This is a genomic window from Heyndrickxia sp. FSL W8-0496, assembly GCF_038007825.1.
GTDB classification, from domain to species: domain Bacteria; phylum Bacillota; class Bacilli; order Bacillales; family Bacillaceae_C; genus Heyndrickxia; species Heyndrickxia oleronia.
This window is the reverse complement of the sequence record NZ_JBBOXX010000001.1, coordinates 4,142,844-4,258,186: the sequence shown is the minus strand read 5'-3', so window position 1 is coordinate 4,258,186 and position 115,343 is coordinate 4,142,844. Positions and strand designations below refer to the sequence as shown.

Here is a 115,343-nt window from a genome sequence, read left to right as displayed (position 1 = left end):
TTTTTGCACTGCTTGTGTTGGATCGGTGCCGGAAGAAGGGAAACATGAGTAGAGGCTGTATGATCAAATATTCTGTTCTGAGGAAGTTAAAAATCAAAGATGCGATGTACTTAAAGTAACGAGGAGTTTTATTTGGATAAACGGTCACATTGATAGAGGTTTTTTTCGAGGGAGTAGAGAAGAATTACTATATGGGCCAAGCTAAATCACTATTATTAGTAAAGGAAGGTTAAATGAAAAGAGAATATAAAAAAATCCCATATGTTCTGAAGGGACAAGAACCTATAAAGCATACAACAAGCAGATTACAGTATAAGAAGGTAACTAAAGATTTAGAGGGGAAATTTAAAGAATGTATTGGAAAGATTATAGTCGGATCTTTAGATTCTATGGACCAAAGATTACTAGATAACCAAGCAACAATTGAAGAATTAGTAGATGAATATTGGTCGGTGGATGAGCAGCATTTTGTATATAAGAAAGATTGGTGGAAGATCGCATATTTGGAAGATACCGTGGTTGGAATTACTCAGCCTGTAGTCTATAAAGGTAGTGAAAGAGATGGATTAGTGGAAGGGACAATCCACTACATTGGAGTATTGCCTGAACATAGAGGTCAAGGATATATAATTGACATTCTACAAGAAACAACTGAAACTTTAAAATCTATTGGGATATGGAGAATATTTTCTGATACAGATATTAACAACTTACCAATGAGGAATGCATTTGAAAAGGTCGGATATTCCGTTTGGAGAAAAAACTAATTTGTAGCTTTTTGCATTTGTCGTCTTAGAGAACATTGCTAAAATCTACTTTTGAGCTGATCACTAGCAAACGAGGGCACAAATTGAAGAAGAATTTACGCCCTTATTTGTTGAAATTACTTAAAGACTAAAGAAGCGGTTTTCTTCTATGAAGAAGAACAATTATCCCTTAGTAAGGCCTTATTTAGGAAAAAAATTCTTTTCAACTTTTGTATTATGAATTTATGTTTACAAGATTAAAATAGTATATTTTTAACATCAAAACAGCGCGTCTCCAAAATGAAAACAGCGCTGTTTTGTAAATATATAGATTATTTATTTGTAGCTTGGCCATCAAGGTCATGATGTAGTTCTGGTGCTGGGACTATAGGGTCTGGAATGTTACCTTGTGGTGCTGGGTCAGATAGATAAACGAAATCTCCAGTACCGTCCGGAGCACTTCCGGTAGCCCATAGACCTGTAGATGATTCTTCGCCTTGTGAAAGGTCCCAGAATTCTAACGCATGCGGCTGGGATTCCTTTTCAGCTTCTGGTGGGAAGGATGCTGGTACGACTACTCCGTTTTTCTCTTCGAGTTCACTGATGGCAGCCATCCATTGATATTGATGATAGCGGTCACGGGCAAGCATTTTTCGAAATGTTGCACGAACGCCTTCGTCTTTTGTCATATGGTAGATTCGAGCAACCTGAAGACGTCCTTGACTTTCTGCATTTAGGTTTGCACGCATATCAGCAAGCAAGTTGCCACTAGCTACGATATAGCCTGCATTCCATGGAACACCTTGGGAATCCTTAGGAGTTGCTCCAAGTCCACTAACGATTAAGTGTTGAGGATTTATTCCACCCATAATAGCAGCCAATGTCGGATCTTTGGCAGCTTCTGCCTGCTGCTCGGGTGAAGCACCGTCTAGCAATTGACAAATTAAAGAACAAAGCATTTCAACGTGACCGATTTCTTCTGTGCCGATATCCATCAACATGTCTTTGTATTTTTCATTTCCGCGACAGTTCCAACCTTGGAATAAATACTGCATCATAACGGACATTTCACCGAATTGGCCGCCTAGTAATTCCTGAATATGCTTCGCAAGCTGCGGATCGGGACGCTTTACTTTTACTTCAAATTGCAATTCCTTCTGATGACGAAACATGTATATCCTCCTTTAAAATTAAGAAGCTTTTTTAGAATAATAATAAGTAACATGATGCTTGTACAGAGGTAGAATGGAAACTTAATTATTCTTACTAGTAAAAAAGCGTCTTTATGGATTGTGGATGAACTGAACCCCGAATAGTAGACACTTAAAAAAAAGTGCCCTATTCGGGGTTTTTTCTATGGGAAAAGCCCGTTATACTTAACATAATTAATTTGAACGGGAGTTATCTTATGAGTAAAATCTATTTTAATGAACATCAACGTCAACTATTAGAAGCCAATCCCAATGTTGCTTCAGTATCTGACCGAGCGATTCAATATACACCTGAATTTAAAATTAAAGCAGTAAATGAGAACTTAGCTGGGAAAGGACCTACTCAAATCTTTATAGAAAATGGGTTTGATCTTGAAATGATTGGCCCTAAAAAAGCTAAATCAGCTTTGAAGCGTTGGAGAAATACTTTTAATCAATATGGAGAAAATGGTTTTTTGGAAGAACGTCGAGGAAAAGGAAGTACGGGAAGACCAACAACTAGTGAGTTATCCGCTGATAAGAAGCTAGAAAAAGCAGAGGCTCGTATTCGTTATCTCGAAGCTGAAATTGAATTACTAAAAAAGCTAGAGGAACTCGAAAGGAAGGCGAAGAAACACAAGTAGCTCCACATGAAAAATACGCAGTCATCAATGAAGTAATTCGTAAATATCAACTAATCAATAGTGTCTCTGAGCTATGTACTGTCGCACATGTTAGTCGCAGTGGTTATTATGCATGGCTGCGGAATACTGAAAAACATGCCATTCGAGAGAACAATGATTATGAGGATTATCTCTTTTTAAAGTGCATCTATGATGCATTCAAAGGGAAAGTTGGCTATCGTGGACTTTATATGAAAGTATGTGAATTACTTGAAAACCCAATGAACCCAAAGAAAATACGCCGTCTAATGCGCAAGTATAATTTCTTTGCGAAAGTGCGACGTGCAAACCCATATAAAAATATTGCAAAAGCTACTCAAGAACATAAGACATTACCAAATAGATTAAACCGTGAATTTACACAAGACGAGCCGGAAAAAGTATTTTTAACTGACATTACCTATTTAAAGTATCGAGGAAAAACAGCCTATCTATCCTGTGTTAAGGATGTCGCTACACGTGAAATAGTGGCATATGAATTATCACAAACATTGAAAATGTCGATTGTTTACAATACTCTAGCAAAATTAGAAGAGAAATTAGGGAATAATATACATCCAGAAGCCATGATACACTCTGATCAAGGTTTCCATTACACGCATCCAGAATTTCAAAAAAGGGTGAAACAGATGAATTTGAAACAATCTATGTCACGTAGAGGGAACTGTATCGATAATGCACCAATGGAATCCTTCTTTGGACATATGAAAGATGAAATGGACTATAAAGAAGTTCATACATTTGAAGAACTAAAACAATTAGTTAATCAATATATGATTTTCTATAATGCATCAAGAAGACAATGGAATTTAAAAAAGATGACTCCGGCAGAATACCGAAGTCATCTAATCGCTGCTTAAATAGCAGGGTTACTTTTATTAAACTGTCCGAAATTTAGGGCGCAGTTCAGATCTCAACTCCACAGTACTTTTTTACCCATCTTTAAGCCTATAAAACTTAAAAATAACTTTTAAAAAGGCTCTTTTCTCAAACATTGTTGCTATTTTAGTAAAGTTATAAGTAATAAATATCGACTGAGGATCGCTAAACGTTCATTTTACTGAGAAAACTTTCATGATCTTTCGCTCTCAACCCAGAATGAAAATAGGTTCACTGTCCCATAATGTAGATACCACAAACAGTGAGTATATGACGTAGCTCTTATTGGTGGTTTTACCCTGTTGAGAAAACTGTTGGAATGAATTTGGTGCACAACCCATTGTTAGCTCTCTCATTTCGAGAGATGACTACGAACAGAAAAATGTTTAATTTCAAATTCATTCCACTGTTTGTGGAATATTTTCAGAAGGTGGAGTGAAATGGAAACATTGCACAAACGATGTGCAGGCCTAGATGTTCATTCGGAAACAATAGTTGCCTGCGTCATTCTTGGAGAATCAGAAACTGACTTGATTAAGGAGACCGAAACATTTCCTACTTTGACGAAGGATCTGTTTCATCTTCTTAAATGGCTTGAGGAGAAGGAAGTAACCCACATCGCAATGGAAAGTACAGGCGTCTACTGGAAACCTGTATACAATATCTTGGAGGATTTCTTTGATATTACTTTGGCAAATGCTCAAAGGATTAAAAATGTCCCTGGAAGGAAAACAGATGTTTCGGATGCTGAATGGATTGCTAAATTATTAAGACATGGCTTAATAGAGAAAAGTTTTGTCCCTTCTGAAGACTTTCGAAATTTAAGAGATTTGACTCGCCTCAGAAAAAAATGGATTGGACACATGACATCCGAAAAAAACCGAATCCAAAAGGTACTAGAGTCCTCAAATATTAAATTAAGCACAGTTATTTCAGATGTATTTGGAGTATCAGGACGAAAACTGTTGGAACAACTCATGAATGAAGGTTATATCGACCAAGAAGATGTCGAACAAAAAATACATGGAAGAATGGCCCATAAAAAGCAATTGATTACCGACTCACTATTTGGAACATTAAATGATCACCAGCTATTTCTTATTAAGCAATCTTGGATGCACATTGTTAATTTAGAAGAATTAATATCAGATATCGAGAAAAGAATCGACGTCATTTTATCCAACTATCAGGAGGAAGTACAGCTTCTGATTACAATGCCGGGAATTAAGAAAGACACGGCAGCTGTTATCATTGCGGAAATAGGAGTAGATATGGGACAATTTCCAACCTCTAAACATCTTGCATCATGGGCAGGATTGTCGCCCGGAAATCACGAAAGTGCCGGAAGGAAAAAAAACACTAAAACAGTTAAAGGAAATCCTCATATTAAATCTGCATTGTGTGAGGCTGCGTGGGCTGTTTCAAGAAGTCGGAAACAAAGATTAGGAATCAAATATTGGTCACTAGCTGCAAGAAGGGGAAAGAAAAAAGCACTCGTTGCCATCGGACATCGAATGCTAACTATTGTCTATCATATGCTTCAGAATAAGGAACCCTACCACGAGTCAACTTAAATTAGCATTATAGACAAACAACAGAAAAGTTAAACGAGAAACCGAAAAACTCGGTAGCTCTGCTTTCCTATTGCCCAAATTAAATTATTTATAGCTTGCACAATTTTAATCAAGTTTAAACTCAATAAATTATTCTTAAAGTTGTTGGGAGTAAAAGCTGGCAGTTGGGCTTGTACAAAAGCAACAAACGATACAAAAACAGCCTTTAAAAAAGAAAACAAATCCAAGGGTTTAACCTGATTTTTAGGGAAAGAATGATAAAGAAGGTGCAGTAAAACCATTGTAGATCCAAGAAGGGTTCATATTTTTTGTGAAGCTATTGTGTGAAAGGGATAGATTAACAGAATACAGTAAAAGAGATAAATTAAATCTTTTAGAAAAAGTATAAATCCCGAACTTTGTATAATAAGTAGTCTTTTTGAGTTGCCGTTTTTTTTTTTTTTTAGATTGGGAGTTAAATTCTCTTACCAATATAATAATCTAGCATTTTAAAGAATAAGGGTTTACCTCCTTAAAAAGTAAAGCCTTTTTTTGTTATTCCACGATAGGAGTAGTTTAGCTAAATAAGTACAAACATGTAAATATAGGAATACATTCCGTTCATTTTTAAGGAATGGCTATTTACAAAATGAAGATGTCTGATTATAGTTATTAAAGAGTCATTATATCTATGACAGGAATAATAGTGTCAAGCAACATAGTTTCCAATTAAAATATAGGCTTTTTTCAGAATGGTTGCTAATTAGGTAAAGTTTTAGTAATTAGTATGATAAAAAAAAGCCAAATTATAACTTGAAGGAGATAGAGATATAATGGAATTTTGGGAATCAAGTTTTATTGACAAACAGACAATGTGGGGATTCGAGCCCACCAACTCCGCAATTTTAATAAAGGACTTTTTCCTTGAAAAAAACGTTAAGGATATATTAATACCAGGTATTGGATATGGAAGAAATGCGAAGGTATTCATTGAAAATGGAATAAATGTTACGGGTATTGAGATTTCAAAAACAGCAATTGGTTTGGCGAGGCAAAATGGAATTGATAATGAAATTTTTCATGGTTCTGTTACTGATATGCCTTTTGATAACAAACTTTACGATGGCATATTCTCTCACGCACTTATACATTTATTGAATGAGCAGGAGAGAAAGAAGTTTATTAAAGATTGCTACGATCAGTTAAAACCGAATGGATGTATGATTTTTACAACTGTTTCAAAAAAGGCACCAATGTTTAGTAAAGGCAAACAATTGGATAAAGACTATTTTGAGATAATGGAAGGGGTAAAAATGTTTTTTTATGATTCTGACTCCATAAAACAAGATTTTGGAGACTATGGTTTGGTTGAGTTTTCGGAAATTGATGAGCCAAATAAGGACATGAAAAATAAACCTTCAATAAATTTTATAATGGTGAAATGTATGAAAAAATGGTAAAGGTAAGAATGTGCTTTTTGCTTCATTTTACCGGAAAATATTGTGATGCAGGAGTGCCAGCAAAAGTTATAAAAAAATTAATAATAATTTAGAGTAATCATTATCATTGAATATATACCTTAAAAATTCCAAGTTTAATAGGCTTTCCTTTTCATACAATAAAAAAAGTGGTGCAACGTTAGTACCACTTTTTTGAAGTCTAGATTGGGATTATTAGTTTTGTAATCTTTTCAAATAAGGAAAGGTTATTTACTGAAAAAGATTGTACTTCAGACATTCATGTCCTCTTCCTACTTTAATTATAGCATATAAAAAAAGTACATTATAGACTATTTCTTTCTATATCGTGCTGGTAAAATCTATAGAACATTAACGGTTAGGAGAGATGTTGAATGAGTTCTTTGGTTCTCGATTTTCAGGAGATAAAAAAAACACAGCTTTCGCTCGTTGGAGGAAAAGGGTTAAATTTAGGAGAATTATCAAAAATTCAAGGAATACAAGTACCAGAAGGATTTTGTATTACAACAGTGGGATTTCAAAAAGCTATCGAACAAAACGATGCGTATCACGCTTTATTGGGCCAACTAAAAATGCTACAGGTTGAAGATCGAGATCAGATTGGTGAAATCAGCCGTAAGATTCGACAAATTCTGCTGGAAGTTGAAATTCCTTCCGATGTTGTGAAAGCAGTTACTCACTATCTCTCCCAATTTGGCGAGGAACATGCTTATGCAGTGCGTTCTAGTGCGACTGCAGAAGATTTACCACATGCATCTTTTGCGGGTCAGCAAGACACCTATTTAAATATCATCGGCAAAGAAGCAATTATGCAGCATATTAGTAAATGCTGGGCTTCCCTATTTACAGATCGTGCGGTCATCTACCGTATGCAAAATGGATTTGATCACAGTCAAGTGTATTTATCCGTTATCGTTCAAAAAATGGTGTTTCCACAGGCTTCAGGGATTTTATTTACCGCTGATCCAATAACCTCCAACCGAAAGCTCCTATCAATCGACGCCAGTTTTGGACTTGGAGAAGCATTAGTTTCTGGTATTGTAACGGCCGACTGTTATAAAGTGAGAGAAGAGGAAATCGTCGATAAGAGGATAGCAACAAAAAAATTGGCCATCTATGCACGAGAAGAAGGCGGAACAAAGACTGAGCAGATTGCTCCTGATCAGCAAAAGTTTCAAACACTTACTAACGAACAAATTTTACAATTAGCTCACATTGGAAGACAGATTGAAGCTTATTTTGGTTGCCCGCAGGACATCGAATGTTGTTTAGTTGATGATACATTTTATATAGTCCAGAGTCGTCCTATTACTACTTTATACCCCATCCCTGAAGCGAATGATAAAGAAAATCACGTTTACATTTCTGTCGGCCATCAACAAATGATGACTGACCCAATGAAACCATTGGGATTATCTTTTTGGCTGTTAACGACTCCTGCTCCTATGCGTAAAGCAGGTGGTAGGTTGTTTGTTGATGTTACACAAAATCTGGCTTCACCTGTTAGTAGAGAAATTTTATTAAATGGTATGGAAAAACACGATCAACTCTTAAAAGATGCATTAATGACCATACTAGAGCGAAAGGATTTCATAACACCGTCCTCAAATGATAAGAAAGAACAGAGTCGTCCGAGTATAAGTAATAAAGGTAATTCGATGGTGGATTTTCAGACACTAATCGAAAACAATCCAACAATTGTTTCTGATTTGATTAAGAGTAGCGAAACATCGATAGAAATGTTAAGACAAAACATCCAAATGAAATCGGGAACGGATTTATTTGATTTTATTTTAGAGGATATCCAGGAATTAAAGAGGATCTTATTTAACCCACAAAGTTCGATTGTGTTTAGGACTGCTATGGATGCATCATCATGGATCAATGAAAAAATGAATAAGTGGTTAGGTGAAAAAAACGCAGCAGATACGCTTTCTCAATCTGTACCATACAATATTACATCGGAAATGGGTCTAGCATTAATGGATGTTGCAGATGTGATTCGTCCTTATCCGAAGATCATAGAGTATTTACAACATGTCAAAGATGATCACTTTTTGGATGAACTGGTTGAGTTTGATGGTGGGCAGGAAACCCGAGACGCGATTAATGCCTATCTTAGCAAATATGGGATGCGATGTGCAGGTGAAATCGATATAACTAGAACTCGTTGGAGTGAAAAACCTACTACACTTATCCCTTTGATACTAAGTAACATCAAGAATTTTGAGCCGAATGAAAGCAAGAGAAAATTCGAGCAAGGTCGCCAGGAGGCCTTGCAAAAAGAACAAGAGTTAGTAGATAGATTGAAACGACTACCGGATGGTAAACAAAAAGCTAAAGAGACAAAACAAATGATTAGCATCATCCGGAATTTTATTGGTTATCGTGAATATCCAAAATACGGCATGATCAATCGCTACTTTGTTTATAAGCAAGCTTTACTGAAAGAAGCGGAAAAACTTGTTCAAGCGGGAATTATTCATGAAAAAGAAGATATATACTATCTCACTTTTGAGGAACTTACTGAAATAGTACGCACAAATAAATTGGATTACGAGATTATCAACAAACGAAAAGACGAGTACAAATTATATGAAAAACTAACTCCACCACGTGTGATTACATCAGATGGTGAAATCATAACAGGTAAGTATAAACGAGACAATCTACCAGCCGAAGCCATTGTTGGTTTACCTGTTTCCTCTGGAGTTATCGAGGGAAGAGCACGTGTCATCTTAAACATGGAAGATGCAAATATAGAAGATGGAGATATATTAGTCACCGCATTTACTGATCCTAGCTGGACACCATTGTTTGTATCCATAAAAGGTCTAGTCACCGAAGTTGGTGGATTAATGACTCATGGAGCAGTTATCGCACGTGAATATGGCTTACCAGCAGTAGTCGGAGTGGAGAATGCAACCAAACTGATAAAAGATGGGCAAAAAATTCGCGTGCATGGAACAGAAGGATATATTGAAATATTGTAATGACTAAAATACAAGCAGATTTCATTAGTTAGCTCCGCTCCATTGGTTACCAGTACGGTGTCTTTTACCCCAAACTATCTAGAAATGATACTAGGGGGAGTAATAAGATTCCCATAAAACTTCTACTATTATATTTAAATTGAATTATTCTATGAGCGACGCAAAAATAATCATTTGCGTCGCTTTTTACATGGGCAATAATTTGTTAGTGTAGTCCATTGTCATAGTTCTTTATTTGCTAAAAAAAATATCATTAATTGATATATCAAATTATGATATAATTCTGGACATATATATCACATCATGATATATTGTTTATAGATATATGTATCGTTTTGTGATATATCTTATGATGATATAGAGGGTGAAGGAATGAATAAAGCGGAGCAATTAACAGATTCAATGTTTTATATTATGGCTGCATTAACGAAACCAAGGCATGGTTACGCAATTATGAGCTTAATTGAAGAAACAACAAAAGGTGCAATTACAATAGGTCCCGCTTCAATGTACACGATTATTAAAAAGTTATTAAAACAAGAATGGATTTATTTATATGATGGTTCGGATTCAAGACGTAAAACCTATCTGCTCACTGAAAAGGGTAGAGACGTGTTAGAAGAAGATGTAAAGCTAAGAAAACAGATGATTCAATTAGCGGAAACTGGATTGAAGGAGGTGGAAGAATGAAACAAACAAAGTATATTATGTCAGGTGGGTTAGCTTTTTCTGAGGATAAGGACATGGAAAAATTACGCCAATTTTCTTTGAAGGGTTGGCATGTCAGTGATTTTAAGTTTATGGGATATACGCTTAAAAAAGGAGAAAGCTTTGATTATATCTACAGTGTAGATTATCGTTCGTTAAACGAGGATGAAGTAGAGGAATACCTTGACTTTTTTTCATCTGCTGGATGGTCGCATATTGCCTCAGAAGGTGATATTCATTTATTCCGAGCAGATCCTGGTACAATACCAATCTATAGCGACCGTGACACATCGGCTGAAAAGTATGCGAATTTAGCCCTTTCTATGAATTACTTTGCCATTCCGCTCGTTTTAATAACAGTGATCGCATGGATTGGAGCAATGATCAGTTCAGGTACCTTTCAATCAGTACTTTATGTGATAGCTATTATTTTAACTGTATTTGCCATTCCGACAGCTTGGACTGTAATCACGACATACAATAACAAATGGAAGGCAAAAGAAAAAAAAGGATTCGTCTATTTATCAAAAACGATACTAATCCTTTTCTTCTTAATGGCTGTTATGATTTTGTTTTTAGTCAATGGTAGTGCAGTTCAACTCATAGTATCTATGATCATTGGAGCAATCTTACTTCCAACTGCAATTTGGGTCATCATGTCTATTTATCATAAAATAGGTGGGAAGAAAGCTTAGGATAAGCGTTTCATTGTAAATTTTTTTGACATTTTTATGGAGCTATCAAGTACAAGACTTGAGGAAGATGAGATCGCTACGGCGATCTTTTTTTGTTCCACTATAGGGTTTGTAAATTTAATAAAAGAATAATAAATAGCCCTTAGTGTAGGCAGGCTAATGCTGAGGTGTTTATATGAAAAGACAATTAGGAATATTAATCGTTTTATGTTTAATGATAGTAACTTTTCCCAATTTCTCAAAAGCAATTAAATATAACCATAACAGCAAAACTATTCGTGAAATTAAACATCACGTCGATTTTAATGTACTCGTACCAAAAAATGTACCTGATGACTGGACATTAGAAATCAAAACTTACCCATGGGAAGTAAAGACCAATTTCACCAGCTTTAGATTGCATTATATGGATAAAAACGATGAAAAAATGAAGATTAGTATTGAACAAACGAAGGAAGCAGAGAAGCAAACGGAAGAGAATAATCCGTATGCCAAGACAGTAATTATAAATGGACATTTAGGCAAATTAATAAAATGGGGAAATGATGGTGAAGTTGATTATAAAGGAGAAATTTTAACTGGTGGTGTACTTCAGTGGACACAAGATGGGACAAACATAGAATTATTTAGTTTAACTATACCTATCGAGAAAATGTTAGAGATTGCACGTTCTATAGAGTAGGCAGTCATTACATAAAGAAATCGTTGGTGTAATCAGGAATAATTCCTTGTGGTTCAATTTTTAATTGAACCAAAGATGCAGGATAGTTGGATAATATTTGGAGATTATACATCTAAAAAAGGGTGTAAAACTATGAAAAGAATAAACCTTATTGTTTTACTTTTGTTAAATGTTATTGGTTCTAACGAAAAGGCATATGCCAATACAAATAATCCTCCAAGACCATTTGAAGAGATATTTCCTGAAGTTGGTTATAAATCTGTAGATGAGGCAATAAAAGAATTTGAGGATTATTTCAAACAAGATTTGAAGCTACCCCTCCGACACCCCCCCATTACTTTTACACATCAGTTCGGAAGGTTTAGTAACTTAGAAGGCGATAGTAACGATTCGTTTGAAGTAAAGTTTATAAGTGATAAATCACCTGAAAATCATTATAAGATTAATGTTCACCCTATAAAGCATAAAATCTTAATCCCAGATAAGTATGTTTTAAAACTCGTTAAACTAAAAAACGGTAATGATGCAACATATATGAACGTATCAGGTTTTAATATATTAGTTTTCGAAAGAGATACTTGGCAATATTTCTTAAGTATTGATAAAAGGCTGTCTAGAAAGGTGACTCTCGAAATGTTAGTTGATATTGCTGATTCAATTGATTATTAACTAAAATAAAAAATTAGTTATTAAATGAACATGTACATTCTTTTTATAAGGGACATTTTAAAAAAATCATGGTGAAGTCTAGTTGAATAATGAAAAGTTAAGGAACTCTATATAGAGGGACTTATTATTGTTGGTATGTAATTGTTAGGAAGAACCTCAAGATTAATTTCAAAGGTGAAAATGTACTCAAGCCCTTTTGGGATAAGCGAAGTTAACTCTAGCTATGCTCCACAAATTATCTATAAACACAATAAATAAAGACCAGATAAAGAGTTATTCATAATCTTTACAAAAGGGCTCAGATTGTTGAAGAATAGTAGGAACTTGGTTGTAAGATTTGAAACTACATGTTTTTGAATATTTAATACCATCCGGCTAAAATTACAGCTGTCACAAATATTATTTGCAGGATGGTTCTAAGAAACAAAGGCGTAACGGGTCTTTCATCAATCCTGACACTTACCTTTGCAGCATGGATATTAGCTGGAAACATAACAATTAGTAAAATGACCAAGCATATCGAAGCAATTTTTGAAGTGATCGTTATTAGCAGACCTAAAGCACCGATAATTTCCAATATCCCCGTAATTGTTACGATGAAATTGGGATATGGCAACGAAGAAGGTACCATTTTAATAAGACCTGGACGTCTCTTTCCCCAATGAGCCATTGCAGTAAATAAAAACATGATAGCGACAGCAAGGCGCAATGATGTTTGCCATTCATTCAAAGGTAATTCAAAATAACCAATTACACTAAACAGCAGAAATCCAACAATTAGAACAATAAAAGGAGCCATTTAATTCATCCTCTCTTGTTAATTTAAAATGCTTTTGTAATCATAAGATACAAAATGACCACAGGTAATAGGGTAGCTGCTATTCCTACAATTGCCCAATAACGAGATACATTCTTATATTTATTCGAAATGACTCCGTCGTCTATTGATCGGGCACTGTAACGGACCATGCTTCGCTGTATGGGTATAAGTACCGCTAACCAAAGAAAGCCGGTTAATACAAACAGGAATAATGACAATGTAAGCCAATTGAAAGTGTCCATTGAATAGCCTGATTGAACGGCCATTAAAATGCCTGAAACAATAATTAGTATTAATCCTGGCAATGTAAAGATGAAATCAGCCAACATAACGTTTTTCACAGTATGATGAATAAACTTAGGATCCCTTTTTATATCAGCTCTAATTTTCCAAAAGGCGGCAGTGACAATATTCCCAAGAAAAATAACTGCTCCAAGAATGTGCAAAAACAACAAAACGTTCATTGTGGTTAGCACCCTTTCTTTTATTTTGGTTTTGATTGCAGTAAATCCACCATAAGTAATGAAAAATCATCTGCACTGAAATCGTGAGAATCATTAAAGATGGAACTGCGCACACGGAAGCCGTAGGAGATCAATATAAATAACTCAGCTGTCTTATCTGCATTAACCGATAAGGGAATGACCCCAGCATGTTGACCGGCAGTAATCCACTGTTTGGATAATTGAAGGGACTGATCGTAAAATTTATTAATTATTGTACTGACAGCAGGCTGATCGTTCTTCGATAACAAATAAAGAAAGATTTGATTTGTTGCATCGTGGGGGTCTTGCAGTGATGGCAAATTTTTAACAATTTCTTTCAAAGGGCCTTCAAACTCTTTTTTACCTTGGTTTACTTCCGCAAAAAATCGATCATTGGTTTCTTCAATCCTTTCCTGTAAAACTAAAGCCAATAGTTCATCCTTGCTTTTCACATAATGGTATATAGCTCCTTTGGAAAGTCCAGTACGTTTGATAATGTCGTTCAGAGTCATTTTGTGACATCCTCTTTCCTGTACTAAAGCTCTTGTTGCATCCAATAGTAACTTTTTTGTATTTTTTCGTTTTGATTCTCGGTCCATTCCTCTTCATCCTTTATCGTTAGATTTATTGATAAGGTTATAATAACATACCGACGGTCGGTTTGGAAACAATTTCTTATTTAATTACTCTGTTTAACAGTATTAGCTAATATTATTAATGTGTTATTCCATTAAAGGACGCTTTTCTTTAATAAGTTCGCGTCATTTTTGTTGCCAACACATTTAAGGATTAAGTTTATTAGGTGAAAAAGAATTGTTAAGTATTGTACTTAAGTAAAGGGGGCAAGAGTTGAAATCTTAGAGGTAGTAATGTATTTATCGAATTGTTGCAAAGGACCGTAAAATTCAATAAATACATAAAATCCTCTTTAATTTATTTGGTAACATTTAGTAATGTTTATATAGAGATGTAAAGAAAGGGGAATCTATACTACATGTGTGGAATACTTTGAAATGATTAGTTAATTGAATAGAGAGATAATGGCGATTCTTGATTGTTAAGGATCAATCTATAATCATTCAAGGGATTCCATGGTGTGGACAATTAAATTTCCATTACTAAGCAGATACCTTTGTATATCTGTTTTTTTATGGGGAGAATTACATCTCTATTGGCACTATCATAGCGTTCCTATATCGGGGGAAAATTAATGACAAGTCAGTACGAAAATGAAGAAATGCTAACAGGAGGAAATGTCTCTAACGTTTATCGTTCGAGAGATACTGTTAGGCGAGAATTAAAACCAGAAAGTCCCAAAATTCATAAGTTATTAAAGCACTTAGAAAACAATGGGTTTAGTTATGCACCAAAGTTCTTAGGTATTGATGAAAAAGGGAGAGAGATTTTATCATTTATTGAAGGAGAAGCTGGTAATTATCCTTTAAAAGAATATATGTGGTCAAATGAAGGATTAAAAGATATAGCTAAAATGCTACGTCATTATCATGATGCAGTAAGTGACTTTCCCTTATCAGATGATTGGAATCCAATAGATAATACTCCAAACAAGATGGAGGTTATATGTCACAATGATTTTGCTATATATAACATCATTTTTAATCACCAAAAACCAGCAGGCATAATTGATTTTGATATTGCTGCTCCTGGTCCAAGACTTTGGGATATAGCTTATACTCTATATACTTGCGTTCCTTTAAGTAGACTTTATCACACTGAAACAGGTGAGGCAGTTTATTATGATTCATTAAAGGATGCCAAACGAATAAAAGAAAGAGTTAAATTGTTTTTTGAATCTTACGGTATTGAGGGATTAATAGAAGATTTTGTAGAGATGGTATTGTTACGATTAGAAGGATTATGTAAATTTATGATAAGAAAGGCTAGTGAAGGTGACATTGCCTTTCAAAAGATGATGAATAATGGGGAACTTAAACATTATAAAAACGATATAAATTTCATTCGTGAACATGGAAAAGAGTGGATTTGAAGAATAAGTAAAAAAAGAAGTAGCGTTAAGCCTAGAAGGTTTGACGCTGTTTTTGTTAAATATCATTCTCTTCAAGAGGCAGGTTAATAAAATAAAGCAGGACTTTTAGATGGGGTGTCGTATTCTATTTGTATACAATAGTCATAGAGTGATTGAAATGTGTTTAAGGGCTACAAATTTGAAGAAAGCTGTTTTCTTCATTTTAGTTTTACTTATTATTTGTTTCGCATATACATACCAAAAACCAATATAAACAACTGGGAAAAGTGCAGATTATACAGCTTTGAGTTTGCAATCTCCACCAAAAATTGGGGATAAAAGCTGTGGATATTATTAGAAAATTTCTATTGATAAAATGAATGTTTTTCAAAACTACCAATCAATGTGAGTCCACTAAAAATGGTAATGATCTAGCCGTTAGGATAGATTTACATAACAGAAAACAAATAGTATTTTTATTTTGTGTCACGAAATTAATGGGGAGGGATAAACATGGAATACCGTCGTTTAGGAAATACAGGACTAAAAGTGAGTGAAATAAGTTTAGGGAGCTGGCTTACGTATGGTGGGTATGTAGAGGAACAAAATGCTACAGCATCTATTGATAAGGCATATGACCTTGGGATAAATTTTTTTGATACTGCCAATGTTTATATGCAAGGGGGAGCAGAAATTGTAGTCGGAAAAGCCTTAAAGAAGTACGTACGTGATTCCTACGTTTTAGCCACGAAGGTATTCTGGCCAATGGGTGATGGGCCGAATGATCGTGGGTTATCCCGAAAGCATATAATGGAACAATGTCATGCGAGTTTAAAACGTCTTGACACCGATTATGTGGATATTTATTACTGTCACCGTTTTGATCAGGAAACCCCGCTCGATGAAACATTGCGGGCCTTAGATGACCTTGTACGCCAAGGAAAAGTATTATATATCGGAGTTAGTGAATGGACAGCTGAGCAAATTACAGAAGCTGTACATCTTGCAGACAAAAAGCTCCTTGACCGAATTGTTGTCAGTCAGCCACAATACAGTATGCTTCAACGGTATATTGAAAAGGACATCATCCCAATATGTGAAAAACATGGTATTGGCCAAGTCGTTTGGTCTCCTCTTGCCCAGGGTGTTTTAACTGGTAAATATCAGAAGGGTTCTCAGGCACCTGCAGGAAGCCGTGCATCACAAGAAAAATACAGTAATCTATTTGGATTATTAACTGATGAGAATCTCGATAAAGTGGAACTACTAAAAGAGGTCGCCAAAGACAATGACATGTCACTTGCCACACTTGCACTATCGTGGATTTTACGACAACAAAATGTCTCCAGTGCTCTTGTTGGGGCCAGTCGCCCTGAACAAATGGAGGAAAATGTAAAAGCATCAGGTGTAAAGTTAAATGATGAAACTCTTAATCGAATTGAGGATATTTTAAGATAAGGCACTGTAAAAAGGTTAGGAAGTAATACGTGGAAATGGTGTTTTTTCCTATTCGAATATCAATTAAATACCTTTTCACTTTAAGTTCTTGTTAGACTCAAGGGTGCAAAAATTAAAGAATCAGGGTTGCTGCGGCAATCCTTTTTTGTAGATAGCTAACGGGCAGTTTGATGGGAGGGAATCGACTGGTTCGTATCGAAATTATAAGTTATGCAAGAAAAATATGCCACAAATGAAGTTTTGATTAAAGGGAGTATCTATGAAAGGGATTAATTGGGGGGAGTAGAATGGATGTACGGACACTATTGTTACAGCAATGGGCAAGCTGCTTAGATGAAGAAGATTGGTTTCCACCACTTGAAAAAGTACTAGAGAATATTACTCTTGAACAGGCAATTTGGAAGCCAGTTGAGGGGAAAATGAATTCTATTTGGGAATTGGTTAGTCATTTACTTTTCTATGAGAAGAGACTTCTAATGCGATTTCTTGGTGAAACAGAAAATGAACCCCAGGCAGAAAATAATGAATCTACATTTCGATTACCACCTACGACGCTTCAAAACTGGATAGAAACAAAACAAGAATACTTTAATGTTCATCGGGAACTTGAAAAAATACTAGCAAAATCAGAACACGAAGACTTGTATAGACAAATCCCTGGAGAAAGATCATTAGTGCTTGAACTAAAAAGCTTAGCCTTGCATAACGCATATCATATTGGGCAAATTGTATTCTTAAGTAAAATGCAAGGAGCTTAGGCATTAGCTTTTAAAGAGCTATATTAGCTTTACAGTTATTCCATATAGAAGGGTTTTGTTAAAGAAGAATATTAATTTATTGTAATGGAATTCCTACAATTCAACTTAATTCACCTGAAACAACTTATTGATTAAGTACAAATATTCTATTGGGGGAGCCCTATGACTGATATAGCTTTAGACAATATTAGGATTACAGTGGACTCAAATGAAACGGACTACAACCAGGTATGTAATAATTTATATGAGTACAATGTTTGTGCGACAAATGGGTTGCTCAAAAAGCCAGGCAAGGACATTAATTTATATCTAAAAGATGATTCAGGCAAAGTTGTGGGCGGTTTGTTTTGTGAAACCTGGTCTTATGGTCTGTATATTGATGTATTTTGGATAGCTGATGAATACAGAAACAAAGGATATGGAAAAATCATGATAGCAGAAGCTGAAAGGCTCGGGAAAGAACTTGGTTGTATATTTTCTCATACTTGCACATTTTCGTACCAATCGCCGGAATTTTATAAGCGTATGGGCTATGAGGTTTTTGCCGTTAATGATGAATATCCAGAAGATATAAAACAATTTTTCTTAAAGAAGAAATTATAGTATAAATATTTACTATTACACTAACAGAAATCGTAAATTGAAGAAGAAAGAACATAACATAATAATTATATAAAATATATTATGTCCTTTAACTATAGGCGCAGTTGATTTTACAATAATTCTCAAATTCACTTTACATATACTAATGTATATGATAAATTACTCAATAATAAATTTGGCAAAGGGAGGTGTAAGCAATGTTAACTGTTTTTAGAATTCTCTTCGGTAAAAATGTAAAACTTGGAAATCGTTTAGCAGACAAAGGGAGTAGTCTGTCCTTTTTTATGCTATACAACCATAGAAAAACAGTTATCGGAGCTTTGCCTCTATGGCAAATAAATTAGAGGGTAATGACTTATAGTCCTTATTTATTTGACCATATTTTATTCTAATCTCGGCACCGATAATTCTATCGGTGCTTTTTTGTGTGTATTTTTAATTTAAGCGATAGACACTTCCTTTCTAATTACTCCTATAAAACTAGAGAGTCTTGTGGAAGGATGTGAAAGATGCAATTAAAACAAAATAATAAGTACGGAAGAATAAAAGAATTCTTAAGGAAATATAATTACCCCAACTTTAGAATGAATCAAATATTGAATGCGATTTTCAAAGAAAGAATAAGTAAATTCTGCGAAATGAGTGTACTTCCAAAATCGTTAAGAGAAATTTTAGTAAAGGAATTTGGAGAGTCTATTTTAGGAATTGTTCCTTTAAAGGAACAATATTCTGAGCAGGTCACTAAAGTCTTATTTGGAATTTCGGGAAATGAAAAAATAGAAACGGTAAATATGAAATATAAGGCTGGATGGGAATCATTTTGTATATCATCTCAGTGCGGATGTAATTTTGGGTGTAAATTTTGTGCAACAGGTGACATTGGATTAAAAAGAAATTTGACTTCAGATGAAATAACCGACCAAATCCTTTACTTTTACTTAAAAGGTCATTCCATTGATAGTATTTCTTTTATGGGTATGGGAGAAGCGTTAGCCAATGTACAACTTTTCGATGCTTTAGATGTACTCACCGATCCTACGATGTTTGCTTTAAGCCCGCGTAGGTTAACTATTTCAACTATTGGTATTATACCTAGTATAAAAAAAATGACTCTGAATTATCCGCAGGTTAATTTAACGTTTTCGTTACATTCTCCTTTTCATGAACAACGAAGTAAGTTGATGCCGATTAATGATAGGTATCCATTATTAGATGTACTGGACACATTAGATGAGCATATACGAATAACATCAAGAAAAGTATATATCGCATATATTTTGTTACCTGGGGTGAACGATTCTATTGACCATGCGCAGGAAGTAGTACGTCTATTGAAAGGTCGATATAAAGAAGGTCGTTTATATCATGTAAATTTAATCAGATATAACCCAACCGTCAGTTCTCCTTTAAAGTTCGGTGAAGTTAATGAAGATGATGTTACTAATTTTTACAAAAAATTAAAATCATCAGGTATTAATGTGACCATTAGAAGTCAATTTGGAATTGATATAGATGCTGCATGTGGTCAATTGTATGGAAATTATCAAAAGAGCAACAAGCAGTAGTCTGAGGTGAGGATGGTGCTAATATTGTAATTCATAAAAAAAATTGTTAATATAAACATACAATTATGAGAGGACTGATGGATGAACAATGATTAACTAATCTATATTTTTATTTGAAATGAATAACTTAAAACTACAAAATATAGGATTAGTCTGTCCATTTTAAATCAATCAGTTTATACTTTATTTGTCATTATTCGAATGGCAAAAAAGAGCTTATTTAAGTTAAGTAAACGACTAATCCTTCCAATGAAAAATTGGGAGGATTTTTTATTCTCTCATAGATTTTTAACTTTAACCTATAAATAAAGGAGGGAGAGAAATGAGTAATTTAGACACAATTGTTACACATGTAAAACTCCGTATAAGTCGATAATATCCATCAAACTTATACGGAGAAATTGTGAATAGATGATGGATATACCGACTTTGTATAAAAAGTAAAAAGTATTGGTATACAAAGGAGGAATTATCATGTCAATGATACAAGTTCAAGACTTAACTTTTTCTTATCCAGGTAGCTTTGACAATATTTTTGAAGGTGTGAACTTTCAAATAGATACGGATTGGAAACTTGGATTTATCGGTAGAAATGGACGAGGTAAAACAACATTCTTTAATTTATTATTAGGAAATTATGAGTATAGTGGGAAGATCATTTCTTCGGTAGAATTTAATTATTTCCCTTATCCAGTTTCGGATAAAAATAAATATACTTATGAAATCATTGAAGAGATTTGCCATCAAGCAGAGGATTGGGAATTTCTTCGTGAAATATCCTATCTAAATGTTGATGCAGAGGTCATGTACCGCCCATTTAAAACATTATCAAATGGAGAACAAACAAAGGTGTTGCTTGCTGCCCTTTTTTTGACTGAGGGTCAATTTCTATTAATCGATGAGCCAACCAATCATCTTGACACTGATGCACGAAAGATGGTCTCTAATTATTTAAGGAAGAAAAAAGGGTTCATTTTAATTTCCCATGACAGGATCTTTTTAGATGGATGCGTTGACCACATCTTATCGATAAATAGAGCAAATATTGAAGTTCAAAGTGGTAACTATTCTTCTTGGAAGTTAAATTTTGATAGACAGCAGGAACACGAAGAGGCAACCAATCAGCGGCTACAAAAAGACATAGGGAGATTAAAACAGGCTTCAAAGCGATCAGCAGGTTGGTCTAATCAAGTGGAAGCTTCCAAAAATGGGACAACAAATTCGGGTTCTAAGTTGGATAAAGGTTTTGTAGGACATAAAGCGGCTAAGATGATGAAGAGAGCAAAGAACCTTGAATCAAGGCAACAAAAAGCTATAGAGGAAAAGTCAAAACTGTTAAAAAACGTCGAAAAAACTGAGTCATTAAAATTGGAACCAATGGAATTTCAGACAAAAGAATTAATTGTTTTGGATGAAGTGTCTATTAAGTACGATGACCAAATAGTGAATCAGCCAATTAGCTTTAAAGTTGAACAAGGGGACCGAATTGTACTTGATGGAAAGAATGGAAGCGGAAAAAGCAGTATCCTAAAACTAATTCTAGGAAATCCGATACAACATACAGGCTCAATGAAGTTAAGTTCAGGCCTCCTCATTTCCTATGTCCAACAAGATACTTCTCACTTAAAAGGACAGTTATCGGACTTTATTGAAGAGCATGCGATTGATGAAACGTTATTTAAATCCATCCTCCGTAAGATGGATTTTGACCGAATTCAATTTGAGAAAGATATATCTCATTATTCTGGTGGGCAAAAGAAAAAGCTGCTCATAGCCAAAAGTTTATGTGAAAAAGCTCATTTATATATTTGGGATGAACCGTTAAATTTTATTGATATTTATTCACGTATGCAGATTGAAGAGCTTATTCAAAGCTTTAATCCTACAATGGTTATTGTTGAGCATGATTTGGCATTTCAACAAACAGTTGCAACAAAAACTATATCTATGTAGGTTTCGTATGAAGAATTGAAGGTTATCAGTAAATCTAGTTAGGGGCATTCCTTTAATAAGGGATGCTCTTTTTTAATTAAAGGGGGAGATTAGTACAATAAGGTAAAGGACTTTCCAAAAAGAATAGAGGTTGAGTATGAATCAATTATATTTGTTATTGGCTGTGTTCGTATCATTTGTTGCTTTGTAAAAGCCCAACTACCGGCTTTTACACCCAATAAAGAATTCAGCGATTCTTATGAAGTTTGCAGCCCTTTTCTCAGTGAAATGAAAGGTGGAGTGGTATTCAGCCAATAGTTATTAGTTATAACTTTACTTAAATAATAACAATGTTTGAGAAAAGAGCCTTGTCTTTAAATGAAGCAGGTTTGATGTTTAAGGGGGATACAGATCAGGGAGAGGCTGATTTCATTCTTCTTGAAACTTATCCCAATGGAACAATACAATCAGTAGATGTGAATACATTCGAAACGCTTTTCGGCGATGTAAAAGGGAAACCGACCTATGAAGCATTGTCTGGGTCGCATACTTTTAAATTGGGAGATACGCAATACACCATGACTGCTGAAGAAATGGGTTATCAAATATATTTCGATCAATGGAAAGAGCAAGGATTGTTTAACTGAAGGGTAGTTTAGTTCAACAAGAATAAATACATTATAATGTCGGAGGTGTTTTAATGATTACGGTTAATAGTGCTGAAAGTTACCTTAAAAATAAGATTAGTGAAGATACCGGTGATATAAAAAAGGTTTGGGAAACATTTAAGGCTTTTTGTAAAGAGCCAGTTGAGGAAGAAGAAGTTAAAGAAATCCTATTTCAATGTGGTGTATATGATTATACTGGGGAAGAATTATTTCACCTTGATTTTGTACGTCAGTTTACTGTTTATGAAGAAGATGAATATTCGCATATGGAACAACTTCACTGTGAATTTTTATTTAAACCAACAGATGAATTGAGGAGGTTAGAAATCGAAGAATGGTCAATGGATTATAATGATATAGACCATTTTTTTTATAAGATTGAAAACCTTAAGGAGTTTAAAATACCATTGAATCAAAAGCCGTTAAAAACAGAAATATATCAGGAAGAAATTTAAATATTATCACACTAATTGGGCATTCCTTTAACAGGGGATGCTCCTTTCTTTTTGAAGTAAAGGTTGGTTAGTTCTTTAAAGGATATTTTACAGAAGATATAGAATATTAAAGGTTAATAATGTTAAAGAGTAGTGGTGGTTTATATTATGGTCGGTATGTATTAGCTGAAGCATTCTTTAGCTTTTTTGTCTATGTCAAAAGATGCGTGCTACAAATTATTTTAGAATGGTTAAATTGTTAAGGGGTAAATAATGTTAAATGAAACTTTTTTAAAAAACGTTAAATCACTGATTAAAATGCATACTGATGGGCTTCTTGGTGGAGAGTTGATGCCCGAAGACGCTTTGATTGGAATAGTGCCAGATCATGAGTTAATGGATGTTCTAACATTATCAATGGCTTTAAACTATCAAAGGAATTCCTATAAATTGTGGGAATCAGTTGTAAAGGCATATCAGGACGAAAATACTAAGTGGATTTTTAATCCTAATGCTGCAGCAAATTGCGATATCGATGTACTAAGAAATGCGTTACTTCTTCATCGGGTGGGCTTACAACCCAATCGTCATCCTGAAATCTGGCAGCGCGTAGCGAAGGGGATTGTGAAGTCTTCGGAAAAAGGGAATGTGCAAGGGTTAATTGAATCCGTTCAATCCGACATCGCCCCTTTAAAGGACATTATGCAAGGAGCACGAAAATCAGATTTCCCTTATCTATCTGGACTAAAGATTTTTAATTACTGGCTATATGTCTTGGAGACGTATACAATGGTTTCGTGGAAATCTCGTGAGTTAATCACAATTGCACCAGATACGCATATTTTAAAGGCGACGGTAAAATTAGGATTATGTTCTGAGGAAGTATTGAATGGGGGGACAGATCACCGCCAAACTGTTGCTACTGCTTGGGAAACTGCACTTGCTGGAAGTGGATTAGCACCGATTGATGTCCATACTCCGTTATGGTTATGGAGTCGTGCAGGGTTTCCATCGTTGCTAAGTTATAAATAATTTTTAGTAAACCTCTACAAATACAAAAAGTCAAATATAGTTACTCTTCACCATTGTCAATGTAAGAATTATATATAATTAATATTAGACGAACAATAATAATTATATGAATTAAAAGAAAGAGTGGATAAAATTAATTTGGCTATTTTCGTAGTACTCATAATCAACATTAAAACATAATCTTAAAATATAGTTTGTGAATTAATACATTTTAAAGAGTTGAAGATCTTAGTGAAGATTAAAAGCTCTTTTTTCTTATTTGAGACTATAGGACAGAAGTAGATTAGGAGTAAAAAAGTGGAAGCAACTCTTACCTACTTCCACTAATTTTTGATCATTTCAAGTTGTCCTTGTGATAGGGCGAATGAATCTCTTCACTTACTACACTAAACGAATTTCCATCAGGGTCGAAGAAATCAAATCCTTTCATAACACCATAATCGTGAATTTCTGTTGTTTTAACTCCATTTTGTTTCAGAAGATTGTAAGCTGGTTCAATATCCTCAACAACAAAATTATAATAGACATTTTTGCTTTTTCCTTTAATAGTAAATTCTGTGGGTTGAGGCCTTTCAACCTTTATTAATGCAATACCTGTCGAGTCATCTTTAAAAACATATCCCACACCATGATCTAAACCGTTTTCCTGCCATTCATCGACTTTTGTTACACCAAGGTTTAATTCATACCATCTTTTAGATCGTTCCAAGTCTGTAACAGGAATAAAAATACCGCCTACTTTAAACATTATACAATCACTCTCCTTATTTTTTTCCTTATATAAACGATTATAATTAAATAAAAGTTACATAATAAAAAAATACTTTGGAGGCAATATGGTTACTGAAGCTATAAATATTGAAGAGATTTCATTGAAGTTATATAAATATTGTTTATCTTTAACAACCTCCGAATGGCTAGCAGAGGACTTAGTCCAGGAAACACTGATTAGATTTATCAAGTTAAAACAAAGAGAACCCAATAGGGAGATCAATATTACTTTTCTATACACCATCGCAAGAAACATTTTTATTGATGAAAAACGTAAGAAAATTGATATTCCGACTTCTCCAGACGAGTTATATAAGAGTAGTTGGGATTCTACTGAGTGGGATAGCTTATTAGAAATCTTATATGGAACTCTTCCACTTCGTCAGGCAATGCTAATAACCTTAAAAGATGTCTTTCAATATACTTCAGAAGAAATCGCTGAAATGCTGAGAGTTAGTAATGAATCTATTAAAACTGCCCTCCATCGAGCCAGAAATTCGTTAAGGGAAAATGCTATAACGGATACAATTCAACAGAAAAACAACTTTAATATAATAAAAGAATTGTCACTAGCAGTTAAAAATCAACAACCGTTAAAGCTTTTTTACTATTATCGTCTACTCCAAACAGAAAACTTCAAGGTATTTACTAATAGAGAAAAGGAGCTTTACACAATTTTTGTATCGGACCCTGATGGGAATATTCTTCAAGTTTATTCAGGAAAGAGATACTAAAAAAATGTACTTAATCTAACAGGGATATTCTTTTAACAAGGGATGCTCTTATCTTGAAGTAGTTGCAAAATAAATATTGTATATACACAAGTGTTTTTTTGATAATTGGAAGGGAAATTGAAATATTTAGCGAAGTGGTTATATAAAAAAACATGGAGGGATATTGATGTTCTTAAAATTAGACCATTTTTTTAAATCTTGGGAATATGAATCCGGGGTTACCCATAAATTACTAAATGCTTTAACTGATGACTCACTTAAACAGGAGATTACTTCACAGAACTGGACTTTAGGACGTGTAGCTTGGCACACCGCTTGTTCCATTCGCATCATTGCCTCAAATACAAATTTAACATTTGAGGCTCCAGCAAAGGATTGGCCAGTTCCTGATTCGGCCCAGTTTATAGCAGACAGCTACAAGCAAGCTAGCAATTCATTTATACAGTCATTAAGAAATCAATGGAGCGATAAAGACTTAGAAGAACGGATAAACTTTTTTGGGCAAGAAATTCCTAATGGGTCACTACTGTTGTTTTTGATTCAGCATCAAAATCACCATCGCGGACAAATGACGGTCCTAATGCGTCAGGCGGGATTAAACGTTCCAGGTATTTATGGCCCGTCAAAAGAAGAATGGGCAACTTTTGGTATGGAAGCTCCAAAAATGTAATCTATCAATAGAAAGGGAAGGCACTTTAATATCAAATAATAGATAGATTGGGTTATATAGTGCACTTAAACTATTGGAGGCGTTAATCGAAGAAGGATTAATGCTTTTTTTGTTGAAGTGATTAAGCCAAAGGGGACTGGATTATTTATTAAGGAACTGTTGGACTGGAACTATTTTAAGGTTGTTTCGTTTATTATTCCTTAGGGGAGGAGATATATATGAGCTTAAAGGGTAAAAGAATTATTGGAGGAATAGGGGGAGTATTCGTCCTAATCATACTTTTTATTTTTATAATGACTTGGTGTTACCCTTATTCCCCTTTCAGTGTGAAAAAAAAATTACGCTTTTCAGCCCTACAAAGTTTTACATAATGGTAAACCTTTCGGGAGATTTTAAAGATTTCAAGGGTTCCTATGAAAATGATTTAAAGGATGATTTGAATAATAAAGTTCCAAATCTTACTATAGACCGAACTCAATATGTCCTGCCTATTTTTGAACAGGGTTGGTTAGTTAGTAAAAATTCAATCTCTATTGATAAAATGAAGTTGGACACAATGCTTTTCGAGGTAAAGCAAGTTAGGGGAATTTTGCTAAGCCTTCTTGTTCAAGTGGATTATACAAGTGAACAAAGAGGATATTTAGTTAACAATATAAAGGATCTATTATTGTTGGAGGAAGACATTACTTATTTGAAAAATGGGAGCTACTTATCTAGGAACGAGTTAAATCGTCGATTGAGAAATCTTGCCGCGGAGTATACAAAAAACTTTGATTCATTCGTTACCTTTTATGAAAGGTCACACTAATGGGGGATGATCCAATACGCGAGTACAATTATTCAGCAAGAGCAGTCGCTACTTGTGCTTTCAGATTGCCTTCCAGTAGTAAATGAAATTGGTTCTAAAGTTTGTGAAGGAATGTACTTAAGCTATAGGGCATTAATCGAAGAAGGATTAATGCTTTTTTTGTTGAAGTAATTCAAGTAAGGGGGAAAAGCGGAGTAGAATATGAAACTCTTGAACTTAAAAAAGTAGGGTCTTTATAGAGAAGGGGAGATAATATGGTACATAAAATTCTTGAATTACTTAATGAAATATACCCAGTGGATATTATAGAGGTTAAAGCAGTAACAAATGAGATGTTTCGGTGTACTACTAAACAAGGTGATTGCTACGCAAGAATCACAAACTATAAAAATTATGGTGAACAATTAGAAGAAGTTAATTACACAAACTTCCTGTATAAAGAAGGATTAGGTGTATCACCAACAATATCTTCATTAAATGGCAAGGTAGTAGAGAGCATAGCTCTTAACAATAATGAAAGATTAACTGTTCTTTATAAATCGGCGCCTGGTATACACTCACCAAGAAACCAATGGAATGCCAATATATTAAAAGAATTAGGTAGGCACATAGGCAGATTACATCGCTTCTCCAAAAAATTTGAAGAGATGCATCCAATTAAATATATCAACGATTGGCATGATAATGAGGAATATGCTTTTCTCAAATACATTCCTAAAGAAGAATCTGCTATAAGAGATATTGCGGAAGAGGTTTTATTAACAATAAAAAAAATGCCAAAAAATCATTCGAATTATGGATTATTACATGGTGATTTATGCTTAGAGAATATATTAGTTAATCATGATTCAAAATTGACAATGATTGATTTTCAAGATTGCGAGAAACATTTTTATGTTTTTGATTTAGCAGTTCCAATCTATAGTGCGATGGAGTATTCCTATGTCGGTGGAGGTAGCATTGTTGAATATGGAAGGGCTATTACAAAAGCAATTATCGAGGGATACCAGGAGGAAAATGAAATATCCTCAGAAATGCTAGATAAACTGCCCTTATTTATTAAATTAAAAGAAGTATTTGAATACAGCTTAATGCATATGTACTGGAATAAAGAAAAGTTAACTGAGGAGCAAATAAGGATAATGAACCATTTTAGGTTGAGGATTGAACAAAATCATTCACTTCTTACTAGCACAAACGGTGTATTGTTGCACTAAGGTGCAGGTTAGTTTAAAAAGTTATTGATATTTGAACAATCTATTTTTCAAAATAACGTTTTTTAATACAGCTGTTGTATATGGAAAGAAGGGAGTATTTAATCCATCTTTAATTTAAATCTACAACCATGGATATGGATTTTTATGACTACTTAAAATGAACAATCTAAGGTTGTGTAAAAAGCTACATGCACTGACTGTAGTAAAAGATATAAAGGATAACTGATTATTTAAAAAAGGATGAACGCCTTTTTGTTGAATTAAAAACTTATAGTCAATTTAGTTAAGAGAAAAACGTATGAATCTGAATCTTAAATGCATTCCAAACGTATTACCTGTAAGAGGGGGAGTGTAGTAATGACAAAAAATAATAACAAGGCAAAACCCATTGTTTTTTTAAGTTTAATGTTGATAATATCAGGTTTTCTAATAGCTGCTTGCTCAAAGGTTGATGCAGAAGACACAAATAAAGAAACAATTAAAAAAGTTCTTGAGCATCAGTTTACTGGTCCAGATAAGCAATTTGTGGAACTGTTTAATAAAGATGACTTTACAGAGTTAGGTAAGTATTACACAGAGGTATACGGACCTTATTTTATAGAATCTGCGTTTGATTCCTTCATATCTGCTCTTGGTGGACAATACCCAACTTTAGCTACCCATAATGGCTATAAGTTAAGTCTTAAGAATATCACAATTGAGCAAAGTGAGAAGAATTCATATCTTTATAACTTCATTGCAAAGGTTGGCTGTCAGAAAAATGGAGTTGAAGAAAAAACTGCAAGCGTAGAAGGAATAGTTCTTTTTTCTGAAAAGGAAAAAGGGAAAATTGAGGGGTTTCGATACATGAATGACAATGGCTTATCGGAAATTTTGAGAACGAGCAATTGAACAATTTAAAATGTAAATACAAAATTGATATAATAACAATATTGTTTAACATAGCCATTCCAAAAAAGTAGTTTGTGAAAAAATATAACTTCAACAAATATAGCGTTAATCGAAAAAGGATTAACGCTATATTTGTTGAAGTTATTAGGCTAACTGGGCAAAAATTTAGTTAAATAAATTATATCCTATACACAATCTTGAGGAGGAAGATGATTCTCGTTTGTGGAAATCATTAGATGATGTTCCTGAGAAATTGAACAAGCTAGAGAATATTGGAAAGGTAATGTAAAAAACGAGCTTCCTGAACTATTGATTAACTGAGAAATTGAAGTTGTAGAAATAATTCACGATTACACAATAGAGTAAATTTAGTTATAAGGGTTCATAAAAAAATGAGCTTTTTTATACCTCTAACACCTCTAGAATGTTTACTTCTCAATATGTCAAAAAATGTACTTAAATTAAAAGTGGCGTTAATTATAGAACAAATAACGCTTTTTTGTGTCAGAAAGGCTTATTTAGATATTAAAAACTATATTTGGAAAAAGTTATGTTTGATTGCTATAGTTAGCAATCAAATAATTTATCATAATTATAGTTTTTTTATTTGTTGTTTCTGGAATCAATTTTTTGGGGGATACTAGAAATTTTTGCTGGTTAATTAGAATAGTAAAAGCTGTAATAATAAATTATTTAACGAAAAGTAATTTAAATAAGGAGAGTTGAAGTTATGAAAAGACATTGTTGTGAGAATATGACTTATCATGCGAATTTTGAATGTAAAATACATGAGAATTATTTTGAATGCCCTGATAAAATAATAATTTTCGATAGAAAAAATAAGGAATATGGTTTGATAATTCATGATGGTGGCACTTCAAGTATTAGTATTTCTTTTTGTCCTTGGTGTGGTTCGAATCTTTGAATATTAAACACTTCACATTCGCTAACGAGTTTGGTGGATAGTAGGAACCACTGTTTGTGGAGTAGTGAGTATCAATCTCTGGGTGTGGTGGTTTACTGAAATTTAGTAAGCTTTTGGCAATGTTTTTGTGAAGATATCTACTTGAACAAATGGGTGAAAGGGTGAAATAAAGAGAACATCAAATAGATAATCCTTTTTTGTATATATTTTTTGAATATTAAGTTGAATATCTAAGCCATAAACATATTTTGAAAACGGTAAATGTCTCTAATGATAGTGGAAAAGGAGCAGAAATATAGTTAAGTCACGAACTACTTTACAAGTAGCTTTTATAACTTAAGAAAGTATAGTTTAATAGTTGACTTAACCTATTTTCAACAATTGGGCCATATTGAGGAGGAGCTTTTCTCTTCTATTTTTGTGATATTTATATTTAAGAGGAATTTCTTGTTTGGCCTCTTGAATTATTGCTATTAAATCAGATGAATATATGAAGGAGTGGGGAAAAGTATGGTTCATGCTAAAGATGTTTTATCCGATCAGTTGTTAGCAAATGCTAATGACCCTAGTTGGTATCTACCATTTTCGGATTCAGTTGAAAATTTGTTAGAAGAAGAAGCATTATGGAAGCCTAATGAAAATAGTAATAGCATCGCTGAAATAGTGCAGCACCTACTCTATTGGAATGAAACTTGGCAAACTAGATATCAAAAATCTCATTTAAATGCTGTACCTTCCATAGGAAATAATAATAATAGCTTTATCATTCCAGAAAATAAAACATTTAATGATTTAAAAGAAGAATTATTAAAGGTTTTATTACAATGGCAAGATCTACTTACAGAAGAAAAAATAGAAAGCAATGTAAATGGTTTTCCTGTACCCGCCCAATGGTGGGCGATACTTGGAAATGTAGCAACCCATAACGCTTATCATATTGGTCAAATCATTTATATTCGGAAGCTGCAAAAAAGTTGGAAAGTAAATGATAAAGAATAGGAATTCCATCATAACCTTGGATATAAATGCTGTTTACACCCCCAAAACCTGGGGTCTTTATTATTTCCTAAGCTCCTAAATAAACTCATATCTATGGATAGTCCAATCAAAAAGTGAAGTTCCAACAATAAAACTTTTCTATTTTCTTCCCTGGTTGTTGCAAATGCAATAAAAATGAGTTAAATTGAATGTATATCGTTATTGTTGCATTTGCAACAAAATAGATTAAGGAGTCAATGATAATGGAAGTTCTTCGTGAAATTGGAATGATAGCAAGAGCATTAGATTCTATTAGTAATATAGAATTTAAAGAATATGATCTTACAAAAGGCCAGTATTTATACCTTGTGCGAATATGTGAAAATCCAGGCATTATTCAAGAAAAGGTAGCTGAGATGATCAAAGTAGATCGAACAACAGCTTCTCGTGCTATAAAAAAACTTGAAATAAATGGATTTATTGAAAAGAAAGAAGATGAACAGAACAAAAAAATAAAAAAGCTCTTTCCAACAGAGAAAGGGAAAAATGTTTATCCATTTATAAAAAGAGAAAATGATTATTCGAATAACATTGCATTAGAGGGATTTTCCGAAAGTGAAATAGAAATCATTTTTAATCTTATTCAAAGAGTAAGAAAAAATATAGAAAAAGACTGGGAATTTGTAAAAAAGGGAAACAAGAGAAATTATTAATTATTAAAGGAGAGACATTTTATAATGACTATAAATATCAAACAGTGTACCCTTCAAGACTTACAAGAACTTCAAGAGATTAGTTACGAAACATTTAATGAGACATTTAAACATCAGAATTCTCCCGAAAATATGGATGCTTATTTGAAAAAGGCTTTTACTTTAAAACAATTAGAGAAAGAATTATCGAACAGTTCTTCTCAATTCTTTTTTGTTTATTTTCAAAATGAAGTCGCCGGATATTTAAAGGTTAATATCAATGATGCTCAGTCTGAAGATATGGGTGATGAATCACTTGAAATCGAGAGAATTTATATAAAGAAAAAATTTCAAAAACATGGGCTTGGTAAATATCTGCTAAATATAGCGATTGAAAGTGCGATGAAATGTAATAAAAAGAAAATCTGGCTAGGTGTATGGGAAAAAAATGAAAATGCTATCGCTTTTTATAAGAAAATGGGGTTTGTTCAAAGGGGATCCCACTCTTTTTATATGGGTGATGAAGAACAAACGGACATGATTATGACCAAAACAATCATTTGATTTTTTGTGCATGTTGATTACCAACCAGTTGGAGAAACCATTGAATACGGTTAGGACAGTAAAGCAGCTGTGATTGGTGAGGTCAAAGAAGAAAAAAATCAAGATACTATTGAACTAACTTTGCAAGGGATCATTGATCCTTGGTATGGAGATGTGGGGTATGAATTTGATTTAATATATGTATCCAAGTCTCTTTATAACAATGCTTATGAATAGGAAATCATTCAAGGGATTGAAGGGGATATAGAATATTTAGACGTTTGGAAAAGATTATCCGATTTTAAAGATAACCCTAACATTACCCTTGTAACAGACAGGTTATATGAGATGTTAATAAACGAGGGACAATCAGATTACATAAATAATATAAAACACATAAATACCAAAGATATATTAATAACACTTACGAGTGCAAGTAATTAAAACCTAGCTGACAATTTGGTGACATTTTTTATTCGATTACGGGGTAGTTTAGCTCGTAAGGGAAATACATACTTTCAAATTAATTTTTGAATGGTGGATGAAAGCTCTGTATGTTGTTAATAAATATGTTATACTGTAGTGAACCTTTTAAAGCTTAAAATCATTTTACGGTACCTGTTTTAGATTCCTACTCGATCGTTGAGTAGGTTATTTTTATTTAAGAATAATCTAGAAATACATAAAAAAAACAGGCTCTATGAAATAGGGCCTGTTTGTACAATTTTATTTAGATTAAGCTTTTTGAACGTTAGCTGCTTGATCTCCACGAGGTCCTTGCTCAACGTCAAATGTTACCTTTTGACCTTCGTCTAAAGATTTGAAACCTTCACTTTGGATAGCTGAGAAGTGTACGAATACGTCGCCTCCATTAGCACGCTCGATAAAACCAAAACCTTTGTCTGAATTAAACCATTTAACTGTACCTTGTTCCATTTATGTTGCCTCCTAGTGTGTAACCACACAATGTGTTACTATCCTTGCCCAAAGTGATCATCAAGACGAAAAGTCGACACTTATACTATCCTTTACACCGAACAAAAATAATTCTTCTTTATCATAACAGAAAATGAAAAAGCTTGCAAACTCTTTCGGCTTCGTTGATTTCTTTTAATCATTATGTACTTGCACTTAGAAGAAATTTGGGCAGGGTAGCAAAAATTGTGGTTGGAAACTATACTCTTCGAAGCTTGTGGTAATAGAGAAAATGGTTTACCCTTTTTAAGGAGTGAAAATAATGTTTGAAAATACTTGAGATATTACATACAAGGAAGCAGTCGAGTTTGCATTAGACCATTGATTTTTTCATACATAAATAAAAATCATTTATATCAATGGAGTAGCAGGAGCGTATAATCATTCCGGCATTCATTCTATAGTAGCAATTGTCAATTCAGAATTACCAAGATGTATGGTTAATAGCCTAGTAAAATGACTAATACTAACTCGATAGGTATACCAACTTAGAAAAATAATGGAGTGATTTTATGAGTAAAGCTAAAGGAAAAGGCGGTACAGGGAGAGGAACAGACAAAAAGGGGTGGAATCGTTGGCAAGCTAGTAAAAACAGAAAAAAGAGTGCAAAACCATATATCAGTAAAGGTACAAAAAAAGTTTTAAAAAATGACCCCACGAGCAATAGCTAAAGTCACTTATCAATATTTAGATAAGTGTGGAACAAATACGGTATACAAGCAATCTAAGCGTGGATTATCCGGTTGACAATGAAAAGATACTTTTCCTTTGAACTAAGAAAAAACCTCTCTTAATTCCTCTTAATTAAGGAATTACATGAGAGATTTTTTTATATGCTACTTTTCGAAAAATATTTTCGAGTATCTTCACGCATTTGTTTGGGTAAGACACGATCAAGCTCTACACTTAACCATGAAAGAGTTTTACTACGTAAATAATCATGCATTTTTTCTTCCGCAGAAAGCATAACTAAATTGATGGTGCAAAAGGAGGGAGCTGAACAGCAGCTTTCTCTATACAAAAAACCATTATCTTTAATGTTTTTACATTGAAAAATAGGCTTAGGGCCTTCAACTGCTTCAACTACATCCCAAAAGGAAATATCTTCTAGAGACGACAAGTACGTGAATATTATGATGAAAAGCAATATGTTGACCTAGTTCTTATAATCAATCAAATCAACAATTGGAATAGAATTTCTATTGCAATGGGGAACACAGCAACTGAAAATAATAACTCTCAGTAACACATCTTATGGTGTTCGTTTCGGAAACATTAAATAATATTTAGAATCAGCAATCGGGCGCTTTTCTTTAGTGATAATGCGTCTTTTTTGTATGATCTACAAAAGATTGTGAAGATATTCTTATCAAACTGAGTGAGTTGAATAAGTATTAAACAACTTAATTATTCATTTTTGTACAGTAAACACATTGATTTCAATAGAAATTAAACAACTTTAAGGTGCCTTACACTACAATAAAATGTAGAAGGGTTCGTATCTTTTAAAACTTAAATTCAATAATTTTATTATCACTAAACAGAATTAGATCCCTTACCTAAATTTAAAGTGATTGTGAAATTATATACTTAAAAGTAACCCTAACTTATTTAAAATAGAAGATATAATAGTTTAGTGTAATATGTTGATTCTTAAAAGGAGATTCGTTTTAATGAATATATTAATTTTAGGTGGAACTGGACGAGTTGGGGGCCGAATAGTTACTTATGCACTTGATGACGGACATCATGTAACTGTATTAGTTCGGACTCCAGAAAAGATTCAGTTAAATCATGTAAATTTAACTATCCTTCAAGGAAATGTTTTAAATAAAGATGATATTGTACGCGCACTGCATGGAATTGATGGGGTTATTAGTGCACTCAATACAGATGGGACAACTACTTTATCAAAAAGCATGCCGTTTATCATTGAAGCAATGGAAAATAAAGATATACTAAGAATTATTACTATAGGAACGGCTGGAATCTTGCAAAGTAGGACTAGCCCACATTTATTACGTTATCAGTCAAGTGAATCTAAGCAAAAATCAGCACGTGCAGCCGAAGAACATCATAAAGTCTACAATATGCTTAAACAATCAAAACTTGAATGGACGATTGTTTGTCCTACATATTTACCGGATGGAGAAAGGTTAGGAAAATATCGAACAGTTAGTCATTTTTTGCCGGAGGGTGGTATTAAAATTTCAGTGTCGGATACTGCTGAATTTGCATTTAGCCAAATAAAAAGTAGCGATTATATAAAAATGCGTGTAGGGATTGCCTACTAATAATAATTTCTTACACTATCTATTTTAGAAACGCACTTTTAGTTGAATAAATAAAGGAGTTGCTGCTTCATTTCCATTAAAAGGGCAGTTTAATTGAAGAAGGGTATACGATTTCACAGCTATTATTAATGGTATAATTCCGTATATAAAAGGCTGTATTCGGAATGGGTGTTTTTTGAACCTTTATTTAATAATAGTCTTTTTAGGCTTAAGGGATCTGATTCGGACTCGATTACCTAGATTTGCTCTACATGTCCGAATTCACACAAATAATACAGAGCGCAACAAAGTTTACGAAGAGATCCAAAAAACACAAACAAAAATCATATTAACTTACCATAGAGGTTATCAATGAAGTTATATACACTTAAAAGGCAATTCAATGGGTATAAAAAAGGAACACAATTTTATTTGATTGCCGAATCAGAATTTATTGGAGTAAAAGAGTTTGTATTGAGAACGAAAGATTTAAAGTATAGTATATCGGTAAATGAAAGTGAACTTCTTAAGAATTTTTTTCATAAAGGGAATTTTTTTATGGAATAAATGCAAAGGAAGTAGGAGGAATATCATAGGAGTAAAAATTGTTAAAGAGAGGTACTAACGCACATAGTACAAACATTTTTTGCAATAAGGAGCGATTTTCAGTCTTTGTGCTAAAGGAAGAGGATAGTTGAAGAAGAACATGTTAAAAATATAAAAACATTAAACCTACTTTTTGTATGAATTTAACTGTTGAGATTGCATGATACGTTTTTTTATCAAGGAACCATAGAAATGCTTATATATGATAGGTAACCAAAAAGTTGCTTAATCTTTACAGCAACCAAAAAGTTGCATATACTGAAAATATGAAATGGGATAAAGATACTATATTCAAAGCTCTTAGCGACTCAACTCGCCGACTTATATTAGACGAATTATCCGAACGCAACGAGATGACGTTGTATGAACTTACTGCACGTCTTATTATGAATCATAACCTTTCCATTTCGAGACAGGCGATAGCTAAACATCTTTCTACATTGGAAGGTGCAGGACTCATAAAATCAAAACGAAAGGGAAAATATCGAGTAATTATTTTCAACAACGAACCACTTAAAAATTTGTTGGAAAGATGGATAGAGTAGTTTTATAAATCTTGAACAGGAATTCTGACAGATGTGTAGTCGTTTTACTTGAAGCTAGATTGTTAGCATAGTACCTTGCGTCATAATATCAAAGGAGGCAAAACATCATGAAAATCATTGTTACCAGTTTATTTGTACAAGATCAAGAGAAGGCATTAAAGTTTTATACAGAAAAGTTGGGTTTTGAAAAAAAGCATGACGTTCCCGTCGGAGAATTTAGGTGGATAGCTCTTGTTTCTCCAGAAGATCAATATGGAACCGAGCTTATACTCGAACCGAACAATCATCCTGCTGCCCAGGAGTATCAAAAGAAAATATATGCCGATGGTATCCCGGCAACAATGTTTGGTGTTGAGGATATTCATAAAGAGTACGAACGATTATCGGAAAACGGCGTGAGGTTTACTATGGAGCCGAAAAAAATGGGAGAAGACACAATAGCTGTCTTCGACGATTCTTGTGGAAACTTAATTCAGATAATCCAGCAGTAATATGTTTTCCCTGTTCTAATTGTTAGAAATGAATAACATTGTTATTATACAATGAAAATGTAACATTCTGAGTATTGTCAGGGGCTAGAGCTGATTAACAACAGTTAATTAGCTCTTTTTTTTGGTCCACTAACAGGGTATGTTAATTTAATAATAGATAGCATTACTCCTTATTCCAGATTAATTGGATCCCTAAAAAAAATAAGTTTCCTTTTTTTCTTGACTTGAAATGCATTTCATAAATTAGATTGAAGGTAAGCTATTTTTTAACGAAGGAAGAAGAATCATGAATAGAAAATTTATCATTCAGCGAGATGAATGTACTATCTATTCTTACAGGATTATTAGAAATCTTTGATGGAATACAAAATATATACTTTGGAGATTTAGTATGAACCAAAGAAAGATTATATATAGTAAGCCCTAAACTAATAAATATCGAAAGGTCTTTTTGGTTTGAAGGAGAAATGGATGAGATTGAACATTCTACACTTATCTTAAGAGAACACAGAATTGCGGTAAGATAGGCATTCAATGGAAATCCCCTTTATAAAAAAAGTTTTCTGAATTTGAAAGTAAATGCGTAAGTTTCCTTGCCGATATATGTTGGAGGTAATGTAATGACAAATATTAACGATATTGCTAGATTAGCAGGTGTATCAGTCTCTACTGTTTCTAGAGTTCTTAACAATTATAAGTATGTTGCTAGAGATAAAAGAGAGTCTGTTCTTAAAGTTATTGAAGAAATGAACTATACACCTAATAAAAATGCCATTGATTTAATTCGAGGAGAAACAAGAACAATAGGAGTTATTTTGCCATATAACAATAATCCAGCATTTGATCAAATATTAAACGGTGTACTGAACAAGGCATTAGAGAATGATTATGCGATTACGGTGCTTCCTTCAAATTATAGTAAAGCAAAAGAAGTAGAGTATTTACAAAAATTAAAAAGCAAACTATATGATGGCATCATTATTACTTCAAGAGCAAATGATTGGGAAACGATCATTCCATATAGCGATTATGGTACAATCGTATCTTGTGAATATACGCAGCACAATGAAATTGGATGTTCCTATATGGACCGCTATTCTTCTTATCTAGAGGCTTTTCAATTATTAAAAAGCAAAGGACATTTTGCGGTAGCTTTCACAACAGCTAGGCTTGAAAGCAATAGCACAAAGCAAATGATTGATGCTTATAATGAAATTTTTGGTGAACTTCACCCTGAATATCATATCTCAGGGTGTCACTGCTTAGAAGACGGATTTAAAGCAGCGGAGCAATTCCTGCATCTAATTGAAAGACCAACAGCAATCTATGCGAATGGTGATGAAGTGGCTGGTGGTATCTATTTATATGCCAAGTCTAAACAATTGAAAATCCCTGCTGATTTAGCAATCATTGGTCAAGAAAATCAACCAATTGGTATCGGTATGGGGATTTCTACAGTAGATCACCAGTTAACGAAAATCGGTGAACAAGCTTGTAGTCTAGTGATAAAAAAATCGAAAGAAAAAGTAAAAATACCTTATCGCATTGTAGAAAGAGAATCTATTTAACGATATAGATGTGGAAAGACAAGTTATAAAACTTAACGATGAATGAGCATTTCATCGTGTAGAAGTCTATGAGATGTTAGGTGAACAAAAAATGGCGAATTTTATATAAATTGGTATATAGTAAGATCAAAAAAATATAGCATAATGTGGTGACAGAAAATGCATAAGAAATTTATTGTCTTTGACATTGATGGAACATTATTAACGACAGAAATGAAGATTCTCGACAGTACCAAACAAGCTTTGAGTTCCCTTAAAGAAAAAGGACATGACATCGGCATCGCTACAGGAAGGGACTATACAACAGCAAAATCGATTGTTGACGAACTTGAAATTGATACATATGTATTATGTAATGGATCGGTCGGCTATGTAGGTCATGAATTAGCACATGAGGTAATATTCTCAAAAGAATCTATGGTGAAACTAATTGAAATTGCGACGGAAAACAATGATCAGATTGTGTTCCAAGCAGAGAACGGATTAAAAAGACATTTCGAGGAACCTGGGGAGTCGTTAATTAAAGCTTACGAAGGTTTAGGATGGTCCCTCCCTGATTATGATGGAATGTTTTGGAGTAAAAACCCAATTATTCAAGCTATGCTTTTCTGCAAGCCAGAAGATCTTCAGATTTACACTATCAATGAATTCAGATATGTGAGTTGGCACAAATTTGGTGTAGATGTCATACCTAGAGAGGGATCAAAAGCAACTACAGTTTTGAAAATCGCAAAAGAAAATGGATTTAAGCCTGAAGATATTGTCTTTTTCGGAGAAGGCATGAATGACATTGAATTAATAGAATTTTCGGGAATTGGTGTGGCAATGGGAAATGCGGAAACCAAAGTTAAAGAGAAAGCCAATATAATTACTGATAGTTGTGATGAACATGGAATTTACAATGCTCTTAAGAGCTTGTTATTAATATAACAGGAGAAATACATAAAAATTTATATACACATCGAAAAAATTCTCGAAGACTCTTCAACGTATTCACCTCCTTCTTTAAGTACTTTTCTATTTTTATTTGTTACGATTAATTACATATCAAATCTATTAGATCGATCAAGTAAGGTAGAAATAGTAAGGAAAACTGCGAAAATAAGAGCTTGTTATTTCTTTATTGAGGTAGATTAGTAGAACAAGATGAAACCAATTTATTGTTCATTCGTAAATAGATTACGAACGAAAAAATAGAGATTCAATCATGTGAAAGGTATTTACATAGGGATTTGCTTTTATCGTAATTTGTACTTTAGGTACTGGATGCGTTCGTATATTAAGGAGTTTGCCTTTTTCTGTTGCTCGACTAAAGAAGGGGTGATGGGGATTTTACTATTTGCCATTTCTTATATCTTAATTATTCCAATGTGTGTATTATTGCATGAAGTAGGTCACGGTCTTGGTGTCGTTTTATCATCAGGTGCGCGAGCTTCTATTTATTTAGGTAAATTTAATGAAAAAGAAAATAAGAAGAATTTCCATATTGGAAGACTTGATTTTCATATTCAATGGTCCTATTTTGGCTGTTGTTATTCAGAAGGAGACTTAAAGAAAAATCAAGAGTTGGCGTTTTTTATTGGAGGACCTTTGATGTCCTTAATCCTCTCGCTTATCTCTTTCTGGCTATGGTTCGCAACTTCGGATGGTGTTTTTCATTCTCTTTTTCAAAGAATAACTGTGTTTAGTATAACCCAATTTTTAATAACAGCAATTCCAATTAAATATCCCAAATGGATGGGTTCCTATAGCGGTTTCTCATCAGATGGATTGCAACTTTTAAAAATATTGAAAAGTAAATAAAATTTTATTCTGCAAATTGTAATCGGTACTTTAAGGAAGGGGCACCGTTTCTTTTTCAGCTAGCGATGGGGCATTCCTTTAATAAGGGATGCTTTAGTCTTATAAAGGAATGTGCATACTAGAGGAATAAGTCCAAAGGGAAAATTGTTAATTTTTAGTTGAATTATTATCTTTTTACACATAATAAGAATATATGAACTTATATTCATATTATATCGAGGTGTTTTTAACAATGTATGAAACTATCATTATAGGTGCTGGTCAGGCAGGTATTTCTATTGGATATTATTTAAAAAAAACATCAAAAAAATTTCTTATTCTTGATAAAAGCTCGGAGATTGGAGAGAGCTGGAAGGAGAGATATGACTCCTTAGTATTATTTACACCACGTATGTATAGCTCTTTACCTGGTATGGAAATGGCGGGAGACAACATGGTTTTCCGAATAAAAATGAAATTGCCTTGTATTTAAAGACGTATGTACAAAAGTATGAGTTACCAATTAAATTAAATACTGAAGTTACAAGTGTTTCTAAGAAAAGTAATTATTATCAAGTTGGAACTAATAAAGAGGAATTTTTGACCAAAAATCTTATTATTGCTACAGGACCTTTTCAGACACCAAACATTCCGACCTTTTCTAAAAAAATATCAGATAAAATCTTCCAAATACACTCTTCTGAGTATAAAAACCCTTCACAGCTTGCAGATGGAAATGTTTTAGTGGTAGGTGGTGGAAATAGTGGTGCTCAGATTGCCGTTGAGTTATCTAAGCAAAGAAAGACCTTTTTATCTCATAGTAAAAATTTCAAGTTCCTACCACTAATTTTTAATAAAAAAAGCATCTTTTGGTGGTTTGATAGGTTTGGTATTTTAAAAGCAAATCATTCATCTTTAATCGGAAAGATTATGCAAAAGAATGGTGACCCTATATTCGGGTATGAATTAAAACATGAAATAAAGAAGAATAATGTAGTGTTAAAAGAAAGGGCAATAGATGTTCAAGACGATAAAATAATTTTTAATGATTTTTCAGCTTTAACTTTTAATAACATTATTTGGGCTACTGGCTTTAAGTATCAATTACCCTGGCTGAATATACAGGAACTTTTCGACAAGGATGGAAAACTCATACATGATCGAGGGAAAACGTCAATAGATGGTCTTTACTTTATTGGCCTACCTTGGCAATATCGACGTGGTTCCGCCTTACTTCAAGGAGTTGGCTACGATGCAGAATATATTGTAAACAATTTAATGAGTATTAAGAATGCAAAGAATTGAAGTATGTAAAAGGAAACTTGCTCGCTTAGGAAAAATGCTTACTGAAATAAGGAGGAATTAAACTATTATCAGATGTTCAGTGTTCTTTAGAAAAAGTAATAATTACACTTAAATGAATCATGGCGTTGATCTAGATAGATTAACGCTTTTTAATTTTTATTTTTAGATTGATAGTTTATAAATAAAGACACTTAAACGAGTGTGGGGAGAACTGACTAACAAGAGTTAAAATCAGCTTTTCTTTTTGTGCTAAAAGAGCACAATAAAAATTTACATGAAGATAATAATATACATCATACTCTTTAATAACTAGAATAAAATGGTAGTAAAAAGATGTTGGAGGGGTTCTATGAAGCTAGTAGGGGATCAAATTTATCTTCGACTTTACAAAATTTCTGACGCCAGCGAGTTGGCTAGCTTACAAACTAGAAATCGCGAATTTTTTCAAAGAGTTAGCCCATTACTCCCAGAAGCCTTTTATACAGAGGAATATCAAAAAATACGCCTTCAACAGGCATTAAAAAAGACAGATGAAGGGCAATTATATCCCTTTGGAATCTTTTTAAAAGCCAATGATAAACTTATCGGAGACATTTCATTAACTCAAATTACTAGGGGAGACCTTCAAAGCTGTTATACAGGATTTACCTTAGATAAGGAGTATAATGGAAAAGGCTACACAACGGAAGCTCTTCAACTTGTTGTAGACTTTGCTTTTAGAGAATTAAAGTTACATAGAATTGAAGCAGGAGCAATGCCTGACAATATAGCATCTATTCGTGTATTAGAAAAAGTAGGGTTTAAAAAAGAAGGTATAGCTAAAGAGAATCTAAGGATTAATGGCAAATGGACAGATCATCAAATATTGGCTATCATCAACAGCTTGGATGTGTAAGCCTATAAATGGATGTTGGTACTTTTTTAAAGAGTTACTGGGTATCACTCTTTTTTCATAGAAGATAGAGTATCAACTATTTGGAAGTTAATTTCAATAGGTTCCTGATGTCGAAATAATGCTACCCCAAAAGTTTAGATTTTTGTCCTAACTTTTGGGGTACATTCATTATTAGTTCAAGTATTTACTTTTGGTTTTTGATTCCTTTAATGTAGTATTATTTATGAAATGAACGATTAAAGCGATTAATGGCAGAGCTGTTCCAATAAGTAAAGTTACTTCACTATTAAATTTATAGTAAGTATGCCTTACTACTAAATGTAAGTATTAAATTTCTACAAAATAACCTACGCAACAGAAGTGAGTAAAATGTCAATGATTAGGCTAAACGGTTTTATTCGGATCCTCTAGAGCTATAACCTCCCTTGCTGCTTCTAAGAAGGATAATATGATCGGGGAAAGCCACTTGTCTTTATGCCATGCCATATGAGTATAAACGTGCAAGTCTGGAATATGCCATGGAAGAGTAACAAGTTCACCCCGTTCCACTTCCGCTTCTGCTGTTATTTCAGGAAGAAAGGCAGTACCGATTCCCGCAATTGCACATTGTTTAATGGCTTCGGCATTTTGAAACTCTAAATAAGTAATATTATCAATGCCCTTTTGCTCAAATGACCGGTCAAACATGGTCCGATAGGTACAACCCTTTTCATTAACTAGGAATACCTCTCCATGAAAATCCTCCTGCTGTAAAACAGATAATTTCGCAAGACGATGGTCGGGAGCGACGAAAAAGCGGAAAGTTTCTTCCAGCAACGGTTCCACTGTTAGTCCTGTTGAGAGAATGGGTTCGTCCAGCATAAATACTACATCTGCGGTTCCCTCAAAGAGCGTTTGCTTGAGATGCTGATTTGGAACAGAGCGGAAGATGAGACGAACTCCTGGATAACGCGAACGAAATCGCTGAAAGACTGCTGGAAGTCGATAGGCGCAAAGAACCTCGTTGGCACTTATCGTTAGGGTTCCGCTTAGATTTTCATTGTCATGAATGACACTGCGGGCTTCGTCCAACTTGTCTAGAACACTTTGAATATGTGTTAAAAAGCGCTTACCAGCAGTTGTGAGAACGAGTTGCTTGCCCAATCGGTCAAATAGACGAACACCAAGCTCTTCCTCCAATGCTTTGATTTGCATTGTGACGTTGGAGGGGACGTAGTTCAGAACTTCCGCTGCCCGACTGAAATTTAAAGTGGATGCAACCGTACGGAACGTATTCAATTGTCTCAATTCCATCATACTACCCCCATTTACTTTCAATATTTTTGAATACTACTTTGAATTTTGTTCACTTTTATTGAGGTTACCACGGCTTTATACTAACAACAAGAAATACATTTTAAATATTTGTATTTCATTTTGAAGGGAGAGACAATACATGGATTATGAGATTTTTGAGTTGGGTGACGTAACCTTGCAATCAGGAGTGACGTTACCAAATGCTTTTCTTGCTTATAAAACTTATGGGAAATTGAATAAGAAGAAAGATAATGTGATCATCTATCCAACTGCTTTTGGCGACCAGCATGTTCAGAATGAATGGTTGATTGGAAACGGAATGGCACTAGACCCACAGAAATATTTCATTATCGTTCCAAATCTGTTGGGAAATGGGTTATCATCGTCACCTAGTAACACACCTCCTCCATTCGATCGGGCTAATTTTCCACAGGTAACCATCTATGACAATGTTAAATTACAATATCGGCTGGTGACTGAAAAATTCGGCATTCAAAAGATTGCTCTCGTAGTTGGATGGTCAATGGGAGGCATTCAATCATTCCAATGGGGGGCAAGTTATCCAGACATGGTAGAACGAATTGCACCTTTCTGCGGAGGGGCAAAGACTTGGCCGCAAACGTATGTAGTTCTTGATGGAATGAAAGCAGCGCTCATGGCAGCAGTTGGCTTTGATTCAAGTAAAATTAATAAATTGACCTCTGCAGAAATGCGCGCCGTTGGTCGTGTTTATGCTGGCTGGGGCTTATCGCAGGCGTTTTACAGAGAGGAACTTTATCGGGAGATGGGATATGACTCATTGAAAGGTTTTGTGGCTGGTGTCTGGGAAGATAGCTTTATGAAGATGGATCCGCACAATGTCCTTGCTATGTTATGGACAGGACAATTTGCAGATATTAGTGCAGACCCTGCCTATAATGGAAATTTCGATGAGGCGCTCAAAAGCATTAAAGCGCTTGCCTGCATCATGCCAGGGAGCACGGATTTATTCTGTACAGCGGACGAGAACAAATACGAGGCTACGCTTATACCTAATGCTGTTTTTAATCCTATTGAGTCAATCTGGGGCCATTTTGCCGGTCGTGGAATCAACAACGTCGATAATAAATTTATTGATGACAATCTAAAACGCTTATTGGCACTAAGTATAAATGAATAGATTATCATGAATTATTGTTGCGGTGGAAAATGTCAGACATTGAAATGTAAACTGTATTGAATCAAACATTCGGCATAGTTTTGAAATTCTTTTGATTCTTATGTATTTCAGTTATATCTCTTGTAGTATAATCCTCGGCAGGCTGGCCACTGCTGAAAACAACGAGTATTTACTTATGAAAAGGATAAACTAATTGTGTTTCGTGATGAATGAAAGGAATATTTACACTAATATTAAAAGGGTGACGATTATGCTTGATGAAAACACAATTAGTATTGTTCAAACCACTGCTCCTGTGTTAAAGCAACACAGTAAAGAAATCGGGAAAAGGTTTTATACATTATTATTTGATAAAGCCCCTGAATTAAATAACATTTTTAATCAAACGAACCAAAAAAGAGGGCTCCAACAAGAAGCTTTAGGATATGCTGTGTATGCAGCCGGAGAACATATAACAAATCTTGAGGCAATCAAACCTGTAATAGAGAGAATATCCCAAAAACATCGGGCAATTGGTATCACACCTGATCAATATCCAGTGGTAGGTGAAACGTTATTGCAAGCAGTAAAGGATGTACTAGGTGAAGCTGCTACAGAAGAAATAATTGATGCATGGGGTAAGGCTTATGGATATATTGCGGATGCGTTTATTAGCATTGAAAAAAAGCTTTATGAAGAAACTGAGCATCAACAAGGTGGATGGGAAGGCTACAGAGATTTTTATGTAGATAAAAAAGTGAGAGAAAGCGAAGATGTTACATCCTTTTATTTAAAACCCAAGGATGGTAAAGGAATTGCAACATATAAACCTGGGCAATATCTTACCATTAAGGCAAGAATTCCAAATGAAAAATATACTCATATTCGTCATTATAGCCTTTCTGAAGCTCCTAATACCAACTATTATCGTATTAGTGTGAAACGAGAGGATGAACATCCGAACACACCTGAAGGAATTGTCTCGAATTACTTACATAAACAAATTCAAACCAACGATATCCTTCAGTTTTCTGCCCCAGCGGGAGATTTTGTTTTATATAACAAAAGTACACCCGTTGTTTTGATTAGTGGTGGTATTGGAATTACCCCAGTTCTTAGTATGTTAAATACTGCTGTAACGGAACAACCTAATCGAAAAATAATATTTTTATACGCAGCGCGGAATAGTAAGTATCATCCTTTTAAAGACCATATTCAGCAATTAGAAAACAATCATCCAAACTTAAAATTATTGGTTTGTTATGATTCACCAACAAATGAGGATAAACAGGAGAAAAACTTTGATAAGGAAGGATATATTGATTTGGAATTTTTAAAATCTAATGTACCAGACAAAAATGCTGATTTTTATTTTTGTGGTTCTATTCCTTTTATGGATTCCGTTATTAAAATATTAAATGAATGGGGTATACCAGCGGAGCATATTCATTATGAATCCTTTAGTCCAGTGGCTATTTTGGGAGAGGATTAATGAATGTTAAATATTTAAAGGTTGATTAGTGAGCATTTAAACTAATGTTGTAAATCAATGATGATTAATTAAGGGAGACAGTCAATCTAACTCGTATTACCAACATCATTGATAATGATAAGGATCATTTTACTATTAGAATCTTATTGACGTGTAAGAGATACTAAGAATTAATGGAGAAAAATCTTGCAACGAAGGCCCCTCTCGAATGAGAAGGGCCTTTGAAGATGATTTAAAAAATACGTCGTCTAAAGCGAAATGAAAAGACGAAAATAACTGCTGCAAATGGGACAAATCTTCTTCTGAAACCTGATATCAAGAAGAATCCTCCAGGAGGTGGATCCCCACTAATTACTCCTCGATATACTCTTCCGTCACGCATTCTTACTTCAACTGGTTCGCCTCGATATCTCATCATTGGATTCATTATTTCACTTCCTTTCTTTTTGGATTAAACAAAAGGACAGAAGCCTCTGTCCTTAAGTGGTGTGTTCACTCATTATGACCAAAAGGAAGTTCCTACAATGATAAGCAAAATAAACAATACCACGATTAATACGAAGGAACTGCCACCACCGTATGTGGTTCCGCCATGACTATAACCACCTGTTCCACCCCACATATATACTCACCTCCATATAATGATTTAGAGTTCATTCATCCATTGAAGGGAGGTTTTTAAGCAAATAGAATTAATAATAACCTCCTCCTACATAAGAAGTACCTACAATGATAAGCAAAATAAACAATACTACAATTAAAGCAAACCCCATTCCTGTGCCACCCATATTAACACCTCCTGTTCATAAACTAGATACTATAATCTATCCACTATTACATTATGTAAATCCTAATATTATGGAATGGACAAACGTAATAAAAAGTAGAAAATCCATGTTTGTCTAATAGATTTAAATCCTATGGAAAAAAGCGTATGCAATAGACATACGCTTTTTTCTGGGAGGTGCCTGTTATGGTGGTGGCTGCAGCTAATATATAAATTATGTAGAATTTAATAATTTGCTTGGACGAGTGTATTTGTATTTATAGATTGTAGATTAAACCGATCATTGTCCATAGTAAAAATACCTTCACAATAAAGTCAGACGAGCTAATCTTCGTCTATTTATAGATATTAGTCTAGGCATTTTTGAAAAAACAAATAAACAGTGTGTATCAAATATAGAGTGATCTTATTGGAGAGTAGTAATACTGCAGGATGTTTTAAAGTGATACTGCCATTATATTATCTAAGTCAGCACCGAAAGCTATGCAAGGTGTTAGAGGAGGTTCCTCAACAATAGACTTTCCTGCATTTAGTATAAACAATACTTTTGTTATTAACATAGTTGAAAAACCTATGATAGAAAATAATTAAAAAGATCCCCATTTCATTGAGTCGGGTCTCTTAAACTAATAGGGAGGATTAGATTAATAAGGATAAAGATTCCTATGCAATAATTATAACCATTTCTTAGTGTGATTTTAATAATGTGGGCAAACTGTTTTAGTATGTTAGGTACAGTAACTATAGTACTTAGAAATTTCAAGGGTATGGTAAACTAAATACACGAATAAAATGCTTTGTTAAAAAGGGAATACGGTAAAAAGGAGTATACTGTGAAAATTACCAGGGAGACTTTAGAAAATCAGCAAATTTGGATATATGGGGGATCGCTAATTTTTGGAGGGATTTTGGGAATCAACAAAGGTATAGGAACTAATTTAGAATGGATGATTTCGCCACTCATCGCTATTCTTATGTATGGAATGTTTGCTCAAATTCCATTTTTAAAATTGCGTGAGGCTATAGCAAATTTCAGATTTATTTCTGCATTATTAATAGGCAATTTTATAGCTGTTCCAATCGTTGTTTGGATTTTAACGGCGATTTTCCCTCAATCACCTCCTATTTTATTAGGGGTTTATTTAGTTTTACTTACTCCTTGTATTGACTATGTAATTGTCTTTACTCAACTTGGGAAAGGGAATGAAAAATTAATCTTAGCATCTACACCTATCCTATTCGTCGTACAAATGATATTACTTCCTGTATATCTATGGATATTTATTGGTGAAGAGATGGCAGGAGTTTTTGAAGTAGCTCCATTTCTTGAAGCCTTTCTATTCTTAATAGTTGTTCCCTTAATATTTTCCGTAATTTCTCAGGTATGGGCGAAGAAGAGAGAAATTGGAGTGAAAGTACTAGAGTTTACAACTTGGTTACCTGTTCCATTTATGGCATTAGTATTAATTGTGGTCGTTTCCTCTCAAATTGGAAGGGTATATAGCGATTGGGAATTAATTGTACGTGTCATTCCCATATATATTTTATTTTTAATCATTACACCATTTATATCTAGACTGATCGCCAATATATTTAATTTGGATAAAGGGGCAGGAAGAGCTTTAATATTTAGTACAGGGACTAGAAACTCGCTTGTAGTCCTTCCATTAGCATTAGCTTTACCTGAAAATTGGGCAACATTAGCTGCTGCAGTGATTGTTACACAAACAATTATTGAATTAATAGGAGAATTAATCTATATAAGAGTTATTCCAAGGATAATGATGAAAGATCATTCAGAATCTAAAATACAGTAGTTGTTGTGAGTAGTTTGATAGAGAGAACAATTAAAGCTGTATAAAGAAGAAAGGGTCAGCCTGTAAAGAAATGTACTTGCTGTAACGGGCGCATTCCTTTAATAAGGAATGCCTTTTTTGATTAAGGATAGATTAGTAGATGAGCGGTGTTTTCTAATGTTCAATAATGGAAAAAGGAAAGCTAAATAACAATTAGATATATAAGTTTATGCATTTTTATGTAATAATTATTTTGTGAAATGTAAATTTACTATTTATACATAGTGAAAGTGGGGATCATAATGGCAACGGGAACACATACAGTAGACATTCCAGTAGATGTACAAGCAGTTTGGGATTATGTCAGTGATCTTGAAAAATGGGCAACGTCAGTGCCTGCCTATAAAGAACATAAACTCATCAATGACAAGCAATCTATCTGGACATTTGAAGGTAATGTGAAAGGTATTAAAAAAACAATACAAGCTCAGGTAGATATTACTGAATGGAATGAACCTTCAAATATTAAATTTGAACTAAAAGGTTTATCAGATAATTTTACAGGAAGCGGTCAATTTACTGCAGAAGATGCTAATGGTAAAACAACAATGACTTGTACGGTGAACGTTCATGCAGGTGGATTAACGGGTGCAGTGCTAACACCAATTATTAAATGGGCTGTTCCAAAAGTAGCATCTCGTTTAACAGAATCTATCGCACGTAAAATAGTAGTATTCTCATAGTTTTCAAAGATTGAAAGCTGAATGAAATTGGAGATTTCTTCTAAGTGACGAATGCTAGTATAAAAAGTTTCAATAATTAGTGGAAAGGGGCTATCCGAAAGAGGATGGCTTCTTTTTTTTGCTCCATTATGGGGGCAATTCAAAAATATTACCGCGCTGTTTTTTTAGAATAGAACCACTTTATGTAAGAGAAGGTATGTTTATCGCATACAATTCATGCTAGAACAAATAAAGGTGAAAAACTGATAGTAGCTTCTATTGTAAAGGTTTCTAAACTATAGGGGGCAACGTTTAACAGGGAGCCTTTTTCTTATGTCATAAGAAGCAGTTTAGTTGACTATCTTTTGTTCAATAGATCTATTAAATTGTTGACTAATTGTTTTGGGCTAAGTCCGATCTGTACATAAGTACACTCTCATTAAATAATGCATACGATAATTTGTATAAATCTGTGAAGGGAATGAATTAGATGTACTATACCTCCTGTATGTATCCATACCAATCTAATGTTTATGGGGCTAATGTTCAAATGCATAATAATTATATAAGACATCCTGATTACTGGAATAATTATAATAACCAAAGAAATAAGGTGAAAGATTATGGGCGGAAGCCATTTGTAGTCAATATTAATGAAGCTGCGAAACATAACAATACTTATCGAACTGCTTTGTGGACAGGAAAACATTTGCAAGTGACATTGATGAGTATTAATGTTGGTGAAGACATCGGTTTAGAAATTCACCCTAATACTGACCAATTCCTACGGGTTGAACAAGGTCAAGGGGTTGTGCAAATGGGACAGAGAAAAGATCATTTAAATTTTGTTCAAAAAGTTTATGATGATTTTGCCATTATGATACCTGCTGGCACCTGGCATAATGTAACGAATACAGGTAATATCCCTTTAAAACTTTATTCTATATATGCTCCTCCACAACATCCATTCGGTACGGTTCATTTAACTAAAGCACAGGCTTTAGCGGCGGAAAAATAGAATTCTAATTAATACTTTCTGGGGCTTACTTCAAAGAGGAGTAAAGCCTTTTTGTTGATCCACAAACTGGCAGTTTAGCTCAATGAAAAGGTCTACGATTGTACTATACCAAATGAAAAATGACTATAAACTTTATTTAGTTTTAAAACCTCAAATACGTATTATCCCGTACTGCTTTAGGACGGGGTTAAAATTAGTTGTTTTATTTTTGATGTAAATTACTAGTGAAGACTGACTTATTGAAAATCAATCATATACGTATAACAACTAAATAGCATTTTTGATTTCCAAACTAAAATTTTTATCTTAAATCAGAGAAGGTATGAAGTGGTACATAAACGATTTTATTGCCAAGTTTCCTGCAAACCCTTACTATGAAAAAAGAAGTTTATTTAAGAGTGTAGAAGAAACGGAGATTTAACATGTGGGATTTATTATCACAAATGCTTTCAAGAATGACGCTCATTATCACGATTGCCTTCCTCTTTACACGACTGCCTATTTTTAGACAGATGATTAATCGGGATTTAAACATCAAAGGTAGCTTTGTTATGATTATGCTCTTTGGATTATTTGGTGTCATAGGAAATTATACAGCCATCGTCGTCAATCCAGATGCACATGTAATTTCTAACTTATGGAATCCTGAACTTCAAATGGATAATGCCATTGCCGATACACGTAATATAGGCATTATCATTGGAGGCCTGGTTGGAGGCCCAATTGTTGGACTTGGATCAGCATTAATTGCAGGTGGACATCGTTTGTTTATGGGGGGATTTATTAGCAATGCCAGTTTTATCGCCTCACTTGTAGGTGGTGGATTAGCTGGACTTTTCGGCCGTAAACTACGTGGAATTGGTTTAATTCGACCTTTACCTATGTTTTTAATTGGTCTTTTGATCCTTATCATTCAAATTCTACTTATCCCGTTGATTACTACCCAGCACATGACAGCTTTTCATTTAATTAGCTATACTGGGATTCCGATTATCGTCATCAATAGTATTGGTATCTGGATTTGTGCGATGATTTTTTATAGTGTGATTCAGGCTGAGGAACGAACACGTGCCAACCAAACGGCTACTGCACTATCCATTGCAGACCGGACACTTTCACTTTTCCGTCAAGGGTTAAACGAATCCACGGCATCAAAAGCCGCAAATGTTATCCAACAGTTAACCAATGTCGACCATGTAGCAATTACTCGTGGTATTAGAGAGCTAGCTCATACAGGTGGAAGCAGCAATCCATCTGAGCTTAAATATAGAGAACAGGTCATTCAAACGAGGAAAATGAAAATCGTTCGATCCTATACGAATGCATTATATCCGCGAAATGCAAATAAGGCGGCGTTTATTGTATTACCATTACTTGTGAAGGATAAAACAATTGGGACGTTAACATTTTATTTTCGCCACCCATTTCTCATGACGTCTGTTGAACGTGAAATGGCAGAAGGACTTAGTAATTTATTTTCTAGTCAATTAGAGCTGGGAGAGGTTGAACGCTATAATCAGTTATTGCAAGATGCCGAAATAAAGGCGCTCCATGCTCAAATTCATCCTCATTTTTTATTCAATGCTCTAAATACAATTGTTGCGCTTTGTCGTATGGATCCTATGCTCGCTCGTAAATTGTTACTTCATTTATCTACCTTTTTAAGAAACAATTTGACAGGACTCACAGACCGTCTAGTACGTATCGAAAAAGAATTGGAAAATGTCCATGCCTATTTCGCATTAGAAGAAGCTCGATTTCCTGATAAATTTGAACTTAGCGTCGAGATGGATCCGAATCTCAGTCATGCTCTCATTCCACCTTTTATTCTACAACCGCTTGTAGAAAACGCAATTACCCATGGTGAATTAAAGAACTTGGGGGAGATTGGCAAAATCCACATTAACATTAAGCAACGAACAGAATCGAAACTACAGTTAACGGTGATCGACAATGGAATTGGCGTGCCACCAGAAAGGCTCGTTGATTTAGGCCAGCGTGTTGTTAACTCCACCAAAAACGGAAGTGGGTCGGCACTTTTTAATATTAAGGAGCGCCTAACCGCTTTATTTAGCCGAGATGCGACTTTTAACATGGAAAGCAAACAAGGGAAAGGAACTACCGTTTCAATTACATTACCGATACAATTTTAATTATATAGAGAGGTTAGGTAGATATGCTGTATGCGTTTATTGTAGAGGATGAACAATTTGCACGAGAGGAATTAAAATATTTATTAACAGAAACAGGTGATATAGAGATTATTGGCGAGTCCGAAACGATGCACGAAGCTCTATGGGATATTAATGAATGTCAACCTGATGTGGTGTTCCTTGACATCCAGCTGGCCAAAGGGAATGGAATGGAATTGGCGAAACAATTTAAACATATGAAAAAACAACCGATGATTGTATTTGCTACAGCTTATGATGCGTATGCACTTGATGCATTCGATTTGGATGCCATTGATTACATTATCAAGCCAATTGATGGGGCGAGGCTTCGTAAAACGGTAGACAAATTGCTAGTACATGCACAATTCCATCGTGGTAATCCGCAACAAGAGGATACACAGTCGCAGGGAACAAAAACAATTCCAGTAAAAGACGACGATCGAATGATTATTGTACAAGTTGATGAGATTTACTATATAGGAACAGAAAATCGCCAAACGTATATTAAAACCGCCCAGCATAAATATGAAACTGATCTGTTGCTTTATCAAATATTAGAAAAGCTAGGAGATGACTTTTTACAAGTGCATCGAGGGTATATTGTTAATTTAAAACAGGTTACCGCCATTGAGCCATGGCTTAATCGTGCGTATAATTTAATTTTAAAAGATGGATCAAAAGTACCTATCAGTCGCTCCTACGCGAAACATGTTAAACAAAAATTGGGAATTAAATAAGTTGATTGCGTCTTGCCTTCAAAACATAAAAATAGCATCCATTCTTATAGTAAAAGGATGGATGCTATTTCTGTAATTTATTAAGACCAGCCAATCAATTGGGCGATAACAAGTGTTACAACCGAAATTCCAGCCCAAATGAGGAACAATGGGAAGAAGAAGCGAACCCATTTTTGCCATTGAACACCCGCAATCGCAAGTGCTGCCATGAAGTACCCACTTGTCGGATAAAATATATGGGTGAACCCATCACCAAGTTGATAAGCAAGAACAGCAGTTTGTCTCGTCACACCAACCATATCAGCAAGTGGCGCCATTATTGGCATGGTTACAAGTGCTTGTCCACTTCCAGACGAAATAATAAAGTTAATAAACACCTGTACAATATACATACCAACTGCCGCTAATGCAGGTGGCAAATCACCAACAAGCGAACCAAGCGTATGAACCATCGTGTCCATAATGTTACCATCTTCTAGTACAACAGCAACTGCCCGAGCCAGCCCAACTATAAATGCTCCCATTAAAACATCTCTAAAACCTTGGTTAAAGGCTTCACAAATTTCGCCTAATTTAAGACCGGCAATCATTCCGACGACAATTCCCATGATGATAAAGAGTCCTGCCATTTCAACCATAAACCAACCTTTTGAAATGACACCATATACAAGAATGACGAAGAATACAAGCGCTACAACCGCTGCCCACTTTTGGCGTGCAGTGGCGGATATAGCTTCAGCTTTTCCCACACTAGTATATAAAGCACGTTTTTCCACATCTTCCTCATATACTAGACTACGTGTTGGATCTTTTTTGATTTTCTTTGCATAACGGATAATGAATAAAATAGCTGCCGTAACTGTCACAATAAAAACGATTAAGCGTAATCCAAGTCCAGAGAAAACAGGCAAACCCGATAATTTTTGTCCAAGCCCTGTATTTATCGGATTTAGTACACCTGCTGTAAACCCAACCACAGTTCCACAAAGTGCAATGGCTGCTGCTGTAATTGAATCATAACCCAGTGCAATAATAAGAGGCATAATAACCGGAATGTAAACAAGTGATAATTCTGCTGTACCAATCAATGTTGCTATAACGGCAAACACGGTTGTTAAGACAGGAATGAGCATAATACTTTTATGCGAGAATTTCCGTGCCAGTTTATCAACAGCAACCTCAATGATTCCAGTACGCCTTAGAACCATAAACATCCCACCAATGATAAACGTGAAGAATACAACCTCACCTGCATCAATCAATCCCCGTGGAATCACCGTTAAAAAGTCTATAATCCCAACAGGTGTTTGTTCAACATGATGAAAGGAATTTGGGTCAATTGTTGTTCGACCTTCCGGACCTGGTACACGTTTAAATTCCCCCGCCGGAATGAAATAGGTGGTAATGGCGGCTAGCGCACTAAAAACAAATAAAATGACATAAATATGTGGCATCTCAAATTTTTTCTTTTTCTTTTTTGGCTCCTGTTCTGTGTTCAGTTGCTCTGTATTTAACATGTTGCTCCCCCCGGAATGTAGATGATATTACCAAATAAGTGCAAATAGTACTAAGTCAATCTTGGTATGTACACATTATAAAAAAGAAAACGCTATCTCGGACGTTTTTGTGACAAAGCGTTCACATATAAAACAAATGGTACACATTCCGAAACGAACTGCACACTTTACTTCTCGTTATGTAAATATTTGCAATTGGGGATATCGAGGAGACGAATGCAAAACCATGCAAATACTAGGATGAAAGTTTATATGGGGTTGTGAAAGGGAGGGAAACACGAGCTCATGGTAACGAAAGAGAGAGAATGGTTCCCCAAATGGAGCAAAACCGAGGTACAGGGTAACGAAAGAGAGAGAATGGTTCCCCAAATGAGCAAAACCGAGGTACAGGGTAACGAAAGAGAGAGAATGGTTCCCCAAATGGAGCAAAACCGAGGTACAGAGTAACGAAAGAGAGAGAATGGTTCCCCAAATGGAGCAAAACCGAGGTACAGGGTAACGAAAGAGAGAGAATGTTCCCCAAATGGAGCAAAACCGAGGTACAGGGTAACGAAAGAGTGTGAATAACCCCAAAAGGAGCAAAAGCCGGGTACAGGGTAATGAAAGAGAGCGAATGAATCCGCAAAACGAGTAAAACATGACCACTGTAACTGGGATGTACGAAAACAGAAGTGCTCCCATGTCAGTTAACCTTAATTGAAAAAATAAGAGGGCTTAAAATCTACTTATAAGTCTACTTCGACTAAAGGGATATATTACTTTAACGAGGCATTAACTAAAGAACAGATAAATAATATGAAGTAATTCGATGTACTGATTTAAGGAGGCTCAATTTATATGGTAAATTGGGGGCAAATTAGAGAAAAAGGAAAAAGGCGAATTGTCCTATTATATGGAATCATCTTATCAATACCGTTGATACTTGACTATTATATAGTTAAATATCTTCTTAAATCGTTCCGACTAGACTTTATTTTTGTTGAATTTTTGATTGTTTCGATCATTTGTATTTTATTAGGTCTCATACTTGCTTTACTTATTTGGCATAGGATGAAGAAAGATTGGTCTAACACAAATTCCTTTTTTAAGAAGCGAGGATAGATTTTTGCCAAGGTGGCAGGTTTTTTGAATAAAGACCTAGAAGAAGTAATACTAGATGAAATAAATTAGTAGATATGGAGATAAAACAATGAGGATTCGTGAAATTAAAGAAAAGGACAATCAAACAATAGAAAAAATTATTAAGCGTTCATTGGAATCATTTAAATTAAACATTCCAGGAACAGCCTATTTTGACCCTCAACTAAGCAATCTAACACAATTTTACAAGGAGCAATCAAATGCAAAGTATTGGGTTGCAGTGAATGAAAAGGATGAAGTGTTAGGCGGTGTGGGTATTGCTCCATTTGGACAGAAGACGGGAATTTGCGAGCTGCAAAAGCTTTACATTACCTCCGAAGCTCAAGGCATGGGTTTGTCGAAAGAGCTGATGAAAGTAGCACTCGACTTCGCTAAGGAACATTATACTCACTGTTATTTAGAAACATTGAAGAAACTACAAGTTGCCAATCTCCTTTATATCAAATTAGGTTTTCAACAACTTGAAAAGGCACTAGATGGTTCTGAGCATAGTGCTATGGACGCTTGGTATATAAAGGAATTATCGTAAACTAGTAGAATACATATATGATTTTGCAAGATTACTCTCCAGCTAAATAAAGATTTTTTTGATAGCTGTGGATGGAATATGAGATCTTGTAGCATTACATGGAAATGTGAATAAACACGCTTATAAAAGTAGAATTATAGATCAATTATAGGAGCACTCTTTTAATAAAGGATGCTCTTTTTTAGATGAAGTAAATGGACAAGGATTGAAACTTATTTGTGATATAAAGGTTGTACAATTGGTCTTGATTTATTACCTGACTTTTTACACCCACTTTATTTTTATAGAAAAATAAAGTGATTATCAATATCAATATAGCAAGCTTGTAAAGCTATTGAAGGTCAATAGCTCTTACTTCTTGATCGCTAAAGAAAAAAGGGCTTCAATAAAAGCCCTTATTTAACTAGCATTTTTACAATCATAGATAAGCGTTTAAGACCATCGTGTATTTCTGGAAGCGGAGCAAATGAATAAGAAATTCGTAGGTATTGTTCAGCTTGGTGATCATAAACATTTCCTGGGTTTAGTAAAATTCCTTCTGAGAGTGCGATTTCAAATAACTTTCTCATGGAAATTAACGGTAACAAACGCAGCCAAATGTAAAATCCTCCAGTGGGTTTTTGCCAAACGGCTAGATCGGAAAAATACTTGTTCAAAGTATCTAAAGTAAAATCTCTTCGAATTTTCAGTTGTTCTCTTACTTCATTTAAATGTTTAGAGTAGAATCCGCTTGAAAACCATTCTACAGCAGCCCACTGTGATAAAGAACTAGAACCGTAATCGGTTTGCATTTTAATATCTGCTAAATGCTCAACTACTGGTTCTGGACCAACAATCCATCCAATACGGAGACCAGGACTTAAAGATTTAGATAAACTTCCCAAATAAAGTACAAGGCCATTTTTGTCAAAAGACTTAATTGGTTTTGGTAAATGTTCATCAAACCATAGTTCTCGGTAGACATCATCTTCAATCAAAGGTAGTTGTTCTTGTTGACAAGTATCCAACAATTGTTTCCGCCTGTCCATAGTCATTAATGTACCCGTTGGATTATGAAATGAAGGAATGGTATAGAGTAAAGCAGCTTTTTGTTGTTTTTTATATTGTTTAACAAGCTTGGCTTGAATTCCTTCTTTATCCATAGGGATACCCATTAAACGCATACCTGCTGACTGGAAGACATTTAAAGAATGAAGATAGGATGGTTTTTCTGTTAATACGGTAGACCCCTTATGCAATAAACCAACACTGATAAGCTGTAGAGCTTGTAATGCACCGGATACAATTAAAATAGAAGAAGGAGAAGCATAAATCCCAATTGTCGTTAAATAGTTGGCTATCTGTTCTCTTAATGGCAGCAACCCCTTCGGTTCTTCATATCCATAAGAAATTTCTCTATTGGCCAATTGATGAAATATTTTTTTCATTGCCATGCTCGGAATAAGATTTGGTGATAATTCTCCAGTTCCAAGACGAATGATGTCTGGAATAAATTCTGCTTGATTTATTTCTTGAATCGTTGGCAAATTTGGCTTGTGAGTTCCTACCTTTACATATGAATTCCAATCGGGAGGAGGCGTGGTCACTAATAAATTCCAAGTATTATTAACCACTCTGGTTCCACTGCCGCTTTTTCCTTCAATAAGTCCTTCAGCTATTAATTCATCATAGGCTGTTACAATTGTACTTCTATTTACTCCTAACTCTTTTGCTAAAGTACGTTGAGGAGGGAGCTTATATCCTATCGTCCATTCACCATTTGTTATTTTTTCCTTTATAAAATCAGTGATCTGCTTATGTAATGGTACCGACGATGATTTATTTGGTTTCCAATCGGTTGTAAACATCAAAACGTTCTCCTCTTTTTGTTTCTATTATATAATTTGGTTGGTTTGGATTCCATCCAATTGGTTGGAGACAAAGACAATATTTCAACTACAATTGACCTTGGAGCACAAATCGAAAGGGGAATTTTATATGATCGAACCATTTATTCATGGGTTTATTCTTTCACTTGGATTAATTCTGCCACTTGGTGTCCAAAATGTTTTTATTTTTAACCAGGGGGCTATGCAACCTCGATATATGAATGTATTACCAGTTGTTATAACAGCTTCTCTATGTGACACCTTATTAATTTTAGTATCTGTTTTAGGGGTTTCCTTACTGATTTTAGGTTCATTTTGGTTTAAAGTTATTTTAATTGGGGGAGGGGTTATTTTTTTAGTCTATATGGGATGGACCACATGGAATAGTAAACCAAATAATCAAAGAAATTCAGATGTAAATAAATTTTCTTTAAAGAAACAACTATTATTTGCGGCATCTGTTTCTTTATTAAACCCACATGCAATCATGGACACTGTGGGGGTAATAGGAACAAGCTCAATAAAATACCATGGAGTTGAAAAAATAATATTTGCTTTTACATGTATTATGGTTTCATGGCTTTGGTTTATTGGACTTTCACTAATTGGTAGAGTCATAGGGAAAATTGATAAATCTGGAACCTTCTTGTTGGCTCTGAATAAAGTATCTGCCATTATCATGTGGGCGGCTGCAGTTTATCTTGTTTTTTCTTTATTTAATGTATAAGCAATTTCAGAGGCTATAGAAAGGAGATAGGTCATATGAAACCAAAGTTTTGCCCTAATTGTGGTGGTAAGAGACTAATTGATGAATCATTTTATTTTAAATCATTTTCCAGCCTAATTTTTAATGACAAAAAAGAAAATGCATAGTTGTACCAGTTAAAGGATGGGGAGTAGATTGTTTTCACTGTAATTGGGAAGGAGAAATTCTTTCTTCCAAGAATGAATAGGTATTCCATCATCTTCTTAAGCTAATAAAGGCTCCTTTAATTGGGGGTGAAATAAAGGGGAGATTAGTTGGATATAGGGTTTCGCTGTTGAAAGTGAGGAGGTACTATTTTCTAAACCTAAGATAACAGCTATTGATTATTTTTATTTGTATTTTTGTTAATTTTTTTTATCAAATATTCAGTTTGAATTTGACCAATTATTGCAGCAATTATTGCGTTTGCAATATTAATGATAATAAACCATTTTAAAATCTTTTTTGTTTCATATTTCATTCATACTCACCTTTATTAACAGTTATTTTAAATTAGTATCAACATAAGAAAAACTATTATTCAACAAGTTAATAAAAAGTATATAAAGGAAAAGCGTAGAGCGATGAATTCCCAACCAATTTTATCGTAACACCATAAGTTGAACAAACAGGCAGTTACTTTAAAAAGGAAATAAGTATAAAGTATCGAATTGATAATTTGAGGTGGGAAATCAATGCTTAAACAAATCATTCAAAATTGGAAGCAGTATTGTAGTGATGATAATTTTGTAGGTATAGGGTCTACAAGAAAAGTATATAGAGTTTTAGATTACGTAATAAAAGTACATTTGCATCCAATCGGTTATAAACAATCACTTAATGAATTAAAAGTTTATTCTTCAATGGCGGATAAAGGTCTTGATTCATTACTCGCTCAGACATATTACGTTGATGAATTCATATCTGTACAAACATATTACAGACCCTTAGAACTAAAGGACAATCAATCGTATGAGATAAAGGTGGTAGAACACCAACATTTGATTCCTGATTTGTTTGAAGAAGTTTTAGAAATATTAGATAAAAAATTTGATTGCTTTGATTTAAAAGACAGTAGTAACTATGGTTTAAATAATGATGGTAAACTTGTCTTTACCGATTATGGTATGACAAAGAGTTTATATGACAAAGAGTGGGTTCCGTTTGCCGAAAAAGGTATAATTCCACAAATTCACTTTGACTTTTGCAAAGTTTGTGGAATAGAGAAGGAACTACGAATGTACGGAGATAATGACAAAGACAACCGTTGTTATGATTGTGGTAAGGAATAAGGAGAATCAATGTGTTGGAAAGTTTGTGAAGAGTCCAGCTTATGCTAATGGTGGCGTTAGTTGAACAAAGCAATCATAATTTGGTTTTCCACAAACCTACAATTAGTTAGTAAACGTTCTTTAATAAAAAGTTTAATGGCTATGCCCATGCCAAAATACTTTCCTTAATATCTGAAAACCTATTTTCTCATATCAGTTCTTTTGCCATTTACAAGAGGATTAGTATTGATTCAATACATAGTTATACTAAATGAACATGATATTTTTAATAAAAGGTTTGGATAAATTTATTAAAAATAAAAGAGAAATAAAATGTACGGTAAGTGGCATGTCAATGGCCGCTTAATCAATTATTGTAGAAAGGAAATGAGAATTGAAATTAGAACGTTTGATTTCCATCATATTCAAGCTCTTAAATAATGAAATTTTGTCAGCTTCAAGTTTAGCTGATGAATTCCAAGTATCAACGCGAACCATTTATAGAGATATCGAAGCGATTTGTGCGGCAGGAATACCAGTCGTTTCATACCAAGGTACTAACGGAGGTTTCGGAATTATAGAAGGTTACAAATTTGATAGGAGTTTAATAGGTTCATATGACATATTGAGCCTCATCACTGTATTAAGTAGTTTATCAAGTATTTTTGAAGATAAGGAAGTTGAACATACGATAGAAAGATTAAAAATGCTAGATACAAGTGGAAACAATCGGACTTTGTTAGTTGACTTAGATAGCCATAGAACAGAACCGAATTCTTTAATGGATCTGCGAAAAGCTATTCATGAAAAAAGGGTAATCCGCTTTGATTATGTAAGTAATAAAAATGAATTTACATCACGTGAATTAGAACCTGTTCACCTTCATTATAAGTATCGCAACTGGTATTTATATGGGTATTGTAGAGAACGTCAGAATTATAGAGAATTTAGAGTATCACGTATGATGGGTATAATATTGACGGAAAAAACGTTTGTCCAAACTCACGAAAGGAAAGAAGATTCAACTTATTCAGATGACAATCTAGAAGGATTTGAGGATGTAGTAATTTGGGTTAATCCTAATTCCTTAGCAGGAGTATTAGATCAATTCCAGAATTCTGCTAAAGTCATGAACAGTGATGGAAGTATGACAATTACATTATCTGTTTATCAACCTCTACATGCTAGATGGCTTAAATCAATTCTTTTAAGCTTTGGTAGTGGAGCTAAAGTTATAAAACCTGTGGAACTGCAATCAATTATAGTAGATGAGGCAAAAAAAATAATGAAAGTTTATGAAGATATATGACAATCTGCTGTCATATATCTTTTTTTATAATACGAGTATCAAGTTTTGAAACCAAGAAGCTAAGGAGTAGATGCTAAATGAACCATGCAAAAAATATGTATAAGTACCATGTTTGGGCTAATAAGGTGTTATTAGAAAGAATAAACGAACTACCAAAAAATGTCTTATATGAAGAGGTAAGTAGTTCATATCCAAATATTGCTCAAACGTTTAGTCATATCTATGTGGTAGATGTTATGTGGTTACAAGTACTTAAAGGAATGGATATGCAAGAGGCGTTGGAAGCCTCTATGGTAATTCTAGAAAAGGTCAATTCCTATTCATTAGACGAGTTTGTTAAGTATTTTGAAGAACTCGCTTTACAGTACGAAGAATGGATGACTAGCCAAAGAGATTTAGAACAAAAAATTAATTTGAACAATCCTTGGTCAGGAGCTAGAGAAACTGCATACTCAGAAATTTTATTTCATGTTGCTAACCATGGTACGTATCATCGAGGTAACATAACAACTATGTTAAGACAACTGGGATACGCTTCGATAATGAATGACTTCTGTTTATATTGGTATCAGAGTTAAGGCAAATAGTATTTCAAATGAAGGGTGACTCATTTCTGAGAATGCAATATAGATTTTTACATTAATTTAAGCTGTAATAAAAAAGTCGATTCCTTAGTGTATAGGAATTCGACTTTTTTAGGTTGAAATTCGCTTATTGTAAAGATTTCCGAGGTTCTGGCGTTACCCCTAATATAAGTTAAACTTCCCCCTACATCACAAATATTTGTTAAAACTATTTGCCGAATACTTTTAACCTACTTAGAAGAGGTAAGAGTTGGAGATCTAGTGAGGATCAGCAGCTCTTTTTTATTCAAAGAAGCATTTTCTGAAAGAAGGAGATAAATCAATTATAGATAAATTATAAGTAATAGCTAAATTTGTGAGAGGTGAAACTCAATATGGATAATGATAGATATTATTTTGAAATAGCACTTAAAGAGGCGGAGCAAGCTTTGAAGGAGAATACTTATCCAATTGGAGCTGTTATTGTTGATGAGAGTGATAATTTAATTGCAAAAGGGAGAAATCGCGTTCATCCAAATCAAGATGCGACAGCCCATGCAGAAATCGATGCTATTAGAAATGCTGGTCAAGCCATTTTAAATGCGAAAGTTAAACGAGAAAAATTTACAATATATACAACCTTAGAGCCATGTCCAATGTGCACAGGTGGTATATTGTTCGCAAATATAAAAAAAGTGGTATGGCTATTAAATGATGATTTAGGCTTTGGAGGGTACAGAAAAATAAAAGCAGCAAATGTCTTTGAAGAAAGATTTGATGAAGTCGATATAATTGAGGAACCGTTCGAGGACTTAAAAAAGAGACAAGTGGAGCTAATGGAAAAATGGGCAATCAATCCGAATAATGTAGTTCATTTAAGAAAGGCATTAAATAAATAATTTATTATGGACTGCTTTGACAGTCCTTTTTGTTATCGTTCTTCAACTTGTTCGTTCAGAAGAATGTTATCATAATCTCTTTAGATTTTTTTTCAATTCTCTCAAATGTAAACAGCTATCTATTAGATTATGTATCCATATTTTCAAGGACAGTATCTCCCTTTATTTTGCTCATCTATTTTTTACAAGAAGATAGACTTTATTCATAAAAAAACTCATATTAGGCACTATGTTTTATCAAAAGTTAAGAATTCTTAAGGATTTTTACTCCTTTTTCTTCAGATTTGGATTTTAAAGTAGGATTATCAATTCAAATCAATGGAGTGATTATCAATGAAGCGATTGTTTTTCCTATTTCAATATATAGTTAATCCTAGAACAGTTGGTGCAATACTTCCTAGTTCCAAATTTCTTGGAGATAAAATGGTAGAAAGAATTAATTTTGCGAAAGCTAAATACATTATCGAGTATGGACCAGGTACCGGTGTATTCACAGAGGAGCTGCTCGAAAAGCGAAACCCAGAGACCATTATTGTATTGGTGGAATACAATAAGGAATTTTACTTACTTTTGAGAGAAAAGTTTAAAATGGAAAAGAACTTATTCATTATAAATGGTTCCGCAGAAGATATTCATAATTATTTAAAGGACTATCATATTCCTTATGCAGACTATGTTATTTCTGGTCTTCCTTTTGCAAGTTTGCCAAAAAACATTTCCCAAAAAATTTTAACAAATACCACTAAAATTTTAAAAAAGGATGGAGAATTCATTACTTTCCAATACACTAAATGTAAAAAGGCTTTTATTGAACAGTTTTTTACTAAAATTCATGTGAATAGAGAGATTAGAAATTTGCCACCAGCCTATGTCTTTAACTGTTCTAATCCACAAAAGAATATGGAGGGATAATATGGAGTCTAAAATTCTTATTGTTGATGATGACAAAGATATTAGAAATCTAATTTCCGTTTATTTAGAAAACGAAGGTATGCGCACTCAAAAGGTTGAAGATGCTATTGAAGCTCTAAAACTATTGGAAAAAAGAGAGTTTGATCTCATTATATTAGATATAATGATGCCGAACATGGATGGAATAGAAGCATGTATGAAGATTAGACAAGAAAGAAATATGCCCATTATTATGCTTTCGGCAAAATCGGAAGCTGTAGATAAAATTCAGGGACTAGCTTCTGGTGCAGACGATTACTTATCCAAACCATTTAATCCCTCCCCATAAGTGGAATGCTGGTGATTACTATGATAAAAAGAGATTTTAATGTTAAACTGCTAGGTATCTTTTTCGGAAATGAGTTGGATTTATGCAAGAATTTACGATTAAAGGCAATCAAGGGTTTATCCGAATGGAACTACAAAAGGCTAGTGATTTTCTACAGAATACAAACCAATGTGGTGGATATGATGCTGAAGGGATTGTTGAAATTAAGAGTGGAAATTATTATGTATTAGGCAAAACCTGGTTTACCACTGGTGAAGTCTATGAATTTTATAAGCAATTAGATCATTGTTATAGGAACCTTAAAGGGAAGGCTATTTTTTGGAATTATGAAGCTTCTCTCAAGATAGAAGTTATATTTTATCAACTTGGTCAGGTCGTTTTAAAGGGTTATTATAAAGAACAAGCATACTTAGATAATGAATTGCTATTTGAAATAGAAAGTGACCAAACTTTTTTACCACCAACAATAGAAGAACTTAAAAGGTTTGTTGAGCATTACGGTCATTAAAAGGGAATTCTATGGAACTTCGAGCGGGGGCATTCCTTTAATAAGGAACGCTCTTTTTTTATTCAAGTAGGTAAGGATTAATAGGGAATTCATTTTAATGGGGATTTTTTTACTCTTGACCTTAGAGTTTACTCCAATGTTATGGTGTATGTACTGGAGGGTGGTTAATTTGCAAATCAAAGATTTTGCTAACAAATATTCTATTCAAGCTGATACAATTCGTTATTATGAAAAAGAGAACATATTGAAACCAAAAAGACGTGAAAATGGTTACCGGGAATATGATGAAGAATGTGAAAAACAGCTACAACTTATCATGGTATTAAAGCAATTAGGTTTTACAATAAAAGAGATTCAACAATTACTTATATTAAGAGACGAATCAATATCAACAGAATGTAACAATTCAACAGTATTGTTATTAAATCAAAAAATAATGAAACTTGAGGAGAAAATTCAGTTTTATCAACAAGCATTAAAAGTAGTGCAAACCGTTAAAGAACTAGTAAATGAGGAGAAATATTTAGAAAACAAAGAGGTTATCGAAGATTTGCTAGTAGAATTTTTCAAAAGTATTTATAAGAGGGGAATATCATGACTATTAATCAAATGGTTCGTATTGAAAACGGATTTGCCCTTGCCATTTCTTTTTATATTTATATACAGCTAGACTTTCCAATCTGGCTGTTTTTTGTACTTTTACTCGTTCCTGATATTACAATGATTGGTTATGCAATTAATAATAAAATAGGTGCAAATATTTATAATTTTGGACACAGTTTTATTTTACCCATACTTTTAGCATTAGGTTACTTATACTTTTCAAAGGATTATTTACTAATCATATCTATCATCTGGTTATCTCATATATTTATGGATCGACTATTTGGCTTTGGGTTGAAATATCAAGATTCTTTTAACAAAACACATATACAAAGGCTTTAAATGATTCGTACCTTGATAGAAAATTGTTTGCGTAATCTACATATTTGTTTATACCTAAAAGGGAGCGTTAATCGAAGATGAACTGTACCTTCAATTGTTAAATTCGTGACTAACAATTGGGATGCAGTTCATGCAGGATTAGTGCTTTTTTTGTTGAATCTATTACCTTAAAGAGATCAATTGAGGGAGGAGGAAAATAGTAAAAAGCTTTTTCAATTTATTAAAAGTGAGGGGAAGTATATGCCATCTAAGTTTTTTGAAGGCGGGTTACATGGGGGAAATGCTCATGCTGATCCGTTGGAGGTGTTTGAGGGTTTACAGTGGGATACAGTTGGGATAAAACCTGCAAACTGTCCATATTCAGTGTGGCAGGTTCTAAACCATATGATTTTTTGGCAAGATTTTTATCTTACCTACCTTAAGGGTAGTGTACCTGTTCATCCAGAACATGATGAAGACTCATGGCCCGTTGCGATAGCTCCGACAAATGAAACCGAGTGGAGTGACGCTATTGTTCAATTCAGTAAAGGTCTACAGGAAGCTGAAAACGAAGCAAAAAAAGACTTAAATGAAATGAAGGATACGAAATTGGAAAGGACTCGTGGTGTCATTTTAGCCACGCTTATGACGCACAACAGTTATCATACCGGACAGGTAGCTCTGATTCGGCGAATAATTGGAGCATGGCCACCTCCATCTTGGTGATACATGGTTACAATTTTTAGTTTGAGTGTAAAACAATAGTGACGCGTTTATTTAGAACGGGTCTTTTTTATTTTGGCTTTTTTCTCAAACATTGTTGTTACTTAAAAGTAAAATTTGAATAAATAAGCGGTAACCAAACAGTGGGATTTGTTACCGAGAAGGAGGAAAAAGGTTATGCAAGGTAACAAAAGGGAGTGATTGATTACCGTGAAGGAGAAAAAAGGGAGTGATTGATTACCGTGAAGGAGAAAAAAGGGAGTGCCCGGTAACTAAAGGGAATGTTTGATTACCGTGAAGGAGGAAAAAGGGAGTGCAAGGTAACTAAAGCGAGCGATTTATTACCGTGAAGAAGAAAAAAGGATGTGCAGGTTAACTAAAGCGAGCGATTGATTACCCGAGAAGGAGGAAAAAGGATGTGTACGGTAACGAAAGGGAGTGATTGATTACCGTGAAGGAGGAAAAAGGGAGTGCAGGGTAACTAAAGAGAGCGATTGATTACCGAGAAGGAGGAAAAAGGATGTGCCCGGTAACAAAAGAGAGTGTTTGATATTTTTTTAAGATATATCTTGATTTTTAAAGTAAATGCTCCTAATTCTATTAATAATTAAGGAAAATGGATGCTTATACGTTAACGACATAATGTAATTTATCAACTATATATATTATGATTAATTCGTTAGTACAAGGAAGTACCTTATTAAAAGAACGAGTAAGGCGAACTTTAAACAAGATATGTTTGTGAGTATTGTAAAACAAAGTGAAACCTGAGACAGATCGGTGCACTGAAAAAATATTTCATTTAGGAGAATTCTCAAAACAGATTTGATTTCTAATATATTCTATCAATAATTTGAGTTCATATAATAAAACGTTAAAAACTATACAATGATTCAGTAGAAGGATCTTTCTTTGTAATGCAAAGGAGTTAGGGGGAATTAGTTTGGATAACAAAAATAATGCATTAATCATTGTAGATGTACAAAGAGCTTTTGATGATAAAAAATGGGGAGAACGAAACAATCTAATGGCAGAGGAAAATATTTGTAGGATACTAGAATTATGGAGGAACAAAGGTTGGCAAGTAATACATATTCAACACAAGTCCGATAATCCTAATTCTGTTTTTCATCCGAACAATGAAGGATTTGCTATAAAAGAATTGGTTGCGCCTATTGAAGGAGAAGTTGTTATAAACAAGAAAGTTAATAGTAGTTTTATTGGTACAAATTTAGAAGAGTTTCTCCGATTAAATGATATTACGACGGTGGTAATAACTGGTTTGACTACCCCACACTGTGTATCTACAACTACAAGAATGAGTGGGAATTTAGGTTTTAATACATATCTTATTTCAGATGCAACAGCAGCGTTTGGTATTACCGACCAAAATGATAACTATTATGATGCAGAGACGATACATAATATTTCCCTAGCAACTTTAAATGAAGAATTCGCTACAATACTTACAACAGAGCAACTTTTAAATAGAGTGTAAGATGAGTAGTTCTTTGTTTAGGTAAGGTGAACTCATATTCCACAATCTGGCCATAACTATAAATAAAATAGACAAATACCACCTGAATCGAAATATATTGATTATATGATTCAGGCTTTTTCTTTTTAGAAGACCCCTAGAGTACTCATCTAGTGTTTATTCGAATTAGAGGATCAAGTGGAATACTAAAGTTGCATTATTTTTTAGAACAATCATCAATTATAGGCCCCTTTTTCAAGCAGTTCCTCCCCTCTATGTGTATTCGTCTCGATTTGCTTTCTCAATATTGCACTTAACCTAACAATAGGATATTGTTGTATTCGGCTATATGGTTTATCAACTTAAACCAATAAACTAATTATTGGAGGTATTATACTGAATGAATAAACAGGACCAACTAAATATGATCAAAGAGGATTTTATTAATTGTCAAAAAGTATTGTTGGCAATTGGTGACGAAACACGTCAGTCGATCCTGTTAGTTCTAATGGGGACGGATTGTCAAACAGGATTACGTGTGGGTGAAATCACTGAACAAACACATCTTTCTCGACCTGCTGTATCCCATCATCTTAAGGTTTTACGAGATGCAGGTATTGTTTTTATGCGTAAAGAAGGGACAAAAAACTTTTATTATATAAATGTACGTACAGAATTAAGTTTATTAAGAACACTTGTGTTGGATATTGATAAGTTCATGCAAAACTTTTATGGAAATGATGGAATTTAAACACATATGATTTGGAGGTATAGGCTATGAGAGCAATGGTTATCGATAGGTATGGGAAATTTCCAATGAGATTGGCAGAAATGCCCACACCTGAAATGGGTGAATATGAGGTACTCGCAGAAATTCATGCAGCTAGTATTAATCCGATTGATTTTAAGCTGCGCGATGGGAAAGTAAAATTGCTAGTTAAATATAAAATGCCTCTTATCTTAGGGAATGACTTTTCTGGTGTCGTTGCAAAGGTTGGTGCCAAAGTGACTCGTTTTAAGGTCGGTGACGAAATATATGGACGTCCACGTAAGAGTAAGATCGGTACTTTTGCTGATTATATCGCTATTCATGAAGATGACATCGCCTTAAAACCTACAAATTTGAGCTTTGAAGAAGCAGCATCGATTCCATTGGTTGGACTAACCTCCTATCAAGCCCTAACAGACATTTTACAATTACAAAAAGGACAAAAAATTTTAATTCAAGCTGGGGCTGGTGGGGTTGGTACCTTTGCTATTCAACTGGCTAAATTAATGGGAGCCACTGTTGCAACGACTGCCAGTGAAGCAGGGGCTAATATAGTAAAATCTCTTGGTGCAGATGAAATTATAAATTATAAGACGGAAAAATTTGAAGAAATACTGAAAAATTATGATGCCGTATTTGATACACTTGGGGGCGAGATACTCGAAAAGTCATTTGAAGTGATAAAAAGCGGAGGAAAAGTTGTTTCCGTATCGGGATTACCGAATGCTCGTTTCGGTAAAGAATATGGTTCCGGATTTTTTAAAACAATGTTGTTTTCAATAGCAAGTCATAAACTGACTGCGCTTGAAAAAAAGTATAATGTTCAATATACGTTTTTGTTTATGAAACCAAGTGGAGAACAATTACGTATAATCGCAAACTTTATTGAGACTGGTAAAATCAAACCTATCATTGATAGAGTTTTCCCTTTTGATGATGCTCAAAAAGCGATCGAATATGCGGAGTCAGGAAGGGCGAAAGGGAAAATAATATTAAAAATCAAATAGTTATGAAACGAAGCAAAAAAATGTGCTGAATTATGCTCATAAAAAAAGCCTCTTTTTTTATGCTCCTACACAAAAGAGTGTGAAGATTCTTACTTTTATAGGCATTCCTTTAATAAGGGATGCTCTTTCTTTATTATAAGGAATGGGGCGGTTTTGTTTAAGATAGATTGAATAAATAAATTTAAGGAATATATATAAAGGGGGATTTTACTTGAAATTTGAGTACTTTATTCTCAATTCAATACCTGATGTTGATGTTTTAAATGGAATTTTAGAATTACATAAAGATATATTCGGTACTACTGACGACTTGATTAACAAAATGGCAAGTAAACCTCAATTATTAGTAATTACTGCAATAGATGGCAAAAAAGTTATTGGCTATAAAATTGGATATGCAATTGATAAGAATAAATTTTATAGTTGGTTAGGTGGAGTGGATCCTAATTATAGAAAACATGGGATAGCTTCCATGTTAATGGAAAAGCAGCATCAATATTTAAAGGAAAATGGCTATAAGGTTGTTCAAACAAAAACAATGAATAAATGGCGTAATATGTTAATTCTAAACATTAAAAATGGTTTTGATGTAATAGATACTTATACGGATAAAAAAGGTTTACATAAAATCATACTTGAAAAAAATTTACTCAACTAAAAGTGGCTAGAGCTGAATAACAAGAGTTAATCAGCTTTTCTTTTTGTGCTAAAGGGTTGGGGTAGTAAGTATATAGTTTAATACAGCTCATTGAATTGTTATAATTAAATTAATATTTAGAAAGGTGTGATACGAATGAAAAAGTTTCAATTCAGCAAGGTGATTGAAAAGTAAAGGTAGTCTATTCTTCTTTTCAATCCAAAGAATCTACTAATATATGAAAAGAGGATGTTTATGTATTTTGATAAAGAATTATTACTTCGCCCGATTGAGGAAAGAGATTTATTAAGACTATGGGAGCTAATCTATAAAGAGGATGCACCGGAGTGGAAAAAATGGGACGCTCCATATTTTCCTCATAAGTCTATGCCATATGAACAATTTATTAAAACTGGTACAACTTGGGTTGGTAAAGATAATTTTTGGGTTATTTGTGTTGATGATGTCGTTTGTGGTATTATCTCTTATTACTTTGAAGATGATCAAAACAGATGGTTGGAAATAGGTATTGTTTTACATGAAGCTCATAACTGGAGTAAGGGCTTAGGAACTCGTTCATTGAAGCTTTGGATTAATCATATTTTTAACACATTGCCTCTCGTAAGAGTTGGTTTAACTACTTGGTCTGGCAATGAACGTATGATTCGCGTAGGAGAAAAATTAGGTATGCAAATGGAAGCTCGTATTCGAAAAGTACGCTATTACGAAGGGAAGTACTATGATTCAATTCGTATGGGGATTTTAAGAGAAGAATGGGAAGCATTAAAATTTGAAGTAGAAAAACAAGAGTTGCAACTGTAACTCTTGTTTTTTAGATATTGTAAAAAATTTGATCTTCAACTAAAGATAAACTGATAAGGAGAAAACGAATTGAAAATTGAAAAAATCTATGAATATGAAATTGATAGTAAATTGAGAGCTAAGTTACAGGAGTTATTAATAGAGTGTTTTACAGAAGAATATCCAAAAGATAGGATTTACTTTAAACAGTTCCCCCATTTTAGGTTCATTGCAATTGATGATAATAATCAAATAGTCGGTCAAGTGGGTTTGGATTATAGAGTAATGAATTTAAACGGGAAACCTATAAGAGTTCTTGGCATCATAGACTTATGTGTATCGAAAATCAAGCGTTCACAGGGAATAGGTTCATTAATGCTCTCTAAAATAAATGATTTCTGTGAAGAGAAGTTAGTTGATTTTTTGCTCTTGTTTGCGGATAACCAAAAATTGTACTTAAATGCAGGATTCAAGTCCGTAAATAATGAATGTAAGTGGCTAAAAATAGACAATGAAAATCAGACAACTTATGGAATAGGAGAAGAAAAATTTAATGAGCTTATGATCAAAGAGGTAGGTAATATAAAATGGGAAAATGGCAAGTTAGATTTATTAGGATACCTTTATTAATCTAAAATGTTTTTCCCTTTATAAGTAAGGGATGCTTTCTTTCTTAAAATGGCAGGTTAGTAGTAGAAGCACCTTTAAACCATAACACCTCAATAACTAGACTACCTTTCTTATAATTTTGAGGTAGATTGATAACATGTTGAAGATTCAGTGAAGATCAACAGCTCTTTTTCTTCTTCATTTAATAGGGCTTTGATCCAGAAAGGAATGGAAGTTTTCACGTAGGAATTTCATTTACGATTCGCTTAAATTATAACGGAGTTGTAATATTTAGAATAATCCTGTTATGACAAATTAGTCTAATTAGAAGGTAATGCTTAACGTCTATACTATCGTTTGTTTATAAATTGCGTGAGGAGTTTTGTAAATGCTTAAAAATAGCAAAATTATAGTAACTGGTGCGGCTTCTGGAATCGGAAAAGAAATTGTTAAGCAATGTTTAAAAGAAGGTGCTGTAGTAATAGCATGTGATATTAATGAAGAATCTTTAAATGATTTAAAACGATCAATAGATGTCCGAAATGTTTTGCATACATATCAGTTAGATGTAAGTAGGTACGAAGAGGTTTCTGGATTCTTCCAGTATATAGAAACAGAACATCCAGAAATAAATGGATTGGTTAATAACGCAGGAATTTATTTAGCAAAAAATATAGTGGACTATCAAATTGATGAAATTGATAAAGTCTTAGATATAAATGTAAAGGGATTCGTTTATTTTTCGCAAATGTTCGGCAAGAAATTGCTTCAAACTGAGCGGCAAGGAGTGATAGTAAATATGTCTTCAGTCTCAGGTATTGAAGGTAGCTCAGATGCGATATATGGGTTATCAAAAGCTGCCATACTGGGTTTAACTAAGAGCTGTGCAATGAACTTCTCACCGTACATCAGAGTGAATGCGGTTGCTCCTACGATGGTTAATACTCCAATGATGGGCGTCATTCCTGATTGGAGGAAGGAGGAATATTTAAGTCACGAACTCATTCATACTCCTGTAATGCCTGAAGATGTTGCTGATACTGTCGTCTTCTTATTATCAGATAAGTCCAAGCATTATACAGGTGCAACATTTGATATTAATAATGGTGGATATCTAAGATAGCTCTAGTTTTTAACAACTCTGTTGCTGATTTTGAGAAAATTAAGCAACTATTTTAAACACCGTTCGAATTGACAAACGATGATCTGCATTATTGCAAAGAAATTAAACGATTTTACTATCATCACACATGATGCCCCTTTTCTAGAACTAAACTAAAGGGGCAGGTTCACTCAACAAGCATTAGCTTTATCCGCTTGTTGTTTCTCTGAATTTAACATCAATTATTTGTTCCGTATTACTATCAAATAAAATATCGACAAATACACCAAATTCTTTGTTGTCTTGCTTTAACCATAATTTGAATTTTTCTAAAGAGGTATTCCCTTTCTTGTCACTCCCAATATGAAGATAATCAATAATCTTTGCTTGAGGATATTTTTCTTTTGTCTTTTGTATAGCAATTTGGCCCCATTTAGCATAAGAGGGGATAGGTTTCTGTTGTGCATATGTTGAATTGATAAAATTGTTTAGAAAGAAATTATTAGAGCCAAAAACTACAGTTATAAATAAACAAATTAGCAGCTTTTTCAATAAACATCCTCCTTTGATCTTTTTTATCTTTGCTTTAATAAAAACAATTATGCGGAAAGAATGATCATTCCCAAACCTACGATGGTTAGAGCTGAATAATAAGAGTAAATCAACTTTTTTGGCTAGTTGAATAATTAAGAAATGTATTTAAAGTAACTGGCAGTTTAAGAGCGAATATAAGCAGATATTGAACCAAGAAAATTCCACTTGGTTTTATAATTTATTTAAGAGAATCATTAAATGGAGGATATGCTTTTGAAACAAACTATTTATTTACTTAGACATGGAGAAACAGAATTAAATGTTAAAGGCAGATATCAGGGAGAACTTGATTCGTCACTGACGTCCGATGGCATTGAACAAGTAAAAAATAATGCAAAATTGCTAAAAGTGCTTATAGACAACCCTAGAGAGTGGGAGTTTATTTCCAGTACATTAGGAAGAGCACAACAAAGCACTGATATTATATGTGAAGTTATAGGTTATGATAAAAGCAAAGTTATAATGGACCCTCGATTAAAAGAAGTATCTGTCGGTAAATGGGCTGGTTTAACCACAATAGAAATTGAAAAATCCTGGCCAGAACTTATGAAAAACACTAATAATTACAATTGGTATTTTAATTCCCCTAATGGAGAAAGCTATGATTCAGTTGTAGATAGAGTATCAGAATGGCTGCATTCTATACGGAATAAAGAAAAAGTGATCGTAATGTCACATGGACTTACTGGAAGAATAATCAGAGGTGTATATCAAGGTTTAACAAAAGATCAATCATTAGTATTAGAGGTATCTCAGAATACATTCTTTAGGCTGTCGGATAAGCAGATAGAAAGGTTTTGTTCAGATTATGATGAATTTTATTAATGAAACTTTGTTTAATACTGGTAAAAAGATTATATTTTGAATTGAATATTACTTTCTATGAAAAATCAATTTTTGCTAGATATTAAATGAACGACATTCTTAAAAAGTATTATTTGAAACGAAAGATTGTGAAATTGGACTTAACAATAGAAGGCGCTATTCTCACAAGACATGAATGTATGATCTACAACTATTGCGTGCCTTTCTTTAGTAAGAAGGCGTCTTTTGATTTGCCTATACGCAAAAATTATGAAGATTTTCACTTAAATTTAGGTGGCAAGAGTTGATGATTAAAGAGGTAGGCTAGTTTAAAAAAGAAAATGATTGTTTATGCTGAAATTTCTTTAATTGGTAAATAAGAATGATATATTCATATAATTATGGAGGGGGATCTGCTCGTGAAATCGGTTAAGGTTTATCATTATGATGCTTTTAGTATAGAACCCAATAAAGGGAATCCAGCAGGGGTTATTTTAAATGGAGATGACTTAACGGACCAGGAAATGCAGGAAGTTGCTCTAAAAGTAGGGTTCAATGAAACTGCTTTTCCAGTTAAATCTAATATCGCTGACCTTAGGATACGGTATTTTACACCAGGTCACGAAATGAACCTTTGTGGACACGCAACAATGGCAACTGTTTATGCTTTAAAAACGAATGGATTATTAGGGGATAAAACGGATTTTATAATCGAAACAAAAGCGGGTGTCTTACCAATAAAGATTGATTCAACTACTGATAATGAAACATATATAACTATGAAACAGGCTTCACCACAGTTTAAAGATTTTAAAGGTTCAAAGGAAGACTTAGCTAAATCAATAGGAATAAACAAAGAGGATATTGAAGATGCATTACCGATTTTATATGGAAGTACAGGTACTTGGACACTTTTAATTCCAATAAAAACACTTGATGCATTTAAGAAAATGAAACCAAATAACAAGTTATTTCCTTCTATATTAAAAGAAATGCCAAAAGCATCAATTCATCCGTTTTGTTTAGAAACCTATGATTCGGATGCCGACATGCACGCCCGACACTTTTCTTCACCTTTCTCAGGTACTATAGAGGATGCAGTTACGGGAACTGCTTCTGGGGTAATGGGTGCATATTTTGCAAAATATATAAAAAGAGATTTTGAAGAATCACTAAACCTTGTTGTAGAGCAGGGGCAGGAAATTGGTAAAAATGGTCGGGTAATGGTACGAGTTTCTAATAATGAAGATAATTATGTCATAGAGATAACTGGAAATGCAGTCTTTGTTAAAGAGTTCGATGTTTTAATAGAAAAATAGTAGTTTGTGAAGTAGCTTACTTAGATTATCGGGGGCCTTGGTAAAAGAAGAAATTGGTGCGGCGATCCCTTTTTCTTACAATGCTAAAAGGGCAGCTTAGTTTAACAAGAAAACATTCTGGAACTACTGTGCATTCTATTCGTAAAAAATATATTGGCTTGGTTTTAAGATTTTTTAAAAGGCTATTTTTGTATGCTCTCTACCTGGAGGATAAATAATTGATTAATCTTATTTCGGTGTCTAAAGAAAATAAACATATTTTGGAGAATATGTATCAGTTTTATAATTATGATTTTAGCGAATTTACACAGGAAGATATAAATAGGCAAGGATTATATAATGTGGATTTAGAGTATTTCTGGCAAGACCCACGATGGAATCCCTTCTTTATAAATTACGATGGGAAAATTATAGGTTTTCTAGTTGTTTTATTTGAAAACGATGATGTTGACCCTGACCCGACACATGTAATTTATGACTTTATGATTCTTAAGAAATATAGAAGGAATGGATTTGGAAAAGAGGCAGCAATAAAAGCATTTAATCTTTATAATGCAAATTGGAAAGTTGCTCAGATGGCTTTAAATGAACCAGCAATACAATTTTGGAGAAATATAATTAAAGACTACACGAATGATTCATATACCGAAATATATAGGCATGACTTAAAAAAGTACATCCAAACTTTTTGTTCCAAAAATTGATGAAGACCTAAAGGATTATTAATGAAATAAGGGTGAAAGAGTTTAAAATTAAAATCCAGCTGCCAATTTGGTGGCTTTTTCTTATTCGATTAAAGGGGCAGATTTGCGCAATATTGCTTTATTTTAAAAATTCAGATTTCTGCTTGTATCTTACATAACGTAATGGTTTATAATGGACGTAACAGCAGGATGAAACGCGGGTCAACGGCCAAAAAAATCGAACAAAATAAATGCGAAATCGGAGGAGAAACGGACATGAGAAAACTCGTATTGTTCATGCATGTATCACTGGACGGGTATGCTTCGGATTCGAACGGAGGACTCGATTGGATTCCGTACGATGAGGAATTAGAGAAATACGCCGAGGAGGTCGTTGCCGAAGTCGGAGCTCCCGTTTACGGACGGACGACGTATCGCATGATGGAGAGCTACTGGCCTACAGAGGTGGACAATCCGAATGCGTCGAGGCACGATATGGAGCATGCCAAATGGCTACAAGATGTTAAGAAGATCGTCATTTCCAGCACGATGGACAAGGTGGAATGGAACAATACGATGCTAATCAAGGACAATATTGCAGAGGAAATCAAGGTACTCAAAGAGCAGCCTGGCAAAAATCTCGTTATTTTCGGCAGCCCGGGAGCGGCGAAGACGCTGCTTAAGCTTGGCCTGATCGATGAATTCCTGCTTACAATTTGTCCAGTCGTCCTGGGAGGCGGAAAATCGGTTTTCGACGGCGACGGAGAGAAAATCAGGCTCAAGCTGCTTTCCAGCCGAACGCTCAAGTCGGGCATTATCGCGGCCCGTTATGAGTTGGAGAAATAGTCTAACATGGTGGTCCGCTAACGGAGAACGATAGTTTAATAAACCAATCATAACAAGGGCGGTTATAGTTTTGTATGAAAATCAACATTAAGAATTAACATAGCCTTTTAATAAAATAATGGTTGTGCAACTAACGGAGGCATTCCTTTAATAAGGAATGTTCTTTTCTTATTGAATAAGAGGAGCAGGTTAATGGAATAAGGACCAACTAAAGTATATAAGTTTAATTATGTAGATATCACATGGAGATAATCGTAGGAGGATTGAAGAATGGACAATCCAGTAATATGCACGGAAAGGTTAATTTTAAGACGAATGACTAAAGATGATACTAATAATTTGATGGAAATCTTTTCAGACCCAGTAGCAATGAGGTATTATCCTTCAACCAAAAACGAAAGTGAAACAATGGAATGGATTGAATGGACCCAGAAAAATTATGATAAATATGAGGTAGGTTTATGGATAGTAGAAGATAAAGTGACTGGAGAATTTCTTGGACAATGTGGAATTGTACCTCAGGAAGTAGATGGTGTAAAGGAGATGGAAATAGGTTATTTATTTGTACGGCGTGTCTGGGGGAATGGATATGCTACAGAGGCAGCTTTAGCGTGTAAGAATTACGGATTTGAACAATTAAAATTAAATAGGATGGTCTCATTGCCCGATGTAAACAATATTCCTTCAACTAAAGTTGCTGAACGGATTGGTATGCAGGTGATGAAAACTATAAATAAATGGGGAAAAGAAGTATATGTTTATTCTGTCGCTAATTAAAATCAATATCTAAAAAGAAGTAAGTGAAGAATTACACTATAATCGATAAGGTGCTTTCGTTGAAGAAGAATTAAACAACTTTATTATTCATTTTGAATGTAAACACCTTTATATCAATAGATATTTTATAATCACTAAACAGATTGTCATTTAAAATAAAGTTCGAAAATGATAAAAAAGGTTGATAATCTGTAATAAAATTTGATTAAAAGTCCTGTATCATATCCAGGTTTTTTTTGTTTCGCAATCCGACCACTTAATGGATAAAATACAATAAATAAATTGGATATTTATGCTAAAATTGAGTGGGGTTGTAATGAAATGTTCTTAAAGACGCAAAGCAAGGGGGAGAAGTAGTATGTTTATCGTTAGAACAGCTATTTTGTGGATGATTATATCAATTATCATTAATGCGTATTTAATGACATTACCCATACCTATTTTTCGAAAAAGAGATTATCCAACTAACTATCTAATTAAACGAAATAATAGAATAGATATACAAAACAATAGGGAGTGTGCAGCATTTTCAACGGCATATGTGTTGCGCCATTTTGGAATGGAGGCCGATGGTGATGAGTTATATACTAATTTCCCTAGTAAAATGAAGTCGGGCAATGTATATCCGAAGGGAATTCGTACAGTGTTAAGAGAAAAGGGGTTTAAAACAATCTATTATAAAGGAAATATTAATTCATTAAAGTACGAAGTTAGTAAAGGAATTCCTGTAATTGTTTTTATTAAAGTACATAAAGATCGTAATAATTTGCATTTTGTTCCTGTCGTAGGATATGACACGGAGTATATTTACCTTTCGGAATCATTAAGTCAACTGGTGAATTGTAATGATGATAGAAGAGCTATAATCGAAAAGTTCCCATTAATGAATTTGGGAAATTATGGGATGTGAAAAATGTTAATATGCTTTTTTATAGCAATACATATATTACCGTAGACGTCATACAGAGCTAATATTAATGAAAAAGTTTTATCTGGATACAAGGTGAAAAAATATCGAAAATTATTGGAATCTTATTAGTTTTTAATAATCTCAAACCGATAAGATTACATTATTGAACAAACGATGCAGTTTAGTTTATAATGAATTACTTAAAAAATACAAAATGTTACAATTTAAGGAATATATTTCAATTTGATCAATTTTGTTTAGGAGTGATAACGTGGCTAGAATATCAAAAGCATATTTTTGCCTAATCGCAGGTGTTCTTGCAGGAATTATAGTTGTGAGTATGCTTCGTAACGGAGAAATAAATTGGGCAGTAACTGGTACTATATTTAGCCTTTCTGTATTAGTGTTCTTTGCTATATTGCTTACTCGTTTGGAAATCCAAAAGAAGATACATTGAATAAACGATGGCGTTAGTAAAATAAGAAATAGCCCCTCTGAATTGAGAATGGCATTTTTTTAATCCGACTAAAGGGATTGAATAGTTGAATAAGAAATTGATTTGACTATTGAATCATATGTTTATATAATTTATACATTAAAATCATAACTACAATGTCCTATGATGAGGAGTAGTAATTAAATATAGCTTCAATACAGAGAGTTAGGGGAGTTGAGAACCTAGCAAGAAGAAATTTAATGAATGGACCTCGAAGGAACAAGGTGAAATCTATAAAGAGAGTATCTAAGTGGTGGGCTGCACCTTATAGCAGATAGAGTATGTTAGTACTTGATGATGAGTGGTGTAATTTTGTTTATTAATTAATTACACAATTTAGGTGGCAACACGGAAATGATCTCCGTCCTATTAATTTAGGGCGGAGTTTTTTATTTTTTTAAAATTAATATTAAGGAGAGAGAACATTGAAAAAAGAAATTTTGTTAACAGGAGATCGACCTACAGGTAAACTTCATATTGGGCATTATATAGGTTCCTTGAAAAATCGAGTTAAATTACAAGACCAATACAATAGTTTTATAATGATTGCAGATCAACAAGCATTAACTGATAATGCAAGAAACCCCGAAAAAATTAGAAACAGCCTTACTGAAGTAGCGTTAGATTACTTATCAGTAGGTATCAATCCCTCTAAAGTAAATATCTTTATTCAGTCACAAATTCCAGAACTTAATGAATTAGCAATGCATTACCTTAATATTGTTACAGTTTCTAGACTTAAAAGGAATCCTACTGTGAAAAATGAAATTAAGGAAAAGAATTTTGAAGAAAGTTTGCCTACTGGATTCCTTATCTACCCAGTTAGCCAAGCAGCAGATATTACAGCTTTTAAAGCAACCGTAGTTCCAGCTGGGGAGGATCAAATACCTATGATTGAACAAGCTAGAGAAATTGTTAGAAGCTTTAATTCTATTTACAAAAAAGAAGTACTACTCGAACCGAATGTATTACTTCCGGAAAAAGGTTTAGGGAGATTACCTGGGATTGATGGTAAAGCAAAAATGAGTAAATCATTAGGTAATGCAATATACCTTTCGGACTCCCCAGACATTATTAAAAATAAGGTTATGTCAATGTATACGGATCCACATCATATAAGGGTTGAAGATCCAGGAAATGTGGAAAATAATACTGTTTTTTCATACTTAGATGCATTTTGTTTAGATAAAGTACATTTAGAAGAAATGAAAGAACATTATAGAAGGGGAGGTTTAGGAGACGTAAAAGTGAAAAGATATTTGAATGACATACTTCAAGCAGAATTAGAACCAATTAGAAATAAAAGAAACTATTATGAACAACATTTAGATTTTGTATTTGAAGTATTGAAGAGAGGAAGTCAAAATGCACGTTCAGTAGCAGCAGAAACACTTTTAGAAGTAAGAGAAGCGATTGGAATTAATTATTTTTAAATAATGGATTATTTTTTATTGGTAGGGGAATTTGTAAATATAAAATCATAAAACTCCCGTAATTTCTTATTTCGAGGAATGACTTCATCGCTTGTTTTGCCCTTACGACAGTCACGTATCCGCACACCGAACAGCCATATATAAGGCGTGACGGAGAAAAGAAATCGTGAATTAAATATGAATTAGTATCTATCTAAAATTAAGCTGCTCGTTTGGGAGCTTTTTTTCAACTAATGCTGCAAGGATAGTTAATGCTGTTAAAGCTATGTGACAATAATATTGTTAATTTATTCCATTTCGATTAGAATGTAATTGTATTATCATTCTAAAGGAGGATGTAAATGAACCGTATAGCCCACTTTGAAATGCAGGTATCAAATACAGAAAAGACAATTGAATTTTACAAAAATATTTTTGGTTGGAAGATAGAGCCGTTTGGGGATTACGGATACAATTTTATAACTACGGATGAAGAAGGCGTTGAAGTAACAGGTGGAATCTTACCCTCTCCCGATGGTCAAGCTCGTATAATTAATACAATTGAAGTAAATAATCTAGAAGAATCATTGGAAAAAGTCCAAGAAAATGGCGGAGAAACGATATACCCCAAAATGGCACTTCCAGGACGTGGATTTGTTGCATATTGTCAGGGCCCCGAAGGACTTTTGTTTGGCATATTCCAACCAGATAAAAACGCTCAATAATTAAGTTTAGGAAGAAAATTTTAGCGAAAAGGAGCTGTGCTGCAATGAACGAGGAAGTCTCCTCTTTTATCGATAGTCTTAATCAGCCCTGGAAGGTAGAAGTTTGTAATCAACTTCGCCACCTAGTCCATAAAACGATACCAGAAGTCGAAGAGCGGATTCAATACAAAAAGCCACATTTCCTGAAGAACGGGCAATACGCGGCTGTAATTTCTCCTTCCAAGGATGCCATTGCGTTTATGATTATGAATGCCTCTGATCTGGATGTCCCTAAGGGTTTTGAGGGTCCTACTGAACGAAAATGGCTCAAAATTCGTGAAGGTGATTCGCCAGATTACGATTTGCTTTCCCAGTTGCTAGATCAGGCATCCAGTTCATTCTAACTCCATATGAATAAACAAAAGCAAGGATACCAATTGTGTAAAGTATGCTTGCTTTTAATTAATTATTATTATTATTATTATTAAGCCAACGTCCGTTGTTTATATCCTAAAAAGTTTTTTTTATGACTTATATTTACATTCTCTTTTGTAATTTAATTAAATTTCAATTAGACAAGTGACTTATAAACCTTTCTATGTTTAAAATAATCGAGCGTACATTTTAAACAGGAAATTAATGCAAAGATACCTACTCCCATAAGGGAAGATCTATTATAAAGAGTGTAAAGTATTATCATTACCATAAATATCATTATAGAAATTATTATGTACATTAAGTAAGTAGACATTTTTCGTTTTTCCCGTTCTATATACGATTCAATGTCCGAAAATATATCTTGATTAGCACTTGGAAGTTCTGTATAAAAAATATGTTTTGAATACCATTTACTTTTAGCTAGTGAAGTCCATCCAGCATCTTCAAAAATGCTATTATATTCTTGGAACCCGTCTTTTTTATTAAATACACGATAATCAATTTTATATATACGATTCATTTGTTTTTGATCTTTTATTGGTTCAAATATGTATTTACATTCTTCAATATCCTCTGATGTATATGTTTTAAGTACCCAACCATCCTGTAACATGTTTTGTAACCATTGTTCCTCTTTTGCAAAATTAGTGAATTTCTTATAAATTTTTTTAATCTCTTTCTCCTTCAACTTTCATATTCTCCTTTTCCATTAGCTTTTTAGTGAAGTGAACCATGTTTTCATAGCGTTTAAATTCTAGATTTAATGCTTTTCTGCCTTTATCTGTAATACAATACGTTTTCTTTTTGCGACTATCCAGTTCTTGTTTCAGCGTTTCAATGAAATGTTGTTTCTGAAGATTATTTAAGACACCATAAAGGGTACCTGGTGCAATAATAAAGGTACCTCCACTAACATTCTCAATCTCTTTAATAATGCCATAACCATGCAAAGGTTCATGATATAAAGCAAGTAGTACTAAGTACATAGATTCAGACAAAGGGTTCAAAAATCTCACCTCCAAAATACATTGTTACTCGATATATTGTTACATATAATATAAAATCGAATTGTAAAAACTTGAAGCATTACCTCACGAATTAGAAAAATACTCAGAACTGGATACCTTACTTCAAGATAACCGGAGTGAACCAGATGTTAGGGATTACAGGATTTGGACAAGATAACTGTCAGGTTTTTTTGCAAAAGTAGGCGATTTAAGTGAATATAATCATCCTCATCAAATAACCAAACTAGCTGGACTCAGTTTAAAAGAAAATACATCAGTTAAGCTTAAAGGGAAGACCAAGCATACTAAACGTGGTCGTAAGAAATTACGGGCATTATTATTTCGTGCATCTATGATTCTAGTAGCGAAGAAATAAAGCCTTTAAAGCCCTTCATCATTACTATACAACGAGATCAGAGAATCCGTTGAAAAAGATACAGTCTTTAATAGCTTTATGTAATAAACTCATACGAATTTTCTTTTCTATTGGCAAAAAACAGTTTATGTTTCAGGAAGAAAAGAAGTTGAAGGTTATTCCCTATATACACTCATTTATCGATACACAAATAGTAGCTTAATATATTATAAAATTTACTTTTAATAAATGGATTTGAATGATTCATCAAATAAAATCAGCATAGGATTAGTTGGCAACGCAACTAACGTAAGGACATAGATCCTGTGGGGCAGCATGACATGACCAACATCACCTTATAGAAAGGATGAATGAAGGAATGTAAGTGCAACTGACGCTAAGAGACATGGGAGGGTACGTCGTCATAAGCATCGCAGAGATCCATTGCATCAAAATGGTGGATAAAAAAGCTAATAATTTCCATTAGTTTTAGCGAAGCGTACACTCTATCTGTATAAAATAATAATTAATTCAGAATCCTGTTTATAATTAAAGTAGAAAAAATTTATTTAACCTTTTAATGGAACATGAACCGTTGATACATCAATGTTTATAGAGGGAGTTCAGTGGAAGAAGAAAATACAATTTAGTATGAACCTATGCAATTACTAGGCTCCTTTTTTAGAGCATAACAAACCAATACATATTTAAGGTATTTTATGGAGATGATATTTTATAGTATTTCTATGTTGGAGGTAGCTTATGGAGGAAAAAGAAATCCAGATAAGGTTAACTGCAGGTGAGATCAATCAACTTTGGGTACAATTTTTAAATGATAGTTCAAGCATATGTTTCCTCACATATTTCTTAGAAAAAGTGGAGGATAATGAAATTAAACCTATCATTAAATATGCACTAGAGTTATCTCAATCACACATTAAAATAATTACAGCTATATTAACCGAGGAAAAAAATGTAGTTCCTCATGGTTTTAGAATTGAAGAGGATGTTAATTTAACTGCTCCAAGATTATATTCTGACAGTTTTGTGCTTAATTTTATAAACCAGATGTCGAAAGTCGGTCTTACTTTATATGGAGCTTCTGTTGCAGCATCTGTAAGAAATGACATAAGAACTTATTACATGAATTGTCTTACGGAAACAATGGAATTATATAAACGTTCAACGGACTTATTATTATCCAAAGGATTGCTTCATAGATCACCTAACTTACCTAATCTGAAGAAGGTTGAATTTGTGAAAAAGCAATGGTTTATGTTAGATGTTTTTGGAGAAAAAAGACCCTTAGTTGCTTCAGAAGTTGATAATTTATTTGCGAATCTTCAAAGAAATGCTCTTGGAGTAGCTACACTTCTTGGTTTTAGCCAGGTTGCAAATGATAAAGATATAAAACAATACTTTTTAAAGGGTATAGAAATTGGGAATAAGCACATAAAATTATTTAGAGGGAAGTTAGAGGAAAGTAAACTCCCTGCACCGATGGGGTGGGAGGCAGAAATAACAAACAGTACCACTCAAACATTTTCCGATAAACTTATGATGTTCATTATATCTGGATTGATTTCCATGAGTATTGGATATTACGGTACAGCTGTCAGTCAAAGTCCTAGAGGGGATATTACTTCAATGTATAACAGGCTATCCTTAGAGGTTCAATTGTATTCCGAGGATGGAGCGAATCTCATGATAAAAAATAGCTGGATGGAACAACCTCCAATGGCATCCGATCGCGATGAATTAATACAAAAATAGAATCAATGATAATCCATATTCAAAGTCCTTCTGCACATAAACAGAGAGGACTTATTTTATATCATTATGAAGTAAGCAACTCCCTTCAGAATATTTTCCGAAGGATTTCCTTAAACTCATGGGGGATTAGTATGACAAGATTAAGCCCCTCTCCAGTGAGACGAGCTTTTTTTCTTATTCAACTAAAGGAGCAATTTAGCATTCCTGTAGATATTAAATATCAGGTTTGAAAAAATAAGAGCTCCTCAGTAAAATACCAATCAAACTCCAAACAAAACAGGATATTCAAGTTAATATCGGAATAGTGATTAGTTATTGAGGGAGTTAAAGAAGGAACCTTACCATTTTCTACCGTATTATAAAAGTATTTAAAATAAGGAGATGATTTATAATGTGTGGGATGATGAGATTTGATTAACCAATTGATTCCATATGTAATCTTATTTGGAGCTATGGGCTCAGGCTTGGTTGCTGGAGTGTTCTTCGCATTTTCTTCATTTGTTATGAAAGCACTTGCTCGACTACCGCATGAGCAGGGAATTGCTGCGATGCAGTCAATTAATATAGTGGTACTAAACCGATCTTTTTTAACTGTATTTTTGGGAACAGCTTTAGTTACTATACTACTTATAACCCATTCTATTTTTAATTGGGAAAGTGCAAATGCTATTCCTTTGTTTGCTGGAAGTTTGCTATATTTTGTTGGCAGTTTTCTAGTCACGGTTGTACGTAATGTTCCTCTAAATGATGCATTAGCTCGTGTAGATACTAAAGAAGGAGAAAGTTTAACTTTATGGAAAGATTATCTATCAAAATGGACGATATGGAACCACATTCGAACATTAGCAAGTTTTGCAGCGATGGTATTATTTATTCTAGCGCTGTAATAAACTAACAGGTAGCATTAATCCAAGAAGGGTTAACACTCTTTTTAAGAATGAACGCTTATTTTTGTGGAAATTCATAAGCAACAGACTGTAACTCTTCTTCAACAAACGGGGCAGGTTTGTTGAAGAAGAATTTTCTGTTCCTGAGTTCTTTATAAAAAACAAAAAGCGCAATTCGTGAATGGGAATTGTGCCTTTTTCAGTACTAGAACCAATATTACTATAAATAACATCTTTTTTAAAACTGAATATTGATAAAATACTGTAGGTAAGATTGTAAAAAGCAGTTATTCAGCCATAAGCAAGTACAGCTAAATTTTATAGTTGAAAAATATAATGCAATGGACTCTCCTAATCTTTATTGGAATTTAACACTACATATTTCGAACTAAGTATCTACTGTAATTAAATTAATATTGTAATATACTAATTTTAAATAGGTTAACAATGTTAATTTATGTTATATTCAAAGATCTCTAGAATGTTTAGTAAAAAATGATAAGGAGTCCTAAAATGAAAAAGAAAATAAGCTATTTAATCTTACTTCTAGCTGCCATCTTTATAGTTGGTTGTACTAACGTAGAAGATGTATCGAATACTGATGGGAAAGCTGATTCACAAGAAGTAGAGAAAACATCAACTCAATCAAAAGATCAACTGTTCAAAGGTTACAAACGAATTGAAGTTGATGGTGGGGATTTGTCTGGACATCGCGAACCTAACGTCGTCGTTGACATTGGTTTTGGGGACCGAGAGTATTGGTCCTTTACGAATGAGCACGGGCAAGTAGTCCGTGTCATTGCTAACAAAATCGTTCTACAAGATGATCGTACTGAACCTGTAACATCGTCTGGCAGATACTACGCTGATGAGGCAAAAGTTCCTGGTGTCGAAAGAGCAGATTTAGATGAAGGACATATTATTGCAGATTCTCTTGGTGGGGTATCAAATGCTTATAATATTACGCCACAAGATAGTACGCTTAACCGACATGGTGATCAAGCATATATGGAAGATGCAATTCGTAAAGCTAGTGGAGCTACTAATTTTGAAGCAATAATTACATATCCTAATACGGAAACGCAGATTCCATCTCATTACAAGTACACTTACACTTTAAAAGGGAATAAAATTGTAGATGAGTTTGATAACGGCAACCCTGATGAAATAAATAAATCTCTAGGATTAACTGAACGTAAATCAACTAACTCAAATAAGTCAACAAGTTCTAATAAGTCCAATGCTTTGAATGGCACTGAAGATATTTCTAGCGTTGATACAGATGGAAATGGTCAAGTAACGATTAAAGAAGCAAAAGCAGCAGGTTATAGCATGCCAATAACGAGTGATCACTGGTTATACCCATATATGCAAGATAATGATCATGACGGTATGGTAGGGGAATAAGCACCTAGAACTCAAGGCAAAGTAATTGAATGAAATAAACGGATGACTTACAGAAACAATCGGGTGCGATTGTTGAAGAAGCGTCGCTATTCTTTTAAACTAACAGGTGCTTTGAAGGGTCGCAGCTACAGCTCTTTTTCTTGTTCCACTAACGGTATTTGGATTTATATAGATATAAGTGGAAAGGTAATAACAAGGGTTGTTTTTTGGAGAGAAATATTGAGGGTGTAGATTTTTCAAACAAGTAGTAAAAAGACTTTGCAAAAGAAACAATATTTTATTTTACTAAGCTTTTAATGTTTTTACTGATTGATATATGTATAGTTAGCAGTACACTAATAAAGTAATAAGGTTTACTTCAATAAGGTATATTATATTTGTTGAATAGATTCTCTTTAAAGACTAGAAAAGTAGGTGAACAAAATGGGAAAATATCAATTGGATCACAAAGGTCAGGTAGCTGTGACGAAGTTTCATGAAAAACATACACCTGCCAAATTTGATAAAAAGCAGCACCTTGAAAAAATTCGTGCGGAGTATTTGAAAAAGAAGCAAACAGATAAATAATGTGAATGAAAACATAGGAAGACTAAAATCTCCCTATGTTTTTCTTATTCGACGCTCGTTTTTCAATTGCGATAGTTAAGAAACATTATATTCATCGTAAAATATACTACGCATACAAATAAAATCTATTTGAGCTAACTTTTGTGAAAGAATGTACTTAAAGTAACGGGGGCGATTGTTCAATAAGAGCAGTCGCTTTTTTTATTCGACTATCGGGGCAGTTTAGTGGAAGCAGGTAAAGTTTTTTTATTTGTCGAATAATAGAGATATGAATGAATACCTAGGAGATAAATATGAATATATATGAAGACTTATTAGTAAGGACCATTTCGAGAAGTGAGCCAGTAAATAATGTTTTACAAACCCTAAAAGATTTAAATTTGCCATTTGAATACTATGTTGGTGCCGGATGTATAACAAATACTATTTGGAATGATATCTCTGGTTATCCGCTTGAATATGGCATTTCTGATATCGATATAGTTTATTATGACGAGGATGATCTGGGATCCGATAGTGAAAAGAAACTAATACAAAAACTGGAAAGTAAACTTTTGGACTATCAATTTGATTTTGACATTAAAAATCAAGCAAGGGTACATCTTTGGTATGAAAGCAAATTTGGCTTTCCCATAAAACCATACCCCTCTCTTGAAGCAGCAATCGATAGCTGGCCAACCACTGCAACTGCTTTGGGAATAAGAATAGAGAAAAATGGTTTACATAAGATTTATGCACCTTACCATTTAGATGATTTATTTTCAATGGTAGTAAGGCCAAATAAATCGCTAGTGACTAAGGAGATTTTCGAAAATAAAGCTAACAAATGGAAAAAAAGGTGGCCGAAGCTCCAGATCGTCCCTTGGTAAACGAAAGGTTCTTAGGATAATGTAATCATGTTTGAGAATGACTGTACTTAAGCTATAGGGTGCTGAAGATCAAGCTGTCAATTTGGTATAAGATATTGAAAAAAACAACTAGGTAACCATTATTTGGATTATAATTAATATGGAAATTCAAATGAAACGAGGGATATGATTGGAACTTCTATCAATTGAAAAACAATTTGCAGATGCTTTAAAATCCGTTGCTCGAAATATTGAAATAAAGGAGTATATTCAGCGTTCTTCTGAACTTTATCCGTTATTTCAAAGTGCTGCTAAAAGATTTGTGACAGGTGAATCAAGAGAAGATGGATTATCTATTGGTGATTTACTTATCAATAAGGGTTACCATGTTTCGCTGGAATTTATCGGAGAGAATACTATAAACAAAGAGGAATGTGTTCGAGCAAAAGATGAGTTTATAGCGTTGATGAGGGAATGTGGAAATCGTGGAATAAGTTCTCGTATTTCTTTTGATTTATCTCATATAGGTCTATTTGTTGATCCTGAACTTGCTTATCAAAACTTACTAGAGATGGCAAAAGAAGCACAATCTTATAATCTATATCTTATGATTAGTATGGAGGAATCAGCTAAAACGGATCAGATACTTTCTTTATACAAAAAAGTTGTTGTCGAATATCCTAATGTTGGGGTTACACTTCAAGCTCAACTCCATCGAACACTTGATGACCTTAAGGAATTGCTTAATTATTCTGGGGCAATTCGTATTGTTAAAGGAGCATATCAAGAACCATCAGATATTTGTATCCCTCGTTCAGATGAGTTAGACCAACGTTATTTAGAATTAGTGGATTTATGTGTTAAAGCTGGTCATCAGGTTTCAATTGCTTCTCACGATGAATCTATCTATAAACAGATTTTGGAGAGTGGTTATTTACAAAATCCATATGTGGAAGCAGAAATGTTATACGGAATTCGTCCTGAACTTTGTAAACAACTTAAAGATAAGGGTTTGCCTGTTCGGGTTTATTTAACTTATGGTTTGGAGTGGTATCTTTACCTTACTCATAGAATAGCAGAATATCCACCAAACATTTATGTTGCAATTACGGATATGATTCGTGGAGAAGGAAACTCTTCTCAATTTTACTAAAATAGAATGATGAAAAATCTAATTCAACTAAAGGGTGCAAGAGCTAATGTTCCGGCTTTTTTGGGGCCGTATTTTTTTCTTATTGCGCTAACGGGGCAGTTTAGTTCAATAAGAAATCACAAAAGTAATGGGCATTTACTTTAAAAATAAAATTAAACGGAGGTTGAGATGCGGAAAATTTATATAGATAGAACAGAATTAACTGGAGCCATAAATGCAAATTTAAAAGATACTGAGGTTATACCAGCAGGTACAACAATTTATCCTATGAGTGTTTATCATAAAAATGAGGAGTATCAAACATATGCTAACGATTATGATATTCAATTTATCTTTGACGATGATATTCCACATTTAGAATTTTATACGGTTCCATATGTAGATATTATGGCAAAAGATAGTAAAGGTGGCTTTATTGGAACTGTTGGTCAACAATGTGATTTGAAAAGTGACGCACCAATTTGTTATATCAATAGGCATTTAGAGTGCTTGATAATTTCTGAAAACGGAGAAGATTTTCTGAGTAATATAGGATCATGGCAAGACAACTTGAAACCCTATGATAAAATTACCGTTTATCCTTCGAAAGCAGAAGCAGAAATGGAACTAGAATTTATCGATTAGTCTGTTTGATAGTCCTCCATCATTATAAATTCATATTGAACTAAAGGGGGCATTTCTTAAATAATGGATGCTTTTTTTCTATTGTACAAACGAGTAGTTTAGTTGAACAATCGTCTACAGCCTTTATTCAACAATCAGGCTAGATTGTTGAATAATGGAATATAAAAGTTGTGCCGTTTACTCGTATGGGTATTCCTGTCTTAAGGAGGTGATTTAATGAAAATTGAAACTAACCGGCTACTGATTAAAACATTTGAAAAACATCATCTGAATGACGTTTATGAAATCTATAATGATGACTCAACATGTCGATATCTTTTGCATGATAAATGGACCCATGAAAATAAAGAAAGGGAATTTGATAAGAAATTAAATAATAATCAATTAACAAAGGAAAAAGCCTTGAGTTTAGCGGTCTTAATGGACGATAAAGTAATTGGCGATTTATCTATTTGGTACACAGATATGAAAGATACTGTTGAAATTGGTTATACATTTTCAAAATCTGTGTCTGGACAAGGATATGCAACAGAGGCTGTTATTGCACTAATAAACCATTTATTTGAAGTTGTAAAAGTTCACCGTATTCAAGCGAATCTAGATGCACGAAATACAGCATCAGAAAAATTATGTAGAAGGGTTGGGATGAGAAAAGAAGCTCACTTTATACAAGACTTTTGGAATAAAAATGAGTGGACCGATAGTATTGTATTTGGAATGCTAAAAACTGACTTTAATAAGTTCAACTCCGAAAGAGGGAACCATTGATGAAGTATTATCGAATAGTGACTCTGAGCTGGGATTAGAAGCCTTGAAGAAGAGAAGCGATAAAAAGTAGGTATATTCAACAATTGGGCCAGATAATTGAATAAACGCTTGCGTGAAATATGAAAATTTGGAATACCTAGTATTTAGATAAGGGCAAGATGTTTAGAAAAGTAGGAGATATTCCTATTCTATGGTGGCATGAAAACAAGAAAGTGATTAAAAATACCTCAAGAAATTTAATTATGTGAAGTAATACTACATGTTTCAAAGAGTTCATGCAAATAAATGATTAAGTACAAATATTCTATTGGGGGAAACCTATGACTGATATAACTTTAGACAATATCAAGATTACAGTAGACTCAAATGAAACTGATTACAACCATGTATGTAATAATTTATATGAGTACAATGTTCGTGCGACAAATGGGTTGCTCAAAAAGCCTGGCAAGGATATTAATTTATATCTATAGAAGCTGAGAGGCTAGGGAAGGAACTTGGATGTATATTTTCTCATACTTGCACATTTCATACCAATCCCCTGAATTTTATAAGCGTATGGGCTATGAGGTTTTTGCTGTTAATGATGAATATCCAGAAGATATAAAACAATTTCTCTTAAAGAAGAAATTATAGAATAAATATTTTTTATGGAACTCTTACAATACGAAGGGGCAGGTTAATGGCATAAGAGAAACTAAAATGTTAATATATGGTTCATTGTGAGAATAATTTAAAAGGGGTTTTATGATGGAAATATTATCAGAACGTTTATTACTTCGACCGTATAATGATAATGATTTAGATTTTCTTGAGTCACTACTGACCAATCCGGATATTATGCAGTTTATCGGCAACGGACAAACCAGAGACAAAGAAGGAGTTAGAAAATTTTTAGAATGGATTTATCATACATATTCTCTCAATACTAATTATGGATTGAAGCTAATTTTAGAAAAAGGAAGTAACAAGCGTATTGGTCACGCAGGATTGGTACCCCAAATTATAAATGAAAAAGAAGAAATTGAAATCGGATATTGGATATCACAAGAATACTGGGGGAGAGGATTTGCAACTGAAATAGCCAGAGGGTTAATGGAATATGGAAAAAACAAGCTTAATATTGAAAAAATGATTGCACTTATTCAAAAAGATAACAATGCTTCTCAAAAAGTCGCCAAAAAGATTGGTATGCAATTAGAAAGAGAGATAATTTTAAATGGAAAAGATGTTTTTGTATACTATTGCTAATCTAATTTTGTTAAGAATCGTACTCAAACAAACGGGGCAGGTTAGTTAAAACAAAAAAATGGTATAATTATACAGAATTTAATCAACTATTTTTAGGGGGATTTTTATGATTAAATCTATAAAAGGGCAATTAATCTTGTTTATATTAGTTGCTATTGGTTTTATTTACAATACCCTTTCTAATATTGAGTTTACTGGTGACGAGAGGTTTCTGTCCATTCGGGTATTATTTTTCTTCATTATGATTTTTTCGGTGTTTAATGTTGGATTATTTACGCAAAAATACATTCAAACCAAAAAAAAGCAATAATTATATTTAACTAAATGGGGCGTTAGTAAAAAAAGAATTAGCCCCTCTCGAATTGGAGTGACCCCTGTCAAGTAGACAGTACTAAGTAAGCACCACTAAATAACCTGAGTTCTATATTCATAAGGACTCAGGTTATTTAATTTCTTTTGAAACCTCTGATGATTATAAAATCGTATGTATTTTTGTACGGCAAACTTAACGTCTGCAGCTGTTCGGAAAGAATAGAGATTAAAACATTCCGATTTAAAGTGACTGAAGAAGCTCTCCATACATGCATTATCCCAACAGTTCCCTTTCCGAGACGTAGACTGTTTCATCTGATTCTTTTTAAGAAGTTGATGATATAAACGCGATGTATATTGAAATCCTTGATCACTATGAAGGAGGATTCCTGTTACATCATGTTTCATTATTGCTTTCTTAAGTGTATCTACTACTAATTTTAAATCATTTCTACTACTAATTTGGAAAGCGACTACATCATTGTTATATAAATCTATAATGACGGAAAGATAGAGTTTTTGCCCATTAAAAATAAGATATGTAATGTCTGTAATCCATTTCTCATTAGGTTTTGAAGCTTGAAAAGCTCTATTTAAATGGTTGTTTGAAACAATATAAGCTTCCTTTTTTCCGTAGTATGGTCGTTTCTGTCTAATTCTTGCGCGAATGTCAAGTTCATTCATTAAACGTTTCACACGTTTATGATTGATGCACAGATTATAAGTTAAACGTAACCACACTAGTATTCTTCAATATCCGTAAATACCCTTTAATTTTCTATGACACTCTAAGATCTTTTCTTTGATCTCTTCATTTTCTAATTGTTTTGGAGAAAGGCATGACTGCCTTTTAACCCACTTATAATAGCCACTCCTTGAAACTCCTGCAATCTTACATAATAATTGGAGAGAGAAATCTCCTCCAGCCATATCTTGAATCACCTGATACTTCTTTTTCTTAGGTACTTCATCCATTCCTCCTTTCACATTTCTAAGAGCTTTTTTAGCATTTCGTTCTCTGCTTGAAGTAATTTTATTTTAGTTTCTGGATCTTCTGAAAGAGTTCTAGGTCTGCCCATACCGATTCCTTTAGACTTCCCCCGTTTCTCTTCAAGTCCCATCATTCCTTCATTATTAAAGTGGTTCACCCATCATCTTACTTGATTTTTATCTATCCCTAACTCTTTAGCAATAAGGTTATAACCCATTCCTTCTTCTAGATGGAGGTCCACCACTTTTTTCTTGAAATCTATATCATAAGTTTTTCGCTTTTTCTCCATAAAAAAATCCCCTCCATAGTAGACATTAATGTGCTTTCTTTTTTCTGTCTACTATTAGGGGATCATATCAAATGAGAAGGGCTTTTTTTTCTTATTCGACCAAAGAAGCAGGATAATGAAAGAAGGAATTACCATAAAAATGAAGAAGTGATACAATATCTTTTCTTTTATGGGGGTATAAATATGGAAAAGTGGTTTGGTGCAGCAGGGATATGTATAAATGATAACGCTGAATTATTGATGGTTTTACAAGGCAAACCTGAAGAGAAAAAAACGTGGTCTATTCCATCGGGAGGAAAAGAACACAAAGAAACATTCGAAGAGTGTTGTATGAGAGAAATTAAAGAAGAAACGGGATATTCAGTCGAAATTGATGAAGAAATTAAGATTAAAAAAAGGACTTATGAACATCTTAATATATCTGCTGAAGCCCATTATTTTTTAGTCAAGATTGTGGGAGGAAAAAGAAATTTTCAAGACCCTGATAATCTTATTTATGATATTGCATGGAAAACCATAGACGAAATACAGACTTTAGAATTAACCTTTCCTGAAGATAGAGATTTTCTTATTAACTACATAAAGAAGGTATCTCAACCTACCTCTTTGTTTAAATAACGGTGCCGTTTAGTTCAAGTAGTAATTTTAAAAAGGTGTGTGAAATAGATGTTATTAACTCCTTTAGGTACTATTAGGGTATTTGTTAGTGATAAAGAAGTGGAATTTACTGCAATAAAATTAGATAATTTAGAATTGCCTTGCCCAAATGTAAACGGTCGATATTTAATTCAATTTGAATACAAAAAAGAATTTAAGATTCAAGAAATTAAATGCTGTATACCATCAATAGATGTACAGGGAGAAATTGAAAGTAGAGAAAGGCTCGAAGCGATTTCTTTTTATAAAAATGATATCAAACTAACAATTGGAGTAGAAGGAGAATTCACCGATTATCCAAAATATATAGATTTCAGTGGAGATTATTTAAGTAATGGAATTCAATATGAAGTATTTCATACAACAGCAGATAGAAAATTTAATTTCGGTGTTTGTTGGATGCAGCCTTGTACAGAAGAAAACGATAATCAAACGTGGTTTGGTGCGGACCCAAATTTAATGCCCTCTTCTTCCTTTAATAATTGATCTACAAATATAACTTTTATTCTAAAATAAATCCCATAACAAGTTAAATTGATAGAAGGATACCGAAATTAAACAAATTACCTCCAATATTGACCATTTATCCTAAATCTTTTATTGTCTATATTCACTATGATATGTCACTTGTTATCAAATCAAACATCTAATTCTTTAAAAGACCATTATAAGGGAAAAGTTGAGGTTGATTTTTTCTGAAATCAAATATCTGTTGTACATACAAAAAACTCCTCAAAAGCACTATAATATCAGTGTTTTTGGGGAGTTTTGCTTGTTAAACAGTAAAAGTCATGAAAAACTAATCTTACATTTTATTACAGTCGATACATCTGAATATTGTTAAGCCAACAGAAACAACAATTAACGAAGAAGCCACCATAGTAAATTACCCATACCTTTACACCCCCTATAAAAAAGTTTGATGTTACGAATTAAATAATTCTATACCTTCCTCCACAATCCTCCTAACTTTTTGAATTTTTAAAAATTAATTATAGTTTGATAAAAAAGATTGATCATTTAAAACAAAGTTCGGCTATTTAAAATAATTATTGATAATTTATAGTCAAGTTTGATTAATATTCGGTTTTTACAGGATTTTTTTCTTTAACTATCGTGGCTGTTTAGTTTAATAAAGAAAATGATTGTTTATGCTGAAATTTCACTAAATGGTAAATTAAAGATGAAATATTTTTCATATAATTATGGAGGGGAATGTGCTCGTGAAATCGGTTAAGGTTTATCATTATGATTCTTTTAGTATAGATCCCAATAAAGGGAATCCAGCAGGGGTTATTTTAAATGGAGATAACTTAACGGACGAGGAAATACAGGAAGTGGCTCTAAAAGTAGGGTTTAATGAAACTGCATATCCAGTTAACTCTAATATCGCTGATCTTAGGATACGATATTTTACACCAGGTCACGAAATGAACCTTTGTGGACACGCAACAATGGCAACTGTTTATGCTTTATAAACCTCTTTCCGTATCGCTTCCTGTAATAATCGGTGTATGTGCATATACAAATCCTTTTTCTTGAAAGAATTGTTTCATTTCAGGAGTTGGAACAAATTCACCTACTACTGAAACATTTGAGCTAATTGGTAATTCGTAATTTCTTTGAAATTATCAAGGGCATCCTCGAAAACCACTTGGACACTCTTAAAGAATGTTCCGTCGTTTAACTCCATAAATCCAATGGTTTTGGAATCGCGAAGAGTACGGATCCAGCCTGTAATTTGAACAATTTTGTCTGTAAAATTTTCTTGATTTCTGTATAAATCTTTTACAACAGTCTTTATCATAATTATCCTCCTTATGGTAAATTTCCACAATAAAAAAAGCCTTCTATCCCAAAGGGACGAAAGGCTAACTTCCGCAGTACCACCCAAATTGTCATAATATGACCAACTTAAAGCTAATATTACTTACCCCAGTCAATAACGTGCTGGTAACGTCTAAACCTACTTAAGATATCCCTCTTGGTTAGAACTCAAAGGTGTCTTCATTCATGCTTCATCACCAGGCTTCCACCGTACCCGGCTCGCTAACGAGTATAGCAAAAACTACTTTCCTCTTCATCGATTTAAAAATATAAAGTTATTAAATGAAATTTATATTGTATAAATTTTTCATAAACATAATCCTTTGTCTAGTTGGCCTTTTGGTAGTAAATGAAGTAGTAACTGTAAGTGTTTGTGAAACAATGTACTTAAACTATTAGGGACTTTAGTAAAAGAATGAATGGTGCGGCGATCCCCTTTTCTTATTGTGCTAAAGGGGCAGTTTAGCTCAATAAGCCCCGTCCATTACCACCGATCCGGCAGTCGAACAAGGATAGGTATTCACCTATGTTTGCTCAAATGAATATCTTAATGTTAAAGTCGTTTTTGGGGGGAAACAGTGTGGGATACTTTGTTAATGTAGAAACAGGCGTAAAATTATATGTAGAAGATATACATCCAGAGGGCAGTAGGACGATAGTGTTTTTACATGGTTGGCCGTTAAGCCATAAACAGTTTGAGTATCAATTTGATGTTCTTCCCTTAATGGGCTACCGCTGCATCGGAATTGATTGGAGAGGATTCGGAAAGTCGGATAAGCCAATAAGTGGTTACAATTTTGACCGATTGGCAGATGATATACGTAAAGTAGTTGATGTACTACAATTGGACAATTTCACTCTTGTAGGTCATTCTACAGGTGGAGCGATTGCGATTCGGTATATGTCCCGACATAATGGTTACGGAGTATCCAACCTTGTCCTTGTAGACGCTGCAGCTCCTATAGGATTTACTACAGAAACTGCGACTAGATTATATATTCAAACCTTAAATGACCGTCCTAAGATGATCCGAGAAGTAACAGACACCTTTTTCTTTCAATATATAACAAGCTCATTCTCTGATTGGTTTTTACAATTGGGGTTACAAGCAGCAGGTTGGTCAACAGCAGCAATCATAATTACATTAAGAGATGAGAAGCTTTATGCTGATTTGCAAAAAATACTTGTCCCTACCTTAATAGTTCACGGCGTTCACGACAAAGTTATTCCATTTGCACAGGCTGAGGAACTAAATCAAAAAATAAGAAATTCACAGCTTGTTCCGTTTCATTACAGCGGTCATGGTTCCTTCTGGGAAGAACGTGACAAGTTTAATGAGCTATTAAGGCAATTTATTGGCTGATAATCCTCTTCAATTAAAGGTACGATGTTGAATAGGCAAACACTCTGATAAGTCAAAAATATGCATGGTTTTATTCAAAACCTGTATGTTTTTGGCTTATTTTTATGTAGTAAAAAATCAACATTTGATGACTTAAACAAAGGTAAATGAAATACGCAGTTTTAACTAGAATTGTGAAAGTTATCACTTAAATTAGCGGGGCAGCATTCTATACTTAATGAAAATGGGGGTTGAATAAAAAATAACCTCTTTGTAGACAGAGGGAGTCCAAAAGCCAGCACGAAAAATGGCCATACTCAATTAACCAGAAGGATATAAAATGAATTATAACCAAAATGGAAAGATTGCTCAAATCACTTTTCAGACTCTTATTATAGGTATTGATATTGCCAAGTTCAAGCATGTCGCGCGTCACAAGTACAATTTTTCACAACTTAATAAGAAAAAAAACGAAATACCTTTGAATATTCGGCTTTTTTCTTATATTAAAAATTTCAGCAGCATAGAATAAGAAAGTAATAAGTCACAAACTTCCTTAGGATCCCATCCCAAAAGCGAGACCATTCTAATTGTGCCCATATTAAATAAATTTGGAACGCCTTTTTTGGAAGGAATATAAACTTATATTTTGATATTTCTCATTCAGGTGATTGCATTATTTGTGCAACTGACACAAGAACAATTAGAGTTGATAGAAAAGGTAGTCCCTAACGCCAAAACGTCACAAAGTGTTTGGTAAGTGTAGATTTTCTTTTTGAACATTAATGAACTCGATTAATTATTAAACCAACATTAAGAACTTTAAAAAGCAAAGTTCTTAATGTTGGTTCCGATAATTTCGCTCTTTATAATCTATAAACCATTTACAGTACATTTATTAATTCGATAAACAATATCACAAATATTAATATCTTCTTGGTTGTGACTTGTTAACAATATCGTTTTACCTTCATTTTTAAAACTGATTAATAGATCTCGTACTCTTTTAAAACTAGCAATATCTAAAGCATTAACTGGTTCATCTAAGACTAATACTTGTTGTTCATACATAATTGCCTGGCAAATGGCTAATTTTTGTTTCATTCCTAAAGAAAAATTCTTTGCCTTTAGATTGGAATGCGGATCTAATCCAACTGCTTCCATCGTTTTAATAATTTGATTATCATCAATTATACCTCTAATTAAAGACAATTCCTTTAAATTTTGAAAACCTGATTTATTCGAAATATAACCAGGACGATCTATAATAACACCAAAATTTTCTGAAAATCTTGTGTTCTTACCTATTTTTGAATCTTGGATAACTATAGTTCCTTCATTTGGGAAGATAAATCCGCATATCATCTTAATAATACAGATTTACCTGAACAATTTGGTCCTACAATTCCATATATCTTACTTTTCTCTATGTCAAGATTTACATTTTCAAATAGGGTATTTCATTTAAATATTTTATTAACATTATTTAATGAAATAATAGACATACTACCACCTCCACTATAGTAGAAGATGCCTTTAATAACTAGTCAAAATCCATTACCGTAGTAAGGTTCACCCCATTGTAAGAACCACTTTACCTCGGCCGTGGCCGCTCTCGATCTCTCTATGGGCATCTGCGGCTCGCTGTAGCGGAAATGCCTTCCTGATATGGACCTTCAATTTTCCTTGTGAGTATAGTTCTACTAGCTCAGCAAGTCGCCCCACGGTCCTATGTGAACGTATTTGGCGAACACCAAGTTCCTCTGCAAGGCTAAACGCAACAATTGTTCCGATTCGTTTTTTGTTTTGGACAAGTTCCAACGATGCGCGTAGAGCTTCGTCTCCAGCAGCATCGAAGGCTATGTCCACGCTCTTGGGTACTAGGGCACGGACTCTCTCGGCAAGGTCCGGTCCATAAGTAATGGGAAGCGCACCCAATGATCGAAGATAATCGTGATTTTGTTCACTGGCGGTACCGATGACAGTTGCTCCCCAAGCCTGAGCAAGTTGCACTGCGAATGTACCAACTCCACCAGCTGCAGCGTGAATCAATATAGTGTCTCCCTTGTCAACGCCAAGCTCCTGTAACGCAGTATGAGCAGTTTGACCAGAAGCGGTTATTGCACCGGCTTCCTCCCATGGCATGTTTTGTGGTTTATACACAATCTGGTCAGCACTTACCACAACATACTCTGCATAACAGGACAGCAAAGCCCATCCAAGAACTTCATCTCCTACAGAAAAGTCTGTGACTTTATCGCCGACTTGATCAATAATTCCTGCGAACTCGTTACCCAGAATCTGAGGATACCGTACATCAAAACCGGGTGGTGCCCATCCACTTTTACGTACTTCCACGTCGAACGGTTGGATTCCAGCTGCTTTAATTCGGACCCGGACTTGTTCTGGGCCAGCATATGGGGTATCAAATTCAATTACTTGCAAAACATCAGGAGGACCAAAAGTAGAAATTGCAGCAGCTTTCATACTACATCCCTCCTGAGTGGGAAGAGTTCCGTCTAAAGATGGAAAATGATTGAGTGATTGAGCATAATTGGTAATTTAGCCTTTTACCCATCGGGCAAGATTTTAAAATCTTTTTTTGTTGTTGGATAAAATTAAGCATTTGAATCGTCTGATCATTATTCATTGATATTCGTCCCTTCAAATTTATTTTGAAATGTAATCCTAGCGAATTAGCATGTTCTGTTATTGAATGATCTTTTGATGTCTTATTCAACTAAGAACTTCGATGGTAAATCCACCTGGGGCTTTAACATAAAATGTCCAACGATGAGCCCTTTTTGGCGGCTTTACGTCAAATCCATCATTTTTCAAATGCTGATAGATTTCGTCCACCCTTTTTTCGCTTTCCTGCACAAAACCAATATGAAAGGATTTCGGGTAATTGACCTGAGTACCTTTCATCAAAGCGAGCAATAATCCACCGTCGTCTAAAAGTACAGCGAAGGAATCTCCATGAGTACTTTTAGTTTGTAGGTCGAAATATTTTTCCAAGAACTCCCGAGAAGCATTAACGTCAGTGACAGTTAAATTGATATGGTTCAGTCTCAATAGCTACACTTCCTCTTTAGTTATTTTATTATAGTTTCTTACCGAAAAATGGAAGAATTAAATAGACTCATAATCAAAACAGTATGATCCAATAAAATCTTTTCAAGCTTTTATTGTTTACATGTTTTATTCTATAATTGATTATTAATAAATAAAAAGACATATTAGTATATCTATATATATACTTGAGTATATGAATGGAGGAGTGACGACCATGGAACTGCTGCAACTGCATTATTTTCTTAAAGTCGCTAAGTTGGAGCATATAACGAAGGCTGCTCAAGAGCTTCGCATTGCTCAGCCTGCTCTCAGTAAAACTATTGCTAGGTTGGAAGCGGATTTGGGTGTCCCTTTATTTGATCGCAAAGGAAGGAATATTCGACTCAATTCATTTGGGAGAGTGTATCTGAAGAAAGTAGAAAAGGCACTCATGTTGCTTGAAGAAGGTCGTAGAGAAGTTGAAGATCTAGCAGAAATGGAAAGAGGGCGTGTATTTTTAGCAACAACAACTCATAAATGCTTTTCTGATGTAATTGCTTCTTTTATATCCTTGCACCCTGATGTCAAACTTCAGATTAGTCAAGCTTCAGAGAAGGAAAAGGTGCAACAGCTACAAAATGGGGAGATCGATTTTTGTATCACTTTTCCTCCCATTGAGCAGAAGGGGATAGAGGGATTATCCTTTCTCACTGAAAAAATTTTGCTCGCCATTCCTCATACACATCGATTTGCTAATCGAAGAAACATTGACCTAAGAGAAGTGGCTGATGATCCTTTTATTTGTATAAAGAAAGGGAATCCATTCCGAGGAATGACGGATGAATTTTGTCAAAAAGCAGGATTTACACCTAATATTATATGTGAAGTCGACGAACATTCTGCAGTAGGACATTTCCTCCGTATGGGAATTGGTATTGCATTTATGCCGGAAACCTTAATTGAAAAAATTGAGACGTCATTTAATTTAGTGCATATTGATAATCCTGTTTGTAAGCGTACCTACCAGATTGCATGGCTTGAAGGGCGCTATATGTCCGTGGCTGAACGTAAATTTCGTGAGTTTTTTGCCAAGAGCTTTACTGAACAGAAATAAACACTGCTACATAACAACATGGTTAGACCTACTAAAATGGCCCGCCCTCTGTTTGAAACAAAAAAAGGAGGAAATTAAAAAAGCTTCGCCTTCAAGAAGATAATGAAATTTTAAAAAAGGCTATGGCCATATTCGCGAAAAAGTAAATTTCAATGAGCTAACAGATATTATCAAAGAGATTAAAGATCAGTATTCCATTCAAAGATTATGTGATGTCCTTGATGTCCCGAGAAGTACCTATTATCAAACTTCTCAAAAACTAGAGCGTGAAAGAGAAAATAATGAGTTAACCAAACAAATTAAAGAAATCCATGTAGAAAGTAAACAATGTTATGGAGCTCCTAAAATCCACAATATTCTTAGTAAGAAAGGCTTTAATGTGAGTTTAAAACGTGTCCAGCGATTAATGAGAGAAGCCAATATCTGGTCAATTGTAGTTAAAAAGTTCAGACCAACTCCAAGCAAAGAGAGAATATTAGAGCGAGAAAATGTTCTGAAAAGAGACTTTAAAACTACTACTGTCAATGAAAAATGAATCGGAGATATTACGTACATTAATACATTAAAAGATGGATGGTGCTATCTAGCTTCTGTCATGGATATACACACTAAAAAAATTGTTGGTTACTCTTTTTCACGGACGATGACAACTGATTTGATTACTAAGGCACTAGAAAATGCTTCTGATTAACAGAATCCAAGTGATGGCGTAGTCTTCCATTCAGACCTAGGTTCACAATATACTAGCGATGATTTTGCGAAAAAAATACAAACCTATAAAATGACATACTCCTTTAGTCATAAGGGTTCTCCATATGATAATGCCTGTATTGAGTCGTTCCATCCCATTCTAAAAAAAGAAGAAGTGAATCATGCAAAGTACCTAGATTTTGATTCTGCAAAAATAGCTTTATTCAAATAGATTGAAGGCTGGTATAACAGAAAAGAATACATGGAAGCATCGGATACAAGACTCCACAAGAGTTAGAAAACGAAATTATGGTGAGCGTGGGATAATGCAAACTCAAAATAAACCACAGGCTTTACATGGAGAGGCGAGCATGATAGCCTGTATGGCTGCTAGCAAGCATTACTTAGTTAACTGGCTTTCTGGCTAGGAAACTGTGCTCGCAGAGGCTCCATGTCAAGCCTCCGACGGTTATCCTGTATAAAAGTTTGGAAGGTTGATTTAAAACTTAACATATTGTTGTCCGAAATATTGACTCAAATCAAAAATAATTCTAAAAGGGTGAAGCTTTTGAAGAACTAATTAAAGAAGATGATCTGCAAATAAATCAAATTAATAATATAGACATTCCCCCTCCTAAAATGTCTTCAGAGAAATTTGAGACAAAGGAGACAAGTGACCAACCTTCTTCACTTGCCCAATATATTATGGCACCCTTTATATTAGTTGATTCAAATGGAATGAATGATATACCTGTATTTGATTATGTTATTAAAAAATTGGTTTTAGAAGAAATTGCACCCCATTTTAGCGAATTAAAGAAAATAGCAATTGATCATAAGATGTTTATTAGAGTTCAAAATGTAAAAGAAAGTTCGAAAAATATTTTTTTAAATCTAATCAAAAATTGTCGTATTAATCAAATTGTTAATGACATATATTCAGGTGGTAATTCAAGTTGGCTAAAGTGAACATTTAAAGCCAAGGAAAATAATGTAAACCTAGATAAAATAGAAAAATCTTTTGAACCGGATATTTTGGGTATGTGGGATTTTTTTTACGCTCTTTCATAAAAGAGAACGGGTTTATGTCAATCCTATCAAGTGGATAGACATTGGATGAGTCATTTAAAGATAGGATAGCTGTTAGAGCTTTTGCTAGTGTGTGTAACTATATGGAAATTGTTGTAAATGGGGAAAATAATACGATTTCTTCATTCAGAGTAAATTAGATAATTTAATCTGTCGAATACTTTGTTTTCTTTTGTGAGCCACTCTCTAATGAGAAAGGCTTTTTTTTTAGCTCTTTTTTTCTTATTCGACCAAAGGAGCTGGTTAGTGTAATAAGATATAAACAAATTATGGAACTAATATCTCATTTTTCCGTATTACTATATATATTATTTAGATATGGTGGAAGGATGAGAAGCGGATGAAGCTCTGGTGTGCTGCAAATGTTTTTGGTTAGTAATTTTCTCTATACTTGCTATTATTATAGGAACAAGACAAGTAGATGGAGCAGGGGCTGTTCAAACTCCTGAAATAAGAATTGTTACATTTATAATTTTAGGCGTTGCATTTGTGTTTATTCTTATAATACAACTAATCTGGTTTCATTTTGTTCGTAAACGAATATGACTATCATAGACATCCTTTTTTTATCCTAATGGATAAAAAAAGTTAATATCCGATAGTTTGTGATTAAACATACTTAAGCAAAAGGGCCATTGTGAGAAAAACCTAGCTTTTGTGGCTAGGTTTTGTATACATTAGACTTTATTTTGCTTCCATATAACTTAATTTTTTTGCTTCTGCCATAATGTTTGTAATTAATGATTTGACGTTTTGATTCTTGGCTAATCTTGGAGTTTGACCAGACCAAAGTGACATGAAATCTTGATTTTTTTGTGCGCTTGAAGTCTTTCTAATATCCTGGGTTAATGTATTTTGAGCTGGGAAATCTGGTAAGAGTGCTTCATGCTTCTGCATTTCTAGAATAAATTTATTTTTAATTCCTCTTGCCCATTTACCAGAAAATGAACGAGTTAAAACAGTTTGCTCCTCTTTAGCATTAAGAATCGCTTCTTTATAAACCTTATTTGCTCCACTTTCGATACAAGTCAAAAAGGCCGTCCCCATTTGTACGCCCATTGCTCCTAAACAAATTGAAGCCATTAATCCTCTCCCATCCATAATTCCTCCAGCAGCAACAACAGGAATGTTTACATCATCGACAACTTGAGGAATTAATGACATTAAACCAATCAAACTTTCTTGTGACTCATTCATAAAGCTCCCTCGATGTCCACCAGCTTCACTACCTTGAGCAACAACAATATCCATGCCTGCTTTTTCATTTTCAACGGCTTCTCTAACGGTTGTAGCAGTTCCAATTAGAATAATATTTGCCTGTTTTAATTCAGCCATGATTTCAATTGAAGGAATGCCAAATGTAAAGGAACAAATAGGGATCTTCTCTTCAATTACGACCTTAATTTGTTCTATAAATGTTTCATAAACATCTTTATAATTAGGGATTTCCATGTTCTCCTTTTGTTCCAAATTCAATTTCTGACGAATGGGGTTTAAGAACTGGTTTGCTGATTTAATTTCATTCTCTGTCACTTTAAATTCATTAGGAACAAATAAATTAATACCAAAAGGGTTTGATGTTAGCTGCTTTACTTCCTTAATTTGTTCTCGCGTTTGAACTGGGGTCAAATACCCAGCTCCAATCATTCCTAGACCTCCCGTATTTGAAACCTCAGCGACTAATGCAGAAGTAGTTATTCCACCAGCCATTGGAGCTTGTATAATTGGATATTTAACTTTCAATAGTTCTGTCATTTTATTGTTTAACATAATTTTGCACCTCGTCATTCTTTTTACTCTATAATGAGCCTGTTAGAAATTGTGCTTCACCTAGTCCAAAACTCCAGTCGGAATCATTGTTCTCTGTTATAGAAACAATCAAATCTTGTGGTGAGATGTCACATTCAGATTCAAGCTTTTGGGCTAGAAGTGAGTATAAGGCTTCTTTTTGTTTAACGGTTCTTTTTTTACTAACAATACTAATAATTACAAGGTCTTTGCTTCTTTTAAATCCTAATCCTGTATCCTCAATTATGAGTTCATGCTGCGGGTGTTGATGAACGATTTGATAACGGTCACTTTCAGGTACTTGGAAAGCTTCAACCATCGCATGATGAGCCGAATCCAATAATTTTTTTAGCGCTTCTTCACTTCTACCTTCTATCAAATCAAAGCGTAATAATGGCATGTTGTGTATCTCCCTTCAAATTGAATAAGCTTTTTAGAATGTCTCTTTTTACAAAGATTACCCCCATTTAACAATGTAAGATATTTAAATCATATAGCTTTTTTGTTATTTGGTATAATACATAAAAATGATATTTGGTATCATTTTTATTGATAGCTAACTTTCAAAATTGGGAGAGATTATTTTGGATTTGCATACATTAGAAATTTTTCAAGCAGTGGCAAAGTTAGGGAGTATTTCACAGGCAGCAAGAAAACTTCAATACGCACAATCTAATATCACGATGAAAATACAGCAGTTGGAATCGGATCTTCAAACTACCTTATTTTATAGACATAATCGTGGAACTGCTTTAACAGCCAAGGGGAGCATACTATTAACATACTCGGAAAAAATATTTGACCTTATAGAAGAAACAAAAAGTGTAATGAGCGATGACCAAACACCAAAAGGGCCGTTAATGATTGGGTCGATGGAAACAACTGCTGCAGTTCGTTTACCAAACCTGCTTGCAAAGTATCACAAAGACTTTCCAGATGTTGATTTAATGTTAAAAACGGGCTCTACTGAACAAAATATCCAAGGAGTTTTGCAGTATGAACTTGATGGGGCATTTGTGGCTGGACCTATTGAGCACCCCGAGTTGAATGAAAAGGACTTAATTGATGAGGAATTGGTGATTATTACAGATACCATCCATCCTCCTATTTCTTCCTTTAAAGATATACAAACAAGGACCTTGCTTGTATTTCATGCTGGATGTTCATATCGAGAAAAACTTGAACAATGGTTACAGCAAGAAAAAGTAATTCCTAATAAAATAATGGAATTTGGCACTTTAGATGCAATAATTGGCTGTGTAGCAGCTGGACTAGGCATAAGTATGCTTCCACAAAGCGTTGTTTCAAAGCATGTACAAGATGGAATCCTCAGAAAACATTCAATTCCGAATTCATATGGAAAAGTAAAAACAGTATTCATTTATCGAAAAGATAAGTATGTACCTACATCCTTAATAAAATTTATCAATATGATTGGTGATTAGGTGAGCTGTTTTTATAAACTTATAAAAAATAATATTGGGACATCGTCACTTAAATAATCAGTTTAAGAAATGTTGTACTTCAAGTATGGGGGGCAAGAGTTGAAGATCCAGATAGAGATCCGCAGCTCTTTTTTTATTGGACGAAAGGGGCAATTTAGTTGAACAAATTTAATTAGTTTTTATTCAACAATAAGGCTACACAAAATAAGCAGGTATTTTTATATGGGGCATTGAAATAGTTTATATTCAAATAAGCGGTCTTAAGTAAATTAGCTGAACAATAAAAAAAGTTTGAAAAGGAGATCCCAATGATTTTAGCGTTTCGAAAAATTGCAGCTCTGTTTCTAGTAGTTTTAATTGTTTTAGTTTCCACAGGGTGTGAAATAAAAAAAACAGACCAACAAGTGAGTAAGGAGTCGGTGTCAACCATAAAAGTTAAGAACTTAGATACCTTTAAGGAAAAAACGATTTCTTATACTAAATCTAGTGAATTACTTCCAAATCCAGCAATAAACAATATAAGCTATAACATCCAAGAATATTACAACAGCAATAAAAAAGAGTATCAGTATGTATTAAATCTTCAAAGCAATCCACTAACAGAAGTACAGAAAGGGATAAATATTATTCCTTACAATGTAATTAAGTTTTCCGTAGGTGCCTTGCAAAACAATGAAACTAATACATTTATAAAATCAGTTTCTTCTCCGATGTTTATAAAATTTAATAACTCATACATAAGTGATGGTTCTTACTATTTATTTAGTGCCAATAAGCCAATAAAAGCAACTGAATTCCAACTTGAGGGTATATTCGTAAATGCGGTTGCTTTTGAGAATAAAAAAGTAGGGGAAGAGACATATCGGTATATTTCAAATTCAAAAGAAAGTTTAATGACTGAATAAACAGTAACCGGATTATTCATATTGGGACGCTTCTTTAGTAAGAGGGCATCTTTTAGAGATATGACTACATAGCAAGGATGCTTTTTTCTGTTTGAACTAAAGGAGAATGATAGTACAAGAAGGATTCGCACTATTTTTGTTGAAGTTATTCATCTAACAGGTGGTTAGTTAACAACAGACTAATGCGGGGAAATGTTAACCTGAAATAAGGGAGTGTGAGTGAAATGGTGGATTTAAGTCATAAACCACGAATAGAAGGGGAGAAAGTTGTGCTCCGACCTTTTAAGGATGAAGACTTTCCTTTTATAGAGGAATGCTTAAAAGATCCCGAGGTATTAAAACTGACAGGAAGCCGTTCGGATTTTGATAGGGAATCAATTCTCGAATGGTATACAACAAGAAATGAACAAACTGATCGCTTGGATCTAGCTATTGTTGACCAATCACAGGACATTTTAGTGGGAGAGGTAGTGGTCAATCTATACGATGAAAATAGTCATAGCATGAACTTTAGGATACTTATTGGTCCAAGGGGAAGAAATCGAGGATTAGGAACGGAAGCAACTAAGCTCGTAATTGATTATGTATTTAAAAATACTTCACTTAATCAACTAACTTTAAGCGTTTTTGACTTCAACCCAAGAGCCAAATATGTTTATGAAAAGGTTGGTTTTGAAATAGATAGTATTGATGAAAATGATCTAGAGTTTGATGGAAAATGGATTGACTCTATCAATATGAAATTAACAAGAGAAAATTGGATTAACAGAGATAAACATGCTTTAAGCTAATAAGGGCTTGAGTTCAAAGCTGGAGTTATTTAACAAACGGCTAGATGGTGGAATTAAAATTGGGCATCAAAACGATAGGGGAGTGTATAGATGAAGGTCAAACGAATTGTTTATAATGTTGAGACGAAGGACATCTCTAAAGCAAAGTACTTTTACGGGGAATTGCTTGGGCTTGATCAACTGATGGATATGGGGTTTATTGCAACGTATGGATCACATGAGAAAATGGACATTCAAATTAGCTTTCTTTCAGAAGGAGGCTCCGGGACACCAGTTCCCGACTTGTCCATCGAAGTTGATGATCTTGACCATGCATTAACTCGCGTAATAGAAGCGGAGATTCCAATTGAGTACGGGCCAGTTGATGAGCCATGGGGAGTTCGGCGCTTTTATGTAAGGGATCCATTCGGGAATCTAGTCAATATTCTTACCCACTTATAGAAGAATGAGATAACATTTTTAAATGCAGCCCATTAATTGAACCCATAGATACATATGATTTAAATGATTAAACTTCTTGAAGTGCAATGAGCTTGTGAAAAAAACATAAAGTAATGGGGACGTTTATCGAAGAAGGATTAATGCTTTTTTTGTTGAAGATATTAAGCTAACGGATTAGGTTATTTCATTATGTGTTTGCAGCACATCGAGAAAAAAAGGAGGGATGTATTTGAGCAGCTTTGAAAAAGAATACCTATCTATTATAATTGGGCAATTAAAACACTTTAAAGAACGGGCAGAAAAGGGGATACATCAATTATCTGAAGATGAATTACACTGGAAGCCGAGTGAAGAGTCCAATAGTATTGCAATCATCATTAAGCATTTAAGTGGGAATATGCACTCTAGATGGGTAGATTTTTTGACCTCTGATGGGGAAAAACCTTATAGAAATAGAGATTTAGAATTTGTAGATAAAAATGAAACGAAAGAATGTCTAATGAAAAGTTGGGAAGAAGGATGGAAATTACTTTTTAATACAATAGAAAATCTTAAACCAGAGGATTTAAATAAAACGGTTACCCTTAGGAAACAGCCTTTAAGTGTTCTTCAAGCAATTCAAACTGAATTGGTTCATATTAGTTATCATTTGGGACAAATTCTTTACATTGGGAAGCAAATAAAGGATAAAGATTGGACTATATTAAGTATTCCTAAGAATGGATCGAAAGAATTTAATGGAAAGGTAGCAACTAAAAAAATGGTGAAAAGTTGAATAGGTTTATTACAGTAACCCTATCTGTGATTTTATTCTCAACAATATTTTCTGGGATTTCATATGTTCCCAGTTCTCAACGGGAACCTAATGTTTATTATTTTGGTTTTTTTGAAACGTTAATTTTAGTTATGATTTATGCTGGACCTGTTTATTCATTTGTAGGACTACCACTTTCAATTTTTATTGATAAGCTAATTGAGAAATCTAATTGCAAGTCAGTCTGGACAAGATATTTTGTTGGACTCGGATTATATTCATTATTGGGTATATTCGTTGGGTTTATTTTTCTTATATTACTTATTCGAAATAATAATATATATCATATGGAAGTTTTTTTATATTCAATATACGGCTTTATCGCATCAAATATTTATTATCATTTGTTTCTATTAATTTCAAATAAAAATAGAAAATAGATATTTTGTAGGAGTAAACATTTAAAGCGGTGGTGAGTTATTGTGGATATTACAATTGAGAAATTAAAAGATGAAGATGCTAAGAAATTATATGAATTTGAACTTGATAACCGTGGTTTTTTTGAAAAAATGGTACCGAGTCGAGGGGAGGATTACTATAACTTTGAGAATTTTAAAATAAGACATAAAGAATTACTGGATGAACAAGCTTTAGGGTTATCGTATTTTTATTTAATCAAGAATAAGAAAGGCTCAATTCTCGGGAGAATGAACTTAGTAGATATTGATAAAGTAAAGCAATTAGGTCACATAGGCTATAGAGTGGCAGAAGAGTGTAGTGGAAAAGGGGTCGCTAGTATAGCATTAAAGCTATTATTAGAATCTATAGATACGAAAGGTATAAAAAAATTATTAGCAAAGACAACGGATATTAATGTAGCGTCTCAAAAAGTATTGGAGAAAAACGGTTTTAAGTTTATAGAAACAAGCGATGAAGAATTTACCTTCAATGGACAGAGGGTAAAGTTTCTTTTTTATATGTGGACAATGTAAGTAATTCTAACAATCAGGAACTCTTTGTCGAATAGGAGGCGTCTCATGAAAAATGAAGTTTTAGATGAACAAACAGAGTCACAATTAAAAGTATTGGGTGAGATGAGTAAAATTTCTGAAGCACTTGAAATAGAATTCTGGTTACGTGGCGGGTGGGCTATTGATTTTCTGCTAGGCAAAATTACTCGGTCACATGATGATATTGATTTAGTCACTTGGATACAGAATAGAGAACGATTAGAAAAAGAACTTGTAAAAGTAGGCTATGAGCAAATTCCTGTTAAAAAGGAATTTCAAAATAGGCAGTCTGATTTCAAAAAGGGGAATGTGGAAGTTACATATTGTTATATCACCCAATCCGTTGATGGGAATCTTATAATGAACGGGTTGCCAGAATGGATTTGGCGAAAAGATTCCCTGCTAACCCAAAGTTTCATGTTGCATGGAATATCGGCAAATATCTTAAACCCAAAACAGCTTTTGGAAGAAAAAGAAGTATATGAACAAATTGGTCGACCACATCGCCAAAAGGATGCAGAAAGTAAAAAGATATTATACCGTTTAATATCGGATTTTAAGTAGGAATGTATTTAAAGTATTGGATATAAGGTGTTATTTTTTCAGTTAATAAATTTATACAGACCCTAACAAATTTTTTGATAAAGAAAATAAAGTTAGACAATAGAGTAAATTTTGTTATACATCCCTTATTAGTATTAGCCATCACTGAAGAAGAAAAAGATAAAAAGGGATTCTTTGCCTAATTAAAAATAAATGAGCATTTATAAAGCGAATGCTTATTTTTGATTTAGTATAAAATTAAGCATGACTAGATTAACGCATATTTTTAATTCTATTTCCTTTTTTATTGATCCATTTTCTTTAAAAGTTAAAAGCTCATCCTCCTCTACATTTATCATTTTAGCTATATTGCTAATAGATAAGTGGAACTCTTCAATTAATGTATCTAACAATATTTGTACTCTTTCGTTTGCTTCCATACCTGGAAGACCATAATTCAACATAGCGGAAATGTATTCTATTTTTTCCTTTTCATTATTTGTCATTTCCTCGTCTTTTACATTATTTATTTTACTTATAGGGATATTAAATAACCTTGATAGTTGTTCAGGTGTTAATTTAAAGTTTTTTGATAAAATCCGGAGCTTTTCTTTATAAACATTAGAATTTTTATTGGACATACTTGAATTTCCAAAATATCCAGTCATCGAAATCAATCTCCTTAAATATAAAAATATCGGAATCTTCCCTCGTGATAGTATATACTTCGTTTTGGAAAAAATAAACACTATGAGAGGGGCTATCGAATGAAAAAACTTTTTTAGTATCTTAGTGCTGCTAAGAAAGAAGGATATTCATCATTTTTAGCGTATTTAATGAGTAATTAAGAAGAAAAAGGGTGAGAGGCATAGGGGAAAAGCAAAATATAATAGTGGATGATCAAATCTTAGAATCTATTGTCGACAAGCTACGGAGTGCGGGTTGTGTTTTTGCAGAAGAGGAGACTCAACTGCTTATTTCAGAGGCACAATCTTTACCGGACCTTTTAAAAAAGGTAGAGATGTGCACTAAGGGAATACCTCTTGAATATGTCGTTGGATGGGCAATGTTCTGTGGTTTACGAATAGAAGTGGAACAGGGAGTTTTTATTCCTCGGCGTCGTACTGAATTTCTTGTTCATCAAGCTGAAAAATTGGCTTGTGTAGGTGATATGATCGTTGATCTTTGCTGTGGATCAGGGGCTATAGGTGCAGCTCTGGCAGCTGCTCTTAAAGAAATTACTTTATATAGTTCTGACATCGATTCCATTGCAACCCAATGTGCAAAGAGAAACGTATCAAAATTCGGTGGAAATGTTCTTAAAGGTGACTTGTTTAATGCATTACCAGAAGTGCTAAGAGGTCGAATAAATATTTTGGTTGCTAATGTTCCATACGTTCCCACAAAAGCAATAGAACGGCTACCATCTGAGGCTCGTGTTCATGAACCCAATATTGCTTTAAACGGGGGAGATGATGGCTTGACTATCTTACGAAGAGTGGTGGAAGAAGCTCCCTATTGGCTTGAACAGGGAGGGAACCTATTGATAGAGACCAGTGAAATGCAAGCACCTTATGCTTATGAAATTTTTACTAGTGTTGGATTAACAACAAAAGTAGTAAAGGAAGAAGAACTGGATGCAACAGTTGTCATTGGAACCAAATCATTACTTTGAATGTTTCGGCATCTGCGTGTTGAATGGAAACATAACAAAGAAGATTGTAGTTAAGTGAAAAGGAGGATGAGATGAAGAACTATTGAGGGTCAATAGCTCTTTTTTTTTGACTAAAAGTGCAGTAGTGTTGAAGAGTGGTATTTGTTGTCATTGCTAAATATGGTTATATGCATATAAAGCGGTGGGGATTTTGTAGATTAGAGATAAAGTTTGATAAAAACAAGCCATTACTATACTATGTTTCTGAAAGTAGTTTTTTTATTCTGATAAATTAAGTGTAAAATTGTATATGGTTAATAGGAAATAAAGAGATAAATTAGGTTTATGTAACAGAAAACAAATAATTTCTAAAAACTTGAACCAAAAAATAATTTTTTAGGAGGAGAGGACATGTACAATGAGCTTCTTAAAATTGGGCCAGTAACTATTTATGGGTATGGATTAATGATTGCGCTTGGTATATTTTTTGCATACCGACTCCTTGTTCATCGAGCCACAAACCGTCCATTTGAATTATCGCATATTTTTTCACTAACCGTGTGGGGACTAGTTGGTGGATTCATTGGAGCAAAACTGTTGTATTGGATTACTCAATTTCCAAATATTATTAGTCATCCTAGCATCCTTCTGAACTTTGGGGAAGGATTTGTTGTATACGGAGGAATTATTGGCGGTATTTTGGCTGGTTTAGTGTATTGCAAAATGAAAAATATTAAATTCCTACAGCACCTGGACCTTTTTGTACCTTCCATTGCATTAGCACAGGGGTTTGGAAGAATCGGCTGTTTGCTCGCAGGCTGTTGTTATGGTGAAGAAACACACAGCTTTCTGGGAATGACCTTTCACCACTCTGACATTGCTCCGAATGATGTTAAATTAATACCCACTCAAATCATGGAGAGTGTGTTTAGCTTTGCTCTCTGCATCCTTTTGCTTTATTTGGCGAAAAGAACGAAAAAACCCGGACTCGTTTCCTGCATCTATTTAATTCTTTACAGCACTGGAAGATTTGTCATTGAGTTTTTCAGAGGAGATATTATTCGAGGTCAAGTGGGTGTGCTTTCAACCTCGCAATTTATCGCACTCATGATTATGCTCGTGACCGGCATCTTTCTAGTTATGTCACAAAAACAAAATAGATTTATCGGTAAAAATGTATAAATGTTAGAATTGAACTAAAAACCAAGCCTCTTGTCCGTAGTGGGCAGGAGGCTTGGTTTGATGATTGATATTCTATCGGATTTGGTTTAATGAAGGAATTACTAAAAGTAACGGAGGAATTAAATAAAACGGCCATTAGTTATTTTCTAATTTAAAACGGTCCTGCCCCTGGTGGAGGTAGGTTATTTCTTTGGTCATAAGGGTTTTTTTCAAGGTCTTTGTCCATTCTCTTTTTAGTATTAGAACTATTTGAAAAGAAAACTATTGGAAGTACAATTAGTATTCCCAATAATACATATAACCACCACATAGATGACTCAACCTCCTTTAAATTTATGATAACACAAGTAATGATTA

125 protein-coding genes, 11 pseudogenes and 2 other annotated features are annotated in these 115,343 nt (G+C 33.8%); of the genes and pseudogenes, 106 read left to right on the top strand and 30 right to left on the bottom strand.

Features of this window, described 5'->3' with window-relative positions; all coding sequences use genetic code 11:
• The first annotated feature begins 233 nt into the window (after positions 1–233).
• Positions 234–767 (top strand): GNAT family N-acetyltransferase, encoded by a 534-nt coding sequence (locus tag NST63_RS21615; protein WP_341043716.1) that lies wholly within the window; start codon positions 234–236, stop codon positions 765–767.
• A gap of 311 nt (positions 768–1,078) precedes the next feature.
• On the opposite strand, the gene NST63_RS21610 is transcribed toward NST63_RS21615, so the two are convergent.
• Positions 1,079–1,918 (bottom strand): manganese catalase family protein, encoded by an 840-nt coding sequence (locus tag NST63_RS21610; RefSeq protein ID WP_212944115.1) that lies wholly within the window; start codon positions 1,916–1,918, stop codon positions 1,079–1,081.
• A 236-nt stretch (positions 1,919–2,154) separates the two neighbouring features.
• Here NST63_RS21610 and NST63_RS21605 point away from each other — a divergent pair.
• The 8 genes from NST63_RS21605 (at position 2,155) to NST63_RS21570 (ending at position 12,276) form a co-directional block, all read left to right on the top strand.
• A protein-coding gene (locus tag NST63_RS21605) for an IS3 family transposase (protein WP_139254896.1) occupies positions 2,155–3,479 on the top strand; the annotation gives its coding sequence in 2 pieces (ribosomal slippage) (positions 2,155–2,533 and positions 2,533–3,479; 1,326 coding nt in all).
• Positions 3,480–3,938: 459 nt separating this feature from the next.
• Entirely contained in the window at positions 3,939–5,072 is a 1,134-nt protein-coding gene (locus NST63_RS21600) for an IS110 family transposase (RefSeq protein WP_259544588.1), read from the top strand.
• Positions 5,073–5,884: 812 nt separating this feature from the next.
• Positions 5,885–6,511: a class I SAM-dependent methyltransferase gene (locus NST63_RS21595; protein WP_212944117.1), complete on the top strand. Its 627-nt coding sequence runs from the start codon at positions 5,885–5,887 to the stop codon at positions 6,509–6,511.
• Positions 6,512–6,903: 392 nt separating this feature from the next.
• Positions 6,904–9,522, top strand: coding sequence for a phosphoenolpyruvate synthase (gene ppsA, locus NST63_RS21590; protein ID WP_341043715.1), 2,619 nt, complete (start codon positions 6,904–6,906; stop codon positions 9,520–9,522).
• A gap of 372 nt (positions 9,523–9,894) precedes the next feature.
• Complete coding sequence (locus NST63_RS21585; protein ID WP_139254835.1) at positions 9,895–10,212, top strand: PadR family transcriptional regulator; 318 nt, start codon at positions 9,895–9,897, stop codon at positions 10,210–10,212.
• On the top strand, positions 10,209–10,925 hold the full coding sequence (locus tag NST63_RS21580) for a DUF2812 domain-containing protein (RefSeq protein ID WP_212944121.1): 717 nt from the start codon (positions 10,209–10,211) through the stop codon (positions 10,923–10,925). The genes NST63_RS21585 and NST63_RS21580 overlap by 4 nt, the downstream gene beginning before the upstream one ends.
• A 175-nt stretch (positions 10,926–11,100) precedes the next feature.
• Positions 11,101–11,607, top strand: a complete 507-nt coding sequence (locus tag NST63_RS21575; RefSeq protein ID WP_341043713.1) for a DUF4367 domain-containing protein — start codon at positions 11,101–11,103, stop codon at positions 11,605–11,607.
• 132 nt (positions 11,608–11,739) lie between these two features.
• Positions 11,740–12,276, top strand: a complete 537-nt coding sequence (locus NST63_RS21570) for a hypothetical protein (protein WP_341043712.1) — start codon at positions 11,740–11,742, stop codon at positions 12,274–12,276.
• 361 nt (positions 12,277–12,637) lie between these two features.
• Here the strand turns inward: NST63_RS21570 and NST63_RS21565 are convergent, their stop codons facing one another.
• From NST63_RS21565 to NST63_RS21555, 3 genes are read right to left on the bottom strand one after another with little or no spacing between them, the layout of a single operon-like run.
• Positions 12,638–13,075, bottom strand: a complete 438-nt coding sequence (locus NST63_RS21565; RefSeq protein ID WP_341043711.1) for a DoxX family protein — start codon at positions 13,073–13,075, stop codon at positions 12,638–12,640.
• Positions 13,076–13,098: 23 nt separating this feature from the next.
• Positions 13,099–13,560, bottom strand: a complete 462-nt coding sequence (locus NST63_RS21560) for a DUF2269 family protein (RefSeq protein ID WP_341043710.1) — start codon at positions 13,558–13,560, stop codon at positions 13,099–13,101.
• 20 nt (positions 13,561–13,580) lie between these two features.
• Positions 13,581–14,180, bottom strand: a complete 600-nt coding sequence (locus NST63_RS21555; protein WP_341043709.1) for a TetR/AcrR family transcriptional regulator — start codon at positions 14,178–14,180, stop codon at positions 13,581–13,583.
• Positions 14,181–14,791: 611 nt separating this feature from the next.
• On the opposite strand from NST63_RS21555, the gene NST63_RS21550 reads away from it, so the two are divergent.
• The 10 genes from NST63_RS21550 (at position 14,792) to NST63_RS21505 (ending at position 24,018) form a co-directional block, all read left to right on the top strand.
• Positions 14,792–15,589 carry an aminoglycoside phosphotransferase family protein gene (locus NST63_RS21550; protein WP_341043708.1) on the top strand — a complete coding sequence of 266 codons (798 nt, stop codon included), beginning with the start codon at positions 14,792–14,794 and terminating at the stop codon, positions 15,587–15,589.
• A gap of 492 nt (positions 15,590–16,081) precedes the next feature.
• Positions 16,082–17,026 carry an aldo/keto reductase family protein gene (locus NST63_RS21545; protein WP_341043707.1) on the top strand — a complete coding sequence of 315 codons (945 nt, stop codon included), beginning with the start codon at positions 16,082–16,084 and terminating at the stop codon, positions 17,024–17,026.
• A gap of 287 nt (positions 17,027–17,313) precedes the next feature.
• Positions 17,314–17,784, top strand: coding sequence for a DinB family protein (locus tag NST63_RS21540; RefSeq protein ID WP_341043706.1), 471 nt, complete (start codon positions 17,314–17,316; stop codon positions 17,782–17,784).
• A gap of 162 nt (positions 17,785–17,946) precedes the next feature.
• Positions 17,947–18,387: a GNAT family N-acetyltransferase gene (locus NST63_RS21535; RefSeq protein WP_212944132.1), complete on the top strand. Its 441-nt coding sequence runs from the start codon at positions 17,947–17,949 to the stop codon at positions 18,385–18,387.
• 197 nt (positions 18,388–18,584) lie between these two features.
• Positions 18,585–18,731, top strand: a complete 147-nt coding sequence (locus NST63_RS21530; RefSeq protein ID WP_212944133.1) for a hypothetical protein — start codon at positions 18,585–18,587, stop codon at positions 18,729–18,731.
• Positions 18,732–18,896: 165 nt separating this feature from the next.
• Positions 18,897–19,952, top strand: a complete 1,056-nt coding sequence (locus tag NST63_RS21525; protein WP_341043705.1) for a Cfr family 23S rRNA (adenine(2503)-C(8))-methyltransferase — start codon at positions 18,897–18,899, stop codon at positions 19,950–19,952.
• Positions 19,953–20,426: 474 nt separating this feature from the next.
• Entirely contained in the window at positions 20,427–21,905 is a 1,479-nt protein-coding gene (locus tag NST63_RS21520) for an Lsa family ABC-F type ribosomal protection protein (protein WP_212944135.1), read from the top strand.
• A 371-nt stretch (positions 21,906–22,276) separates the two neighbouring features.
• Positions 22,277–22,531 carry a hypothetical protein gene (locus NST63_RS21515; protein ID WP_242598190.1) on the top strand — a complete coding sequence of 85 codons (255 nt, stop codon included), beginning with the start codon at positions 22,277–22,279 and terminating at the stop codon, positions 22,529–22,531.
• A gap of 53 nt (positions 22,532–22,584) precedes the next feature.
• Positions 22,585–23,007: a hypothetical protein gene (locus NST63_RS21510; protein WP_212944139.1), complete on the top strand. Its 423-nt coding sequence runs from the start codon at positions 22,585–22,587 to the stop codon at positions 23,005–23,007.
• Positions 23,008–23,259: 252 nt separating this feature from the next.
• Positions 23,260–24,018: a hypothetical protein gene (locus NST63_RS21505; RefSeq protein WP_341043703.1), complete on the top strand. Its 759-nt coding sequence runs from the start codon at positions 23,260–23,262 to the stop codon at positions 24,016–24,018.
• A 334-nt stretch (positions 24,019–24,352) separates the two neighbouring features.
• On the opposite strand, the gene NST63_RS21500 is transcribed toward NST63_RS21505, so the two are convergent.
• On the bottom strand, positions 24,353–24,766 hold the full coding sequence (locus NST63_RS21500; protein ID WP_341043702.1) for a VOC family protein: 414 nt from the start codon (positions 24,764–24,766) through the stop codon (positions 24,353–24,355).
• Positions 24,767–24,854: 88 nt separating this feature from the next.
• Here NST63_RS21500 and NST63_RS21495 point away from each other — a divergent pair, with 88 nt between their 5' ends.
• The 11 genes and pseudogenes from NST63_RS21495 to NST63_RS21450 all read left to right on the top strand — a co-directional run bounded on the left by NST63_RS21495 (position 24,855) and on the right by NST63_RS21450 (position 32,268).
• Entirely contained in the window at positions 24,855–25,523 is a 669-nt protein-coding gene (locus tag NST63_RS21495; RefSeq protein WP_341043701.1) for an RNA polymerase sigma factor, read from the top strand.
• A gap of 166 nt (positions 25,524–25,689) precedes the next feature.
• Positions 25,690–26,193 (top strand): DinB family protein, encoded by a 504-nt coding sequence (locus tag NST63_RS21490; protein WP_212944458.1) that lies wholly within the window; start codon positions 25,690–25,692, stop codon positions 26,191–26,193.
• A 370-nt stretch (positions 26,194–26,563) separates the two neighbouring features.
• On the top strand, positions 26,564–27,001 hold the full coding sequence (locus NST63_RS21485; protein WP_341043700.1) for a hypothetical protein: 438 nt from the start codon (positions 26,564–26,566) through the stop codon (positions 26,999–27,001).
• A 6-nt stretch (positions 27,002–27,007) separates the two neighbouring features.
• Positions 27,008–27,172, top strand: coding sequence for a hypothetical protein (locus NST63_RS21480; RefSeq protein ID WP_212944147.1), 165 nt, complete (start codon positions 27,008–27,010; stop codon positions 27,170–27,172).
• A gap of 83 nt (positions 27,173–27,255) precedes the next feature.
• The gene (locus NST63_RS21475; protein ID WP_341043699.1) at positions 27,256–28,218 is read left to right on the top strand and encodes a phosphotransferase enzyme family protein; all 963 of its coding nucleotides are present in this window, start codon (positions 27,256–27,258) and stop codon (positions 28,216–28,218) included.
• Between the two features lie 357 nt (positions 28,219–28,575).
• Positions 28,576–29,109, top strand: a complete 534-nt coding sequence (locus NST63_RS21470; protein ID WP_341043698.1) for a hypothetical protein — start codon at positions 28,576–28,578, stop codon at positions 29,107–29,109.
• A 249-nt stretch (positions 29,110–29,358) separates the two neighbouring features.
• Positions 29,359–29,430: pseudogene (locus tag NST63_RS21465) on the top strand (DUF2441 domain-containing protein); the annotation flags it as partial.
• A gap of 409 nt (positions 29,431–29,839) precedes the next feature.
• Positions 29,840–30,034, top strand: coding sequence for a DUF6980 family protein (locus tag NST63_RS27840; protein WP_373312646.1), 195 nt, complete (start codon positions 29,840–29,842; stop codon positions 30,032–30,034).
• A 510-nt stretch (positions 30,035–30,544) separates the two neighbouring features.
• Positions 30,545–31,033: a DinB family protein gene (locus tag NST63_RS21460; protein WP_341043697.1), complete on the top strand. Its 489-nt coding sequence runs from the start codon at positions 30,545–30,547 to the stop codon at positions 31,031–31,033.
• 239 nt (positions 31,034–31,272) lie between these two features.
• A complete protein-coding gene (locus NST63_RS21455; protein WP_212944460.1) occupies positions 31,273–31,725 on the top strand; it encodes a MarR family winged helix-turn-helix transcriptional regulator in 453 nt (150 codons plus the stop codon).
• Between the two features lie 24 nt (positions 31,726–31,749).
• Positions 31,750–32,268, top strand: a complete 519-nt coding sequence (locus tag NST63_RS21450) for a GNAT family N-acetyltransferase (protein ID WP_341043696.1) — start codon at positions 31,750–31,752, stop codon at positions 32,266–32,268.
• A gap of 714 nt (positions 32,269–32,982) precedes the next feature.
• On the opposite strand, the gene NST63_RS21445 is transcribed toward NST63_RS21450, so the two are convergent.
• Positions 32,983–33,183 carry a cold-shock protein gene (locus NST63_RS21445; protein WP_058006349.1) on the bottom strand — a complete coding sequence of 67 codons (201 nt, stop codon included), beginning with the start codon at positions 33,181–33,183 and terminating at the stop codon, positions 32,983–32,985.
• A 551-nt stretch (positions 33,184–33,734) separates the two neighbouring features.
• Between NST63_RS21445 and NST63_RS21440 the strand changes: the two genes are divergently transcribed.
• The gene (locus NST63_RS21440) at positions 33,735–33,893 is read left to right on the top strand and encodes a DUF3934 domain-containing protein (protein ID WP_071977734.1); all 159 of its coding nucleotides are present in this window, start codon (positions 33,735–33,737) and stop codon (positions 33,891–33,893) included.
• 158 nt (positions 33,894–34,051) lie between these two features.
• Here NST63_RS21440 and NST63_RS21435 read toward each other — a convergent pair.
• Positions 34,052–34,336 (bottom strand): annotated as a pseudogene (locus NST63_RS21435) (Rrf2 family transcriptional regulator); the annotation flags it as partial.
• Between the two features lie 559 nt (positions 34,337–34,895).
• On the opposite strand from NST63_RS21435, the gene NST63_RS21430 reads away from it, so the two are divergent.
• The 9 genes and pseudogenes from NST63_RS21430 to NST63_RS21390 all read left to right on the top strand — a co-directional run bounded on the left by NST63_RS21430 (position 34,896) and on the right by NST63_RS21390 (position 42,687).
• Positions 34,896–35,516, top strand: a complete 621-nt coding sequence (locus tag NST63_RS21430; RefSeq protein WP_341043695.1) for an NAD(P)-dependent oxidoreductase — start codon at positions 34,896–34,898, stop codon at positions 35,514–35,516.
• Positions 35,517–35,867: 351 nt separating this feature from the next.
• Complete coding sequence (locus NST63_RS21425; protein WP_071977738.1) at positions 35,868–36,062, top strand: hypothetical protein; 195 nt, start codon at positions 35,868–35,870, stop codon at positions 36,060–36,062.
• Between the two features lie 305 nt (positions 36,063–36,367).
• Complete coding sequence (locus NST63_RS21420; protein ID WP_058006352.1) at positions 36,368–36,646, top strand: ArsR/SmtB family transcription factor; 279 nt, start codon at positions 36,368–36,370, stop codon at positions 36,644–36,646.
• 107 nt (positions 36,647–36,753) lie between these two features.
• Entirely contained in the window at positions 36,754–37,137 is a 384-nt protein-coding gene (locus tag NST63_RS21415; protein WP_341043694.1) for a VOC family protein, read from the top strand.
• A 620-nt stretch (positions 37,138–37,757) separates the two neighbouring features.
• Entirely contained in the window at positions 37,758–38,705 is a 948-nt protein-coding gene (locus NST63_RS21410; protein ID WP_341043693.1) for a LacI family DNA-binding transcriptional regulator, read from the top strand.
• Between the two features lie 159 nt (positions 38,706–38,864).
• Entirely contained in the window at positions 38,865–39,635 is a 771-nt protein-coding gene (locus NST63_RS21405) for a Cof-type HAD-IIB family hydrolase (RefSeq protein ID WP_341043691.1), read from the top strand.
• Positions 39,636–40,028: 393 nt separating this feature from the next.
• On the top strand, positions 40,029–40,508 hold the full coding sequence (locus tag NST63_RS21400) for a hypothetical protein (RefSeq protein WP_341043690.1): 480 nt from the start codon (positions 40,029–40,031) through the stop codon (positions 40,506–40,508).
• 232 nt (positions 40,509–40,740) lie between these two features.
• Positions 40,741–41,792: pseudogene (locus tag NST63_RS21395) on the top strand (flavin-containing monooxygenase).
• A gap of 349 nt (positions 41,793–42,141) precedes the next feature.
• Positions 42,142–42,687: a GNAT family N-acetyltransferase gene (locus NST63_RS21390; protein WP_058006565.1), complete on the top strand. Its 546-nt coding sequence runs from the start codon at positions 42,142–42,144 to the stop codon at positions 42,685–42,687.
• Positions 42,688–42,858: 171 nt separating this feature from the next.
• Here NST63_RS21390 and NST63_RS21385 read toward each other — a convergent pair.
• Positions 42,859–42,993 (bottom strand): annotated as a pseudogene (locus tag NST63_RS21385) (MFS transporter); the annotation flags it as partial.
• A 78-nt stretch (positions 42,994–43,071) separates the two neighbouring features.
• On the bottom strand, positions 43,072–43,980 hold the full coding sequence (locus NST63_RS21380; protein WP_341043689.1) for a LysR family transcriptional regulator: 909 nt from the start codon (positions 43,978–43,980) through the stop codon (positions 43,072–43,074).
• Positions 43,981–44,122: 142 nt separating this feature from the next.
• On the opposite strand from NST63_RS21380, the gene NST63_RS21375 reads away from it, so the two are divergent.
• Together NST63_RS21375 and hmpA are read left to right on the top strand one after the other, a co-directional pair.
• On the top strand, positions 44,123–45,142 hold the full coding sequence (locus tag NST63_RS21375) for an alpha/beta fold hydrolase (RefSeq protein ID WP_341043687.1): 1,020 nt from the start codon (positions 44,123–44,125) through the stop codon (positions 45,140–45,142).
• A 250-nt stretch (positions 45,143–45,392) separates the two neighbouring features.
• Positions 45,393–46,613 carry an NO-inducible flavohemoprotein gene (gene hmpA, locus NST63_RS21370; RefSeq protein WP_341043685.1) on the top strand — a complete coding sequence of 407 codons (1,221 nt, stop codon included), beginning with the start codon at positions 45,393–45,395 and terminating at the stop codon, positions 46,611–46,613.
• A gap of 232 nt (positions 46,614–46,845) precedes the next feature.
• Here hmpA and NST63_RS21365 read toward each other — a convergent pair whose 3' ends face one another.
• From NST63_RS21365 to NST63_RS21355, 3 genes and pseudogenes are all read right to left on the bottom strand, one after another.
• The gene (locus NST63_RS21365; protein WP_212944174.1) at positions 46,846–47,040 is read right to left on the bottom strand and encodes a hypothetical protein; all 195 of its coding nucleotides are present in this window, start codon (positions 47,038–47,040) and stop codon (positions 46,846–46,848) included.
• 72 nt (positions 47,041–47,112) lie between these two features.
• Positions 47,113–47,184, bottom strand: a pseudogene (locus NST63_RS27835) (YjcZ family sporulation protein); the annotation flags it as partial.
• A gap of 121 nt (positions 47,185–47,305) precedes the next feature.
• The gene (locus NST63_RS21355) at positions 47,306–47,401 is read right to left on the bottom strand and encodes a YjcZ family sporulation protein (RefSeq protein ID WP_071977748.1); all 96 of its coding nucleotides are present in this window, start codon (positions 47,399–47,401) and stop codon (positions 47,306–47,308) included.
• A gap of 832 nt (positions 47,402–48,233) precedes the next feature.
• Here NST63_RS21355 and NST63_RS21350 point away from each other — a divergent pair.
• From NST63_RS21350 to NST63_RS21330, 5 genes are all read left to right on the top strand, one after another.
• Complete coding sequence (locus NST63_RS21350; RefSeq protein WP_341043683.1) at positions 48,234–49,217, top strand: arsenic resistance protein; 984 nt, start codon at positions 48,234–48,236, stop codon at positions 49,215–49,217.
• A gap of 281 nt (positions 49,218–49,498) precedes the next feature.
• On the top strand, positions 49,499–49,939 hold the full coding sequence (locus NST63_RS21345; RefSeq protein ID WP_212944180.1) for a CoxG family protein: 441 nt from the start codon (positions 49,499–49,501) through the stop codon (positions 49,937–49,939).
• Positions 49,940–50,408: 469 nt separating this feature from the next.
• Positions 50,409–50,936, top strand: a complete 528-nt coding sequence (locus NST63_RS21340; protein ID WP_078110175.1) for a cupin domain-containing protein — start codon at positions 50,409–50,411, stop codon at positions 50,934–50,936.
• 422 nt (positions 50,937–51,358) lie between these two features.
• The gene (locus tag NST63_RS21335) at positions 51,359–53,089 is read left to right on the top strand and encodes a LytS/YhcK type 5TM receptor domain-containing protein (protein WP_212944182.1); all 1,731 of its coding nucleotides are present in this window, start codon (positions 51,359–51,361) and stop codon (positions 53,087–53,089) included.
• Between the two features lie 23 nt (positions 53,090–53,112).
• Entirely contained in the window at positions 53,113–53,847 is a 735-nt protein-coding gene (locus tag NST63_RS21330; RefSeq protein WP_212944184.1) for a LytR/AlgR family response regulator transcription factor, read from the top strand.
• An 80-nt stretch (positions 53,848–53,927) separates the two neighbouring features.
• Here the strand turns inward: NST63_RS21330 and NST63_RS21325 are convergent, their stop codons facing one another.
• Positions 53,928–55,364, bottom strand: coding sequence for a YfcC family protein (locus tag NST63_RS21325; protein ID WP_242598193.1), 1,437 nt, complete (start codon positions 55,362–55,364; stop codon positions 53,928–53,930).
• A gap of 837 nt (positions 55,365–56,201) precedes the next feature.
• Here NST63_RS21325 and NST63_RS21320 point away from each other — a divergent pair.
• Both NST63_RS21320 and NST63_RS21315 read left to right on the top strand, forming a co-directional pair.
• The gene (locus NST63_RS21320; RefSeq protein WP_212944185.1) at positions 56,202–56,465 is read left to right on the top strand and encodes a hypothetical protein; all 264 of its coding nucleotides are present in this window, start codon (positions 56,202–56,204) and stop codon (positions 56,463–56,465) included.
• Positions 56,466–56,553: 88 nt separating this feature from the next.
• Complete coding sequence (locus NST63_RS21315; protein ID WP_341043682.1) at positions 56,554–57,033, top strand: GNAT family N-acetyltransferase; 480 nt, start codon at positions 56,554–56,556, stop codon at positions 57,031–57,033.
• 395 nt (positions 57,034–57,428) lie between these two features.
• Here NST63_RS21315 and pdxR read toward each other — a convergent pair whose 3' ends face one another.
• Positions 57,429–58,880 carry a MocR-like pyridoxine biosynthesis transcription factor PdxR gene (pdxR, locus tag NST63_RS21310; protein ID WP_341043681.1) on the bottom strand — a complete coding sequence of 484 codons (1,452 nt, stop codon included), beginning with the start codon at positions 58,878–58,880 and terminating at the stop codon, positions 57,429–57,431.
• A 130-nt stretch (positions 58,881–59,010) separates the two neighbouring features.
• Here pdxR and NST63_RS21305 point away from each other — a divergent pair, with 130 nt between their 5' ends.
• Positions 59,011–59,628, top strand: a complete 618-nt coding sequence (locus tag NST63_RS21305) for a LysE/ArgO family amino acid transporter (protein WP_212944188.1) — start codon at positions 59,011–59,013, stop codon at positions 59,626–59,628.
• 355 nt (positions 59,629–59,983) lie between these two features.
• On the opposite strand, the gene NST63_RS21300 is transcribed toward NST63_RS21305, so the two are convergent.
• Positions 59,984–60,127: a hypothetical protein gene (locus NST63_RS21300; RefSeq protein WP_212944189.1), complete on the bottom strand. Its 144-nt coding sequence runs from the start codon at positions 60,125–60,127 to the stop codon at positions 59,984–59,986.
• 214 nt (positions 60,128–60,341) lie between these two features.
• On the opposite strand from NST63_RS21300, the gene NST63_RS21295 reads away from it, so the two are divergent.
• From NST63_RS21295 to NST63_RS21215, 17 genes and pseudogenes are all read left to right on the top strand, one after another.
• Positions 60,342–60,938 carry a protein kinase gene (locus NST63_RS21295; RefSeq protein ID WP_212944190.1) on the top strand — a complete coding sequence of 199 codons (597 nt, stop codon included), beginning with the start codon at positions 60,342–60,344 and terminating at the stop codon, positions 60,936–60,938.
• Positions 60,939–61,311: 373 nt separating this feature from the next.
• A complete protein-coding gene (locus NST63_RS21290) occupies positions 61,312–62,226 on the top strand; it encodes a helix-turn-helix transcriptional regulator (protein WP_341043680.1) in 915 nt (304 codons plus the stop codon).
• Positions 62,227–62,303: 77 nt separating this feature from the next.
• Positions 62,304–62,804, top strand: a complete 501-nt coding sequence (locus tag NST63_RS21285; RefSeq protein ID WP_212944193.1) for a DinB family protein — start codon at positions 62,304–62,306, stop codon at positions 62,802–62,804.
• Positions 62,805–63,184: 380 nt separating this feature from the next.
• Positions 63,185–63,688, top strand: coding sequence for a nucleoside deaminase (locus NST63_RS21280; RefSeq protein WP_341043679.1), 504 nt, complete (start codon positions 63,185–63,187; stop codon positions 63,686–63,688).
• Positions 63,689–64,021: 333 nt separating this feature from the next.
• Positions 64,022–64,600, top strand: coding sequence for a class I SAM-dependent methyltransferase (locus NST63_RS21275; protein WP_212944196.1), 579 nt, complete (start codon positions 64,022–64,024; stop codon positions 64,598–64,600).
• A gap of 1 nt (position 64,601) precedes the next feature.
• A pseudogene (locus NST63_RS21270) lies at positions 64,602–64,919 on the top strand (response regulator); the annotation flags it as partial.
• Positions 64,920–65,010: 91 nt separating this feature from the next.
• A complete protein-coding gene (locus NST63_RS21265; RefSeq protein WP_212944199.1) occupies positions 65,011–65,436 on the top strand; it encodes a WapI family immunity protein in 426 nt (141 codons plus the stop codon).
• A gap of 169 nt (positions 65,437–65,605) precedes the next feature.
• Positions 65,606–66,034 (top strand): MerR family transcriptional regulator, encoded by a 429-nt coding sequence (locus tag NST63_RS21260; RefSeq protein ID WP_071977761.1) that lies wholly within the window; start codon positions 65,606–65,608, stop codon positions 66,032–66,034.
• Positions 66,035–66,036: 2 nt separating this feature from the next.
• Positions 66,037–66,381, top strand: coding sequence for a DUF4260 domain-containing protein (locus tag NST63_RS21255; RefSeq protein ID WP_169793008.1), 345 nt, complete (start codon positions 66,037–66,039; stop codon positions 66,379–66,381).
• 240 nt (positions 66,382–66,621) lie between these two features.
• Positions 66,622–67,086, top strand: coding sequence for a DinB family protein (locus tag NST63_RS21250; protein ID WP_341043678.1), 465 nt, complete (start codon positions 66,622–66,624; stop codon positions 67,084–67,086).
• A gap of 940 nt (positions 67,087–68,026) precedes the next feature.
• Positions 68,027–68,581, top strand: a complete 555-nt coding sequence (locus tag NST63_RS21245) for a cysteine hydrolase family protein (protein ID WP_341043677.1) — start codon at positions 68,027–68,029, stop codon at positions 68,579–68,581.
• Between the two features lie 379 nt (positions 68,582–68,960).
• On the top strand, positions 68,961–69,311 hold the full coding sequence (locus tag NST63_RS21240) for an ArsR/SmtB family transcription factor (RefSeq protein WP_216386378.1): 351 nt from the start codon (positions 68,961–68,963) through the stop codon (positions 69,309–69,311).
• Between the two features lie 26 nt (positions 69,312–69,337).
• Positions 69,338–70,336, top strand: a complete 999-nt coding sequence (locus NST63_RS21235) for an NADP-dependent oxidoreductase (protein WP_341043676.1) — start codon at positions 69,338–69,340, stop codon at positions 70,334–70,336.
• Between the two features lie 211 nt (positions 70,337–70,547).
• Positions 70,548–70,994, top strand: coding sequence for a GNAT family N-acetyltransferase (locus NST63_RS21230; RefSeq protein ID WP_341043675.1), 447 nt, complete (start codon positions 70,548–70,550; stop codon positions 70,992–70,994).
• Between the two features lie 234 nt (positions 70,995–71,228).
• The gene (locus NST63_RS21225) at positions 71,229–71,795 is read left to right on the top strand and encodes a GNAT family N-acetyltransferase (RefSeq protein WP_212944205.1); all 567 of its coding nucleotides are present in this window, start codon (positions 71,229–71,231) and stop codon (positions 71,793–71,795) included.
• 69 nt (positions 71,796–71,864) lie between these two features.
• Positions 71,865–72,404, top strand: a complete 540-nt coding sequence (locus NST63_RS21220) for a GNAT family N-acetyltransferase (RefSeq protein WP_341043674.1) — start codon at positions 71,865–71,867, stop codon at positions 72,402–72,404.
• A 367-nt stretch (positions 72,405–72,771) separates the two neighbouring features.
• On the top strand, positions 72,772–73,506 hold the full coding sequence (locus tag NST63_RS21215) for an SDR family NAD(P)-dependent oxidoreductase (protein WP_341043673.1): 735 nt from the start codon (positions 72,772–72,774) through the stop codon (positions 73,504–73,506).
• A gap of 186 nt (positions 73,507–73,692) precedes the next feature.
• Here NST63_RS21215 and NST63_RS21210 read toward each other — a convergent pair whose 3' ends face one another.
• Positions 73,693–74,037 carry a DUF3889 domain-containing protein gene (locus tag NST63_RS21210; RefSeq protein WP_212944209.1) on the bottom strand — a complete coding sequence of 115 codons (345 nt, stop codon included), beginning with the start codon at positions 74,035–74,037 and terminating at the stop codon, positions 73,693–73,695.
• Between the two features lie 249 nt (positions 74,038–74,286).
• Here NST63_RS21210 and NST63_RS21205 point away from each other — a divergent pair, with 249 nt between their 5' ends.
• From NST63_RS21205 to NST63_RS21160, 10 genes are all read left to right on the top strand, one after another.
• Positions 74,287–74,904 carry a histidine phosphatase family protein gene (locus tag NST63_RS21205; protein WP_341044232.1) on the top strand — a complete coding sequence of 206 codons (618 nt, stop codon included), beginning with the start codon at positions 74,287–74,289 and terminating at the stop codon, positions 74,902–74,904.
• Between the two features lie 398 nt (positions 74,905–75,302).
• Positions 75,303–76,202, top strand: a complete 900-nt coding sequence (locus tag NST63_RS21200) for a PhzF family phenazine biosynthesis isomerase (protein ID WP_212944212.1) — start codon at positions 75,303–75,305, stop codon at positions 76,200–76,202.
• A gap of 218 nt (positions 76,203–76,420) precedes the next feature.
• Positions 76,421–76,906, top strand: a complete 486-nt coding sequence (locus NST63_RS21195) for a GNAT family N-acetyltransferase (protein WP_242598195.1) — start codon at positions 76,421–76,423, stop codon at positions 76,904–76,906.
• A gap of 255 nt (positions 76,907–77,161) precedes the next feature.
• Positions 77,162–77,731: a dihydrofolate reductase family protein gene (locus NST63_RS21190; protein WP_341043671.1), complete on the top strand. Its 570-nt coding sequence runs from the start codon at positions 77,162–77,164 to the stop codon at positions 77,729–77,731.
• 270 nt (positions 77,732–78,001) lie between these two features.
• Positions 78,002–78,508 carry a GNAT family N-acetyltransferase gene (locus NST63_RS21185; RefSeq protein WP_341043670.1) on the top strand — a complete coding sequence of 169 codons (507 nt, stop codon included), beginning with the start codon at positions 78,002–78,004 and terminating at the stop codon, positions 78,506–78,508.
• Positions 78,509–78,866: 358 nt separating this feature from the next.
• A complete protein-coding gene (locus NST63_RS21180; protein ID WP_341043669.1) occupies positions 78,867–79,418 on the top strand; it encodes a C39 family peptidase in 552 nt (183 codons plus the stop codon).
• Between the two features lie 271 nt (positions 79,419–79,689).
• The gene (locus NST63_RS21175) at positions 79,690–79,875 is read left to right on the top strand and encodes a hypothetical protein (RefSeq protein WP_212944217.1); all 186 of its coding nucleotides are present in this window, start codon (positions 79,690–79,692) and stop codon (positions 79,873–79,875) included.
• 153 nt (positions 79,876–80,028) lie between these two features.
• Positions 80,029–80,286: a binding site (T-box leader), on the top strand.
• A 53-nt stretch (positions 80,287–80,339) separates the two neighbouring features.
• The gene (trpS, locus tag NST63_RS21170; protein ID WP_341043668.1) at positions 80,340–81,347 is read left to right on the top strand and encodes a tryptophan--tRNA ligase; all 1,008 of its coding nucleotides are present in this window, start codon (positions 80,340–80,342) and stop codon (positions 81,345–81,347) included.
• A gap of 341 nt (positions 81,348–81,688) precedes the next feature.
• Positions 81,689–82,051 (top strand): VOC family protein, encoded by a 363-nt coding sequence (locus NST63_RS21165; protein WP_212944221.1) that lies wholly within the window; start codon positions 81,689–81,691, stop codon positions 82,049–82,051.
• A gap of 44 nt (positions 82,052–82,095) precedes the next feature.
• Positions 82,096–82,434 carry a DUF1801 domain-containing protein gene (locus NST63_RS21160; protein ID WP_251346058.1) on the top strand — a complete coding sequence of 113 codons (339 nt, stop codon included), beginning with the start codon at positions 82,096–82,098 and terminating at the stop codon, positions 82,432–82,434.
• 167 nt (positions 82,435–82,601) lie between these two features.
• Here NST63_RS21160 and NST63_RS21155 read toward each other — a convergent pair whose 3' ends face one another.
• Positions 82,602–83,156 carry a DUF2812 domain-containing protein gene (locus tag NST63_RS21155; protein WP_251346057.1) on the bottom strand — a complete coding sequence of 185 codons (555 nt, stop codon included), beginning with the start codon at positions 83,154–83,156 and terminating at the stop codon, positions 82,602–82,604.
• Positions 83,137–83,475 (bottom strand): PadR family transcriptional regulator, encoded by a 339-nt coding sequence (locus NST63_RS21150; RefSeq protein WP_341043667.1) that lies wholly within the window; start codon positions 83,473–83,475, stop codon positions 83,137–83,139. Before NST63_RS21150 ends, NST63_RS21155 begins: the two co-directional genes overlap by 20 nt.
• Before the next feature lie 125 nt (positions 83,476–83,600).
• Between NST63_RS21150 and NST63_RS21145 the strand changes: the two are divergent.
• The 12 genes and pseudogenes from NST63_RS21145 to NST63_RS21090 form a co-directional block, all read left to right on the top strand.
• Positions 83,601–84,053, top strand: a pseudogene (locus tag NST63_RS21145) (transposase); the annotation flags it as partial.
• Positions 84,054–84,592: 539 nt separating this feature from the next.
• Positions 84,593–85,603, top strand: coding sequence for a DUF3231 family protein (locus tag NST63_RS21140; protein ID WP_341043665.1), 1,011 nt, complete (start codon positions 84,593–84,595; stop codon positions 85,601–85,603).
• A gap of 410 nt (positions 85,604–86,013) precedes the next feature.
• Positions 86,014–86,490 carry an anthrone oxygenase family protein gene (locus NST63_RS21135; RefSeq protein ID WP_341043662.1) on the top strand — a complete coding sequence of 159 codons (477 nt, stop codon included), beginning with the start codon at positions 86,014–86,016 and terminating at the stop codon, positions 86,488–86,490.
• A gap of 513 nt (positions 86,491–87,003) precedes the next feature.
• Positions 87,004–87,897, top strand: coding sequence for a DNA/RNA non-specific endonuclease (locus NST63_RS21130; protein ID WP_341043660.1), 894 nt, complete (start codon positions 87,004–87,006; stop codon positions 87,895–87,897).
• A 423-nt stretch (positions 87,898–88,320) separates the two neighbouring features.
• Positions 88,321–88,464 (top strand): hypothetical protein, encoded by a 144-nt coding sequence (locus tag NST63_RS21125; protein ID WP_212944231.1) that lies wholly within the window; start codon positions 88,321–88,323, stop codon positions 88,462–88,464.
• A gap of 293 nt (positions 88,465–88,757) precedes the next feature.
• The gene (locus NST63_RS21120) at positions 88,758–89,333 is read left to right on the top strand and encodes a nucleotidyltransferase family protein (RefSeq protein ID WP_341043658.1); all 576 of its coding nucleotides are present in this window, start codon (positions 88,758–88,760) and stop codon (positions 89,331–89,333) included.
• A gap of 169 nt (positions 89,334–89,502) precedes the next feature.
• Positions 89,503–90,465 (top strand): proline dehydrogenase family protein, encoded by a 963-nt coding sequence (locus NST63_RS21115; protein WP_341043657.1) that lies wholly within the window; start codon positions 89,503–89,505, stop codon positions 90,463–90,465.
• 168 nt (positions 90,466–90,633) lie between these two features.
• Positions 90,634–91,089 carry a hypothetical protein gene (locus tag NST63_RS21110; protein ID WP_341043656.1) on the top strand — a complete coding sequence of 152 codons (456 nt, stop codon included), beginning with the start codon at positions 90,634–90,636 and terminating at the stop codon, positions 91,087–91,089.
• Positions 91,090–91,305: 216 nt separating this feature from the next.
• Entirely contained in the window at positions 91,306–91,857 is a 552-nt protein-coding gene (locus tag NST63_RS21105) for a GNAT family N-acetyltransferase (protein WP_341043655.1), read from the top strand.
• Positions 91,858–92,358: 501 nt separating this feature from the next.
• The gene (locus NST63_RS21100; protein ID WP_276513987.1) at positions 92,359–92,493 is read left to right on the top strand and encodes a hypothetical protein; all 135 of its coding nucleotides are present in this window, start codon (positions 92,359–92,361) and stop codon (positions 92,491–92,493) included.
• A 114-nt stretch (positions 92,494–92,607) separates the two neighbouring features.
• The gene (locus tag NST63_RS21095; RefSeq protein ID WP_341043653.1) at positions 92,608–93,108 is read left to right on the top strand and encodes a GNAT family N-acetyltransferase; all 501 of its coding nucleotides are present in this window, start codon (positions 92,608–92,610) and stop codon (positions 93,106–93,108) included.
• 106 nt (positions 93,109–93,214) lie between these two features.
• Positions 93,215–93,418: a hypothetical protein gene (locus tag NST63_RS21090; protein ID WP_212944243.1), complete on the top strand. Its 204-nt coding sequence runs from the start codon at positions 93,215–93,217 to the stop codon at positions 93,416–93,418.
• Between the two features lie 95 nt (positions 93,419–93,513).
• Here NST63_RS21090 and NST63_RS21085 read toward each other — a convergent pair whose 3' ends face one another.
• The 4 genes from NST63_RS21085 to NST63_RS21070 are packed head-to-tail and all read right to left on the bottom strand — an operon-like array spanning position 93,514 to position 94,700.
• Positions 93,514–94,161 (bottom strand): IS3 family transposase, encoded by a 648-nt coding sequence (locus NST63_RS21085; RefSeq protein ID WP_341043652.1) that lies wholly within the window; start codon positions 94,159–94,161, stop codon positions 93,514–93,516.
• A 9-nt stretch (positions 94,162–94,170) separates the two neighbouring features.
• On the bottom strand, positions 94,171–94,395 hold the full coding sequence (locus NST63_RS21080; protein ID WP_341043650.1) for a transposase: 225 nt from the start codon (positions 94,393–94,395) through the stop codon (positions 94,171–94,173).
• 8 nt (positions 94,396–94,403) lie between these two features.
• Entirely contained in the window at positions 94,404–94,568 is a 165-nt protein-coding gene (locus NST63_RS21075; protein ID WP_341043649.1) for a hypothetical protein, read from the bottom strand.
• Positions 94,569–94,571: 3 nt separating this feature from the next.
• Positions 94,572–94,700, bottom strand: coding sequence for a transposase (locus tag NST63_RS21070; RefSeq protein WP_341043647.1), 129 nt, complete (start codon positions 94,698–94,700; stop codon positions 94,572–94,574).
• Between the two features lie 183 nt (positions 94,701–94,883).
• On the opposite strand from NST63_RS21070, the gene NST63_RS21065 reads away from it, so the two are divergent.
• The 3 genes and pseudogenes from NST63_RS21065 to NST63_RS21055 form a co-directional block, all read left to right on the top strand.
• Complete coding sequence (locus NST63_RS21065; protein WP_341043646.1) at positions 94,884–95,318, top strand: NUDIX hydrolase; 435 nt, start codon at positions 94,884–94,886, stop codon at positions 95,316–95,318.
• Positions 95,319–95,366: 48 nt separating this feature from the next.
• Positions 95,367–95,843 (top strand): hypothetical protein, encoded by a 477-nt coding sequence (locus NST63_RS21060; RefSeq protein WP_212944251.1) that lies wholly within the window; start codon positions 95,367–95,369, stop codon positions 95,841–95,843.
• A gap of 737 nt (positions 95,844–96,580) precedes the next feature.
• Positions 96,581–96,832: pseudogene (locus NST63_RS21055) on the top strand (PhzF family phenazine biosynthesis isomerase); the annotation flags it as partial.
• A gap of 9 nt (positions 96,833–96,841) precedes the next feature.
• Here NST63_RS21055 and NST63_RS21050 read toward each other — a convergent pair.
• Positions 96,842–97,164: pseudogene (locus NST63_RS21050) on the bottom strand (OB-fold nucleic acid binding domain-containing protein); the annotation flags it as partial.
• Between the two features lie 49 nt (positions 97,165–97,213).
• Positions 97,214–97,450, bottom strand: a binding site (T-box leader).
• A gap of 314 nt (positions 97,451–97,764) precedes the next feature.
• Between NST63_RS21050 and NST63_RS21045 the strand changes: the two are divergent.
• Positions 97,765–98,547, top strand: a complete 783-nt coding sequence (locus NST63_RS21045) for an alpha/beta fold hydrolase (RefSeq protein ID WP_212944255.1) — start codon at positions 97,765–97,767, stop codon at positions 98,545–98,547.
• A gap of 852 nt (positions 98,548–99,399) precedes the next feature.
• Here the strand turns inward: NST63_RS21045 and NST63_RS21040 are convergent.
• From NST63_RS21040 to NST63_RS21030, 3 genes and pseudogenes are all read right to left on the bottom strand, one after another.
• Positions 99,400–100,031: pseudogene (locus tag NST63_RS21040) on the bottom strand (ATP-binding cassette domain-containing protein).
• Between the two features lie 67 nt (positions 100,032–100,098).
• Positions 100,099–101,013 carry an NADP-dependent oxidoreductase gene (locus NST63_RS21035; protein WP_212944257.1) on the bottom strand — a complete coding sequence of 305 codons (915 nt, stop codon included), beginning with the start codon at positions 101,011–101,013 and terminating at the stop codon, positions 100,099–100,101.
• Between the two features lie 249 nt (positions 101,014–101,262).
• Positions 101,263–101,601 (bottom strand): VOC family protein, encoded by a 339-nt coding sequence (locus NST63_RS21030; RefSeq protein WP_212944258.1) that lies wholly within the window; start codon positions 101,599–101,601, stop codon positions 101,263–101,265.
• Between the two features lie 214 nt (positions 101,602–101,815).
• On the opposite strand from NST63_RS21030, the gene NST63_RS21025 reads away from it, so the two are divergent.
• The 4 genes and pseudogenes from NST63_RS21025 to NST63_RS21015 all read left to right on the top strand — a co-directional run bounded on the left by NST63_RS21025 (position 101,816) and on the right by NST63_RS21015 (position 105,019).
• Positions 101,816–102,694, top strand: coding sequence for a LysR family transcriptional regulator (locus NST63_RS21025; protein ID WP_341043645.1), 879 nt, complete (start codon positions 101,816–101,818; stop codon positions 102,692–102,694).
• A 62-nt stretch (positions 102,695–102,756) separates the two neighbouring features.
• A pseudogene (locus NST63_RS27830) lies at positions 102,757–103,711 on the top strand (IS3 family transposase); the annotation flags it as partial.
• Positions 103,712–104,023: 312 nt separating this feature from the next.
• Entirely contained in the window at positions 104,024–104,353 is a 330-nt protein-coding gene (locus NST63_RS21020; RefSeq protein ID WP_341043643.1) for a hypothetical protein, read from the top strand.
• A gap of 471 nt (positions 104,354–104,824) precedes the next feature.
• Positions 104,825–105,019 (top strand): DUF3923 family protein, encoded by a 195-nt coding sequence (locus tag NST63_RS21015; protein WP_373312648.1) that lies wholly within the window; start codon positions 104,825–104,827, stop codon positions 105,017–105,019.
• Between the two features lie 138 nt (positions 105,020–105,157).
• Here the strand turns inward: NST63_RS21015 and NST63_RS21010 are convergent, their stop codons facing one another.
• Together NST63_RS21010 and NST63_RS21005 are read right to left on the bottom strand one after the other, a co-directional pair.
• Positions 105,158–106,243 carry an NAD(P)H-dependent flavin oxidoreductase gene (locus NST63_RS21010; RefSeq protein ID WP_341043642.1) on the bottom strand — a complete coding sequence of 362 codons (1,086 nt, stop codon included), beginning with the start codon at positions 106,241–106,243 and terminating at the stop codon, positions 105,158–105,160.
• A 28-nt stretch (positions 106,244–106,271) separates the two neighbouring features.
• Positions 106,272–106,661 carry a tautomerase family protein gene (locus NST63_RS21005; RefSeq protein ID WP_058006229.1) on the bottom strand — a complete coding sequence of 130 codons (390 nt, stop codon included), beginning with the start codon at positions 106,659–106,661 and terminating at the stop codon, positions 106,272–106,274.
• Between the two features lie 184 nt (positions 106,662–106,845).
• Here NST63_RS21005 and NST63_RS21000 point away from each other — a divergent pair, with 184 nt between their 5' ends.
• From NST63_RS21000 to NST63_RS20970, 7 genes are all read left to right on the top strand, one after another.
• Positions 106,846–107,706: a LysR family transcriptional regulator gene (locus NST63_RS21000; RefSeq protein WP_341043641.1), complete on the top strand. Its 861-nt coding sequence runs from the start codon at positions 106,846–106,848 to the stop codon at positions 107,704–107,706.
• Between the two features lie 308 nt (positions 107,707–108,014).
• A complete protein-coding gene (locus NST63_RS20995; protein ID WP_341043640.1) occupies positions 108,015–108,611 on the top strand; it encodes a hypothetical protein in 597 nt (198 codons plus the stop codon).
• Positions 108,612–108,835: 224 nt separating this feature from the next.
• Complete coding sequence (locus NST63_RS20990) at positions 108,836–109,402, top strand: GNAT family N-acetyltransferase (protein WP_341043639.1); 567 nt, start codon at positions 108,836–108,838, stop codon at positions 109,400–109,402.
• A gap of 90 nt (positions 109,403–109,492) precedes the next feature.
• On the top strand, positions 109,493–109,843 hold the full coding sequence (locus NST63_RS20985) for a VOC family protein (RefSeq protein WP_341043638.1): 351 nt from the start codon (positions 109,493–109,495) through the stop codon (positions 109,841–109,843).
• A gap of 229 nt (positions 109,844–110,072) precedes the next feature.
• Positions 110,073–110,618, top strand: coding sequence for a DUF1572 family protein (locus NST63_RS20980; RefSeq protein ID WP_341043637.1), 546 nt, complete (start codon positions 110,073–110,075; stop codon positions 110,616–110,618).
• A gap of 461 nt (positions 110,619–111,079) precedes the next feature.
• A complete protein-coding gene (locus tag NST63_RS20975) occupies positions 111,080–111,589 on the top strand; it encodes a GNAT family N-acetyltransferase (RefSeq protein ID WP_341043636.1) in 510 nt (169 codons plus the stop codon).
• Positions 111,590–111,634: 45 nt separating this feature from the next.
• Positions 111,635–112,171 (top strand): nucleotidyltransferase domain-containing protein, encoded by a 537-nt coding sequence (locus NST63_RS20970; protein ID WP_341043635.1) that lies wholly within the window; start codon positions 111,635–111,637, stop codon positions 112,169–112,171.
• A 215-nt stretch (positions 112,172–112,386) separates the two neighbouring features.
• On the opposite strand, the gene NST63_RS20965 is transcribed toward NST63_RS20970, so the two are convergent.
• Positions 112,387–112,818, bottom strand: a complete 432-nt coding sequence (locus NST63_RS20965; RefSeq protein WP_058006219.1) for an HTH domain-containing protein — start codon at positions 112,816–112,818, stop codon at positions 112,387–112,389.
• Positions 112,819–113,042: 224 nt separating this feature from the next.
• Here NST63_RS20965 and NST63_RS20960 point away from each other — a divergent pair, with 224 nt between their 5' ends.
• Positions 113,043–113,825 carry a putative protein N(5)-glutamine methyltransferase gene (locus NST63_RS20960; protein ID WP_436580670.1) on the top strand — a complete coding sequence of 261 codons (783 nt, stop codon included), beginning with the start codon at positions 113,043–113,045 and terminating at the stop codon, positions 113,823–113,825.
• Positions 113,826–114,215: 390 nt separating this feature from the next.
• Entirely contained in the window at positions 114,216–114,986 is a 771-nt protein-coding gene (locus tag NST63_RS20955) for a prolipoprotein diacylglyceryl transferase (protein WP_216386047.1), read from the top strand.
• Positions 114,987–115,137: 151 nt separating this feature from the next.
• Here NST63_RS20955 and NST63_RS20950 read toward each other — a convergent pair whose 3' ends face one another.
• Positions 115,138–115,296 (bottom strand): hypothetical protein, encoded by a 159-nt coding sequence (locus NST63_RS20950; RefSeq protein WP_161809564.1) that lies wholly within the window; start codon positions 115,294–115,296, stop codon positions 115,138–115,140.
• Positions 115,297–115,343: the final 47 nt, after the last annotated feature.

Excerpts from the sequence above, each read along its gene's own strand:
- NST63_RS21250 (WP_341043678.1), top strand. The coding sequence starts at position 66,622 with ATGCCATCTAAGTTTTTTGAAGGCGGGTTACATGGGGGAAATGCTCAT.
- NST63_RS20970 (WP_341043635.1), top strand. The coding sequence starts at position 111,635 with ATGAAAAATGAAGTTTTAGATGAACAAACAGAGTCACAATTAAAAGTA.
- pdxR (WP_341043681.1), bottom strand. The coding sequence starts at position 58,880 with ATGTTTACAACCGATTGGAAACCAAATAAATCATCGTCGGTACCATTA.
- NST63_RS21355 (WP_071977748.1), bottom strand. The coding sequence starts at position 47,401 with ATGGGTGGCACAGGAATGGGGTTTGCTTTAATTGTAGTATTGTTTATT.
- NST63_RS21125 (WP_212944231.1), top strand. The coding sequence starts at position 88,321 with ATGGGAAAATATCAATTGGATCACAAAGGTCAGGTAGCTGTGACGAAG.
- NST63_RS21600 (WP_259544588.1), top strand. The coding sequence starts at position 3,939 with ATGGAAACATTGCACAAACGATGTGCAGGCCTAGATGTTCATTCGGAA.
- NST63_RS21500 (WP_341043702.1), bottom strand. The coding sequence starts at position 24,766 with ATGTTTAAAGTAGGCGGTATTTTTATTCCTGTTACAGACTTGGAACGA.
- NST63_RS21365 (WP_212944174.1), bottom strand. The coding sequence starts at position 47,040 with ATGAATCCAATGATGAGATATCGAGGCGAACCAGTTGAAGTAAGAATG.
- NST63_RS21405 (WP_341043691.1), top strand. The coding sequence starts at position 38,865 with ATGCATAAGAAATTTATTGTCTTTGACATTGATGGAACATTATTAACG.
- NST63_RS21140 (WP_341043665.1), top strand. The coding sequence starts at position 84,593 with ATGGAGGAAAAAGAAATCCAGATAAGGTTAACTGCAGGTGAGATCAAT.
- NST63_RS21190 (WP_341043671.1), top strand. The coding sequence starts at position 77,162 with ATGAGAAAACTCGTATTGTTCATGCATGTATCACTGGACGGGTATGCT.
- NST63_RS21060 (WP_212944251.1), top strand. The coding sequence starts at position 95,367 with ATGTTATTAACTCCTTTAGGTACTATTAGGGTATTTGTTAGTGATAAA.
- NST63_RS21445 (WP_058006349.1), bottom strand. The coding sequence starts at position 33,183 with ATGGAACAAGGTACAGTTAAATGGTTTAATTCAGACAAAGGTTTTGGT.
- NST63_RS21010 (WP_341043642.1), bottom strand. The coding sequence starts at position 106,243 with ATGTTAAACAATAAAATGACAGAACTATTGAAAGTTAAATATCCAATT.
- NST63_RS21275 (WP_212944196.1), top strand. The coding sequence starts at position 64,022 with ATGAAGCGATTGTTTTTCCTATTTCAATATATAGTTAATCCTAGAACA.
- NST63_RS21215 (WP_341043673.1), top strand. The coding sequence starts at position 72,772 with ATGCTTAAAAATAGCAAAATTATAGTAACTGGTGCGGCTTCTGGAATC.
- NST63_RS21615 (WP_341043716.1), top strand. The coding sequence starts at position 234 with ATGAAAAGAGAATATAAAAAAATCCCATATGTTCTGAAGGGACAAGAA.
- NST63_RS21345 (WP_212944180.1), top strand. The coding sequence starts at position 49,499 with ATGGCAACGGGAACACATACAGTAGACATTCCAGTAGATGTACAAGCA.
- NST63_RS21575 (WP_341043713.1), top strand. The coding sequence starts at position 11,101 with ATGAAAAGACAATTAGGAATATTAATCGTTTTATGTTTAATGATAGTA.
- NST63_RS21565 (WP_341043711.1), bottom strand. The coding sequence starts at position 13,075 with ATGGCTCCTTTTATTGTTCTAATTGTTGGATTTCTGCTGTTTAGTGTA.
- NST63_RS21400 (WP_341043690.1), top strand. The coding sequence starts at position 40,029 with ATGGGGATTTTACTATTTGCCATTTCTTATATCTTAATTATTCCAATG.
- NST63_RS21295 (WP_212944190.1), top strand. The coding sequence starts at position 60,342 with ATGCTTAAACAAATCATTCAAAATTGGAAGCAGTATTGTAGTGATGAT.
- NST63_RS21610 (WP_212944115.1), bottom strand. The coding sequence starts at position 1,918 with ATGTTTCGTCATCAGAAGGAATTGCAATTTGAAGTAAAAGTAAAGCGT.
- NST63_RS21130 (WP_341043660.1), top strand. The coding sequence starts at position 87,004 with ATGAAAAAGAAAATAAGCTATTTAATCTTACTTCTAGCTGCCATCTTT.
- NST63_RS21460 (WP_341043697.1), top strand. The coding sequence starts at position 30,545 with ATGGTTCATGCTAAAGATGTTTTATCCGATCAGTTGTTAGCAAATGCT.
- NST63_RS21095 (WP_341043653.1), top strand. The coding sequence starts at position 92,608 with ATGGAAATATTATCAGAACGTTTATTACTTCGACCGTATAATGATAAT.
- NST63_RS21520 (WP_212944135.1), top strand. The coding sequence starts at position 20,427 with ATGTCAATGATACAAGTTCAAGACTTAACTTTTTCTTATCCAGGTAGC.
- NST63_RS21105 (WP_341043655.1), top strand. The coding sequence starts at position 91,306 with ATGAAAATTGAAACTAACCGGCTACTGATTAAAACATTTGAAAAACAT.
- NST63_RS21280 (WP_341043679.1), top strand. The coding sequence starts at position 63,185 with ATGGATAATGATAGATATTATTTTGAAATAGCACTTAAAGAGGCGGAG.
- NST63_RS21375 (WP_341043687.1), top strand. The coding sequence starts at position 44,123 with ATGGATTATGAGATTTTTGAGTTGGGTGACGTAACCTTGCAATCAGGA.
- NST63_RS21300 (WP_212944189.1), bottom strand. The coding sequence starts at position 60,127 with ATGAAATATGAAACAAAAAAGATTTTAAAATGGTTTATTATCATTAAT.
- NST63_RS21390 (WP_058006565.1), top strand. The coding sequence starts at position 42,142 with ATGAAGCTAGTAGGGGATCAAATTTATCTTCGACTTTACAAAATTTCT.
- NST63_RS21325 (WP_242598193.1), bottom strand. The coding sequence starts at position 55,364 with ATGTTAAATACAGAGCAACTGAACACAGAACAGGAGCCAAAAAAGAAA.
- NST63_RS21305 (WP_212944188.1), top strand. The coding sequence starts at position 59,011 with ATGATCGAACCATTTATTCATGGGTTTATTCTTTCACTTGGATTAATT.
- NST63_RS21380 (WP_341043689.1), bottom strand. The coding sequence starts at position 43,980 with ATGGAATTGAGACAATTGAATACGTTCCGTACGGTTGCATCCACTTTA.
- NST63_RS21470 (WP_341043698.1), top strand. The coding sequence starts at position 28,576 with ATGACAAAAAATAATAACAAGGCAAAACCCATTGTTTTTTTAAGTTTA.
- NST63_RS21335 (WP_212944182.1), top strand. The coding sequence starts at position 51,359 with ATGTGGGATTTATTATCACAAATGCTTTCAAGAATGACGCTCATTATC.
- NST63_RS21540 (WP_341043706.1), top strand. The coding sequence starts at position 17,314 with ATGGATGTACGGACACTATTGTTACAGCAATGGGCAAGCTGCTTAGAT.
- NST63_RS21485 (WP_341043700.1), top strand. The coding sequence starts at position 26,564 with ATGGTAAACCTTTCGGGAGATTTTAAAGATTTCAAGGGTTCCTATGAA.
- NST63_RS20955 (WP_216386047.1), top strand. The coding sequence starts at position 114,216 with ATGTACAATGAGCTTCTTAAAATTGGGCCAGTAACTATTTATGGGTAT.
- NST63_RS21595 (WP_212944117.1), top strand. The coding sequence starts at position 5,885 with ATGGAATTTTGGGAATCAAGTTTTATTGACAAACAGACAATGTGGGGA.
- NST63_RS20985 (WP_341043638.1), top strand. The coding sequence starts at position 109,493 with ATGAAGGTCAAACGAATTGTTTATAATGTTGAGACGAAGGACATCTCT.
- NST63_RS21315 (WP_341043682.1), top strand. The coding sequence starts at position 56,554 with ATGAGGATTCGTGAAATTAAAGAAAAGGACAATCAAACAATAGAAAAA.
- NST63_RS21420 (WP_058006352.1), top strand. The coding sequence starts at position 36,368 with ATGAAATGGGATAAAGATACTATATTCAAAGCTCTTAGCGACTCAACT.
- NST63_RS20950 (WP_161809564.1), bottom strand. The coding sequence starts at position 115,296 with ATGTGGTGGTTATATGTATTATTGGGAATACTAATTGTACTTCCAATA.
- NST63_RS20965 (WP_058006219.1), bottom strand. The coding sequence starts at position 112,818 with ATGACTGGATATTTTGGAAATTCAAGTATGTCCAATAAAAATTCTAAT.
- NST63_RS21430 (WP_341043695.1), top strand. The coding sequence starts at position 34,896 with ATGAATATATTAATTTTAGGTGGAACTGGACGAGTTGGGGGCCGAATA.
- NST63_RS21100 (WP_276513987.1), top strand. The coding sequence starts at position 92,359 with ATGTATATTTTCTCATACTTGCACATTTCATACCAATCCCCTGAATTT.
- NST63_RS21475 (WP_341043699.1), top strand. The coding sequence starts at position 27,256 with ATGGTACATAAAATTCTTGAATTACTTAATGAAATATACCCAGTGGAT.
- NST63_RS21490 (WP_212944458.1), top strand. The coding sequence starts at position 25,690 with ATGTTCTTAAAATTAGACCATTTTTTTAAATCTTGGGAATATGAATCC.
- NST63_RS21205 (WP_341044232.1), top strand. The coding sequence starts at position 74,287 with ATGCTTTTGAAACAAACTATTTATTTACTTAGACATGGAGAAACAGAA.
- NST63_RS21120 (WP_341043658.1), top strand. The coding sequence starts at position 88,758 with ATGAATATATATGAAGACTTATTAGTAAGGACCATTTCGAGAAGTGAG.
- NST63_RS21530 (WP_212944133.1), top strand. The coding sequence starts at position 18,585 with ATGTTAACTGTTTTTAGAATTCTCTTCGGTAAAAATGTAAAACTTGGA.
- hmpA (WP_341043685.1), top strand. The coding sequence starts at position 45,393 with ATGCTTGATGAAAACACAATTAGTATTGTTCAAACCACTGCTCCTGTG.
- NST63_RS21165 (WP_212944221.1), top strand. The coding sequence starts at position 81,689 with ATGAACCGTATAGCCCACTTTGAAATGCAGGTATCAAATACAGAAAAG.
- NST63_RS21535 (WP_212944132.1), top strand. The coding sequence starts at position 17,947 with ATGACTGATATAGCTTTAGACAATATTAGGATTACAGTGGACTCAAAT.
- NST63_RS21340 (WP_078110175.1), top strand. The coding sequence starts at position 50,409 with ATGTACTATACCTCCTGTATGTATCCATACCAATCTAATGTTTATGGG.
- NST63_RS21450 (WP_341043696.1), top strand. The coding sequence starts at position 31,750 with ATGACTATAAATATCAAACAGTGTACCCTTCAAGACTTACAAGAACTT.
- NST63_RS21080 (WP_341043650.1), bottom strand. The coding sequence starts at position 94,395 with ATGGATGAAGTACCTAAGAAAAAGAAGTATCAGGTGATTCAAGATATG.
- NST63_RS21555 (WP_341043709.1), bottom strand. The coding sequence starts at position 14,180 with ATGGACCGAGAATCAAAACGAAAAAATACAAAAAAGTTACTATTGGAT.
- NST63_RS21525 (WP_341043705.1), top strand. The coding sequence starts at position 18,897 with ATGCAATTAAAACAAAATAATAAGTACGGAAGAATAAAAGAATTCTTA.
- NST63_RS21515 (WP_242598190.1), top strand. The coding sequence starts at position 22,277 with ATGTTTAAGGGGGATACAGATCAGGGAGAGGCTGATTTCATTCTTCTT.
- NST63_RS21330 (WP_212944184.1), top strand. The coding sequence starts at position 53,113 with ATGCTGTATGCGTTTATTGTAGAGGATGAACAATTTGCACGAGAGGAA.
- NST63_RS21320 (WP_212944185.1), top strand. The coding sequence starts at position 56,202 with ATGGTAAATTGGGGGCAAATTAGAGAAAAAGGAAAAAGGCGAATTGTC.
- NST63_RS21035 (WP_212944257.1), bottom strand. The coding sequence starts at position 101,013 with ATGAAAGCTGCTGCAATTTCTACTTTTGGTCCTCCTGATGTTTTGCAA.
- NST63_RS21410 (WP_341043693.1), top strand. The coding sequence starts at position 37,758 with ATGACAAATATTAACGATATTGCTAGATTAGCAGGTGTATCAGTCTCT.
- NST63_RS21480 (WP_212944147.1), top strand. The coding sequence starts at position 27,008 with ATGATCCAATACGCGAGTACAATTATTCAGCAAGAGCAGTCGCTACTT.
- NST63_RS21440 (WP_071977734.1), top strand. The coding sequence starts at position 33,735 with ATGAGTAAAGCTAAAGGAAAAGGCGGTACAGGGAGAGGAACAGACAAA.
- NST63_RS21160 (WP_251346058.1), top strand. The coding sequence starts at position 82,096 with ATGAACGAGGAAGTCTCCTCTTTTATCGATAGTCTTAATCAGCCCTGG.
- NST63_RS21265 (WP_212944199.1), top strand. The coding sequence starts at position 65,011 with ATGCAAGAATTTACGATTAAAGGCAATCAAGGGTTTATCCGAATGGAA.
- NST63_RS20990 (WP_341043639.1), top strand. The coding sequence starts at position 108,836 with ATGGTGGATTTAAGTCATAAACCACGAATAGAAGGGGAGAAAGTTGTG.
- NST63_RS21510 (WP_212944139.1), top strand. The coding sequence starts at position 22,585 with ATGATTACGGTTAATAGTGCTGAAAGTTACCTTAAAAATAAGATTAGT.
- NST63_RS21090 (WP_212944243.1), top strand. The coding sequence starts at position 93,215 with ATGATTAAATCTATAAAAGGGCAATTAATCTTGTTTATATTAGTTGCT.
- NST63_RS21025 (WP_341043645.1), top strand. The coding sequence starts at position 101,816 with ATGGAACTGCTGCAACTGCATTATTTTCTTAAAGTCGCTAAGTTGGAG.
- NST63_RS21415 (WP_341043694.1), top strand. The coding sequence starts at position 36,754 with ATGAAAATCATTGTTACCAGTTTATTTGTACAAGATCAAGAGAAGGCA.
- NST63_RS21110 (WP_341043656.1), top strand. The coding sequence starts at position 90,634 with ATGCGGAAAATTTATATAGATAGAACAGAATTAACTGGAGCCATAAAT.
- NST63_RS21505 (WP_341043703.1), top strand. The coding sequence starts at position 23,260 with ATGTTAAATGAAACTTTTTTAAAAAACGTTAAATCACTGATTAAAATG.
- NST63_RS21550 (WP_341043708.1), top strand. The coding sequence starts at position 14,792 with ATGACAAGTCAGTACGAAAATGAAGAAATGCTAACAGGAGGAAATGTC.
- NST63_RS21225 (WP_212944205.1), top strand. The coding sequence starts at position 71,229 with ATGTATTTTGATAAAGAATTATTACTTCGCCCGATTGAGGAAAGAGAT.
- NST63_RS21495 (WP_341043701.1), top strand. The coding sequence starts at position 24,855 with ATGGTTACTGAAGCTATAAATATTGAAGAGATTTCATTGAAGTTATAT.
- NST63_RS21020 (WP_341043643.1), top strand. The coding sequence starts at position 104,024 with ATGTCTTCAGAGAAATTTGAGACAAAGGAGACAAGTGACCAACCTTCT.
- NST63_RS21285 (WP_212944193.1), top strand. The coding sequence starts at position 62,304 with ATGAACCATGCAAAAAATATGTATAAGTACCATGTTTGGGCTAATAAG.
- ppsA (WP_341043715.1), top strand. The coding sequence starts at position 6,904 with ATGAGTTCTTTGGTTCTCGATTTTCAGGAGATAAAAAAAACACAGCTT.
- NST63_RS21240 (WP_216386378.1), top strand. The coding sequence starts at position 68,961 with ATGAATAAACAGGACCAACTAAATATGATCAAAGAGGATTTTATTAAT.
- NST63_RS21180 (WP_341043669.1), top strand. The coding sequence starts at position 78,867 with ATGTTTATCGTTAGAACAGCTATTTTGTGGATGATTATATCAATTATC.
- NST63_RS21545 (WP_341043707.1), top strand. The coding sequence starts at position 16,082 with ATGGAATACCGTCGTTTAGGAAATACAGGACTAAAAGTGAGTGAAATA.
- NST63_RS21585 (WP_139254835.1), top strand. The coding sequence starts at position 9,895 with ATGAATAAAGCGGAGCAATTAACAGATTCAATGTTTTATATTATGGCT.
- NST63_RS21560 (WP_341043710.1), bottom strand. The coding sequence starts at position 13,560 with ATGAACGTTTTGTTGTTTTTGCACATTCTTGGAGCAGTTATTTTTCTT.
- NST63_RS27840 (WP_373312646.1), top strand. The coding sequence starts at position 29,840 with ATGAAAAGACATTGTTGTGAGAATATGACTTATCATGCGAATTTTGAA.
- NST63_RS20995 (WP_341043640.1), top strand. The coding sequence starts at position 108,015 with ATGATTTTAGCGTTTCGAAAAATTGCAGCTCTGTTTCTAGTAGTTTTA.
- NST63_RS21065 (WP_341043646.1), top strand. The coding sequence starts at position 94,884 with ATGGAAAAGTGGTTTGGTGCAGCAGGGATATGTATAAATGATAACGCT.
- NST63_RS21235 (WP_341043676.1), top strand. The coding sequence starts at position 69,338 with ATGAGAGCAATGGTTATCGATAGGTATGGGAAATTTCCAATGAGATTG.
- NST63_RS21070 (WP_341043647.1), bottom strand. The coding sequence starts at position 94,700 with ATGGAGAAAAAGCGAAAAACTTATGATATAGATTTCAAGAAAAAAGTG.
- NST63_RS21185 (WP_341043670.1), top strand. The coding sequence starts at position 78,002 with ATGGACAATCCAGTAATATGCACGGAAAGGTTAATTTTAAGACGAATG.
- NST63_RS21425 (WP_071977738.1), top strand. The coding sequence starts at position 35,868 with ATGAAGTTATATACACTTAAAAGGCAATTCAATGGGTATAAAAAAGGA.
- NST63_RS21005 (WP_058006229.1), bottom strand. The coding sequence starts at position 106,661 with ATGCCATTATTACGCTTTGATTTGATAGAAGGTAGAAGTGAAGAAGCG.
- NST63_RS21570 (WP_341043712.1), top strand. The coding sequence starts at position 11,740 with ATGAAAAGAATAAACCTTATTGTTTTACTTTTGTTAAATGTTATTGGT.
- NST63_RS21580 (WP_212944121.1), top strand. The coding sequence starts at position 10,209 with ATGAAACAAACAAAGTATATTATGTCAGGTGGGTTAGCTTTTTCTGAG.